The sequence below is a fragment of the Sporosarcina sp. FSL K6-1540 genome, from assembly GCF_038620285.1.
Lineage (GTDB): Bacteria > Bacillota > Bacilli > Bacillales_A > Planococcaceae > Sporosarcina > Sporosarcina psychrophila.
Genome location: NZ_CP152018.1, coordinates 2,447,672 through 2,563,014, shown reverse-complemented (window position 1 = coordinate 2,563,014; position 115,343 = coordinate 2,447,672). Strand labels below are relative to the sequence as shown.

At 37.2% G+C, this 115,343-nt stretch carries 115 protein-coding genes, 1 tRNA gene, 1 other RNA gene, 3 pseudogenes and 1 other annotated feature (1 of these 121 cut by a window edge); of the genes and pseudogenes, 21 read left to right on the top strand and 99 right to left on the bottom strand.

Annotation, left to right across the window (positions count from 1 at the left end):
• Positions 1 to 890 precede the first annotated feature (890 nt).
• On the bottom strand, positions 891 to 2,369 hold the full coding sequence (locus MKY15_RS12060; RefSeq protein WP_342537648.1) for an S-layer homology domain-containing protein: 1,479 nt from the start codon (positions 2,367 to 2,369) through the stop codon (positions 891 to 893).
• A 106-nt stretch (positions 2,370 to 2,475) separates the two neighbouring features.
• The gene (locus tag MKY15_RS12055; RefSeq protein ID WP_338653442.1) at positions 2,476 to 2,652 is read right to left on the bottom strand and encodes a hypothetical protein; all 177 of its coding nucleotides are present in this window, start codon (positions 2,650 to 2,652) and stop codon (positions 2,476 to 2,478) included.
• Between the two features lie 261 nt (positions 2,653 to 2,913).
• Here MKY15_RS12055 and MKY15_RS12050 point away from each other — a divergent pair, with 261 nt between their 5' ends.
• On the top strand, positions 2,914 to 3,483 hold the full coding sequence (locus MKY15_RS12050; protein WP_187046738.1) for a dihydrofolate reductase family protein: 570 nt from the start codon (positions 2,914 to 2,916) through the stop codon (positions 3,481 to 3,483).
• Positions 3,484 to 3,625: 142 nt separating this feature from the next.
• Here the strand turns inward: MKY15_RS12050 and MKY15_RS12045 are convergent, their stop codons facing one another.
• The 5 genes from MKY15_RS12045 to MKY15_RS12025 form a co-directional block, all read right to left on the bottom strand.
• A complete protein-coding gene (locus tag MKY15_RS12045) occupies positions 3,626 to 3,976 on the bottom strand; it encodes a DUF2200 domain-containing protein (protein WP_067206172.1) in 351 nt (116 codons plus the stop codon).
• A gap of 104 nt (positions 3,977 to 4,080) precedes the next feature.
• Positions 4,081 to 4,479, bottom strand: coding sequence for a VOC family protein (locus MKY15_RS12040; protein WP_067206169.1), 399 nt, complete (start codon positions 4,477 to 4,479; stop codon positions 4,081 to 4,083).
• Between the two features lie 70 nt (positions 4,480 to 4,549).
• Complete coding sequence (locus tag MKY15_RS12035) at positions 4,550 to 5,047, bottom strand: SRPBCC domain-containing protein (RefSeq protein WP_067206166.1); 498 nt, start codon at positions 5,045 to 5,047, stop codon at positions 4,550 to 4,552.
• Positions 5,048 to 5,067: 20 nt separating this feature from the next.
• Positions 5,068 to 5,433: a metalloregulator ArsR/SmtB family transcription factor gene (locus tag MKY15_RS12030; protein WP_231885767.1), complete on the bottom strand. Its 366-nt coding sequence runs from the start codon at positions 5,431 to 5,433 to the stop codon at positions 5,068 to 5,070.
• A 291-nt stretch (positions 5,434 to 5,724) separates the two neighbouring features.
• On the bottom strand, positions 5,725 to 6,006 hold the full coding sequence (locus MKY15_RS12025; protein ID WP_342537647.1) for a hypothetical protein: 282 nt from the start codon (positions 6,004 to 6,006) through the stop codon (positions 5,725 to 5,727).
• A 697-nt stretch (positions 6,007 to 6,703) separates the two neighbouring features.
• Here MKY15_RS12025 and MKY15_RS12020 point away from each other — a divergent pair.
• On the top strand, positions 6,704 to 7,675 hold the full coding sequence (locus MKY15_RS12020; RefSeq protein WP_067206162.1) for a tRNA-dihydrouridine synthase: 972 nt from the start codon (positions 6,704 to 6,706) through the stop codon (positions 7,673 to 7,675).
• Between the two features lie 84 nt (positions 7,676 to 7,759).
• Positions 7,760 to 8,125 (top strand): SLAP domain-containing protein, encoded by a 366-nt coding sequence (locus MKY15_RS12015; protein WP_342537646.1) that lies wholly within the window; start codon positions 7,760 to 7,762, stop codon positions 8,123 to 8,125.
• Positions 8,126 to 8,473: 348 nt separating this feature from the next.
• On the opposite strand, the gene MKY15_RS12010 is transcribed toward MKY15_RS12015, so the two are convergent.
• From MKY15_RS12010 to MKY15_RS11970, 9 genes are all read right to left on the bottom strand, one after another.
• A complete protein-coding gene (locus MKY15_RS12010) occupies positions 8,474 to 9,439 on the bottom strand; it encodes an aromatic acid exporter family protein (RefSeq protein ID WP_187046734.1) in 966 nt (321 codons plus the stop codon).
• 430 nt (positions 9,440 to 9,869) lie between these two features.
• Complete coding sequence (locus MKY15_RS12005) at positions 9,870 to 9,998, bottom strand: hypothetical protein (RefSeq protein WP_342537645.1); 129 nt, start codon at positions 9,996 to 9,998, stop codon at positions 9,870 to 9,872.
• 807 nt (positions 9,999 to 10,805) lie between these two features.
• Entirely contained in the window at positions 10,806 to 11,804 is a 999-nt protein-coding gene (locus tag MKY15_RS12000; protein WP_187046733.1) for a LacI family DNA-binding transcriptional regulator, read from the bottom strand.
• 114 nt (positions 11,805 to 11,918) lie between these two features.
• Positions 11,919 to 12,800: a DMT family transporter gene (locus MKY15_RS11995; protein ID WP_187046732.1), complete on the bottom strand. Its 882-nt coding sequence runs from the start codon at positions 12,798 to 12,800 to the stop codon at positions 11,919 to 11,921.
• 12 nt (positions 12,801 to 12,812) lie between these two features.
• The gene (locus MKY15_RS11990) at positions 12,813 to 14,477 is read right to left on the bottom strand and encodes a hypothetical protein (protein WP_342537644.1); all 1,665 of its coding nucleotides are present in this window, start codon (positions 14,475 to 14,477) and stop codon (positions 12,813 to 12,815) included.
• A 244-nt stretch (positions 14,478 to 14,721) separates the two neighbouring features.
• Complete coding sequence (locus tag MKY15_RS11985; protein WP_342537643.1) at positions 14,722 to 17,778, bottom strand: glycoside hydrolase family 2 TIM barrel-domain containing protein; 3,057 nt, start codon at positions 17,776 to 17,778, stop codon at positions 14,722 to 14,724.
• A 44-nt stretch (positions 17,779 to 17,822) separates the two neighbouring features.
• Positions 17,823 to 18,644, bottom strand: coding sequence for a carbohydrate ABC transporter permease (locus MKY15_RS11980; RefSeq protein ID WP_187046729.1), 822 nt, complete (start codon positions 18,642 to 18,644; stop codon positions 17,823 to 17,825).
• Positions 18,641 to 19,585 carry a sugar ABC transporter permease gene (locus MKY15_RS11975; protein WP_342537642.1) on the bottom strand — a complete coding sequence of 315 codons (945 nt, stop codon included), beginning with the start codon at positions 19,583 to 19,585 and terminating at the stop codon, positions 18,641 to 18,643. Before MKY15_RS11975 ends, MKY15_RS11980 begins: the two co-directional genes overlap by 4 nt.
• Positions 19,586 to 19,662: 77 nt before the next feature.
• Complete coding sequence (locus MKY15_RS11970; protein WP_187046727.1) at positions 19,663 to 20,901, bottom strand: sugar ABC transporter substrate-binding protein; 1,239 nt, start codon at positions 20,899 to 20,901, stop codon at positions 19,663 to 19,665.
• 622 nt (positions 20,902 to 21,523) lie between these two features.
• Here MKY15_RS11970 and MKY15_RS11965 point away from each other — a divergent pair.
• Positions 21,524 to 21,778: a hypothetical protein gene (locus MKY15_RS11965; RefSeq protein ID WP_187046726.1), complete on the top strand. Its 255-nt coding sequence runs from the start codon at positions 21,524 to 21,526 to the stop codon at positions 21,776 to 21,778.
• 66 nt (positions 21,779 to 21,844) lie between these two features.
• Here the strand turns inward: MKY15_RS11965 and MKY15_RS11960 are convergent, their stop codons facing one another.
• Positions 21,845 to 22,378 carry an SRPBCC family protein gene (locus MKY15_RS11960; RefSeq protein WP_342537641.1) on the bottom strand — a complete coding sequence of 178 codons (534 nt, stop codon included), beginning with the start codon at positions 22,376 to 22,378 and terminating at the stop codon, positions 21,845 to 21,847.
• Positions 22,379 to 22,578: 200 nt separating this feature from the next.
• Here MKY15_RS11960 and MKY15_RS11955 point away from each other — a divergent pair, with 200 nt between their 5' ends.
• Positions 22,579 to 22,743, top strand: a complete 165-nt coding sequence (locus MKY15_RS11955) for a DUF6440 family protein (protein ID WP_342537640.1) — start codon at positions 22,579 to 22,581, stop codon at positions 22,741 to 22,743.
• A gap of 542 nt (positions 22,744 to 23,285) precedes the next feature.
• Here MKY15_RS11955 and MKY15_RS11950 read toward each other — a convergent pair.
• From MKY15_RS11950 to MKY15_RS11910, 9 genes are all read right to left on the bottom strand, one after another.
• Positions 23,286 to 23,717 carry a hypothetical protein gene (locus tag MKY15_RS11950; RefSeq protein ID WP_187046723.1) on the bottom strand — a complete coding sequence of 144 codons (432 nt, stop codon included), beginning with the start codon at positions 23,715 to 23,717 and terminating at the stop codon, positions 23,286 to 23,288.
• Between the two features lie 294 nt (positions 23,718 to 24,011).
• On the bottom strand, positions 24,012 to 24,194 hold the full coding sequence (locus MKY15_RS11945; RefSeq protein ID WP_067206147.1) for a hypothetical protein: 183 nt from the start codon (positions 24,192 to 24,194) through the stop codon (positions 24,012 to 24,014).
• A gap of 59 nt (positions 24,195 to 24,253) precedes the next feature.
• A complete protein-coding gene (locus tag MKY15_RS11940) occupies positions 24,254 to 24,991 on the bottom strand; it encodes a hypothetical protein (protein WP_342537639.1) in 738 nt (245 codons plus the stop codon).
• 169 nt (positions 24,992 to 25,160) lie between these two features.
• Positions 25,161 to 25,409, bottom strand: a complete 249-nt coding sequence (locus tag MKY15_RS11935; protein WP_067206142.1) for an NUDIX hydrolase N-terminal domain-containing protein — start codon at positions 25,407 to 25,409, stop codon at positions 25,161 to 25,163.
• 322 nt (positions 25,410 to 25,731) lie between these two features.
• Positions 25,732 to 26,475 carry a 3'-5' exonuclease gene (locus tag MKY15_RS11930; protein WP_338653475.1) on the bottom strand — a complete coding sequence of 248 codons (744 nt, stop codon included), beginning with the start codon at positions 26,473 to 26,475 and terminating at the stop codon, positions 25,732 to 25,734.
• Between the two features lie 577 nt (positions 26,476 to 27,052).
• Entirely contained in the window at positions 27,053 to 27,478 is a 426-nt protein-coding gene (locus MKY15_RS11925; RefSeq protein ID WP_187046720.1) for an SMI1/KNR4 family protein, read from the bottom strand.
• Between the two features lies 1 nt (position 27,479).
• Positions 27,480 to 28,346 carry a hypothetical protein gene (locus MKY15_RS11920; protein WP_231885766.1) on the bottom strand — a complete coding sequence of 289 codons (867 nt, stop codon included), beginning with the start codon at positions 28,344 to 28,346 and terminating at the stop codon, positions 27,480 to 27,482.
• 203 nt (positions 28,347 to 28,549) lie between these two features.
• On the bottom strand, positions 28,550 to 29,029 hold the full coding sequence (locus MKY15_RS11915; protein ID WP_067206134.1) for an immunity protein YezG family protein: 480 nt from the start codon (positions 29,027 to 29,029) through the stop codon (positions 28,550 to 28,552).
• Positions 29,030 to 29,034: 5 nt separating this feature from the next.
• On the bottom strand, positions 29,035 to 30,522 hold the full coding sequence (locus MKY15_RS11910; RefSeq protein WP_197485367.1) for a DNA/RNA non-specific endonuclease: 1,488 nt from the start codon (positions 30,520 to 30,522) through the stop codon (positions 29,035 to 29,037).
• A gap of 52 nt (positions 30,523 to 30,574) precedes the next feature.
• Here MKY15_RS11910 and MKY15_RS11905 point away from each other — a divergent pair, with 52 nt between their 5' ends.
• Positions 30,575 to 30,889 (top strand): hypothetical protein, encoded by a 315-nt coding sequence (locus MKY15_RS11905; protein ID WP_342537638.1) that lies wholly within the window; start codon positions 30,575 to 30,577, stop codon positions 30,887 to 30,889.
• A gap of 588 nt (positions 30,890 to 31,477) precedes the next feature.
• Here the strand turns inward: MKY15_RS11905 and MKY15_RS11900 are convergent.
• The 4 genes from MKY15_RS11900 to MKY15_RS11885 form a co-directional block, all read right to left on the bottom strand.
• On the bottom strand, positions 31,478 to 31,921 hold the full coding sequence (locus MKY15_RS11900; protein WP_067206129.1) for an SMI1/KNR4 family protein: 444 nt from the start codon (positions 31,919 to 31,921) through the stop codon (positions 31,478 to 31,480).
• Positions 31,918 to 32,121, bottom strand: a complete 204-nt coding sequence (locus MKY15_RS11895; RefSeq protein WP_067206126.1) for an HNH/ENDO VII family nuclease — start codon at positions 32,119 to 32,121, stop codon at positions 31,918 to 31,920. The genes MKY15_RS11900 and MKY15_RS11895 overlap by 4 nt, the downstream gene beginning before the upstream one ends.
• Positions 32,122 to 32,499: 378 nt before the next feature.
• The gene (locus tag MKY15_RS11890) at positions 32,500 to 33,198 is read right to left on the bottom strand and encodes an SMI1/KNR4 family protein (RefSeq protein ID WP_342537637.1); all 699 of its coding nucleotides are present in this window, start codon (positions 33,196 to 33,198) and stop codon (positions 32,500 to 32,502) included.
• Between the two features lie 6 nt (positions 33,199 to 33,204).
• A complete protein-coding gene (locus MKY15_RS11885) occupies positions 33,205 to 35,055 on the bottom strand; it encodes a T7SS effector LXG polymorphic toxin (protein ID WP_342537636.1) in 1,851 nt (616 codons plus the stop codon).
• 262 nt (positions 35,056 to 35,317) lie between these two features.
• On the opposite strand from MKY15_RS11885, the gene MKY15_RS11880 reads away from it, so the two are divergent.
• Complete coding sequence (locus MKY15_RS11880) at positions 35,318 to 35,548, top strand: hypothetical protein (protein WP_342537635.1); 231 nt, start codon at positions 35,318 to 35,320, stop codon at positions 35,546 to 35,548.
• 436 nt (positions 35,549 to 35,984) lie between these two features.
• On the opposite strand, the gene MKY15_RS11875 is transcribed toward MKY15_RS11880, so the two are convergent.
• Positions 35,985 to 36,302: a hypothetical protein gene (locus tag MKY15_RS11875; RefSeq protein WP_342537634.1), complete on the bottom strand. Its 318-nt coding sequence runs from the start codon at positions 36,300 to 36,302 to the stop codon at positions 35,985 to 35,987.
• 118 nt (positions 36,303 to 36,420) lie between these two features.
• Between MKY15_RS11875 and MKY15_RS11870 the strand changes: the two genes are divergently transcribed.
• Complete coding sequence (locus MKY15_RS11870; protein WP_342537633.1) at positions 36,421 to 37,086, top strand: hypothetical protein; 666 nt, start codon at positions 36,421 to 36,423, stop codon at positions 37,084 to 37,086.
• Positions 37,087 to 37,368: 282 nt separating this feature from the next.
• Here the strand turns inward: MKY15_RS11870 and MKY15_RS11865 are convergent, their stop codons facing one another.
• The 6 genes and pseudogenes from MKY15_RS11865 to MKY15_RS11840 form a co-directional block, all read right to left on the bottom strand.
• A complete protein-coding gene (locus MKY15_RS11865; protein WP_342537632.1) occupies positions 37,369 to 38,220 on the bottom strand; it encodes an IS3 family transposase in 852 nt (283 codons plus the stop codon).
• 5 nt (positions 38,221 to 38,225) lie between these two features.
• Entirely contained in the window at positions 38,226 to 38,567 is a 342-nt protein-coding gene (locus MKY15_RS11860) for a transposase (protein WP_342537631.1), read from the bottom strand.
• Between the two features lie 533 nt (positions 38,568 to 39,100).
• A complete protein-coding gene (locus tag MKY15_RS11855; RefSeq protein WP_342537630.1) occupies positions 39,101 to 39,820 on the bottom strand; it encodes a cytochrome c biogenesis protein CcdA in 720 nt (239 codons plus the stop codon).
• 17 nt (positions 39,821 to 39,837) lie between these two features.
• Positions 39,838 to 40,236: pseudogene (locus MKY15_RS11850) on the bottom strand (aminomethyltransferase beta-barrel domain-containing protein); the annotation flags it as partial.
• A gap of 358 nt (positions 40,237 to 40,594) precedes the next feature.
• Positions 40,595 to 41,800, bottom strand: a complete 1,206-nt coding sequence (locus MKY15_RS11845; RefSeq protein ID WP_342537629.1) for an MFS transporter — start codon at positions 41,798 to 41,800, stop codon at positions 40,595 to 40,597.
• A gap of 28 nt (positions 41,801 to 41,828) precedes the next feature.
• Positions 41,829 to 42,599: an MBL fold metallo-hydrolase gene (locus MKY15_RS11840; protein ID WP_342537628.1), complete on the bottom strand. Its 771-nt coding sequence runs from the start codon at positions 42,597 to 42,599 to the stop codon at positions 41,829 to 41,831.
• A 118-nt stretch (positions 42,600 to 42,717) separates the two neighbouring features.
• Here MKY15_RS11840 and MKY15_RS11835 point away from each other — a divergent pair.
• Positions 42,718 to 42,816: pseudogene (locus MKY15_RS11835) on the top strand (AsnC family transcriptional regulator); the annotation flags it as partial.
• 104 nt (positions 42,817 to 42,920) lie between these two features.
• Here MKY15_RS11835 and MKY15_RS11830 read toward each other — a convergent pair.
• The 4 genes from MKY15_RS11830 to MKY15_RS11815 form a co-directional block, all read right to left on the bottom strand.
• Entirely contained in the window at positions 42,921 to 43,139 is a 219-nt protein-coding gene (locus tag MKY15_RS11830; RefSeq protein WP_342537627.1) for a DUF896 domain-containing protein, read from the bottom strand.
• Positions 43,140 to 43,169: 30 nt separating this feature from the next.
• Entirely contained in the window at positions 43,170 to 43,385 is a 216-nt protein-coding gene (locus MKY15_RS11825; protein WP_342537626.1) for a hypothetical protein, read from the bottom strand.
• Between the two features lie 100 nt (positions 43,386 to 43,485).
• On the bottom strand, positions 43,486 to 44,331 hold the full coding sequence (locus tag MKY15_RS11820; protein WP_342537625.1) for a Sir2 family NAD-dependent protein deacetylase: 846 nt from the start codon (positions 44,329 to 44,331) through the stop codon (positions 43,486 to 43,488).
• Positions 44,332 to 44,416: 85 nt separating this feature from the next.
• On the bottom strand, positions 44,417 to 45,289 hold the full coding sequence (locus MKY15_RS11815) for a hypothetical protein (protein ID WP_342537624.1): 873 nt from the start codon (positions 45,287 to 45,289) through the stop codon (positions 44,417 to 44,419).
• Positions 45,290 to 45,499: 210 nt separating this feature from the next.
• On the opposite strand from MKY15_RS11815, the gene MKY15_RS11810 reads away from it, so the two are divergent.
• The 3 genes from MKY15_RS11810 (at position 45,500) to MKY15_RS11800 (ending at position 47,845) form a co-directional block, all read left to right on the top strand.
• A complete protein-coding gene (locus MKY15_RS11810; protein ID WP_255428583.1) occupies positions 45,500 to 45,835 on the top strand; it encodes a helix-turn-helix domain-containing protein in 336 nt (111 codons plus the stop codon).
• 335 nt (positions 45,836 to 46,170) lie between these two features.
• Positions 46,171 to 46,623, top strand: coding sequence for a MarR family transcriptional regulator (locus MKY15_RS11805; protein WP_342537623.1), 453 nt, complete (start codon positions 46,171 to 46,173; stop codon positions 46,621 to 46,623).
• Positions 46,624 to 46,663: 40 nt separating this feature from the next.
• Positions 46,664 to 47,845 carry an MFS transporter gene (locus tag MKY15_RS11800; protein WP_342537622.1) on the top strand — a complete coding sequence of 394 codons (1,182 nt, stop codon included), beginning with the start codon at positions 46,664 to 46,666 and terminating at the stop codon, positions 47,843 to 47,845.
• A gap of 262 nt (positions 47,846 to 48,107) precedes the next feature.
• Here MKY15_RS11800 and MKY15_RS11795 read toward each other — a convergent pair whose 3' ends face one another.
• Positions 48,108 to 48,548 carry an Lrp/AsnC family transcriptional regulator gene (locus tag MKY15_RS11795; RefSeq protein WP_187046702.1) on the bottom strand — a complete coding sequence of 147 codons (441 nt, stop codon included), beginning with the start codon at positions 48,546 to 48,548 and terminating at the stop codon, positions 48,108 to 48,110.
• A gap of 121 nt (positions 48,549 to 48,669) precedes the next feature.
• On the opposite strand from MKY15_RS11795, the gene MKY15_RS11790 reads away from it, so the two are divergent.
• Positions 48,670 to 49,215, top strand: a complete 546-nt coding sequence (locus tag MKY15_RS11790; RefSeq protein ID WP_342537621.1) for a cysteine hydrolase family protein — start codon at positions 48,670 to 48,672, stop codon at positions 49,213 to 49,215.
• 202 nt (positions 49,216 to 49,417) lie between these two features.
• Here the strand turns inward: MKY15_RS11790 and MKY15_RS11785 are convergent, their stop codons facing one another.
• The 8 genes from MKY15_RS11785 to MKY15_RS11750 form a co-directional block, all read right to left on the bottom strand.
• Positions 49,418 to 49,552 (bottom strand): hypothetical protein, encoded by a 135-nt coding sequence (locus MKY15_RS11785; protein ID WP_342537620.1) that lies wholly within the window; start codon positions 49,550 to 49,552, stop codon positions 49,418 to 49,420.
• An 89-nt stretch (positions 49,553 to 49,641) separates the two neighbouring features.
• Entirely contained in the window at positions 49,642 to 50,085 is a 444-nt protein-coding gene (locus MKY15_RS11780) for a PaaI family thioesterase (RefSeq protein WP_342537619.1), read from the bottom strand.
• Positions 50,086 to 50,205: 120 nt separating this feature from the next.
• A complete protein-coding gene (locus MKY15_RS11775) occupies positions 50,206 to 51,204 on the bottom strand; it encodes an NADP-dependent oxidoreductase (protein ID WP_342537618.1) in 999 nt (332 codons plus the stop codon).
• Positions 51,205 to 51,302: 98 nt separating this feature from the next.
• The gene (locus tag MKY15_RS11770; RefSeq protein ID WP_342537617.1) at positions 51,303 to 52,364 is read right to left on the bottom strand and encodes an alkene reductase; all 1,062 of its coding nucleotides are present in this window, start codon (positions 52,362 to 52,364) and stop codon (positions 51,303 to 51,305) included.
• Positions 52,365 to 52,455: 91 nt separating this feature from the next.
• Positions 52,456 to 53,301, bottom strand: coding sequence for an alpha/beta hydrolase (locus MKY15_RS11765; protein ID WP_342537616.1), 846 nt, complete (start codon positions 53,299 to 53,301; stop codon positions 52,456 to 52,458).
• Between the two features lie 113 nt (positions 53,302 to 53,414).
• Complete coding sequence (locus tag MKY15_RS11760; RefSeq protein WP_342537615.1) at positions 53,415 to 53,990, bottom strand: TetR/AcrR family transcriptional regulator; 576 nt, start codon at positions 53,988 to 53,990, stop codon at positions 53,415 to 53,417.
• Between the two features lie 333 nt (positions 53,991 to 54,323).
• Positions 54,324 to 54,719 carry a DUF4181 domain-containing protein gene (locus MKY15_RS11755; RefSeq protein WP_342537614.1) on the bottom strand — a complete coding sequence of 132 codons (396 nt, stop codon included), beginning with the start codon at positions 54,717 to 54,719 and terminating at the stop codon, positions 54,324 to 54,326.
• A 278-nt stretch (positions 54,720 to 54,997) separates the two neighbouring features.
• Entirely contained in the window at positions 54,998 to 55,237 is a 240-nt protein-coding gene (locus MKY15_RS11750) for a hypothetical protein (RefSeq protein WP_187046694.1), read from the bottom strand.
• A 489-nt stretch (positions 55,238 to 55,726) separates the two neighbouring features.
• On the opposite strand from MKY15_RS11750, the gene MKY15_RS11745 reads away from it, so the two are divergent.
• Positions 55,727 to 55,993 carry a hypothetical protein gene (locus tag MKY15_RS11745; protein ID WP_342537613.1) on the top strand — a complete coding sequence of 89 codons (267 nt, stop codon included), beginning with the start codon at positions 55,727 to 55,729 and terminating at the stop codon, positions 55,991 to 55,993.
• A 114-nt stretch (positions 55,994 to 56,107) separates the two neighbouring features.
• On the top strand, positions 56,108 to 56,584 hold the full coding sequence (locus tag MKY15_RS11740; RefSeq protein ID WP_342537612.1) for a hypothetical protein: 477 nt from the start codon (positions 56,108 to 56,110) through the stop codon (positions 56,582 to 56,584).
• A gap of 216 nt (positions 56,585 to 56,800) precedes the next feature.
• Here MKY15_RS11740 and MKY15_RS11735 read toward each other — a convergent pair whose 3' ends face one another.
• The 7 genes from MKY15_RS11735 to MKY15_RS11705 all read right to left on the bottom strand — a co-directional run bounded on the left by MKY15_RS11735 (position 56,801) and on the right by MKY15_RS11705 (position 66,330).
• A complete protein-coding gene (locus tag MKY15_RS11735) occupies positions 56,801 to 56,950 on the bottom strand; it encodes a hypothetical protein (RefSeq protein WP_156475958.1) in 150 nt (49 codons plus the stop codon).
• A 474-nt stretch (positions 56,951 to 57,424) separates the two neighbouring features.
• On the bottom strand, positions 57,425 to 58,015 hold the full coding sequence (locus MKY15_RS11730) for a hypothetical protein (protein ID WP_067206087.1): 591 nt from the start codon (positions 58,013 to 58,015) through the stop codon (positions 57,425 to 57,427).
• Between the two features lie 373 nt (positions 58,016 to 58,388).
• On the bottom strand, positions 58,389 to 60,035 hold the full coding sequence (locus MKY15_RS11725) for a GIY-YIG nuclease family protein (RefSeq protein ID WP_342537611.1): 1,647 nt from the start codon (positions 60,033 to 60,035) through the stop codon (positions 58,389 to 58,391).
• Positions 60,036 to 60,141: 106 nt separating this feature from the next.
• Positions 60,142 to 62,073 carry a DUF2075 domain-containing protein gene (locus MKY15_RS11720; protein WP_342537610.1) on the bottom strand — a complete coding sequence of 644 codons (1,932 nt, stop codon included), beginning with the start codon at positions 62,071 to 62,073 and terminating at the stop codon, positions 60,142 to 60,144.
• A gap of 1,033 nt (positions 62,074 to 63,106) precedes the next feature.
• A complete protein-coding gene (locus tag MKY15_RS11715) occupies positions 63,107 to 64,099 on the bottom strand; it encodes a DUF3592 domain-containing protein (RefSeq protein ID WP_342537609.1) in 993 nt (330 codons plus the stop codon).
• A gap of 120 nt (positions 64,100 to 64,219) precedes the next feature.
• Positions 64,220 to 64,384 carry a hypothetical protein gene (locus tag MKY15_RS11710; RefSeq protein WP_156475956.1) on the bottom strand — a complete coding sequence of 55 codons (165 nt, stop codon included), beginning with the start codon at positions 64,382 to 64,384 and terminating at the stop codon, positions 64,220 to 64,222.
• Between the two features lie 740 nt (positions 64,385 to 65,124).
• Complete coding sequence (locus tag MKY15_RS11705; protein ID WP_342537608.1) at positions 65,125 to 66,330, bottom strand: YHYH domain-containing protein; 1,206 nt, start codon at positions 66,328 to 66,330, stop codon at positions 65,125 to 65,127.
• A 719-nt stretch (positions 66,331 to 67,049) separates the two neighbouring features.
• On the opposite strand from MKY15_RS11705, the gene MKY15_RS11700 reads away from it, so the two are divergent.
• On the top strand, positions 67,050 to 68,117 hold the full coding sequence (locus MKY15_RS11700; RefSeq protein WP_342537607.1) for a serine/threonine-protein kinase: 1,068 nt from the start codon (positions 67,050 to 67,052) through the stop codon (positions 68,115 to 68,117).
• Between the two features lie 536 nt (positions 68,118 to 68,653).
• Here the strand turns inward: MKY15_RS11700 and MKY15_RS11695 are convergent.
• From MKY15_RS11695 to MKY15_RS11685, 3 genes are read right to left on the bottom strand one after another with little or no spacing between them, the layout of a single operon-like run.
• Positions 68,654 to 69,778, bottom strand: a complete 1,125-nt coding sequence (locus MKY15_RS11695) for a phosphoribosyltransferase (RefSeq protein ID WP_342537606.1) — start codon at positions 69,776 to 69,778, stop codon at positions 68,654 to 68,656.
• The gene (gene dprA / locus MKY15_RS11690) at positions 69,775 to 70,917 is read right to left on the bottom strand and encodes a DNA-processing protein DprA (protein ID WP_342537605.1); all 1,143 of its coding nucleotides are present in this window, start codon (positions 70,915 to 70,917) and stop codon (positions 69,775 to 69,777) included. The genes MKY15_RS11695 and dprA overlap by 4 nt, the downstream gene beginning before the upstream one ends.
• Before the next feature lie 49 nt (positions 70,918 to 70,966).
• On the bottom strand, positions 70,967 to 71,758 hold the full coding sequence (locus tag MKY15_RS11685) for a serine protease (protein ID WP_342537604.1): 792 nt from the start codon (positions 71,756 to 71,758) through the stop codon (positions 70,967 to 70,969).
• A gap of 720 nt (positions 71,759 to 72,478) precedes the next feature.
• Between MKY15_RS11685 and MKY15_RS11680 the strand changes: the two genes are divergently transcribed.
• Entirely contained in the window at positions 72,479 to 73,360 is an 882-nt protein-coding gene (locus MKY15_RS11680) for an HNH endonuclease (RefSeq protein WP_342537603.1), read from the top strand.
• Positions 73,361 to 73,508: 148 nt separating this feature from the next.
• Here MKY15_RS11680 and MKY15_RS11675 read toward each other — a convergent pair whose 3' ends face one another.
• The 3 genes from MKY15_RS11675 to MKY15_RS11665 form a co-directional block, all read right to left on the bottom strand.
• Entirely contained in the window at positions 73,509 to 74,879 is a 1,371-nt protein-coding gene (locus MKY15_RS11675; protein ID WP_342537602.1) for a transposase, read from the bottom strand.
• Between the two features lie 596 nt (positions 74,880 to 75,475).
• Complete coding sequence (locus tag MKY15_RS11670) at positions 75,476 to 78,502, bottom strand: hypothetical protein (RefSeq protein ID WP_342537601.1); 3,027 nt, start codon at positions 78,500 to 78,502, stop codon at positions 75,476 to 75,478.
• A 116-nt stretch (positions 78,503 to 78,618) separates the two neighbouring features.
• A complete protein-coding gene (locus MKY15_RS11665) occupies positions 78,619 to 79,254 on the bottom strand; it encodes a helix-turn-helix transcriptional regulator (RefSeq protein WP_342537600.1) in 636 nt (211 codons plus the stop codon).
• A gap of 748 nt (positions 79,255 to 80,002) precedes the next feature.
• Here MKY15_RS11665 and MKY15_RS11660 point away from each other — a divergent pair.
• Positions 80,003 to 80,569: a tyrosine-type recombinase/integrase gene (locus MKY15_RS11660; protein ID WP_342537599.1), complete on the top strand. Its 567-nt coding sequence runs from the start codon at positions 80,003 to 80,005 to the stop codon at positions 80,567 to 80,569.
• 3 nt (positions 80,570 to 80,572) lie between these two features.
• Positions 80,573 to 80,752 (top strand): annotated as a pseudogene (locus MKY15_RS11655) (recombinase family protein); the annotation flags it as partial.
• Positions 80,753 to 80,963: 211 nt separating this feature from the next.
• Here the strand turns inward: MKY15_RS11655 and MKY15_RS11650 are convergent.
• The 23 genes from MKY15_RS11650 to clpP form a co-directional block, all read right to left on the bottom strand.
• Positions 80,964 to 81,308 carry a DUF6176 family protein gene (locus tag MKY15_RS11650; RefSeq protein WP_342537598.1) on the bottom strand — a complete coding sequence of 115 codons (345 nt, stop codon included), beginning with the start codon at positions 81,306 to 81,308 and terminating at the stop codon, positions 80,964 to 80,966.
• Positions 81,309 to 81,570: 262 nt separating this feature from the next.
• The gene (locus MKY15_RS11645; RefSeq protein WP_067206581.1) at positions 81,571 to 82,080 is read right to left on the bottom strand and encodes a hypothetical protein; all 510 of its coding nucleotides are present in this window, start codon (positions 82,078 to 82,080) and stop codon (positions 81,571 to 81,573) included.
• A gap of 489 nt (positions 82,081 to 82,569) precedes the next feature.
• Entirely contained in the window at positions 82,570 to 82,794 is a 225-nt protein-coding gene (locus MKY15_RS11640; protein WP_187047213.1) for a DUF3953 domain-containing protein, read from the bottom strand.
• A 201-nt stretch (positions 82,795 to 82,995) separates the two neighbouring features.
• Positions 82,996 to 83,208, bottom strand: coding sequence for a hypothetical protein (locus MKY15_RS11635; protein ID WP_342537597.1), 213 nt, complete (start codon positions 83,206 to 83,208; stop codon positions 82,996 to 82,998).
• A gap of 126 nt (positions 83,209 to 83,334) precedes the next feature.
• The gene (locus tag MKY15_RS11630) at positions 83,335 to 83,718 is read right to left on the bottom strand and encodes a hypothetical protein (protein ID WP_342537596.1); all 384 of its coding nucleotides are present in this window, start codon (positions 83,716 to 83,718) and stop codon (positions 83,335 to 83,337) included.
• Positions 83,719 to 83,877: 159 nt separating this feature from the next.
• Positions 83,878 to 84,189: a hypothetical protein gene (locus tag MKY15_RS11625; RefSeq protein WP_340742757.1), complete on the bottom strand. Its 312-nt coding sequence runs from the start codon at positions 84,187 to 84,189 to the stop codon at positions 83,878 to 83,880.
• A 179-nt stretch (positions 84,190 to 84,368) separates the two neighbouring features.
• Positions 84,369 to 84,992: a DJ-1/PfpI family protein gene (locus tag MKY15_RS11620; RefSeq protein ID WP_342537595.1), complete on the bottom strand. Its 624-nt coding sequence runs from the start codon at positions 84,990 to 84,992 to the stop codon at positions 84,369 to 84,371.
• Between the two features lie 331 nt (positions 84,993 to 85,323).
• Positions 85,324 to 86,298, bottom strand: coding sequence for a site-specific integrase (locus tag MKY15_RS11615; protein WP_342537594.1), 975 nt, complete (start codon positions 86,296 to 86,298; stop codon positions 85,324 to 85,326).
• A 162-nt stretch (positions 86,299 to 86,460) separates the two neighbouring features.
• Positions 86,461 to 86,821, bottom strand: a transfer-messenger RNA (tmRNA) gene (gene ssrA / locus MKY15_RS11610).
• A gap of 80 nt (positions 86,822 to 86,901) precedes the next feature.
• Complete coding sequence (gene smpB / locus MKY15_RS11605; RefSeq protein WP_067206031.1) at positions 86,902 to 87,369, bottom strand: SsrA-binding protein SmpB; 468 nt, start codon at positions 87,367 to 87,369, stop codon at positions 86,902 to 86,904.
• 152 nt (positions 87,370 to 87,521) lie between these two features.
• Positions 87,522 to 89,804 (bottom strand): ribonuclease R, encoded by a 2,283-nt coding sequence (gene rnr, locus MKY15_RS11600; RefSeq protein WP_231885816.1) that lies wholly within the window; start codon positions 89,802 to 89,804, stop codon positions 87,522 to 87,524.
• 92 nt (positions 89,805 to 89,896) lie between these two features.
• Positions 89,897 to 90,643: a carboxylesterase gene (locus MKY15_RS11595; RefSeq protein WP_342537593.1), complete on the bottom strand. Its 747-nt coding sequence runs from the start codon at positions 90,641 to 90,643 to the stop codon at positions 89,897 to 89,899.
• A gap of 473 nt (positions 90,644 to 91,116) precedes the next feature.
• Positions 91,117 to 91,344, bottom strand: coding sequence for a preprotein translocase subunit SecG (gene secG / locus MKY15_RS11590; RefSeq protein WP_067206024.1), 228 nt, complete (start codon positions 91,342 to 91,344; stop codon positions 91,117 to 91,119).
• Between the two features lie 175 nt (positions 91,345 to 91,519).
• Positions 91,520 to 92,815, bottom strand: coding sequence for a phosphopyruvate hydratase (gene eno / locus MKY15_RS11585; RefSeq protein WP_187046684.1), 1,296 nt, complete (start codon positions 92,813 to 92,815; stop codon positions 91,520 to 91,522).
• A gap of 15 nt (positions 92,816 to 92,830) precedes the next feature.
• Entirely contained in the window at positions 92,831 to 94,357 is a 1,527-nt protein-coding gene (gene gpmI, locus MKY15_RS11580; protein WP_342537592.1) for a 2,3-bisphosphoglycerate-independent phosphoglycerate mutase, read from the bottom strand.
• A complete protein-coding gene (gene tpiA / locus MKY15_RS11575; RefSeq protein WP_187046683.1) occupies positions 94,350 to 95,111 on the bottom strand; it encodes a triose-phosphate isomerase in 762 nt (253 codons plus the stop codon). The genes gpmI and tpiA overlap by 8 nt, the downstream gene beginning before the upstream one ends.
• A gap of 15 nt (positions 95,112 to 95,126) precedes the next feature.
• Positions 95,127 to 96,308 (bottom strand): phosphoglycerate kinase, encoded by a 1,182-nt coding sequence (locus MKY15_RS11570; RefSeq protein ID WP_342539744.1) that lies wholly within the window; start codon positions 96,306 to 96,308, stop codon positions 95,127 to 95,129.
• Positions 96,309 to 96,425: 117 nt separating this feature from the next.
• Positions 96,426 to 97,433, bottom strand: a complete 1,008-nt coding sequence (gene gap / locus MKY15_RS11565; RefSeq protein ID WP_067206007.1) for a type I glyceraldehyde-3-phosphate dehydrogenase — start codon at positions 97,431 to 97,433, stop codon at positions 96,426 to 96,428.
• A 117-nt stretch (positions 97,434 to 97,550) separates the two neighbouring features.
• A complete protein-coding gene (locus MKY15_RS11560) occupies positions 97,551 to 98,585 on the bottom strand; it encodes a sugar-binding domain-containing protein (RefSeq protein ID WP_082786484.1) in 1,035 nt (344 codons plus the stop codon).
• Positions 98,586 to 98,721: 136 nt separating this feature from the next.
• Positions 98,722 to 98,949 (bottom strand): glutaredoxin family protein, encoded by a 228-nt coding sequence (locus MKY15_RS11555; protein ID WP_255428579.1) that lies wholly within the window; start codon positions 98,947 to 98,949, stop codon positions 98,722 to 98,724.
• A 95-nt stretch (positions 98,950 to 99,044) separates the two neighbouring features.
• A complete protein-coding gene (locus tag MKY15_RS11550; RefSeq protein WP_342537591.1) occupies positions 99,045 to 99,845 on the bottom strand; it encodes a TPM domain-containing protein in 801 nt (266 codons plus the stop codon).
• On the bottom strand, positions 99,842 to 100,420 hold the full coding sequence (locus MKY15_RS11545; protein ID WP_342537590.1) for a LemA family protein: 579 nt from the start codon (positions 100,418 to 100,420) through the stop codon (positions 99,842 to 99,844). The genes MKY15_RS11550 and MKY15_RS11545 overlap by 4 nt, the downstream gene beginning before the upstream one ends.
• A gap of 177 nt (positions 100,421 to 100,597) precedes the next feature.
• Positions 100,598 to 101,218: an ATP-dependent Clp endopeptidase proteolytic subunit ClpP gene (gene clpP / locus MKY15_RS11540; protein WP_067206000.1), complete on the bottom strand. Its 621-nt coding sequence runs from the start codon at positions 101,216 to 101,218 to the stop codon at positions 100,598 to 100,600.
• Between the two features lie 190 nt (positions 101,219 to 101,408).
• Between clpP and MKY15_RS11535 the strand changes: the two genes are divergently transcribed.
• Together MKY15_RS11535 and MKY15_RS11530 are read left to right on the top strand one after the other, a co-directional pair.
• Positions 101,409 to 101,480: transfer RNA gene (locus MKY15_RS11535), tRNA-Arg, on the top strand.
• Between the two features lie 127 nt (positions 101,481 to 101,607).
• Positions 101,608 to 101,877, top strand: coding sequence for a hypothetical protein (locus MKY15_RS11530; RefSeq protein ID WP_342537589.1), 270 nt, complete (start codon positions 101,608 to 101,610; stop codon positions 101,875 to 101,877).
• A gap of 470 nt (positions 101,878 to 102,347) precedes the next feature.
• Here the strand turns inward: MKY15_RS11530 and MKY15_RS11525 are convergent, their stop codons facing one another.
• The 13 genes from MKY15_RS11525 to MKY15_RS11465 form a co-directional block, all read right to left on the bottom strand.
• Positions 102,348 to 103,478 (bottom strand): serine hydrolase domain-containing protein, encoded by a 1,131-nt coding sequence (locus MKY15_RS11525; RefSeq protein WP_342537588.1) that lies wholly within the window; start codon positions 103,476 to 103,478, stop codon positions 102,348 to 102,350.
• A gap of 443 nt (positions 103,479 to 103,921) precedes the next feature.
• Entirely contained in the window at positions 103,922 to 104,290 is a 369-nt protein-coding gene (locus MKY15_RS11520) for a hypothetical protein (protein ID WP_342537587.1), read from the bottom strand.
• 147 nt (positions 104,291 to 104,437) lie between these two features.
• Entirely contained in the window at positions 104,438 to 105,898 is a 1,461-nt protein-coding gene (lysS, locus tag MKY15_RS11515) for a lysine--tRNA ligase (RefSeq protein ID WP_342537586.1), read from the bottom strand.
• A gap of 98 nt (positions 105,899 to 105,996) precedes the next feature.
• Positions 105,997 to 106,265, bottom strand: a binding site (T-box leader).
• A 576-nt stretch (positions 106,266 to 106,841) separates the two neighbouring features.
• On the bottom strand, positions 106,842 to 107,099 hold the full coding sequence (locus MKY15_RS11510) for an HPr family phosphocarrier protein (RefSeq protein WP_067205987.1): 258 nt from the start codon (positions 107,097 to 107,099) through the stop codon (positions 106,842 to 106,844).
• A 36-nt stretch (positions 107,100 to 107,135) separates the two neighbouring features.
• On the bottom strand, positions 107,136 to 108,083 hold the full coding sequence (gene whiA / locus MKY15_RS11505) for a DNA-binding protein WhiA (RefSeq protein WP_149582292.1): 948 nt from the start codon (positions 108,081 to 108,083) through the stop codon (positions 107,136 to 107,138).
• A 25-nt stretch (positions 108,084 to 108,108) separates the two neighbouring features.
• On the bottom strand, positions 108,109 to 109,092 hold the full coding sequence (locus tag MKY15_RS11500) for a gluconeogenesis factor YvcK family protein (RefSeq protein ID WP_067213832.1): 984 nt from the start codon (positions 109,090 to 109,092) through the stop codon (positions 108,109 to 108,111).
• Between the two features lie 4 nt (positions 109,093 to 109,096).
• A complete protein-coding gene (gene rapZ, locus MKY15_RS11495; protein ID WP_067205982.1) occupies positions 109,097 to 109,987 on the bottom strand; it encodes an RNase adapter RapZ in 891 nt (296 codons plus the stop codon).
• On the bottom strand, positions 109,984 to 110,466 hold the full coding sequence (locus MKY15_RS11490; RefSeq protein ID WP_067205979.1) for an NUDIX domain-containing protein: 483 nt from the start codon (positions 110,464 to 110,466) through the stop codon (positions 109,984 to 109,986). Before MKY15_RS11490 ends, rapZ begins: the two co-directional genes overlap by 4 nt.
• A 196-nt stretch (positions 110,467 to 110,662) precedes the next feature.
• Positions 110,663 to 111,613, bottom strand: coding sequence for a thioredoxin-disulfide reductase (trxB, locus tag MKY15_RS11485; RefSeq protein WP_067205976.1), 951 nt, complete (start codon positions 111,611 to 111,613; stop codon positions 110,663 to 110,665).
• 534 nt (positions 111,614 to 112,147) lie between these two features.
• Positions 112,148 to 113,668, bottom strand: coding sequence for a tetratricopeptide repeat protein (locus tag MKY15_RS11480; protein WP_067205973.1), 1,521 nt, complete (start codon positions 113,666 to 113,668; stop codon positions 112,148 to 112,150).
• 85 nt (positions 113,669 to 113,753) lie between these two features.
• Positions 113,754 to 114,278 carry an acyltransferase gene (locus MKY15_RS11475; RefSeq protein ID WP_067205970.1) on the bottom strand — a complete coding sequence of 175 codons (525 nt, stop codon included), beginning with the start codon at positions 114,276 to 114,278 and terminating at the stop codon, positions 113,754 to 113,756.
• Positions 114,275 to 114,928 carry a pyrophosphatase PpaX gene (gene ppaX, locus MKY15_RS11470; protein ID WP_187046675.1) on the bottom strand — a complete coding sequence of 218 codons (654 nt, stop codon included), beginning with the start codon at positions 114,926 to 114,928 and terminating at the stop codon, positions 114,275 to 114,277. The genes MKY15_RS11475 and ppaX overlap by 4 nt, the downstream gene beginning before the upstream one ends.
• On the bottom strand, positions 114,921 to 115,343 hold the 3' portion of the coding sequence (locus MKY15_RS11465) for a nucleoside recognition domain-containing protein (RefSeq protein WP_342537585.1). The gene runs 522 nt beyond the window's last position; the window shows 423 of its 945 coding nt (coding positions 523-945); its start codon lies off the right edge, out of view — the gene reads right to left on this strand; it ends in the stop codon at positions 114,921 to 114,923. Before MKY15_RS11465 ends, ppaX begins: the two co-directional genes overlap by 8 nt.

Below are 115,343 nucleotides of genomic sequence, written 5' to 3'. Positions count from 1 at the left end.
GTAAAATGCTCCTTCTGTAGAATAGATACTGACAACAATATCAGTTCCCTACACTATAAATGAAGGAGTATTTCATATGTAATGTGTAATGTGTAGACCAAGACATAGTCTTTCGTCAATACTAATCTCTATTGCCCCGAGGCGTATTGGCGTGTCCATTAGTCAATTATGTCTATGACAAGTTATCTGAATACACATTAGTCAAATCCTTGATTCTTGCAACTATATTCCGTTGGAGAAGTTGTGAGGAAATTGAACAAAGAATCCGCGCTAAACTGGCTACCTTAATCGAAATGGAGCTGGATTCTGTCACGCGCTTTGACCTTGTCTCCATACTAACTCGCCCGGAAATACTGCGACTGTTTAAGTTTACGGACAAGGAAGGTTCCATATATAGCCTGCTAACCAGTCGATTGGAATTGACTGAGAAATAGATATTGGACATGTATAAAAGTCGTTGGTATATCGAGCTAGATCATCTGTTCAGCCTCTCACCTAAAGGGATCTAGAACCAGCTTTTCATTGCTTTAATTACGGTAGGATTGGTTGAAATCATGCGCGTCGAAAAGCAATCTAAGAATACTGCATGAGAATTTCATCAACTTATCCAACACTATTTATTAGAGCCATAGGAAAAGATTCTAGAGGAATTAAACCGTAAAATAAGCCTAGTAGTGGAATATTTGTCAATAGTAAGTCCGTTTTCTAAAGTCCCTTTATTTCATTCATGTTCATCTGTATGTCCTCCCTTAGTTTGTGGTAGAACTGTTTTGTTAATTTCAGTGCAGTATGTACTGATGGTAGCAGTGAACTTTCAGCCGGACCGGTAACATGCATTACGAAAAGCAGACATGCTGAGCATGTCTGCTTTTTTAGTAGTCCTCATTCAATCACATATACGTGTCGATCGATTCATATATCTCGACATGAATAATGGGACCCAATTCCTGAACACGTACACCGATATTTATAAGATCAGTCTTTTTGTGGTCTGGTAGCTTAATATCGAAGGAGCCTGTTTTCTTTGCTACTGCATGGAACAAGTTGGTTCCCGCGTCTCTTGTGACCGTGGCAATTTGCTCAGCATCTTTCGGTAGTATATGCTTTCCTATGTTGTATGTCGCTCCCAAATCTACTGACGCAGTCGGCTTCTCCTCCAATACTTGGAGGTTATAGTAAAAGTTCGGAGCAGAACTTACCGCTTCGATCCCGTACCTTACTTCTTCTCCGCCAGCGAAATGGACAGTGGCAATATATTGACCTGGCTTATCGATCGGAATGCGGATATTATTATACTTACCCTCAGTATCGGTCTGATCGGTATCGCGGCAAACAGAGCGATTGGTCGAAAGACATTTTCTGAAATCCACATTGTCAGACAGCTTCTTTCCGTCCATTGTGGAGAGCGAAACGTTCTGGACTTGTTTTTTAACACTGATTATTGCTGGTGTAGTTAGAAAATCGTCTGTCTCTTCCAGTGTCAACTTCAGCTCGCCATCCACTTCTTTGATGTGCACATAATACTTTTGGTAGTATTTCTTATCCGGATTTCCCGTATACACTAAAGCGACACTAAATGTTCCCGTCCCTTCTTGGAGCGGGACTAAATGGATTTTATCCGCAGTATAGCTATTTGCTGTATCGCGTCCTACAACCGCATTGAACAAACCGTAATCCTCATGATTGGAATCGTACATTTTAAATTCTTCCCATTGGTAGTCGCTAGCCCGCAACGTAACAATCGGCGACTTTGCTTCCTCTGTAGCCTTCAGCATTTTAGCCGCTTGTCCTCTTGTGATGGACTCGTTCGGGCTGAATCTGTCAGTAGACATTCCTGTCGTGATGCCGAGTCTATAGATGATAAGAATGTTCGGATCATGACCTGCCCCTCGTTTAACATCCTCGAATGGACTTTTATACGACGTGAAGTCATAGCGTGGCAGATCGAACGCTTTGACAAGTATCGAAGCCATCTGTGCCCGCGTAATAGGATCGTTCGGACCGAAACGTCCATCTCCATAGCCGCTGATGATGCTTTTTTCTGCCATAGCTGCGATGGCTTTGTAGTAGCCGTTCGCTTTCGAGACGTCTTTAAACCCCGGATTCTTTGCATTCGAAGTGTCCAATTTAATCATTTTTGCGATGATTGCGGCCGCCTGTCCTCTCGTGATAGAATTGCCGGGTCTATATGTGCCGTCCGGATAGCCTCCGATAATATTGCGTTCTGCCAGATCATAAACAGCTTCTGCAAAATGCTTTGATGACGGTACATCTGAAAATCGCTCTGTGCTTGCAGCGAACGTGCCGGATAAAGGCAGGCTATATACCAACAATAGTGCACAGAATAGAATAAGTAGTTTTTTCTTCATTTGCTCATATCCTTTCAGTCCTGTAAGTAGTTTTCATTGTATAGGAGGCTGCCGTCTAAAACGACTGCCTTTCAGACTAGATTGTGGTACTATGTATTCGTTCACTCTATTCATCTAACATATCACTGGTGTAATTAAGTATCGCCAAAATAGAGTAAGCGCATATTTGACGCTTACTCATCAAGGTTCTTAAGGTATATAACTCCAGGAAATACCAGTCTATTTTTTCATCAATTAGCACATTTCTTTTTATATTATCAATTAAAACTTCTTGAACTTTCATCAACATCACCTCAAGAACTGATAATAATTTATTTTAGAAAACCTTTTCTATAAAAACTATAAATACTGTAGATCATCACTGAATATAAGCTGTTTTTAAACATAAAAAAGAAGTAGTGCTTAACTTTGCAAGCGTTAAGCACTACTTCTTTGTATACTGTATATAAGCATCTGTTGGCTTAGTAGGAATATATATGTTGAAAATAACATAACGAAATTCAGCAACCGGGCAGAAAGTTGAGCAATTAAGGGAGGAAAAATTATGTCCAATAACGTAAGAACAAGAAAAATAATTTTAGATTTAGCAGTTACTTTAGATGGTTTTATTGAAGGGAAAAATGGGGAAGTTGATTGGTGTGTCATGGATCCTGATATGGGGTTTAATGATTTCCTAAATCAAATTGATACTATTTTATATGGAAGAAAAAGTTACGACTTATGGGGACAATATACTCCAAAAAATGAAGATACTAATACTGAAAAAGAAATGTGGGAATTGGTTCACAGTAAAGAGAAATATGTGTTTTCCAGAACACAAACAGGGATTGATAATAAAGCAATATTCATAAATGAAAATATACCAAGGGAAATAAACAAATTAAAGAATAAACCCGGTGAAGATATCTGGTTATACGGTGGAGCAAGTCTTATTACAACTTTTATCGATTTAGGACTTGTTGATGAATTTAGATTATCTGTACATCCTGTTGTTTTGGGAGAAGGAAGACCGTTGTTTATTGATATAAAACAGAGGTTGAATTTAAAATTGATTAATACAAGAACTTTCTCCTCCGGCGTTGTTCAACTAATCTATCATTTGAATAGAAATTAATAATCTATTTCATAAGGAAAAAATCCATTTTGATCATTTTTTTCAAAATGGATTCTTTTTATTTTCCCCAGAATGAGTTTTTTCGGGATACTATTAATTAAATTTTATTCCAATGCTACAAGTGTTTCTTCATATTCAATTATTATGTCCGCAAAATTTTCTCCATCGTTTTGCCATTTGCTAACTCATCAATCAGCTTATCCAAATAGCGAATTTCCCGCATAGTTGGTTCTTCGATGTACTCCACTCGGACACCGCAGACCACACCTTCGATCAAAGCCCGCGAAGGATTCAGTTGGGGAGCTTCTGCAAAGAAGGTCTCAATGTCTGGCTGATTTTTTAGCTGCGCTTCAAACTCTTCCTGGCTATACCCTGTCAACCAACGGATGATTTCGTCGACTTCTGTTTTCGTACGTCCTTTTTTCTCCGCCTTCGTAACATAACAGGGATAGACTCTTGCGACACTCATTGTATAAATCTGATGTTTCGCCATGATACATCCTCCCTAAATGATTTCTATAAATGAAAAAGAGCGCTGATCTTTATTCGAGATAAGCGCCCGTTTGTAAAATATCTCACACTCCATTGGCAAACAGATTACTCTGGCAAGTTCAACTGCCAGGATATGCCAAATTGGTCATTCAGCCATCCGAATTTTTTGCTGAACCCATAGTTATTGATAGGCATGAGTGCTGTGCCATTTTGCATCATTTTATCGTAAAGGCTGTCAATTTCTTCTTCGGTCTCACAAGTAAGATAGATAGAAAAAGACGGGGTAAACGAAAACTCATGGTCAACATGACTGTCGATACACATGAACTCCTGCCCCTTTAACGAGAATACAGCATGTATAACTGTACCTTCTTTACCAGGTCCTTCAGCCCCGTATCGAGCAATGCTTTTAATTTCTGAATCCTCGATGAGTGATATGTAGTATTTCATAGCTTCTTCTGCAATACCGCCTTGAAACATTAAAAATGGTGTTACGTTTTTCATATTTAACTTCCCCTTCTTCACATAAATTGTAATGTTGTCTCCCTATTTCAACTAATTACTCAAACGGTTTTTAACCTGTATAGCTGACTTTCCCTGTCTCAACTAATTCTTTAAGTCCCATAAACATATAATTCCAGCCATGTTCAGAGCCATCATGCGTTTCGCCAAGAGCTTTTTCTACATCTGACTCTGTCCAATTCTCTTCTTGAGAAACATGGATCACTTGTGTGAACGTCATCTCACAGCCTTGCTGGAGTTCTTGTAGTTCAACTGTAATCGTATCTTCTAATTCGCTAAATTGTGGCATCTTAAAAGTAAACGCAATTTTTTTCGGAGGATCAATTTCGAGATATTCCCCAATCGCACGGTAATCTTGTCCTTCCCGATGGTCAACAATTTCCCAAGTACCGCCTACTTGAGGATTATTTCGTGTCACCTTATTCGTGCCTTCCAATGTAAAAAACCATTTTCTCATCATTTCTGGGTTCAGCCATGCGTCGAAAACCCTTTCACGTTTTACATTGAATTCTCTTTTCATTATTAATGTTCTTGTTGAGATGTTGTTCATAAAATTCCCCTTCCCATGATTTAGTGTTCTCTATTCTTGGCTTTCAATAACTCACTTTCCAGAATATCAAAACGATTACTCCAAAATTTTTCATAAAAACGGAGCCATTCAGAAGCTCGAGACAGTGACTCTGCATTTATGCTACATATATGCGTTCGTCCGGTTATGTTCCTTTCTACTAAATTTGCTCGTTCAAGAACCTTTATATGTTTAGAAATAGCTGCTAAAGACATATCAAAAGGCTCTGCTAACTCTGAAACTGTTCTTTCTTTTTGAGCCATCATATGAATGATTTCTCTTCTTGTTGGATCAGCTAAAGCATGAAATATTTCATTTAATTGATTTTCATTATGGTTAACCATGTAGTTTAATATATCAGTTCCCACTTTCACATTCAACCATTTAGTTAAATGATTTCAATATAATACATACTACCTTATCAAAATAATTACCCTTTTAATAAAGTGTTATGCATTTTGGTTCCTTCACAGTGTCGAGTGCCAGGTTCTTAAGCAATTCAGAATTGAACGAGAACCTGGTACCTTTCACTATAGCCAATATAAACAGTATCCCTAACCAAAATTTTGGTCCAATACCATACATACATCTCTTCATAAACTCCAATTATCTTTCTATATAAATGTGAGAAAGCTTTCCCCAACAATCGTGCCGTTTGTTTAATACAGATAAATATAAGCGACCATTCCGAATATCCCCATGGCAATCATAGCAATACTTTTCAACGTACTTTTATTTCTGTTTACCAATTCCTCCACCCACGCTACACACCAACCAAGGAACACTAAACCCATTCCCGAATGTTGTAAGACTTTTATTCCCGGTGCCGAAACAGAACCAGTAAAAAACACAAGCAAACCAATAGTTATAGGTGCAGCTCCAAAAAAAAATAAAGGTTCTTTAATTTCTTTTATAACCACGCGCCGTTTCTCTTCTTCCATTTTGTTGAAAGAACGCCACGCAAACAGAATGGGTAGCCCCCATAGTAACACTATATATACAAACTGAATTAGTCTCATATCAGTACCCTTTCTGATCTCCTGATTTCCATTTATAATCTGGGCCAATTCTAGATGTCCCAGTTATTATCCAGTTATCGCGCCCAATTGCAAGATAGCGAGATAGCGAGATATTCTATTTATTATCTTTCTTTGCTGATTTGTTCATCCATGCGAAGAAAATATAACCAAAGAATGCAAAAATAGAAAGTCCAATATTGTCTACCCAGTTTATCTCTGGTTTGAATAAAAATTGTAAAACTGTTGGGAATATAAAAAACGACACACTATAAACTAAAGCCTGCTTGATCATACTGTCCTCCTATATTTTTAATTGCACCCTTAGTGAATCGACACTTTCTTTTACAAATAATTATATCATAGTTATTTTTTGGTTGTTTCTGTGATAAAATCCCCCTCTGCATCGCAGTTTTTTTCAATTAGCATGCCCGGTACACTATGACACCATTTGAAATATCTCCCATATACAATACCGTGCGAAAAACGACTTCTCTTTTGGGTTCATATTTGGGAAGTGTATCAGTGCATCCAACTACAAGAAATGATAATATGTATAATGGGCAAAGGATTATGCAATCGATAAATATGGTTTTTATTTGTTGCAACAGGAGGATATAGAATGAATAACGAAGATAATTTTTGGCTTGATTTACCGAAGCCGTTTTTTATATTAGCACCAATGGAAGATGTCACAGACGTGGTGTTTCGCCACGTCATTAGTGAAGCAGCAAAACCCGACGTATTTTTCACGGAATTCACAAATACAGAAAGTTATTGTCACCCTGAAGGAAGAGACAGTGTACGTGGTAGGTTAACGTTTACAGCAGATGAGCAACCGATTGTCGCTCATATTTGGGGCAATAAACCAGCATTTTTTGAACAGATGAGTATTGATATGAAAAAACTAGGGTTTAAAGGTATCGATTTAAACATGGGATGCCCCGTACAAAACGTCGCAGCCAATGGTAAGGGTGCTGGATTAATACGACATCCTGAAGTTGCAGCAGAAATTATTCAAGCAGCAAAAGCAGGTGGATTACCAGTTAGTGTTAAAACAAGGTTGGGTTACACAAATGTTGACGAGTGGCTCGATTGGTTAGGACATGTATTGAAACAAGATATTGCGAATCTTTCCATTCACCTTCGTACAAAAAAAGAGATGAGTAAAGTAGATGCACACTGGGAACTAATCCCTGAAATCAAAAAACTACGCGATGAAATTGCTCCAAATACGTTGTTAACCATTAACGGAGATATTCCTGATCGCGCAACAGGATTAAAATTAGTGGAACAATACGGCGTTGATGGTGTCATGATTGGCCGCGGCATTTTCACCAATCCATTTGCTTTCGAAAAAGAACCTAAAGAACATAGTGTGAAAGAATTTCTCACTTTATTACTTTTACATTTGGATCTTCACGATAAATATTCAAACGAAATCGAACCTCGTTCATTTAAGCAACTTCATCGCTTTTTCAAAATCTATATTCGAGGATTTGAAGGCGCAGCTGAATTAAGAAACCAATTAATGAATACAAATTCAACGGATGAAGTCCGTCGTTTAGTACAGCCAGTTTTAGAATTAGACTAAGTCAAGCACGAGACACGGAGATAGGTTCCGCGTCCCAAATAATACTAACTAAATACATTGGAAGAGTAACTGGAGGCGATGACGATGCAAAAGCTCTATTTTGAACCTGCATGGGACAAAACAATTGCCCCTGCTGATCGCGAAAAAATTACTCATCATTTCCAACAACAAACAAAACAACTACAAGGCGGTGTCCATTTGTTATTTTTATGGAACGCTCGCAATCATAAAGGTGAACAGCTGATTGCCGTACTCATTCACAATTTTGAGGACATAAATCTCCGCTTACACAATACAGTCATTTCCTATTATGAAAAAGGCATACAACGGACCAATGCTACGTTTAGCTTACCTTGTGAAATTGCCGGCAATACTTCTATGCCATGGACGTTTATATTTTCAGAAACGAATGAAACAAATGCAGACCCGCAATATATGATTTGGAATTAAAACAAAGTGGTGTCTATTAGTCAGCACTTAAAATAAAAGCTAAACAAATTTACACTAGTAGCACAAACCACGGACATGGTTTGTGCTACTATTTTTAAAATACTCAATGAAATTGTATGATATAAAAAACGTCAAAAGCCTTGCTGAATCAAGGGTTTTGACGTTAATTGAAAATCAATGAAACAAACTATGCAGACGGCGCGGGGCGAACCAATACCTCATGAATGTATGGCAACAACACTTACTTGCAATTAAAAATCCAGAGGATATCGACAGAGCGTTATATAATCGATATCCGCCGTTTATTCTATGAAATCGTGATGAATATCATCTCACAGGCACTTTCCACTATCGAATTCTTTTTGCAAAAAGTTTTTTCTTTATGTTTAAGTAGTTTTTCATTTCAAAAATCAAATAAAATAGATTCGCCCGTATTTCAAATTCTTCTCTTGTCTTCGGCAACTCCATCTCGCGAATTAAGGCATTTAATTCCTCTAACTCATTTAATGAAATGTCCGTTGTATCTCCCGAATGAACGTTTCGACTTAAGTTCTCCAAGAACTCTGCAAACATTTCTTTCTGTTTAACGTCTAGGCTGAATGAAGAGAAAATAGCAACGATTTTCATCATATGTTTTAGAAGTTCCAGTTGATCCTCTCGCATTTCCAGATAATAATAATCTATATTTTGTTTTCGCAGCAGACGATTTTCTACATCTTGAATGGCAATGCTTTTAGATTGATTAATCAAATCTTCTACCTCAAGAATCTCTTTCCCATCCCACTTCCGCATACTATCCCTTAAATGGGCAGAGAATTCAAAGAGAATAATTTCAAACTTTTGTTCAATCTCCTTCTTAAAGTTTTCAATATCTCGCTTGAAATTTGGCATGAAACTATTGACGAGAAGAGCAATTCCCATACCGATGAAAATAATATAGAGCTCATTCAGAAACAGAGCCCAGGTAGCATCCTTTACCGTATAAACATGTAATACGACAACCATACTTGTGACAAAACCAGCCTGGATGTGAGCTCTTACAAGGATTGGAACAAATAATAAAATAAATAAGGAAAAAACAATGGGATTATAACCTAATACTTCAAAAAACAAAGCACCAAGAATCAAAGATAAAAGAGAGGCCAAGAATTTATCCTTCATTGTAATTAATGTCTTTTTCTTCGTTTTCTCGATACACATAATAACAATAATTCCTGCAAATGTTGCAAATTCCAAATCCAATAAACTCGCAATCCAAATGGCCAGCCCTGCTCCTACAGCAGTCTTTATCGTCCGATAGCCCATACCAATCATGGAAGCACCATCCTATTATTTTCTCTGTAAATCCTTGCAGGTTTCCTGTTTTACAAATATACGCGTTAATTCACATATATGTACAAGCATAGACACCATAACAGGATGGCATCAGCTTTGATGAATATCAATCCATTTATAGTGTATTCTAAGAATATTTTTTGGACTATACCTCGAAATTCATCTGCCTATAGTTTAACACGTTGCTAATGAATCGTGATATCTATCTGACGCATTAAGAAGGATATTCGCACCTTCTGTCGTCTCGATGTAGATGTCTTTATCGAGAATGTCCGAGCTTAGGGTATTTTCAAAATTAGTTGAGCGACTTCTTCTGCACTTTGCTCCTTGCTCTCGGTATGAACCCGTTTACTTGTTCTTCATTGGTATTAAGGTCTCCATTCACGGTGGCAATCAGTCTTCCATAAATTTACGTGTAAGAAAATGATAAAACACCTAGTTCATAAAGCAGATTCGGTCCATCCACAAATATATAGCTAAACTCAATCCGATCTTCACCAGCTAACAGCGTGCCAAGCATCGTTGTAGGGATGACCATTCACCACCCGTCATCACAGGAAGGCCTGCCATAGCTACTATATGTTGCGCCAAATCCGTCTTAAGTGTATTTTTTGACGACAAGGCAGCCCATTGATTTGCCTTGTCAGAGGCAGTTTCCTTTCCATTGATCCCTTTGGCTTCCAGCACTGTTTTCTTCATTGTCTTTTTCAGTTTCTTGACCTGTTGACTATTCGTTAGATTATTCTTGAGTTTTCGTGTGTAAATATAAATCAAATGATTATTAAAAAACCTTGAAAGGCATATAGCCAATCAAGGTTCAAATGCTATACTATATTTCTTGCAAAATAAATTCGAAAAAAAAATCACAAAATCATAAGCAATTCTCAAGATTCTATAGTGATTCAATCAACAAGGTTCTCATTCTCTTTAATAATCATTCTTGAAATACGTCTTCCTGACCGCTTAAAGAAGAAATCATCAGCAAACTCCTATGAATTTATTGGACAAAACTGATTTATAACCCTATTTTTATTATCATATTCAATTTGTCCCATCGAATTCTCATTTGTTCCATATAGATATACTACCCTATCTTCGTCCTCAAACTCCTTCAACATCAATATAAAAAATGCCATGAATCTTCACTCCTCATAGTCTTTCTCACATTTCCACGGTCTTCCAGATTCTATTGTTTTGTCATGCGCTGTTCTACTACTAAAAAAAGAGTAAGTGAATGTACAAATCCACCTTTGTCCATTTCATTAATTGTTTGATGACACCATTACTAAATTTTTTAAAAAATACAATAAAAAATCACGAAACTTATGTCTCGTGATTCTCTGGATTATTTCTTCACTTTCGTTGCACTGTCTCTTTCAATCAGCTTCGTGTGAATCGTTATTTTCTTACATATTTCCCGTTTCGTTGCGATCCGCTCTAGCAGCAAGTCGACTGCGGATTCTCCCATAATTTCTGTGTACAGCTTAACTGTGGTAAGCGGTGGAACCATGTATTGCGCAGATGAAACATCATTGAAACCAACGATACTGAGATCCTCTGGGATTTTAACACCCAGTTCATAGGCCGCTTTGTAGCACCCGATTGCAATTGAATCATTTGCAACAAATAAAGCTGTTGGTTTTTCATTTTGACTAAGCATTTCCTTTAAAATCTGGTAGCCATCTTTTGGATTGTAGCCTCCAATTTTAACGAATTCCTCTTTGTAAATTCCTTTTTCCTTTAAATAGGCTTCAAAGACGTCCTGCCGTAAGTCCTTGAATCGATTACCAAACATATCAGTCTCTATGCCACCGATAAAACCAATATTTTTATGACCTAAATCTACTAAATAGTTGAGCGCATTTTTCGTTGCCGAATTAAAATTAATCACTACTGCGTCAAAACAATCTTCATCGGGGTTTGCATCTACAAACACAGACGGTTTATCAAAGCTTTTTATCAATTCAATATCTACTTTTTTAAAAGTCCCCAGACAGATTATTCCGTCTAATTTCGGAAGACTTCTTTTAGTGTCATCTTTGGTGATTTTAAAATAGTCCATTCCCATACTCTTAAGCTTTTTTTCTAGTGCTACCCGAATCGAAAGATAATACGTATCAACCAATTCCTCTTCAAGCGAATACGAATAGTAGAGCCCAATGTTCCCTTTCTTTTTCGCCTTTTTCTGTTTTGAGGTGTTAACATAGTTTAATTCCTCTGCTGCTTCGAAAACTCGTCTTCTTGTCTCTGGGGTCACATTAAGTGTTTCATCATAATTTAACACTCGAGAAACCGTTGCCATAGAAACCTGCGCTAAGTATGCTATATCTTTAATCGTCGCCATTTTTTATACCTACTTTGTTTTTTACTTCTATATATAAATTAATTCCAACTTATGCCGACTTGCTTTCAACACTTTGCTTTGGTTCGCAAAAGCCGTTCTTCGTAAACACTTTTGCTACACTGCTTCTTTACGGTAATTTTTTTTGAGGAATTTCAGCTTTGTTTCCGAAATAATAATAGCTACAAGGATTAGTATCGCTCCGATAGCCATTTTGGCGGTTAAAACCTCGCTTAAAATAATGACGGAGAAAACCATCCCCCAGAATGCCTCTGTCGATAAAATGATTGCCGCCTTTGTTTCGCTTGTGAACTTTTGAGCGACTGTTTGCAGTAAAAAAGCAATCGTGGTGGAGAATACACCCAAATATAAAACAGCCGATACTCCTTCAAAATTTGCTACAAAATTCGTTTCTCCTTTGAAAAGGACTACAATAAATCCTAACACTGTTGCAGCTGCCATTTGAACCACTGTTAATAGTACGGGGTCTTCGTTCTTTACAAACTGCGCTGTGTAAAAAATATGGAACGCAAACGCTACTGCACATAATAATGTAAGTACATCCCCAAAATTAATGCCACCCGAAAGCTGTAGTGATAACACACCGATGCCAATGATCGCAAGTAATGCACCAAACAACTCAAACTTGTCCATTTTTCGTTTAAAAATGAAAAACGCAATAAATGGTACAATGACTACATTGACAGCGGTTAAAAAAGCATTTTTCGAAGGCGTCGTATATACCAATCCAACCGTTTGTAGAGCAAATGCCAAGTATAAAAAGATTCCAATGATGGAACCTTTTATAATTGTACTCTTTTTAATATTCTTTAGTTTCTTAAAAAAGACAAGACTTAACAAAATAATACCAATAAGGAAACGGATTGCAAGTATTTGATATGGTGTAAAGTGCTCGAGTGACACTGCACTTGCAACAAACCCACTTCCCCAAATAACGGCGACAACCGCGAGCCCTAGTTCTCCAATATATTTCCGCATTGTATCCTCCACCTACTTACTTTCGATTAACGATAGGAACACACTTGATGTCCACGTAAAGGAAGTATCGACGAGCCCTTTTCCGCTATGCGGATCAAAGTTTTCTGCCATACCGCCAACAAGCGTGAGATTTAGATATTTTTCTTTAATTCTTTCTCCAACCTCACCGTAGCCAAAACTCTTTAATGAATCAATAAAAAGATAAGTAACAGGGGCCCAAATCGGTCCAAGCCAATAACCATCTTCCTTATATAATGGACTTGATGGCATTTCCGTTGCAAATCCATATTTCGTTTCAAAGTTTTCCACAAGGTCATCTACAAGTTGGTCCATGATTTGTTTTTCTAAGCGATATCCGATTAAAACCGGTAAACGTAAAATTAGACTGGAGCGTGTGTCAATTTTCTTAGCATCCTTACCAACACGACCAAAGAAGCCATCTTCATCATGAAGGCGCTCCATTAATAAGGAGAAAAGTGTGTCTGCTTTTCCAGTAAATTGCTTTGCTTCTTCCTCTTCGCCAAGAAGACCAGCAAATTTCGTTAAAATATCATACGTTCTAATTAAAAAACTAGTGAGATCTGGTGCCTCTACCGGCATTCCACTATGGAACAAGGAGGAATTATCCCAACCCGAGTCATTACCATGCTTATAATGTGGAAGTCTCCCTTCGTACGTTCGGTATAAATCGAAGTAAAGCATTACTTTTTTAGTAGATTCATACACTTCTCTTAGACGACTTTCTTCCTTAAAGTAGTCATTTACTTCCATTAATTTTTCATAAGCGTATGCGAAGACCGGTGGTTTAATACAGTTATAAGACACAAACTTATCATTCACAAAGTCTGGATATACGCCTGATTCGTCCTGCGCGTCCATAAAGATCTTCAGCTGAGAATAGGATAACTCCGGATACTTCGCACCTATATGTAATGCGTTAAAGCAATTGTCCCAAGACCAGATGTTATACATCCAAAGTTTTGACATATACATGGCATAATTTTTTAATAGTCCATCCGGGTGAACGATGCTTGACCAAGTAATATACGCCGCACGATCAATTGAAGCTTGGTATACTTCATTTTTCTCGGTATTATTTTCTACCCACTCCTGATAGAGATGCTCAACCTTTTCTTTTCCTGCTTGAAAGCTTGCATACTCTTTCGGTTTAAACACAGTGCGATAGCTTTCGATGACGAAGTGGCCATTACTTATACGAATGTCAATATAATCATTGCCAATCACATTCCACGGTGCGTCAACAGACATCTCGCCTGAAAGCTTGCTAATCATCAGCTTTAATTCCTTCGGATAGATATGATATTCATACATGCCATCCTTATATTCGTGAAGGGTATCGTACTTCACTTTACTAGCTTGTAAACGAACTTCAACCCCATTTGCCTCAATATGAAGTTCATCTTCTTCCGGAATATTGATTTCTGCATATTTCTCTGTATCTTTTACTAGAAAAAAGCGCAAGGACGTTTCTGTAGCGGCGATGTCAAATTCTTGTTCAACTCCATCCTGTAACAAATCCAATTTAAATAATTTTGATGGCGCATCATCTCCGCCATGAACATCACGTATATAAACTTCGTTTGTATCCAATTCCTTTGATACACAAAAATATGAACCAAATCGAGAAAAAGGGATTTCTTTTATATTTAATTTCATGGAATTTCGCTCCTTTTGTTTAACTTGAATCAGCAGAAGTCCGCCACTTCTATAAGTGGCGGGATGGATGCCGGATGTCACAGATTTTCAGAGGAGCTTAAGAAGGCAGTCTAAGTTCGCGACGTCCTGTCGCAACGACTGCATGACCTACTTCCTGTAGTCCTCTAGCTCGAAAAAATCTGGACGCAGTTTCGCCGAGGCGTAATTGATCGAAATAAGAAGCAGGGTTTCCCCTGCATACTTCTTACTGAACCGCGAAAAATTTACTCTCTTCCACTAGGCTGCTCTTGTCTATTTTTCTAAGTTCAAATTGAAGATTGAAGTCCTGAATCACTGTTCTGTATGGAGGTAACTGCTCCTCACCGCAACTATTACTTCCCACACCACTTTGCTTGTAATCAATAGTCAGCACTGTAAATGGTGACTTCTTAATATTACCGCGGTGTTTGGCCTCTTCAAGCGCACTTGTTTCGTAATCATGTATTGTAAAATCATACGTTTCTTTAAAATTAATCAAGTATGCTTGCTTATCGTTTGCTACAGCTAAGAAAGAGCTATCACACCGTGAACCATTTTCCTGCGGGTATACATAATCGGTATGCATGTCTTGAATGGTTTTATTATATAAACCAATTGGTTGGCTGCGTTTTGTATCCTGGTACGATTCAGAATCACCGCGACCATACCAGCTAACTTTGTTGTAATCCTCGTTCAAATGCATCGTTACGCCGATGCGTGGCAGCATTTCTGGAATTTCATGACCTCGTAATACTTTTTCACCTTGCAAATCAATATTCAAGGCACCATCTTTCGTCAGACGATAGTGATATGTCAGATGGAAGCCCCATGCTTGATTGACAGTAGATAAGTACTTCGTGATTTTGACATCCGTGAAATCTGCTGTCACTTCGTACGTCACTTCTGCTAATTGTTCTTTGGTATTTTTAAGGAAGTACTTATTGACCCAGTCATCCTTTTTGTACATATCATTGTCGATAATCGCTCTCCAAAGGGTTACTTCAGGTCCTTTGTTAATAATTTCTTCCCCTTCAGATTTGAACGATTCTAGTGTGCCATACACAGTTGAGAAAACAGCCTCGAACTGGTCGTTTTCAACCTTCAGCAGAGCACCTTCATCCTTAATGACAAAGTCAGATCCTGATGAAGTGATAGACCGCACTTCTTTTTCAATTTTTGTAGATGCTAATAAGAAGCTTTCTTTTGTAATCTCATGATTTTTACCCGCATAGAGAGTATCTTCAGTCTCCAGATAGCTTAAGTAGATCCGAACATCGTCATGCTGGGCAGCTTTTACTATATCTACTGGAAGCGTAATAGCCAACGATTCATGTGCTCCGATACTTGGTAACTGCATGTCATGTGATTCAATCAGTGTACCAATTGATTTTACTTCAATACGCAGGGTTACTCCGCTTAAGTTTCTAAAATCGTATAGATTGTTAATACGAATTTCACCTTCAGCTAGGTTTACTTCCTCCGTGACAATTGGTTCAATTACTTTTTTATATTCCCAAAGTCCTGGTGACGGCGTTCTATCCGGGAACACAAGCCCATCAATACAGAAGTTGGTGTTTGTCGGGAAGTCGCCGTAATCTCCGCCATATAAATAAACGATTTCACCTTTGTCGTTTGTCGTTTCAATTCCATGGTCACACCATTCCCAGATGAAGCCACCTTGCAATCTAGGATATTTTCTCATCAGTTGTTGATATTCCGTTAAGCCTCCAGGGCCAGTCCCCATTGCATGTCCATATTCACATAAAATATGAGGCTTCTTGCCTTCTGAATCCTTACCGATTTCTTCGAGTTTGTTTAAGCGAGTGTACATCGTTGTGTACACATCACTGTATGCAGCATTTCTGTCTCCCTCATAATGAACTAATCTAGTAGAATCAATCATCTTGATGGCATTGTACATAGCCGTAAAGTTTCTTCCAGCACCTGATTCATTTCCGAGTGACCACATGATGATACTTGGATGGTTACGGTCTCTTTGTACCATACGTACTGCTCGATCTACATATTGCTTTTCCCATAGTTCGTTGTCAGAAATCCAATTGTAATTTCCGGTATTTTCAAAACCATGACATTCAAGATCTGCTTCGTCAATGACGTAAAGACCATATTCATCACACAAGTCATAGAATACATCATTATTTGGATAATGCGCTGTACGAACAGCATTGATATTGAACTGTTTCATCATTTTAATATCCTGAATCATATCCTCGTAGTTGACTGTTCTACCAGTCTTCGCATGTGCGTCGTGGCGATTCACACCATTAAAGAAAACGCGTTTTCCGTTGACACGGATTTCATTGTCATTCACCTCAATGGCACGGAACCCTATGCGCAGTGGCACAACCTCCTTTTCACCTAACAAGTTATACTCGAGGTGAAGTGTATAGAGGTTTGGTTCCTCTGCATTCCATAGAAGCGGTTTTTCCTGAACTTTACTTACTTCGAATTTCCCGTCAACGACTTCCATGTCAAACTGGTCAACTTGTTTGTCATGATGGTAAAGCGTAGCTACTACATCTTTTACCTGGTCTGTTAAAAATGCTCCGCCTATTTTTAATGTGAAATTCTCATAGTTTTCATCGGGAAGTGTTTCAACATGGACATCCCAAAGTGTCTCTTTGTTGATTTTAAACAGTTCAACACTTCTAAAAATACCAGACAGCCACCACATATCCTGGTCTTCTATATAAGTTCCATCAGAAAATTGGTAGACTCTAACAGTGAGACGATTACTGCCAACTTTCACGAATTCTGTGATATCGAATTCAGACGGTAATCTTGAAACTTTACTAAAACCAGCATGCTGTCCATTGACATATAAATCAAATGCAGAATCCACGCCATTGAATTTTAAAATAAGTGCTTCATCATCTGCTAAGTCAGAAACAAAAAGATCTCTAAAATAGATGCCCGTTGGATTTTCCTGTGGTACAAACGGTGGATTGATAGCAAACGGATATAAAACATCTGTGTAATGCATGTTGCCATAGCCCTTGATTTGCCAACTTGAAGGAACTTCCATATCGTCTAAACTATCGATGCTAAAGTCCTCTTTTTCAAAGCCTTTCGGTGAAAGCTCAGGTGCATTTAAAAATAAGAACTTCCATACGCCATCTAGTAATGTATAGCCTATACTATTTTCCTTCGTAAATGTTTGTGCATTTTCTTTCGATTCATATCTATAAAAATCAGCATGAGCGGGAAGTCTATTGATACCCATTATCCTGATATCTTCCCATCTCTTCATTTCGCGACGCATATTATCTTCCCCCATATAATACTATATTGGTATTTCAGTATTTCTTACTTAACAGAACCACTGATTCCTTCAACAATGTACTTCTGCGCAAATAGGAATATCACAACTGGTGGAACGATCATGACTAAAGTAATCGACATAATTGGTAGAATTTGAAGATCATGAACTCCTTTAAATGCTGCTAATCCTAGTGCTAATGTATATTTCGATTGATCTTGAAGATAGATTAATGGACCCAGGTAGTCATTCCATACTGATAACATATTGAGCACCGCGATTAAGATCAGAGGAGCTTTCATAACAGGTATGAATATTTTATAGAAGATTTGGAATTCATTTGCACCATCGATTCTTGCTGCATTTTCAAGATCCTTCGGTATACTCATAAGGAATTGTCTTAACAAAAAGATATAGTATGCCGATCCAAAAAATGATGGGACAATCAATGGCTTTAATGTGTTAATCCAACCAAACATTTTGAATTCCATATATAACGGAATCATTGTGACGTCCCAAGGAATCATCATTGTCGCAAGCATCAAGACGAAAAGAGTGTTTTTAAATTTAAAATCAAATCTAGCAAATCCATAGGCAATTAATGAACAGGATAGTAGCTGACCTATCGTTGTCATCACTGTAACGATGACGGAGTTCTTTAAATAGACGCCGAATGGTTGACTAGTCCAAGCATCAACAAAGTTTTTCCACTGAAGTACTTCTGGAAAAATCTTTGGAGGATAGCTAAACACTTCGGTTTCTGTTTTTAATGCAGAAAGGATTACCCACACAAATGGTAATACGAAGTAAAGTGAAAATAGTCCTAGAAGGCTGTACATGATGATTTTATATCCTTTTGATATTTTCATTTTTTTCTCCTCCCTTTCTTCCCTTCTTTTTTCACTTCATTTTCGTAGAACACCCATGCAGATGATGTCTTAAAGATTAACATTGTTAAGACTAATATCACGATGAACATGAACCATGCGTTTGCACTTGCATATCCCAGTTGATGGTGTTTGAAAGCGTTGTTATACACGTACAAACCATAGAAATAGGTGGACTTTAAGGGGCCACCACCAGTTAACAGTAAGACCAAGGTCAGCTGCTGCAGTGCTCCGATGACTGATGTAATGACGTTAAACAGAATGGTCGGCGTAATACTAGGAATCGTAATACTGAAAAACTGACGGAACGGACCAGCACCGTCAATCGCTGCCGCCTCATATAATTCAGCTGGGATCCCTTTTATATTGGTATAAAAGATTAGCATCATAATTCCGACGCCCCAAGCACTCGCAATGACAATTGTGAGAAGTGCCCACTTCGGATCTACAAGCCATCTTGGACCTTCAATGCCAAGAAACGATAGTAAGTAATTTAAAATTCCGTACTCTGAGTTGAAAATCCAACCCCAAATAATCGAAATGGCAACACCTGAAACAACCGCAGGTAAGTAGAAAATCGTACGGAAAAATTTCATTCCTTTTAATGGTTGAGTAATGAGAAGTGCTAAAATTAATGCAATAGCTAAGTTTAAGGGTACAAATATTGCAGCAAATTTAAGGGTAATAATTATAGATTTATAAAACTGCGGATCTGCAGTGAACATTGTTTTGTAGTTATCGATCCCTACAAATGTTGGTTCACTTGTAATTGGCCAATTATAAAAGCTCATAATTAATGAGAGAATCAGTGGTCCCAGGGTGAATACCAAAAAACCAATGATCCACGGTGAAATAAATAAATAGGGCACTTTTCTATTTACTAACTGATAGCTTTTCGTTTTCTTCGTTGTTATATTTCGCATAAAATGCCCCCATCATCAGATTAGAAAATAGGGTAAAGCACTTAAAAAGTGCTTTACCGCATTAAAGATTAATATTTTTACTCTACAGCACTATTTAATGCCTCTTTCGGGTTCATTAATGTACTTGGATTTAACATCGATTCAAACGTATATTGCAAATTCTCGGATACTTTACTCCAGTCTTCAACGATGAAAGATGCTGGCGTATAGCCATCACTCTGTTCAAGCATAGAATAGAACACACTTTTCACTTCATCTTGTTCAAGTTGTTCACTTTCTACGACTGATTTCAAAACAGGTAGTTCAAAACCAATTCTTTCCTTATTCGCATCTTCATTTGTCCAGAATTTGATAAATTCGAATGCTTCATCTTTATGTTTTGAGTTTTTAGAGATTGAGATACCAGAAGAACTTAAGATACTGACGCTTTTCCCACTTTTAAATGCTGGTAATTCTACGACACCGTAGTCAATGCCCGCTTCTTTTAACGGCGTTAATCCCCATGCCCCGTAGACGAACATTGCAACTTTACCAGATTTCATTTCTGTTGTTCCAGAGCCTTCTGTCGTAATAGCATAGCCATCTTTCGCCATGTTCTGGAACATCTCAAATACTTCTACTGATTTCTCTGAGTTTAAGTTACCTTTCAAATTCCCTTCTTTATCCACATAAGATGTCCCATTGCTCCATAGGAACATTTCGAAATCGTATGGATCCGGTTTTCCTGAGAACGCGAAACCGCTTACTTTTGAATCCTTGTTTGCTACTTTCTTAGCTGTGTCTTGAAGATCCTCCCAAGACCAACCCGATTTTGGATATTCGACACCCGCTTCATCAAATAATGCTTTGTTGTAGTAAACAACATGTGTCGTATAACCAACTGGTAATCCCAGAATTTCTCCATTTGCTGAATTATAGTTCCACAGTGTTTCATAGAAATTGTCTTTGTACTCAGCACCTTCTTTTTCAAGATAGGAGTCGAGTGGTTCTAACGCATCCTTATATTGCGGGTAGTTCCACATATACATAATGTCTGGAGCATCATTTGCCCCCATACCAGCTGTGATTTTTGTATCATATTCACTTCCATAAGACTCTAAAACAACTTTGATATCGTCTTGTGACTCATTGAATTTGTCAATCATATCTTGCTGCAGGGTAACGTCATCGCCAACGTCCCAAGTGGCGAAACGGAGTTTAACTTTACCATCTTTCGTGGTACCGCTTTTTTCGCCAGCTGATGAACTACACCCCACTAAAAGCAACATAACTGCAATAAGTAAAAAGAAAACAGATTTAAACTTTATAAACTTCATAATATACCCCCCTTTTTTTTGAACACTTTCATTATATTCTGTGTTTTACTAAAAGTAAACTATTTTTTCATCATTTTTAGTAAAATAAACGATTCTAAGGACAGGTTAAAGTGTCCGTTATTTCATAAAGAAACAGTATCCGTATAATAGATACTGTTTTTTTATGTATGATCACTAGCGTTAAAATCCCTCCCGAAAATCAACCATCTCATTTAAAGTATGGGTTTTTCTACTTAATCAACAGAAAAAGAGTGACACTCAGCGTTTCAAAATGTCTATCGATATTCAGTTTTACTAAAATAGCTAGTCCACCCGTTCTTTACACACAATAAACCTTTGAAAGGCAACAAAAAAAGCACGGCAGAGTAGCCCGTGCTTAGAAGAAATACTAAAGCAAAACTTTTATTTCTTGTTCATCAATGATTTTCAGCAAAAATCTTCTGCATTTCGGTAAGGTGTAATGAATCATTTGCCACAAAAACAGTGCTATCAATATCGTGCCAATACCAATAGGACCGCCAAATAAAATCTCAGTTACCCCAAAGTTGTAAAAAAAATGCCGGAATTGTGAAGGATCTGGTGGAGCTTCAGCCATAATACTGCCGACGCAATTGTTTGGCTTATGGAGAAAGATCGTAGCACTATTAGTGGAATTGCCGTACTTGATTTAACAGGTCGCAAAAGAATAGGCACATTACTTCAGCTATTTCACTGGATTAAAGTGAAAATGAGTGGCTGGAATAATGTGCTTGATTACGGTAGTTTGATGCCTGGTTTCCACACAATTCACGCCCTTCGAATTGTGGTAGTTCCTGCGCACCACACACTTCAACTTCTCCTACAATACCTCTTTTATATAAAAGTACGGGCACTCTAACAAACATGTTTGTTCAAACTTTCACGATTGCATGATTGCCTGTCACCTCAATAAGTAAAACCTTCTTTACCGAACCGACAACTTTTCCTGTTTAACTTGGAGTGCAATTTTCTCCGTTAAGCGTGTTGTCACTTTCGGCAACACCATTTTAATAACAGGTGTCAACACAGCGCCTGTTAAGCCGCCTGCATTTACTTCAACTGTCCCTGTCATCGTTGTTTGCCCAGCCGTTTCATCAGCAGTAAACTGGCCACTGCCTGTAAAGTTGTCCGTTAACCCTTTTAACTCGAACCGAATCATCGTTGGCTCATGAAATTCAGTTATGTTTAACTCCATTTTTACAGCTTTTTTAAATCCTTTAATATTCCCTTCGAATGTCCAAACCGACTTTTGTTCATCAATTTGTTCATGCTCCTTATAGGCAGGAACCATTACTGCCCAGTTTTCGATTTGACTAACGTATTCCCATACGTTCTCTACAGGTGCTGGAATGATTACAGAATGCGATGCAATTGCCATACGTTTCACAACTTCCTTCTTTATGTATTTATAATGTGAATCTACTACTAACATAATAGCATTTTTACTGTATCGATCCACATTTAATCCACTTACAAAAAGAAGTTTAATAAGTTAAATAATGAGTAAGGAAACCTTAAAATTGAAGGTTTCCTTTTTAGGTGAGCCCAAGATGGACATTATATATAATTTTTTAAATGATACCTACATCTGCTGGGTACAAAATGGTACCTATTAATAACTTCATGTAAAATGATAAATATTGGAAGGGGTATGTAAAAATGAAAAAAAGATTTAAAGTAAAATTAAAAGAACATCTAAGCGGAGGCCTTATTAAAATTGTAGTGGATACTGAAACAGGTGTAAATTATCTCATGACAAGTGGTTTGGGATTGAGTGGAATGACTCCTTTACTAGATAAAGATGGGAATATAGTGATTGATTAATATCTAAATAAAAGTTCCTTTGGATTCTTCTAACAGCTTATAGGGGGAACACTTAAACTAGCCTGCCCTTTTACTTTAATACGTTTAAACGAATAAATGTTCCAATTTTTCTTATTGAACTAAAGCTCCGCTAGCACAATAAGAAAAGCATTACTGTTGTTACACCAAAATACCAGTTAGTTGAACTTTACTTCTATTAAATTAATCATAATGCCTTAACTCCAACGAATAAAATGAATAACGAAGTGCATAAATAGAAGATCCCCCACATTAAACTCTGTGTTTTTTTGTATTCTCGTATTCCTATTATAAGGAACATTACACTCATAAGTATTAACGTCAACGGTAATAAGTTATATTTTCCCGTAACCTTACCATAAATAATAAGTAACATAAAAAGAATTGCAAAAAACATTTGAAATAACTTTAAAGTATCAAAATTTCTTTCTTCCATTTTTTATACCTCCACTGATAATCTATCAACTTCAATAGATACCTTTTTAAGCTAAACTGCCGCGTTTGTTGAATGTTAAAATGGATATTCAATAAATTTCTAATTCATCTATCTTTTCGCATATATCTTTAGCTCTTTTAGACCTAAGGAACTCATCTATACACCAAAATAGACTTGATGATAAAAGAGCGGTAATTAAAACTAAGCGATTAAATCTCCTTTCCATTTCTAAGATTGGCATTAAAACAAACGAAGCAGCAAAGAATAAATGAATGAATAGCGCCAAACTTCCTCTGAGCAATCCTCTTAGTCTTTTTGTAACGAAATCAGAAAGAATAGATGATAGCACTCCATAAATCAAAAGAATGGGTAAGAGATAAACACCTATTAAGAGGACAAATCCAGACTGTTCTAATAGAAAATAAATTAACATGAGCAAAATACCAGCAATTAATCCCGAAAAAAGTTTTCTAATAATCAAGTAGATCCCCACAATCAATTTATTAGTGAAATTCTCCAATAGTCTACTTCTTATTGAACTAATCTGTCCGATAGTTTAATAGGATAAAAACTGCCTGAGTGTATGGTACCTGCGCAATAAAAAACAAGTAACAACTCACACAATTTCTTAAAAAATCAATAGAGATTAGGTTATCATGTACCTATCTAATCTTCAGTTCATAAATATGTAATTTAAATTAATTACTACAATAGTTTCGCACACAGGTACCTGAAATTTTTAAAAATATAAATAGAATATATTTTGTTTGGGTCTTACAATAATCACCAGTTTAATAACTATCTTATCACTAAATCACATCAACCCAAATACAATAAACATCATGACGATTACAAGGGCAAAAAATATAGATAGAATGCCTAATAACCTTGGATTTTTTATATCCTTTCCTTCGTGTAAATTTTTCATATACGTCAACTGACACACGTAACCACTGGTTCCCAATAATGCCCCTAGTACAATCCAAAAAAATTCCATACAAAAACCCCCTCGTACTTTTATTAGAACGAATAAGTATTTACCAAAGAAATAACTACTTATAACCCATCGGTAAAATGATAGACACCATCCATTATATACCTATACGTAGGAACACCATCATAGGGTTGCGATTCCAGTGTTTCATCTGTGGAAAGATCTTTACCGTTCCTACTGATCGCAATTCCGCTAATTAATTGGAAAACAGCACCGAAACTGAAATAGATGACATCTTTATCTACAAAATCATAACCATATACGCCAGCGGACTGTTTTAATTTTTCCATTTTCTTCACAATTTCATTGCTAGAAAAAACAGAATCCGTGTTTTCTAAATCGCTTGTGTTAGATGACCATGAAGAAAAATGATCTCCAACTGATACTTTACCATCGTCGTACGCTTGAAAAACCGCATCTGAAACGGCATAAAAATCGTTTTGATATAATTTGAATTTACCCTCTGATTTTAATGACGGTACAAAAACAATGATAATTGTCATCGTTATGGAAAATACAATCGCACGAACTATTTTCTCACTATCTTTTCCTCCATTACTTTTCACAACAATAATAATCAACCCAATTACGGGAATTCCCACCAAAATCATCGCAGGTAAATAAATAATTGACGTTAAAAAGGGGTCACCCACTACAAATTTTGCATACAGAAACAAGAAATCGCCTGCCCATAACATAAGTAACAGAGCAATCATCCCCTTGAAATTCCCTTTCCCACAAATCAATACTACCGCTGCTCCAAGTACTAACGATAGTGTAATAATAATAGCTAGAGCCATATCTTTCACCTCGCAAAAATGTATTTTAAAGGATAGCATTCCATCACTATATCCATAATTGTCTAAAACCCTTATTTAAACTCTGTTTTCAGAAGGTAAACAACATCATACTCTTCCAACTCACTCATATGACCATCAACATCTTTATAAAAATCGTTAGGAAGGCTACTCATAACACTTTCATCACTTGAAAACTATCCCCACGAACATCCACTTTAGGCGTTTGATAGCCTGTGTCATTCATGAATAAATCCTTGATTTCCTGCATGTCTAATCCCGTACGCTCTTCCTTGATTTCTGCACAAATCATGCGTAATTCTTCGTAGCGTTCGATATCGTAAATATTACTTAAAAAGGCTAAGCTGGATTGCGATAAGGCTTGAATGAGTTGTGCCCATCCCAACCATTGATAACCCATGAAGTGCACCTGCTTTCGTTGTTTGATCCGTTATCTAGACGATTCACTCATTTCTAAAGTTGCAAACTTTTCTTGTAATTAAGCGCCTCATAAAAAATGAGCTGAATTTTATAGATCTCAGCCCTTTAAACTATTCGTATAATCCGACAATATACGGAGATCTTGAATTTCTCAGGTAACTGTGCGCAGAACTAATTAGTTAATTCACTATAATTGTATTATAATATAGTAAAAATCAGGAAAATTGTAGAACGTCTGCTTTTTTTTATATTAATTCAGAGGTGTGAATTGCTTGTATCTGTGTGGCGCACAGGCACCCGATTTATTGTACTTTGATATTGGCTTTTCCCTCTAACTCTTTCGCTAGATTTTCTTCGTTTATTCTTTCCCAACAAGTATTACATCTATTAGTCTTCTTGCCTTTTTCATTCAAGTGAAGGTCATTATGCCTTGTAGTTTTACCACATATGAAACAATTCTTATACAGAGCGCAAATTATTTGAGCAAACGGATCTTCAGATGTAGTGGCTACGATATCTTTTATATTTTTCACAAGAAGTTTTGCTGTGTTAACCGCATCATCACCAGCAGAGTGAAGTTCTCCATCTTGTTCAATTCCACTCATCGTTAATGCTTCTTTCAGTGAAATTTGTCTGTTTTCTTGAAAAACATCCACACATATAGGTCTTTGTATATCATTAAAGTTTTTTACCCACGATAAATCATATCTTTCCTTCGCATAGTGATTGACAAGGAGTCGAAGGTCGCTATTGCTCCAACTACATAGATAGTAATCTTCCTCGCCTATCCACTTACGAAATCTTTGCATTACCTCTACCATGTTCGGTGAATCAATGAACTGATCAGTAGTTAGCCCTACAAATTTCAATGTTCTCTTATCAAGTAAATCCATTTGTGGGGGTTTTACGTAAGACTGAAACCTATCAATGATTTTTAATTCACCTTCGACATCCGAGACTTTGGCAGCGCCAATTTCAATTATATACTGTGGCATATCTGTTGTATGTGACATCGTTGCCTCTAAATCGAAAACTATATATTGCATGATAATACCTCTTTCATTTTAGCTTGTAACAAGCATATCTCTTTTCCAGATATAATGTTAGGTACACTGTGCAACTAATAAATAACAAACAATTCACATACTTGCATAAAAAAACAATGGAGATTAGATTATCATGCACTTATCTAATCTCCAGTTACTAAATATATAATTGTAGTGAATTATCGGAATAGCTTCGTGCGCAGGTATCTGAAATTTACCGCCGCTCCAAGTACTAACGATAGTGTAATAATAATAGCTAAAGCTATATTTTCCCACCTCACAATATGTATTTTTAAGTATAGTAACCTACGGTAAAGGAGATGGCATTTAAAATGCAAAAAACGTTTGTCGCACTTCTAATTTTTATGTTCGTCAACTCTTCACCAACACTTTTCCCTTTCTAAAACACTTGCTATCGTTGTTAAAACAACCTACTGCCGAAAACAATAAACCTGATACTGAGGTTCCTAGACCCATCTTTGTTCCAATTGAATAACTAAATCCAGTTGCACTATAGGCAATTATCACCTCTCCGTTTTAAAAACCTACAATTTCAGTATCTTTTATTGATCCACAATTAACAATTAAAATATGCCTTCAAGAAATCAAAAAACGATGACCAAGTTTCCTTTAGCTCTCCTTTTAAAAGCAGTTCATCTCCGCCCTCAAAATTAACTATATAAATTTTATCTGTTACAGTATCCAGCACTAATACAGCATTTGCTGACATTTCACTTAAAACCAGATACTGCTTCGGAAAACCATGTTCTTTTCTAGAAATGAGTGTGTATGATTCAATATTATTTTCTTCATCTGCTATATCTAATAATTCAAAGGGTACATGCTCTTCCCAAAAAGATCCTGCATACTGGATATAAAATTCTTGGAAAGTATCTGATACGTTTACACCTAGCCTTATTAAAGCATCTTGTACTAGATTGCTATCTTCACGTTTATATATTTCTTCTCCTAGAACTTCATCTAGTCTCTCAGGCAAACTCATATTATTTTCCTCCTAGTGTCTCTTCTCCTCGTATTTTCAAATAATTAATAGAATCTACTTTTTGAAATGCTCCTCTAGTTGTCTCATCCATTGGATAAAATGGGTTTAACTTTCCTTTATAAGGATGTAGTGGAGCTCTTTTAGCATTACTGATATTATGGTACCTAGTTGAAGCTTCATATAATGGCCCAATACCTTTTTGTTGTGAATGATGTAACGTTGCAACACTACTTGCATCATCAAGAATAGGAGCAAGTCCGTATTTCGCAGATGCTTCAGCATTTGTTAATCCGCGACCTTTTTTAGCACCTTGTGTTCGGACCATATCCCAATTAATATCTCCTCTTTGATATACCTTATAAGTAAACCCTGTGCCATCTTTACCTGCATTATACTCTACACTTCGAGTAAAATATTTATTATTCTTATAGTCCTTTAGATATTGATAAGTTTCTTTACCCGTACCCTTAGTCACGATATCCACATTCTTTACTTCAACCTTAACATCGGTAGCTCCATTTTTGATACTCGTAGGAATATCCGTTTTTGCGAATGGCGTATTGAATGTAAAGGCATTTGGCGTACCCAATTGGTAATGAGTATTAGTTAAGAGATCTAGTTGATTTTGAGTTTTGCCCAGCGGACTGTTGACGACATCTTTGTAAATTGGAGAATAGATGGACTCCATCTTCTCTGTACTTACCACTTTACTTACTTGATTTAGATCTTGTGCTTTTCCGGTTAATTTCACACCCGCACTTGCCCAGTCAGCGAAGGGAATCATCGCTCCCAAAGAATGGGTTGCATTTAATGTATCCCCTCTCGCAGCATAGATAACTCCATTTACGCCATCTGCTACTTCACACAAGCCCGGCAATATCTAAGACAAACTGAAAAGTATCTAGTACTTTGTTTTCCTTGGAGTAAGAAGTCACTTTCAGTAGAAGACGAATTTATTATAGAGCTGTGAAAAGTACTAGGTCTCGGATTAACGCCCACTTAATTACAATAAGTATAAAAATATAAAGAAGCACTTGTCGCCTATTAAAAGGCAATCAAGTGCTTTATTGTTTACTTTTTTTCAAATTCCTTCATTCTCTCTATTAAATCTAAATCTGGCTGTTCTTTGTTTTGGCTTACATATTTATATTCAAAATACTTAATTCTAGCTGTTGGGCCAAATTCACTTTCATGCCAATTTGTATAATCAAAATGTACATTTAATTTTCCTGTATCATTTATTAATAATGTCACTGAAAACCAAGGTTCTTGGTCGTTATCAATAAAAACTTTTTGAAGTTCAACAGTTAGTTGCAATAATTTATGTAGTTCTTTATTATAAGCCCTCTTATCTATACTATATAATTTTGGAATATAATGTGAATAAACGTGTTGCTCCTCACCTTGGGGTGTAAAAAAGAAGAAAACTCCTCCTTCTCTCTCCTTAACTTCACCATTAAAATAGAAATTATCCCATTCAGTTGGAATCATATCATTAACCTGTTGTGCAATTTTATTATATAACTTGTTTAATTCTATTTCAAAACTCATCAATATCAGCCTCCTGATTTATTTGCAATCTCACGAATCACTGGGAATTGTCCTTCAATTTCATATTCGACCATAAAGGAATCAGGTCGCATTGAATTATTAGAATAGATTGGATCAATGCTAATAGAAACTTTCTTCGGTGGTATCTCTTTCAATGCATTGGCCCACTCAGTCTCCATTTCGTACCAAACTCCACCCCTCCTATTAATTTGACTATTTTGTGGTACAAGATTATCAATATCAGGAGGACCATTAAATTGTGCTCCTATTAAATGTCCGCCATCATCATCTGGTAATCTGTCTTTTCCCCCTACATTTGCCTGGGCATATTTATTTCTATCAGCCTTTTTCAATACAAGTTCAGGAGCATTTACATTTACTATACTTCCAAGTTCATCAGTAGTATATTTGTAGTTATTATTGGTTACATACTTAGTATTTGGGAGTAGTTGTTTCTTACCATTTTCACCTTTTATTATGTGCTTTCCGAAGTCAATTTCTTTAACTTCGTTGACTATACCTTTTCCCGTACCCTTAGCCCCAACATCCACATTCTTCACTTCAACCTTAACATCTCCAACTTTGATACTCGTAGGAATATCTGTTTTTGGGAATTGCATATTGAATGCAAGGGCATTTGGCGTACCCAATTGGTAATGAGTATTAGTTAAGAGATCTAGTTGATTTTGAGTTTTTCCTAATGGACTGTTGACGACATCTTGGTAAATTGGCGAATAGATGGACGCCATCTTCTCTGTACTTACCACTTTTCTTACTTGATTTAAATCGTTTCCTTTTAAGGCTAATTTCCCACCCGTACTTGCCCAGCCAGCAACTAGAATCATCGCTCCAAAAGAAAGGGCCGCATTTAATGCATCCCCTCTTGCCGTATAGATAACACCATTTACGCCATCTGCGACTTCACCAACAACAGGTATAAGCCCTGCTAAATCTAATCCAAACTGGAAAGAATCAAGTAATTTGTTTTCTTTGGGTTTGTCGACTTTAACGGTCTCTTCTTCCTTATAGTCAACTTTGGAAACAACTTCATAGAAAACTGTTTGGCCTACAACATACTCTTTAATGAGTAAACCATTTTCATACATATGGTATTTTATATTTTCATCCAGATTCTCTTCGACAGTGTTCACTTTTTTCCCTTCAAGGGTTTGAAAAGTCGCTGTAGTAATCATCGTACCAATCAGCTGTTGATGTTCCTTTACCCATAAGTCATTTGGATTTAAGTACACTTTTGGGAACAGTTCCGTTCTAATTTCACTTCTAAACGTCAGAAGATTCCATTGGCTCGGGACGAAGTTTATGTCCTTTACTCCTGCTTGGAACAGTCCTTCCATATCCGTAAGCCACGTGTTCATCGTCTGCAAATCTTGTTCAATGGGATGTAGTGCGGTAGTCTGAGTTTCATCAAATTCATAAAGTTGAGAGATGGTATCATCACGTTTCCTCTTAAAACGAATGACTCCCTCTTGCACTTGTTCCCTTCCAGTCAAAGATGAATACAAAAATAAGACTGGAGGGAACTAAATGAACGAACAATATCGAGTAGTAAAAATCAGTTACTCAGAAGAACTATCATCTGAATCTGAACTATGGTTTAAAAGATTTATTGAAAAAATCTTATTGGATCATGTTGCAAAAGATGATTATAGACTACGAGCTTTAAATCGAGGTGCCTGTGCGTCAAACAAACATGAAAGTTCGAACAATCAAGTTTTCCCTTACATAGTTACCTTGGCATTTCTAACACCCAACTGCTACAAAGTAGTTCACATCACTTCTAAGCCAATCATTTCAAAAAGCGTATATGTCTCATCCTATTGCGGATCTTGCGGTATATAAATTATCATACCGTCCCTCCCCTCGTCAAAAGTACGCGGTAACTATTGATTTGAAGGAGATGCACATCCTTCGCTTTTGGATTTCACTAATTTTCAGACGACCATTCTTCGTCCTTCCTTGCTAAATCTTCACCCAAAGAAACGATTGGGAAATCTAATTCGAGTCCTGGCATGAAAATTCAGTTGTCGCACTATAAATCTACATCGATATTGGATATGTAAAATGTCATCTCGTCTAATTATCGTACTTTTCGAAATGCCTAAGTATTACAACACTACTTCATAATGGTACAACCTTCATGTGCTATGAATTTCAGTAAAGCATCATCCATGCCGTCCAAAGTTTAAACTTCTCACAAAAAAACAAAAACACATGTTGCCTAAAAGGCAATCAAGTGTTTTAAAGTTGGCTATATAAAGTAATTCATTATTAAACCAACAAGCCTATTTAATTTCGTAAATTTTTGTCTTGTTACCAGTAATAATAATTCGTATGTTAAAAATGTCATCTCACTTAATTTATTGCTTTCATCCGCACAATTTATTTTTTCATAATACTTTCCAATAGAACATTTTTATAAACTCTTGATTAAAAATGTATATTCAAATCTTCTCGAATCGCTTTTTCTAAATATTCTTCAAAACTTCTTGCTATTATTTCTTTTCCACCAAAATCAAAGTCAAATGTAATAATTTCTGTATTAGAAGAATTAAAACCTACCGAATTTCCTACACCGTCTATTCCAATAACAATAAAACTCTCATGCCCTTCGGGAAGAATATTTCTAAACTGTAGAGATTTCTCTACAAATGATGGTGTAGCAAAAAATTCCGCCTCTCTCAATCCTAAAACAATTGCTTCACCAACTGCTTCCGAACCATATCTCAAAAGAAACATTTTAAAATCCTCTGGTGATTTTACTTTGAGTTCATCTTCAGCTTGTATTACTTCCTCTATATTAACGGGCCCACCAAAGGCTTCAGGGCACATTTCAAACTCTTCATCAATCGCATTTAACAATTCTATTTTCATTCAATTATCCCCCTTTTAATCATTTCATTGGCATATCTTACTTTCCAATATTCTTTACGCCATTTATTGAATTCCTGCCTAGCTTCTCCGCCGCCAACTCCTCCCTTATTTCCAAATGGATGCTGTCTTTTGTTTCCTAGATCATGGTATCTACTAGGCATCTCAATTATTGGTCCCTCAACTTTTTGTTCAGTTACCATTAACAGTACCCTTCATGGGTTCTGAATTTCAAGCTGGTCTCATTCATTGTTTTATCCTTAAATTGCTCACAAAAAACAACACCCGTTGCCTAAAAGGCAATCAGGTGCTTTATGGTTAGCTATATAAAGTAATTCATTACTAATTCTATCTGTAAACCCACGAGCTTGTTTAATTACGTAAGTTTTTGGCTAGTTCCCTGCAACAATATTTCGTATGTTTCAAATGTCATATCGCCAGTTATCATATTTATTTTTCATAACCCAAGTATTCTTTGGTACAATCTACATGAGTTATAGATTTTGACTAACCTCAGTAAGATTACTTTGTGAGTGGTAGACTAATAGAATATTGCTATTTCTAATTATTTGCATGTTTTTTTAATTATCTTGAAGCCCTATTACAATCCATTCATCTACAATATCCCAGAAATCCACATTATATTCAGGCTTATCATTGGTAAACCATAATGTCGCTACATCATCGATACAGTTGTTTAAATCTATAGCAACATATCCTCCCATGCCGTTTTCAAAAAAACCATATGTTGTAGCCATATTAATTCCTAATGGTTCATCTAATTCTTCAAGTATTCCCCATTCATAATCCTCAAAATGAGTACTGCTTTCCACTGGTACTAGTCCCATAGCTCTACTTGGCAGATAATAAAACCCATTGTGTAACTTTTCATAGAACCTCTTAATAGATTCTGGAACATTTGACCAATCTTGTTGCATTTCTGAAATATAAATAGAACTGGTCGGTATACCACCTTCGTAATAAAGAATTTCGTCATTTTCACTCTTTACGCTGTATAGTACTGCATATTGTCCATTATCTACAATTAGTTCAAATTCTAATAAATTCTCTTTCAAGTATGATATAGTATTGCTCAATTCTTTTTCACACACATCATTCCATAAAGCTATTAATTTATCTTTCTTTCTAGCTTTATCTGTTTCTTTAAATATCTCTATCCATTTTTCAGGCATATTTTCCTTTTCTATATTGAGTAAGTTTTTGTTAGATACAAACTCTATACATTTTCTGTATTGTTTTAATGAAGATAACTTATCCACCCGAATTCACTCCTTTTTATTTATCCTATTAAATTCATCTGTCATCTTTTGTATCTCAATTTCTAGTTCTTTTTCTTTTAATATCATTTTTTCCCTAAATACAGGATTCACCAAAATGTTTTCTTTTTTGTAGATGTTCCAATCTGCAAATGATTTTGAACCTTTAGATGTATTAGCTGCTTCACTAAGACCTTTAAAATTCTCTACAAAATTGGCAATTTCCTTCTGTTGTTGGTAAGTCAATGTCTCAAAACCTTCCAAACGAGCTATTTTCTCTAGAGAAACAATATGATCTGCATGCAGTTTTTTTTCAATTATTTTTCCGGGTAAAGCAAAATCCTCAGTTCCAATAATATCATCAATATTTTTATTAACTTCTTTTTGTATTTTAGAAGATGGCGATGCTCTTCTTACTTTAGCATATGTCTCATCGGAAATTTTCCTTTCCCCATATCTTGCACCTTGCGTAATGTTTTTATCCGTACCCTTAGCCCCAACATCCACATTCTTCACTTCAACCTTAACATTGACATCTCCACCTTTGATACTCGTAGGAATATCTGTTTTTGGAAATGGCATATTGAATGCAAGGGCATTTGGCTTACCCAATTGGTAATGAGTATTAGTTAAGATATCTAGTTGATTTTGAGTTTTTCCTAATGGACTGTTGACGACATCTTGGTAGATTGGGGAATAGATGGACGCCACCTTCTCTGTACTTACCACTTTTCTTACTTGATTTAAATCGTTTCCTTTTAAGGCTAATTTCCCACCCGTACTTGCCCAGCCAGCAACTGGAATCATCGCTCCAAAAGAAAGGACCGCATTTAATGCATCCCCTCTTGCCGTATAGATAACACCATTTACGCCATCTGCTACTTCACCAACAACAGGTATAAGCCCTGCTAAATCTAACCCAAACTGAAAAGAATCAAGTAATTTGTTTTCTTTCGGTTTATCGACTTTAACGGTCTCTTCTTCCTTATAGTCAACTTGGGAAACAACTTCATAGTAAACTGTTTGGCCAACAACATACTCTTTAATGAGTAAACCATTTTCATCCAGATTCTCTTCGACAGTGTTCACTTTTTTCCCTTCAAGGGTTTGAAAAGTCGCTGGAGTAATCATCGTACCAATCAGCTGTTGATGTTCCTTTACCCATAAGTCATTTGGATTTAAGTACACTTTTGGGAACAGTTCTGTTCTAATTTCACTTCTAAATGTCAGAACATTCCATTGGCTCGGCACGAAGCTGATGTCCTTTACTCCTGCTTGGAACAGTCCCTCCATATCCGTAAGCCACGTGTTCATCGTCTGCAAATCTTGTTCAATGGGATGTAGTGCAGTAGTCTGAGTTGCATCAAATTCATACAGTTGTGAGTTGGTATCATCACGTTTTCTCTTAGAACGAATGACTCCCTCCTGCACTCCGCTATCATCTAAGTGGGGCAGTCCGACAATATCACTCACCTGATCCATGATACTGTTTGCCTCATCCGTCAAACTATCCGTGAGATGACCAATAAGCGTAAGGCCCTGTTCTAGCTCTCCCTCAAGGAATTGTTCTACTATGTACCCAGATGAATCAGGTTCGAGTGAATGAAGTGCTGCCTCCATCTGCTGAAGTACTTGTTTGAACTGTTCGGAAAACAACTGAAAAAAATGAAGAAATGGTAAATGACATTCCTGGTAAAAGGAACGGATGGCATTACCACCCGCTCCTTTAAATTGTTCCTCCATATGCACTAGACCCTCCACTGCAAGGTGGATCGCTTCCATTTCACTGCTTAGCCTGTCCAACATAGTAATGTTGCGCTGTAGCCCATCCTGAAATAAATCTACATCCAATATTTTCATAGGCATTGCCTCATTTAGCGTTTAAAAAAGATGGAGTTATTGTTCATATCTTTTCAAAGTGTATTCACCCGATCATTAATGGAACAAACAAGTTTGTATGAACTTTCATGATTGAATGAGTGACTTGTCCCGTAAGCGTCAAATAGGCCCTTACATACATATTGTACTCGTTTGATTGAATTTCAAGAAGAACTGTCTTCAATAATCGGGCTAAATCGTGGTATAATTTGGATAAATTTGAACGAAGGGGATGAGTTTTTCTATGTTATGGATTTCTACACAAGATAAGCACAGTTTGATAAATGTAAAAGAAGTTACTGTAAACGGGAAAAAAATAAAAGGTTTTGTTAGCGGTTCGTCTTTAGACGAATGGAGTAAAGATTTAGGGAAGTATGAATCAAATGAAAGAGCATTAGAAGTTCTTAATGAAATATTTAAGAAAATCGAAGAAATCAATGGTATTTCTGCGACATTCGCTATGCCTAAAAAGTAAGTTTCAACTTGTTCGATAAATAGGCTCTTTTCTAGAATGAGGTTCTGTACCGATTTAGGAATAGAGTCATTTTGTTGAATAACGCAGTCTCAAAAACGTGCACGATAACGAAATAAATTTGTGCAGTGATAGAGCCATTAAATGGAGAATGTATGTTAAAGTTCACGCAAAATATTTCCAATACCAAAAAGGGGTGTGTATGTTGAATAAATATCAAGAACGTACGGTTTACATTTCAATTGTAGCACTTGCTTTTTTCTTAGTATTATCTTTAATTACACATAATTGGGGATTCTTTTTATGGAGTATATTGCCTGTTTTTATAGTTTTGATGTCTACGTTTTTCACCAATAGGGACAAGAAAGAAAATAGGTGATGAACATACTTATTCAATCATCGGGTGCTATTGTTGAAAATGATAAGCCTAATTCCTCGCCTAAGATACGGAGGGATTAGGCTTTTTTATCTTTGAATGAATGAGTAACGTGTACCCCACATTTGCATCCCCTCCCTTTGTCTGAGTCAGAGCTGCTTTGTTGATTTCAGTAGTATATACCGGCCGCCATGGACGTTCACACGGACGGATCTCATACATCGTAAAAAGCAGACATGTGCTGGCATGCCTGCTTTTTGATTTATCGATACCTGTTACGTAAGATGCCGCATCACTTGTTAAGAAACCTACAACTTTAACGATTTCTTCAGCTTCGCCTTCTCGACGTAAGGGTGTATGTGCAAGTAATACAGCCATCATATCGCTTTCTTCTTTTTCGGACGGTCCATAGCTTACGAAACGCTTGTGGGTACCCTTATTAAATTTGCTGGTTATAACTAATGGGCTTTGGGAATGGATTAGAAAGGAGGTGGATTAAATGGATACGTTTTTATATTTTCTTTATGCTGCTTTATATGCGACATTATTGATTTGGGGATTATACGGCATTAGAAAACAAGATTTAGCAAGATGGACTAGTGTTATTTATATAGTAATATTGCCGCTTATTTATGATAACTTGCTACTGCCAACAGGTAAGTGGATTGGTGAAGGAGAGTTACTAGAAAGCTTAAACTTCTCTCGTTTTTGCTTACATGCTTTACTAACACCCTTACTCGTTATGTATTCGATTGGTACGTTACGGGAAAGTGGAATTGAATGGGCAAAGAAAAAGTGGCTAGTCATCTTAGGTATTCTTTATACAGTTGGCTTAATCGTATTAGAATTTTCGATAGAAGTGATGGGGTTGGAACTTGAAGTAGTGAAAGAATACGGAGCCATCAGCTATTCAAATGTAGAAGAAGCGACAGGCCCTCCTATTATGGTGTTATTAGTTACACTAATTCTCATTGTGGCAAGTGCGATCTTATGGAAAAAAACGAAATGGCCAGTTTTCTTTATAGGTGCCGTTGTTATGACTATTGGAAGTGCTATACCTATAAATATAGATAGTGGAGCAGTGACGAACGCATTTGAGCTAATTTTGATATTTACATTGATTTGGACTAAACGAAGATTGATAACAAAACAGCTACATGTTTGAATTTCGCGTACCTATTATGTTACTAGCTAGTTGGCGAATGAAAAAACCATTGTTTTCAGGGTATTGGAGAAGTGCCAATCACAGAACTCCCGATATACGATCCCCACCAAACAGGAGGAGCTGAAAACAATGGTTACACTATCATGTAATCATATTCAGGGGAAGAACGGAAGTCATTGGAACCGTCTAACGCGAGAAGAAAAGGCAAAAGAATACTGTATTGTAGCGATTTAATTTTAGGTACCTGTGGTTTGCCCCCTATATATCGGACGCAGTTAAATACTAGCTTTGAGGTAACAAGTGCGCTTCCAAGAAAGCTTTAGGTGTCTTATACCCTAAACGTTTTTGGCTTCTCTCATCGTTAAAGTAGTTGCGGAAGGCCAGTAAGTCGATTTTAGCCTGTGCATAATTATTCAAAGGATAATGAAAATCAAATTCGGTTTTGAAGTGAGAAAAGATACTTTCAATGACCGCGTTGTCCCAACAGTTTGCTTTTCTCGACATACTTGGCGTAAAGCCAAGTTCCTTTGATTTCTTATGGTGCTGAAGTGATGTAAAGACACTTCCTTGATCGGTATGGAAGAGAATGCCTTTCATTGACTGAAGATCACGTTCGTTCATTGCCATATTAATAGTAGCTTCCACTAGCTCATAAATCGGCCTGGAACCAACAGCCAGCGCAATTAGTTCTCGATTGAACAAATCAACAATAGCTGAAATGAACAGTTTTGCGCCCTCTGCTTTGATTTCGGTGAGGTCCATAACCCATTTTAGATTCGGAGAATCTACATCAAAATTTCGATTTAATATATTTGGATAAACATGGCCAACAAGGTTTGTTCTTGTTTCTCTAGTGATTCTTGCCTTTCTTATCTTAGATGCTAAATTCAATTCATGCATTAATCTGGCCACGCGTTTATGGTTTATAATATGGCCTCTTTCTTTAAGTTCTCCTGCAATATGTTTACAACCATAAGTACCTTTGCTCTTATTATACGTTCGTTTTATAGCTTTAATATCTCGAAGATCGCGTTCTGATGGTCCTTGTTGTGGGCGCTTCATGTAATCATAATACCCACTTTTTGATACACCAAGTGTCTTGCAAAGTCTTTCAACCGAATATTCCTTTCTCAAAGAAGTTATGGCATCATATGACTTTTGTTTTCGTTCTCCTTGAGAAAGACCTGGAACTTTTTTAGAATTTCAATCTCCTCTTGTTGTTGATAATATTTCGTCTTAAAGCAACGTAGGCGTTCTAATTCAATCCTATCATCTGATAGTAAGTCTGGGTTTTTCGATTGAAGACCAGTCTCACCGTGCTGTTCAAAGGTTTTGACCCAATTAATTACTGAATTTACACTGAAGCCAATTTCTTCGGCAACAAGCCTTTTGTTTCGGTTGAACTCTATCACTTGTGTAACCGCATATAATTTTGTTTCAAATGTTGAACGACGCTTTTTTAACTTTTTCCGAATATACATAATAACCTCTCCTTTAAATAGAATAATAAGGCTTTGTATATTCTATACCCTATTTTGTCCGTTTTAAGGGGGGCGACCACTGTACACGATACTATTACGGCAATTCACTACAATTACATATTTATAAGGAGTGGATTAGGATTTTACATCAATATCTAATCTTCCTATATTTTTATACAATTTGGTGAGTTGTTCATTATTGTTTATTGCACAGCGTCAATTAAAAGGGATCATCATATCTATGGTAGCATATCGACGTAGCAACGATCTCTACACGTATTCTAACCTCTATCCGTCCACAGGAAAAGAAGCCGTACTCACGATGGAGCACGACTTCAAGATTGCAAAAAATATTCGTTTTATATCATATAGTATGCTAATTTTATGCCAGTGATTTTACAAACCCTGTTGTGAATTTAATCATTTCATGTTTCAATAGCTCATTCCCGCACGATTTAGCCCATGCCCCGGGTTAACAGTTGGACTTTATTTGACGCTTCCATTCAATTAACACACTTTTATTTCTCGATAGGTTAAAATCCTTGGAAATCTCCGAACATCGGTTGTACTAATGAATTGATAATTGTAAGTTTATCAAAAAACAGAATAATTCCCATACCTATCATAATTCCTCCGCCAATTTTCATTACAGGGCCACTATATTTTTTTATCCAAGTAAATTTAGTAATGAAGAATGCCATTAAAAGAAAAGGAATACTAAAACCTAACACATAAGCTGCCATATACCATAGACCCTGTGATGGATTTGCACCTACAAGTGCTAATGTAGCTGCTAAAATTGGACCCATACAAGGTGTCCACCCCACTGCAAAAGCAAATCCAATTACTACTGAACCTAAATAACCAGCTGGTTTATTTTGAATATGCAGTTTATGTTCCTTCATCAAAAATTTTGGTTGGAGTAACCCAATCGTAATCAATCCAAAGAGCACCATTAAAATAGCACCAATTTGTCGAATTACATCTCCATATTGAAAATACCACGTCTCTAAGAGAGTTGCACTTCCTACTGTTCCAAAACCAAATACTAAATAAATGATTGAAAATCCACATAAGAAGAAAATTGTATGCAAAATTGCTTTGTGCTGTCCTTTTAATTCACCCAGTTGTATTTCAGCTACACTCATTCCTGTAATGTACGATAAAAATGTAGGATAAAGTGGAAATACACAAGGCGATATGAAAGTTAGTGCACCTGCACCGAATGCAAGTAAAATAGAAATGTCTGCCATTAATGATCCCTCCCATTTTAGCCAACATATGTTAGTTGTTTATCGTCACGATACACTTGGTTAATGGTTCCTCCACCGAGGCATTCTTCTCCTTGATAGAAGACAACTGCTTGTCCAGGCGTTATGGCACGAATTGGTTCGTGGAAAGTGACTTTAACTTTGGATTCATCCAACCGTTCTACCGTTACTTTATTATCCGGCTGGCGATAGCGGAATTTGGCAGTACATTCAAATGTATCAGGTATAGATCCCTTTGAAATCCAGCTAACATTATCAGTAATGATGCTGTCTGAATATAACATTTCATGGTGGAAGCCTTGTCCAACATATAGTACATTCTTTTCAAGATCCTTACCAATTACAAACCAAGGTTCACCATTTCCACCAATCCCCAATCCATGCCTCTGCCCAATTGTAATGAAACAAATTGTCTCGTCTTTTGTGTTCGGCATCGGCCGAATAATAAAACCACCAACAACTTGAATCGTCAAGTCCGGATTTACTAGTACACCTACAGTAACAGAGGGGCGATTTGTTCTGAATGCAGTAGATAAGAGGCAAAACCCTCACTGTTTTCCCCCGTTACAATGGAAACCTGGCCAACAGCCCTGCATATGCATGGGGATTTGAAACATACCCACTCACTTCACCCTTGGTATTTCATCAACCAGGATGGTCCCAATTAATCCGCCGCCATTCATTTTATGGACAGTTTTTCTTCTCCCTTTAGCATGGAGCCAAGTATGACTCCTTTTCCTATAAAAACTGAATTCATTAATGATCTTTGTCTTTTAATGAGAGTATTCGATTTTCTCTTTCCATCTTCCCGTGTAAAAAATAATAAAGAAAGGATACAGCAAAGACCATAATTCCTAGAATCGCATACATAGTTGAATACCCTGTGAAAGGAATTATAACCCCTAAAATAAACGGACCTATTCCATTCCCTATATCAAAAAAGATGAAGAAAGTAGCGGTAGCATATCCTATGCGTTCAGGTGTTACTTTCAAGGTGGCTACAGTCTGACTGATAGAAGAAATATTTCCAAAACCCAGACCAATTAACCCTCCCGCTAATAATAGGGTTAACGAATTATCCACTGTACTAAGAAGAAGCAATCCGGCTCCAAAAAGTAAAAAAGCCGGATACATAATATAATTTGCTCCTCTACGATCCACCAATTTTCCAGTAAATGGTCTAGATACCAATACACTGACGGTGTAAATGCTGAAGAAAAAGCTAGCAGCACTAACCAAATCCAATTCAATAGCATAAAGGTTTATATAAGAAAGTACACTTGAAAAGCTGAAAGTCATTAAAAGAACAATAATACCTATTGGTACAACTTTTGGTTCAATGTAATTCGAAATCTTAAATCCTCCGCGTTTTTCCTCTGTTGTTTTCGGAGCCATGGGTACGTTAACTAAGAAGCCGATTATCATACTAGCGACTCCAAGTAAAAGGGAGAAAAGAAAAATGATATTAAATTCAGTATGTTGAGTCATATATAGACCTAAAAAAGGTCCCAGTCCTGTAGCTAATGCTGTACTAACAGCAAAGTAACTAATACCTTCCCCTCTTCTTGACTGCGGTATGGCAAGAACAATTATTGTACCAATTACTGTAGTTGCTATTCCCATAGCTAGTCCATTTAAAAACCGGCTAACAATTAATAAGGGGAGACCATAATCTATAAAGTAAAGCAGTATTGTTATTGTAAAAAAGATAAGCCCAATAATTAATATTCGTTTGTATTCAACTCTGTTAATAATTTTTGCAGTAACCAGTCGACCTATTAATGCTCCAATGATAAAGATGCCGACTACTACGCCGGCTTGTCCAGTAGATGCATTAAATTCGTTTACAGCATAAAGCGCAATTATTACATTTAACAACATGTATATTAGGACCAAAAAGAAATTGACTAAAGAAAGAATAATAAAATCTTTAGTCCATAACTTTGAATTTGCTTGGCTCAATATAAAAACCCCTTCCCGTGTTTAATAATCACTTCTTTATTAAGAAGTCGTTGCATTCGCCATCTTCTGGTATAAGTAATTGGGAAGAAAAACCTTTTTCAACCGCATATTTCCTCAGCTCTTTCCTGGATAATCCCCAGTGGTTGACAGCTTCCATATGGCTAGCTATGATTTTAGCGCTTGGTATAGCTTTGTGTACTTCGTAGACATCCTCTTTCCCCATAATAAGTGAGCCTAATTCGAAGAACTTGTTATCTCCAGCATTTAAAATAACCACTTCAGGATTGTGCGTTTCAATTGCTTCTTGAACAGGTGTACACCACACTGTATCCCCTGCTAGATATAAGGTTTTTTCTTTTTCATTTTTGAAAACTAGACCAATTACGTTGCCCATAAGTTCCCGTGTTTTACCTCGACCGTGTTCTCCTTTTGTTTTTATCAGCTGTATCCCTTCAAAAAAGGTGGTGCTATCTTTTAAAACTTCCACATTTACAAATCCAGCGCTCTTAATTTCTTCCGCATCTTCCTTATTTTGCGTAAATAGTTTAATATCTTTTGGTAAAACCACTTTTGCTACGTCATCCCAGTGGTCTAAATGTAGATGAGTAACAATGACAGCATCTACATCAATGAGGTAGTCAATTGAAACAGGTAAATCAAACAAAGGATTGTATTCCTCTCTTGCTGAACCTGGAAAAGCTGGGTATGTGCCCTTATCTGCAAGAAATGGATCAATTAAAAATTTTTTCCCTCCGTATTCTATGACTAATGTTGCATTGCGAATCTGATGAATATTCATAGTAGAATCTCTCCTTTTAATTGGTTACGTCAATTTTGCATCTGTGTAAAAAATAAATACACAACATAAATAAAGTATATTTAGTGTTTAACTTTATTAATGAAAGGATTGAAAGTTAATGGATACAACAGACTTTCAAATTTAAAATGAGCTATCCAAAAATAGCCGTATTACCATGAAAGAACTAGGGAAAAAATTGCACTTAACAGGTACAGCTTAATGACAATCGACAATTTATAATTCGCGTGCTCAATTAAGTCCTGCAAAAATTCATCTAACACTTCATTATCCAGAAAGTTACCCATTCCTTTCCATACACTTTTAATCTTTTGTTTTTAATTTACGAATTTTTTCAGGCGTTACATCATTTAAAAGCGAATCCACTATCTTCATTCCTGAGAAAGTATGGAGAACTTGCCCGCGTATAGCACCTAAATAATCTTCACGAAGCACTTGCTGCTCGGCTTTTTCTGCATTTGTTAATCCTTCTTCACGCTGCTTTTTCGCTAATTCATTAATTCGTGGTAACAAGTCCAACATGTTTTTTCACCGTCCTAATTGAATTTGTAGTTATTCAATAATTTGAGTATGGAAGCAACATTTTATATGGTTTACCATTATTTCTCCCAGATCAGTAAATGTTGCTACCCCTCTTTTATGAATGACTGTTTTGAATCCTTCTGCGTCTGCTCCTGCAACTGTTAAAAAGTCACAAATATCCGTCGTTACCCCAACAGTATGGACCTTCTCTACGCCTAAACTTCTTGCTCCATGAATGTATACCATCGTTCATAAGGCTCTTTGATGAGCTGGCAGACAGGTTTATCCAGAATAGTTGACAGAAAAATTAGTCATTCCCCCTAGTTTTCTACTAAGGCAAATCAGCTTATTTAAGCTGTACTAATTGCTCTAACACATCCGCGATATCGCCGTCGATACCAATGGATTTATCAGCAATGACATCTGGAATATAAAGCTCACTCCCCTTATTAAAGGTAATATAGGTAGCGTCTATCTCTGAGTTAGCTAAATTCATAAATGGAGCTTTAATCAATTGATTTCTTGCACCTACACCTAATTCCAGTAAGACTATTTTTTCACCATGAGCATTATCGATAAAATCCTGATAAGCCTGAAAGCTGGCTTGCCATGCCTCACCTCTTAGAAAATTACGATCGACCTCGACATGGACTTGCATTGGGCCACCACATTCTAGACATTTAGGAATAAGGTTTGAAGGTACTTTTCCGTTTTCTTGGTTCCGGGCCATTTCACTCAATATTTCGTCAGCTTGGTAAATTTGATGATGACACCCATGAGAACATTGCAAATACCGACTATTGCCCTCTATTTCAAAAAGGCGTTCCTTCTGAAATCCTGCATCCGTAAAATGAGAATCTGTATTAGAGGTAACCACAAAATAATTTTTATCCTTCACCAGTTCATAAAGGTGCTTCATAACAGGACTTGCTTCCTGGTTGTTTAAAAAGTAGGCGTACATACGGCTGAAGAATGCCCACTTCTCTTCCTCGGAAGGATATGCATAAAAAGCTCCTTGTAGGATGCTACGAAAACCATAATTCTTGCGGAAATCTCCAAAATGCTCCAGAAAGGACGAATCCTCTGAAAAAATATTAGTACCTCCCGAAATAGCGAGGCCGTTACTTGCGCCAATTAGAACACTGTCCGCATTCTTGATTTTGCTTAAAACGTTTTGATAGTTCTCTTCCATATGATCCTCCATTTATATAAAATTTTGATGAATCTATTTTACTTAATGAATTCGTGTAATGCGTAGTCGAATTGCTCCCTACTTATCAAATAGCCGAATCTCTTTTTCCCTTTCCGTTCAAAGCATCTTGTAAGACACGTGCAATATCTTCTTTAATGGCAAGTCCTTTTTCACTTAACTCTTGAGCAACGACCGCATCTTTAGGATTTATTGTAATATAGTAGGCATCCGGAAAACTGTAAGTCATGTTCCAAAACGGCTCTTTAATAAACATGGGTGTCATTGTTCCAACACCTAATTCAAGAAAGAGAACTTTTTTATCTTTGTTTTCAATAAGATACTCATTGTATTTTCTTAATTCCCCTTGGTAAGAGCTTCCTTCCAGAAATACATAAGAGCGCACCCATGGTTCCATTTCCTGCCCACATTCTGGACATACTGGAATTAACTCTGTCGGGATGCTAGTTCCCTTTATGTTTGCATACATGTTCTCGACTTGCTCTTTATTAAAATAAACATGATCATGGCAACGGGAGCCACATTGAAAATAACGCATATCCCCTTGAATTGGGGAAACTTTCTCATCGGGGAAAGTCTTGGAAAACTGTGCGTCTTGATTCGTTGTAACAACGAAATAGTTTTTTCCTTGAAGGAGTTGCAATAAATCAAGGTAGGGGCGACCGGCTTCGGCATCATGTAAAAATTTAATTTCAGTAGCAAGAAAAGCCCATCGTTCTTCACTTGTAGAAAAACGGTAATAAAAGCCATCAAAAAGGTTTTTAATACCATATTTATCTGCAAACTTCCCGAAATGCTTCAGAAAATTTTCATCAGTATGATAAAAACTGTGTCCGATAGCCTCAGACATTCCAGCAGCGCCACCTACCACAATTGCCTCAGCTTCTTGGATTTTGTTTAGTAATGTGTCTATGTTGTTTTGGTATTGTTGTGCTAACATATTTTTTGTCCTCCTATTGATTTTTCTTTGTAGAAATTCACGCATATATAGTTTTCCCTCAATAACAAATTTAAAGTGCGGGAGGTTCAATATATGTTTTGCCTGTAAAGCATTCCTTTACTTGAATCTAAATATATTATATAGTGGATATGAACCAACAAACAAGTATGCACTTTTATGACGCATACTATCCAGGAGGATAGTGTAGATATGAATAATTCTAAAATGATTGTTGCTGACAACGAAGAAACCTCTTTCGGTTACACACTTTCTATTATTAACGGGAAATGGAAGCTACTAATTATTTACAATTTATCGAAAAATGGCCCGGTTCGTTATAATGAACTTCAGCGTATGATGGGGAAAATAACTTATAAAACGCTTAGTTCTACACTTAAGGATATGGTAGCTGATGGTATAGTCCATCGTGAGGAATATCCACAAATCCCTCCAAAGGTTGAGTATAGCCTGACTGAAAAGGGGCAAACGCTTTGGCCTATTATCCAGACGATGTGCCAATGGGGAGATCATAATAAGGAAATATAAAAGAGTGAAATTCCAGGTATATTGCAAGGTTGACTTAATCCTGAAGAGTCAAAGAAAAAATGGTTCCATTCATCAGTATTTGATGATTGGAACCATTTTTTATTTGAATTATTTCCACTGACTTTTGGTGAATTTCGTTCCCGTAAGTAGTGCTTGGCATTTATCTTTCGCTTTTGGTGCATAACAAGCTCTTCTCAAATTTTTCATATATCCAAATGTACCGTCTAGACGTTCTTTGTGAATTGAAAAAATTGTTGACAAAAAGTTCTTTAACATATAAGATACATTTCATCAGTTAAGTTTAGTTTACTTAACCGAAGTATAAGGAGGATATTATGCTTGCAAATCATCAAATAATGTTTAAAGAACTGATTGTCGTTTTTAGTGAATATTACTTAAATTATACTTTATACAATAAAAACGCGCAAAAGTTCAATGCTTATAATTTAACTGCACAGCAAGATACGATTTTATTTTTTGTGAAGGACAATCCATGTATCACGGCAAATGAAATCGCCCAGAAATTCGCGATTTCTAAAAGTGCTGTGAGCCAAGTATTATCGAAGCTCGAGGCACGAAATTTTATCAAACGTGAGGCCAATCCAACTAATCATCGCGAGTTTTTCATCGTATTAGCAAAAGAAGGTCTCGCTTATCAGGCATTAAGCGATGAAGCAGATAAAGAATTTATGACAGAGCACTTCGCTGACATCGATTTAGAACAATTGCAAAATGTATTACAAACAATGAAGAAAGTGAATGCATCCATTTCATCCTCCAACAAATAGGACCGTGAATTGTTTGACCATTAAATAGAGGTAATCAATTATGAATCGAAAAGAGAAAGTGTCTATTGCACTTGCATTATCTAGTTTATTTATTGCTTTTGTGGGGATGGGACTTGCCGCACCAGTTATGCCATCGATTGCGAAGGACCTAAGATTAAGTGGTTCCGTTGTCGGTTACTTGTTCGCCGCGATGGCCCTTGCGCAGTTTCTGGCTTCCCCTTTTACAGGTGCATGGGTCGATTCAATCGGCCGTAAAAAAATGATGGTCATCGGTCTTTTGTTATTTTCATTTTCAGAGGCACTGTTTGGCTTTTCAAATGAAACGTGGCTATTATTTGTGAGCCGTCTACTTGGCGGTGTAGGTGCCGCCTTTATTATGCCCGCTGTTGTTACGTATATTGCCGATAAAACGACGCTAGCAAATCGTGCAAAAGCGTTAGGTTATCAATCGGCTGCGATTAGTTTAGGATTTATAATTGGACCAGGAATTGGCGGATTTATTGCAGAGTTTGGGATACGCGCACCGTTCTTCTTTGCTGCTGCCATTTCATTGATTACTGCCATTGTTATTTCCCTTGTATTAGACGATTCGATTTCAACAGAGCAGCTACAAAAAAATCGGGCATACAGTGTACGACCAGCGTTTATTCAGGAGTTTAAAAAATCTTTTCAGCCACAGTACTTCACACCACTACTGGTCGTGTTCGTACTAGCGTTTGGACTTGCCGTTTATGAAATGATGTTTAGCTTATTCGTCGACGAAAAGCTTGGCTTTACGGTCCGTGATATTTCGATCATTATTACAGTCGGCTCAATCGCTGGAGTTGTCGCTCAAATTTTATTCTTTGATAAGATGGTCAATGTAATTGGTGAACGAATGCTGATTAATTTAACCTTACTATCTTCCGCTATTTTTATCTTTATTACGATTTTAATAGACGGTTACTGGACGATGATTGTCATTACGAGCATTGTGTTTTTCTCTGGTGACATTTTACGCCCTGCTGTGACATCCTTTTTATCAAAAATCGCTGGGGAAAACCAGGGGTATATTGCGGGAATGAACTCTGCTTACACTAGCTTAGGCATCATAATAGGACCGATTATTGGCGGTATTTTATTTGATATCAACATCGATATGCCGTATGCATTTGCCGCAGTTGTGCTTGTCATCGCGTTTGTTATTTCAAGTACAAAATTAAAGAAGCCTCAACTCGATTAAACTAATGCCTATTTCCCAAAAAATCTTTAGCTGGGAATGGGTAGTTACACTCTTAGCGATTGGACCTATTTTGGGCATTGTCGCTATACTCCCTTATAAACGCTTCGAATCTAATAACAAGTAAATTGTAAGCAACCTTGAGTAATCCGTTACTCTCAGTTGCTTTTTTCAACTTGCATGAGTCCTTAGATAAAATAAAACGAAGCTCACCACTAGAAATTGTGAAAGTTTACTACGACCCTATCCGAGATAAATAACCAACTTATTTAGCATTGATTGGATGCGTATGCTTGATTTCATTAATTGAAAGATATAGTTTATAGTTCCCAAATTCTAAAATTTTATCTAAAAATGCATTTAACGTTTCATGTAAATCTACCTTTACTTTTAAATGGTAACAGCCTTCTCCCGATACTCGGTGAGCTTCAACTACCACATTTTGATTATTAATAAAACGTATAAATGAATCATGGTTTGCTGATTTCATATAAATAATTACAAACCCTGTATAAGAAAATCCTAATTTCATTTCATCAACTAGTAGAGTGTAAGCTTTAATTACACCACTTTCCTCAAGTTTTTTAATACGATTCCCTACTGCTTGTCCCGTCATATGAATTTGTTCACCTAAGTCTTTCCATTGAATACGTGAATTATTGGATAATAATTGAAGGATCTGAAAATCAATGTTATCAAGTTCCATAATACATTCCTTTCACCGTGAAATTTTTTGAGACAAAAGTGTTTCATCAACTTATCGATACAAATCAATATACGAGTTATGATTATAGTGTATCAAAATACTGTAAATGAGGTGGAGAATAATGAGCACAGCTCTAATTATTGTAGATATTCAAAATGACTATTTCCCAAATGGAAAGATGGAATTAGTTAATCCAGATAAAGCGGCCGCTAATGCTGCGAAAGTTCTTGAATCGTTTAGACAGAACAACAATGAAAACATTTTCCATGTTCGGCATATCGCAGCTGATCCAGCATTAGGATTCTTCCTTCCAGATACGGAAGGTGCCGAAATACATGAAACTGTTCATCCTTTGGAAAACGAAAGCATTATCATCAAACATTTCCCTAATAGTTTTTTAAAGACTGATTTGGAAAGCAAATTAAAAGAAAAAGGAATAACAAAGGTAGTGGTTGTCGGTATGATGACTCATATGTGTATTGATGCAACAGTTAGAGCTGCAGTGGATTTAGGCTATGAAACAACTCTTATTGAAGATGCATGTGCGACAAGGGACTTATCTTATGAAGGTAAGGCCGTTCCAGCAGAACAGGTTCATTATGCATTTGTCGGCGCACTTAACGGTATGTATTGCGCTATAACTTCGACTGAGGATTTCCTGCAATAAGAAACACAATCTTAAAGAACAAATAAATGTAAAAGGCATTTGGGAATACGCTTATTCCCAAACGCCTTTTAACTTTTTCGTTTTTCAGAAACGGTCATCGGATATTAGTCGGAAAACTATACGAAGTTTTACGTATTTATTTTGACTTATACAGTAATGGCATCCTTTACTACCACATCTAATTTAACTTTTTATGGGTAAATTACTGACCAAATCCTGAAATCCGGGTTACTTTCCCTTCCGGAAGATCATCCATACTTAATTGTTTGAATTCTAACTTTGTTTGATCATTTACTTTATCTAATACCATTGCTAGAAAATTATTCATTTTCTTCACCAGATCCCTTCGTGAATTTAATCTTCGTTTTATTTGTATACATAAACGATTCGTGAAAAAAGAGTTAAATTCTCTATTCGTTCAAAACTTCATTTCTTTACTCTTTTTTGTTTAGAATTTCCTTTTAAAATCATACACGTACTAGTTGAATGAGCAACAAGACTTCCTTTTTCATCATATACATGACATTCCAGTAGTCCAACTGTGGCGCCTTTTTTAATTAATTTTCCCTCAGCTCGAAGTTTCGATTCATAAATAGGTTTAAGGAAGTTTAATTTAATTTCCATTGTCGTAAAAAGTTCATCTTCAGCAAGCGTACTAGCAAAAGCATATCCCATCGCAGCATCAGCTATATCACAAAGTATCCCACCATGCAGCGTGCCCATCGGATTATGCAATCTTTCAGAAGCTTCTATTTCTATAACAACTCTACCTTCTTCAACATCTACCACCTTAAAACCAAGTACTTGTGCAACTGGGGGTTCAGGTATTTCACCCGTCATCATTTTCTTTAAGTTTTCTAAGTGATTCATTATCCACGTCTCCTAAATAATAAATTTTAAATTTTTAAGCGTATTTTTCAACTACGCAGGTGAAGATGTCCATCGTCTGGGTAAATGATAAGCTGATAGATATCAAATTCGCCCCTTCCCTTAGAAAGTTACAATAACTTTACCTTGCGAGTGGCCAGTAGAAACTTTATGTAATGCCTGATTAATGTCGTCAAATTTATAAGTTGAATCAATTGAAGCCGTAATATCCTCATTTTCAATAAGACTAGTAATCTCTTGTAACTGTCTTCCATTGGCTTGCACAAATAAAAAGTGATATTCTTTTTTATCTTTTGCTGCTAAACGGTCTAAACGAGCACCCACTAAACCAAATAACATTCTTTTCCACATTGGAAGGTTATTTTCAACGGCAAAGCGATAATTGGGTGCAGCCTTCAATGATACTAATTTCCCTTTAGGTTTTAAAATACTAAGTTCCGTTTTTATTTCATTTGCACCTAAGGTGTCTATCACATAATCTATATTGGATAGAACCTCAGCATAGTTTTCTTCCTTATAATTTATAAATTGACCTGCCCCAATCGACAGTGTACGTGATCGACCTCTTTCACTGCCACTTGTAATCACATATAACCCCATTGATTTAGCAATGGGAATTGCCATAGCACCAAAGCCACCGGTTCCTCCAGGAATAAATAGCTTTGTATTAGGCTGAACATGGAGTACATCCTTCAATGCTTGATAAGCTGTTAAAGCAGTAAGGGGGACCGCAGCCGCTTCTATAAAGGATAGATTTTCAGGCATTTTAGCTATAGCATCATCTTTGACCGTCACATATTCAGCAAAAGCTCCTATTTTATTCACCGGCAATCTCGAATAAATTTTGTCGCCAACCTGAAAATCAACAACATCTTTACCAACCGCCTCTATAACACCAGATAGTTCATTGCCTAATGTTAGTGGAAACTCATAATCAGCAATCATTCGGACACTGCCATTTAAAATCAGAATATCTAATGGATTTACACCTGCTGCTTTTACTTTAACAAGCACCTCGTTATTATCGATTTCCGGTATTTCCACATTATTTATTTCCACTTGAATTCCTTTTGAGTATTTCTGCATTTGAGCAGCTTTCATACTTTTCTAGCTTCCTTTCCACTTAAAAATCTAATGGCGTACAATTTTTAGTTGTACGCCATTCATCATTTCACTTATTCTTACTGCTATTGAGATTTTTATTCTTCCATTTTAGGATAATCTGTATAACCCTGTGCACCACCAGCATAGAGCTTAGTTACATCCGGTTCATTTAGGGGAGCGTTTTTCTTTATACGCTCAATGAAGTCTGGATTTGCTAGTGCCCAAATCCCTACTGTTGCGACATCTGCTAGACCATTATCCAAGTCCACAGTAAGTTGTTCAAGTGGACGTCCCGCTCTATTTACCACTAGTGGTTGTGTCCACAATTGACGTACTTCTTGTAATAAGGGTTCATTGCCAAAGTACATAATATGAAGATAAGCCAAATCAAGCTTATTTAATTCCCCTATTAAATATCGATACATCTCAATATTTGTATCACCTTCCTCAATTCCGTTCAATGTCCCTTGAGGAGAGAACCGAATTCCCGTTTTTTCTGCACCAATTTCATCAATGACTGCTTTAGTTACTTCAATTGCAAATCGAGCCCGGTTTTCAATTGAACCACCATAGGCATCTTGACGATGATTTGAGTTCTCACTAAGGAACTGTTGAATTAGATACCCATTTGCCCCGTGAATTTCGACTCCATCAGCTCCAGCTTCAATTGCTGCGGCTGCGGCTGTACGAAATTCTTGAATGACTTCTTTTAGCTCATTTTGACCTAATTCCCTAGGCGTCGGGATATCTTTCATCCCCTCAGCTGTAAACATTTCTGTGCCAGGTGCAATAGCAGAAGGTGCAACTGCTTGTCGATGATGTGGTGTATTGTCAGGATGTGAAACACGCCCTACATGCATGAGCTGAATGAATATGCGGCCACCTTCATTGTGTACACGACTCGTTATTTTCTTCCAACCTTCTATGTGAGATGGTGTATAAATCCCAGGTGTATTTAAGTACCCTTGACCATCATTTGAAGGTTGTGTACCTTCACTTATGATTAAACCAAAAGAAGCACGTTGGCCATAATATTCAGCCGCTAACTCTCCTGGGGTACCATCAGTTAAAGCTCTATTTCTCGTCATTGGTGACATACCTAGACGATTTTTCAATATAACTTCTCCAATACGAACCTCTTCAAATAATTTTTTCATTTTCATTCTCCTTTTTTGTTGTCATACACTCTAAGCATAAAGTGGTTAGTAATAATTGATTATCTATGACTAATTGTCTTCTACCCCTTAATTACTTAGAATCAAGAAATAGCTTTACATGTCCAGCAAACTGTTCTGGGTACTGGAATAGATGTCCATGTCCGGAGTCTGGATAAATAATGAGTTGTGCATTAGGTAAGTTTTCCGTAAGAATATAACTGTTTTCGGTCGGAACCATGACGTCTTTAACCCCATTAGTCACGAGTACCGCTTGCGTAATCTTCTGCAACCAGTCGTATTTCTGTTCAGGATCCCGCTCAGTCCATTGGGAGATTGCCTGTAATTGCGCATCGAGCACTTGAGGTGAACTTTCCACTTTTTTCTGGCTCAAGATTCGTTTTAATGAAGATATTCCAGCCGTCCGACTCGTTTCGGTCGGACCGTAAAATAGGAGCAAGAAATTCTCCAGAGCATCATTTTCATCTCCACCAACTTGAGTCATCGCTTCATACACGTCTTTTCTAGGATCATTGACACCAGATTGTGGACCAGTTCCCGCCAAGACGATGCGTCGTACCATATTTGGCTGCTGCAATACTAACTCCTGTGCAACAAATCCGCCAATTGAAAAACCAAGGATATCGACTCTCTCTAAGCCAAGTGCTTTAATGAAAGTCGCTGCATCCTTTGCCATCTCAGCTACAGTAGTCGGAGTTTCACCACTGGATTCACCGACACCAGCATTATCAAAAAGAATAATAGGTCGACTTTCAGCTAAAACACCAATCATATTAGGATCCCAATTTTCCATTGTTCCGCGGAAGTGAATGAAGAAAACTAGCGGAATTCCTGTTTCTTGGCCAAACTTTCTATAGGCAAATCGGATCCCTCCAGCTTCGATATAACTTGATTCAGTTGGAATTGTAAATTTCGACATCATTTTTCCCCTTTCGAACGGTGAGTTCGGATTGATTTGATAAATTATAAATTAATTGCAATTTCATCTGCATTTCTAGAATGTTCGTTCTAGAAATGTAAAAAAAAAGAAAGTTAGTCTAACACTGAAAGTGTCATGTCAATAATGCTTTCTAATTTCTTTTTATCAGCCTCAATCTTCACTAATACGCGTAACCCTACAAGTGAATTATGAAGAAAAAGAGACAATACTTCAGGATCATGATTCTTAGATATTTCTCCGTTTTTCTGCCCATGTTTCAGCAGCTCATAAAAGAGAGCTTCTGTCTTTGTAAACATTTCTGCAATCTTTGTTGCAATTTCCTCGTCAAGCAAAGATAATTCAACAGCTGCATTTACAGACAAACATCCTTTTGGCAAATTAAGATTTGGGTAAATTATCATGTTAAACACTTCTCGTATCCCTTGTTTTACCAGTAATTTTGAACCTACTCTCTTCTTCGTTTCACTAGTAATTAACTCTTCATAGTGAGATAAGGCACTCAAAAACAATGTACGTTTGTCGCCAAACGTATCGTAGATGCTTCTGCGATGAATGCCCATATAGTCTACTAGCTCTTGCATAGATGTTTTTTCATACCCTTGTTGCCAAAAAAGCTCCATGGCTTTTCTTAATACTAGATTTACATCAAACTCTTTACTTCTAGCCATAATTCCTCCCTAAATACGAGCACCTTAACAAGAATGAACATTCTAATTATAGGACATTTAACTGCAACTAATTTAACTTCTCTTAGAATATCATTTCTAGAACGATTAGTAAAGAATAAGAAAAAACATAGAATGAATTAAACTCCAAGTTTTGTCTGCCTGTGCATCACACAATTCGAATTAATTCTGAATCGTGTGATGCACAGGCAGCACTAACTAAGGGAAAACCGCAAACAACACAAAAAAAGAGTAGCCAAAGCTCCCCTTTCAAAAAAGTATTTAGCCAACAATCGCGCTCATTTGCTTTATTAAATCTACTTAAACTAATTGTTCCTATGAAAAATATTCTAACCAGAAGATGAATCCAAATAAGGTAATAAAAGTTAAGGTAAGCTGGATTAGTGATACCTGAAAGTCTTTTCTGTTATCCGAAAATCTCCATTCTATATATGCTTGAACACCGATTTGAGTTAGTATAAAAAAACCACATATTATATATGTTATAAAGGGCTGACTAGTAAAAAGGATTGCACTAGTTATTAAAAAAATCACAAAAACTATACGGAGTGTCCAATCGACTTTTTTATGAAATTCATTTATATGATTATATGAAAACCATTTCTTTTTACTTGCACCCATTCTATAACGAAAAACAGCTGGAATAACGCCAACCAGTAAAATAGCAACTGATAGTATTTTAATAAGTTCTACCCAAAACCCGGGTGGCATTCCAGGGTACCCCATTTAAAATCAACTCCATTCTAAATTCCTTCTACTTCTACCACTAACTATATTATTGCAACGTACACAGGCAGCACTTACTCAATATGGCAATGGTTCAGGAATAATTGCAAGGGGAATAGCCCCGTACCGCCTACCCCAATATATGAACTTGCTAAAGCCCCATTATAGGGGTTAAACGGGTGTCACAAAGTTCTATTAGCGCTTTAAAATGTTGCTTTTATTTTCTATTAGATAACTCTTTCCCCTCCCATAAATTCAGCTTTTTAATATACACCATCCTCAAATTCTTTATACTCAGTAATAAGAAATCCAACCTTAGATGTTTGATGGTTTCGACCTTTAAAGTCTCTTCCATCAATACCATAGGCTGACCATCCTTCTTTCCCAATGTAAAAAGTCAGTATGTTCTTGTATCCGAACTTTTTAGCTACTTGATCTTCACTGATGAATTTTAACTTGTTTTGAGTTAGAAACTTACAGATTCTCTCTTGTGAATTATCCATTTTTACTCATCCTCTCATTTTTAAATGAAATGTTCTTTTATTGTTTGGTGGGAAAAGAGTTGCGGATTGACTCCCCTTCTACAAGAGTACCAGTTGCCCACTAGCGTTGCATAGCAGTAAAATAACGTAAAAAAGGATTGGAATCAGAAATAAAGTTAAATTAATACGAAAAAAGGGCTCCTTCTGTAAAATGAAACTGACGACTAATCAGTTATCTACTCTACAGAAAGGAGCTTCCTTATGAAAAGTGTAGACGAAAACATAATATTTCGTCAATATTTATCTCTATTATCAGTTAACATTTTGGCTTGTCCATTGATGTAAAGTTTTGTCTGCCTGTGCATCACACAATACGAATTGATTCTGAATCGTGTCTTAATTTAACAGTGCACAGGCAGCACTCATTACTGTAGACGCAGTGTTTGCTATTCCATTGCTAATCCCAGTTCCACATGGGCTTTTGAACACTTAATTGCGATGGCGCTCGCAGTGGCTTTAGTTTCCGTTGTTGCCGTATCAAAGGACAAAATTGTAGCTGAAGTAGAATCACGTTTAAAACGTAAAAATCCAACAATTATCTATAGAGGGGGATCCTCTACGGCTTATAAGCTTACGCCTAGAGCACAAGATACGGGAGGATTATCTTATTATTTAAATATGCCAAAGGGGAAATTTACTGCGACCACCAAAGAAGCTGTCGCCGGAACGAAAGTTTTGAAGGCAGTAGTAGATGCAATAAAACCATGTATCTATTAAACCTGTAAAATCTTCTGCTATGAAGGGCTGGATTGATTCAAAACAAAAACCGCATGAGGTCACAAAACTTTTGCAGGCGATTTCAGTATCGTTAAGCAATTAAGGAGTATGATTATGCCAGATTATTTAAATCTTGAAGATGAAGAAATTATCTACTATGTTTATAATTTGAATTGGCACCTACCTCAAGAAATTCAAGATGAGGCAATGGAGATACTCTCCGAGATACAGCCGGAAAAGGTTGGTTTTATAATTCCTAAATACGGAAAACCATGTTGGCAAAATGGTGTAGGAATTATCAAGGATATGGGATACCCGAGGAATAAAGAAGCATTGCCCAAACTGGCAAGCTTACTACAAGATAGAAATTGGCCAGGAGCTCTAGAGGCTATTGAAACTTTTGAGCAATTGGGGAAGAAAATAAGTGTTCCACACATTGAAAAAGAATGTGTGGAAGCCATAAAGTGTAATAACAACGACTGGCTAGAGCATCTTTATTTTGCCACTGAAAGCCTTGATATAACTGAATTAGACTTTAGTAACCCTGTTACTTATCAGTTAATGAAGAAGGCTGCTGAAGAATTGAATTAGAAGAATAAGCAAAGATAGGCCACTTTATTTTTGTCTTCTTGTGCATCACACAATTCAAATCAATTCTGAGTAGTGTCTGTTTTTAACGGTGCACAGGCAGCACTCACTCATCCATATAGATCAAGGGAATGCATATGGCTATCATCATAGCAAAGGAACTTTACTGCTGCTTATCAATACGCAACTGTATAGTTCCTAGCATTTTATTATGTATAATTAATTCTTACAACCATTTTTATCACAAGTTATTTTAGAACTTGTATTTTCCCAGTGGCTAGAATTTTCACTTGTGTTGAATCCGCAACCAGTATTTCCGCCTTTTGTACCATTATGCACAATTCCAGTTGGTGTATGTTTAACAGCCATCTTTATCACCACCATTCACATTATACTTTAAAGTAACAGACGAGGAACGAATGCTCTCTTTTATAGACTACTCTATCTTTCGGTAAACATCAATCATTGTAAATAATCAAAATACTATATCAGCTATACATACCACAAAATATAATTCAAAAATTCACAACATTCATCTACCTGAGGAGGCAAGAGTCATCTTATCCCACTTAGAGTGAGCCTTGCAATAGCCACATGGGCGATGGAACTACTAAGCAGATTCAGCAGCTTACGTTGCGAATGATAGGTTGTTATTTGTTTTGCCTGTTATTATAAGTTGCCGTTTCTGACGGAGCCGAGCCCTCCGACCCGTAACTCAAGCTCAGACGTCCCGTATGGGGAGATCATTGTCGGATTTTAAAGCAATTCAAATTTAACTGAGAACTTTCATCAGTACTATTAGGTAGTCAGGGCCGATAATTATGAATTTAAAATCATAAAATGCTATTTGGAGATTCTCAATAAAACCGAATTGCTCCAACCATAACCCAATGTTTTTACATGCAAATCCAATTCTAGAGATTCCAATTTTAAAATACATCTAAACTCATCTTTAGGTAAATCTCCTTTATTATAGCCATCAATTAAATCTAATATTCTTCTACTAAAATTACGATATTTGTTATTCAAGGTTACTTTCTTAGATTTGATTAAATACAGCAAACTTTCTTTGTGGTTATCAGGTATCTCTTTATTAAATTCAGCAAATACTTGAGATTGATCAATATGCTTTTTTATTGTATTTAATGCATCCACCTCTGTAGAATCTAACAGTTTAAAAGTTACTATCAAAACGAGTTGATAAATACTGAAAAAGAACATATAGTTTCTTAAAGCTTCAAAATAATTTGAAGGTGGGTTAAATAAATCCAACTCTAGAAAAGTTATATTCATCAAATAGGTTACTAAAATAATTTCAAACAGATACAACGTTATATGTAGAACCATTTTTATAAAGTGTGTTCCAAAGAACTTATTTGCCAAAATGATTAGTATAATAAAGGTAAATAGAACTAATAAAATCCTTTCTTCCATACAAATCTTCCCCTTACATTTCAAAGAACAGGTTGTCTGAAGATTAATAATTCAGCTCTAAGAGCGAATAAAAATAATGGGGTGGAATTGGCCCCTTTCTTTCACTCCAAATTAAATCGTGATTTCATTTTCTATTACCTAAGAACTGAGTAATGGCTAGATTAACTTTCGGAAGATAAATCCTATTAGAATAATCGTTTTGAATTAGTTTTGTCTGCCTGTGCACCAGACAATTCTGAATCATGTCCGTATTGCGCCGTACACAGGCAGCACTCACTCCAAACGCTGCACAAGGAACTATTGTGTTTGTTCAAATATCCATGTTAAATCAAACAGTCGTGAATATTTGTTGCACAGGCAACTCTACAAAGAATCATGACACCAACTCAGCATCTTCCATCGCAAGTGTCTGGTTATACTCCTCCGCCAACATCGTTGTAACAAATTCAACAGTTGGATCTATTTCTTCAATCATCTCCCTAAGACTTGAGATATCCGTTTTAAAGAATTCTTTTCTATAGTTAACCTTATTGACCCTCTGTCGGCTCAACAATTTATGCAATTTCCCTTCCAAACCAACGGCATCGTCACTAAATACCATTGCATGTACATCAAACTTGAACGGGACTGAAGCACTACCGAGTTCATCTACTCTTTCTTGAGGATCCATTCTTCTTGTCATACCTATCTTGAACAGTTGCTCGCCAAACGAACCAAGGTTTGAAATGATATAGACATATCCCGCTTTACCAAGGGCAAGGCTAGTAATCTCATCTTTCTTGTCTTCAATTTCTTTTACTTGGATTTCGAGTTCCTGGAGTCTTTCCTCCAAATGTCGTACCTTCTCTTGATCTGTTTCTTCTTCCAACAATTTTTTATTTCTAGAAATTTCGATTGAGAACTTCTCCTCTTCCTTCTCCAATTTCTTCTTCTCTTCCGCAAGTAGCTTTCTCTCTGCAGCCTCTTGCTTCATTTGTTCCCTAATCATTCTCTGTTCTTCTTTTTCTTGCTCTCTGTATACGTAATATTTATATTCAATATTAATTAGTTCAATATACAATGGCTCCATCTCATTTAAAAACCTTGTCACGGTTGGTAGAATCGCCATGTTACCCGATGCACTTATTGATAAATACTTTGTTATAATATCTTTAACTGCGTTAATTGAGTCATCAAGCTTGTTAAATTTTAGTTGTAATAGTAGGATTTGAATCTCAGCTTGAAGAGCGATAACCATTAAATTATAAATGGTTTTATTTCCTTTAGTTGTATATCTGTCTTCATATTTACTTAATATGTTTTGGATTTCCTTGTTAGTTGCATTTGATAACTTTCTTAGCTCTCTTGAGTTATCTGAATGTAAGTGTAATCTGATGACTGTGCCTAGTAATCTTTTTTCATCCAATTCTTTGTTCATTTGCTCCAGTTGGTGATATACCGAATCAAAATTAATCGTATGTGGAAATCGCTCATTGAAATTCTTCAATCCAAGAAGATCCGATTTGAATTTCCTAGCTTGATTCTTGTAGCGTTGCACTTCCTTTTCCAAGTCTGTTCGTTCCTTAGTAAGTATTTCTACACTGGATTGGTATTCAGTCACTTTCTCAACAATATCAGCAATGCTTTTTGTTGAATCATGAACAATTTCCTCAGCTTCTTCTTTGGCTTTAATTAAGATGGTCTCACGCTCTTTATTTATTTCTTCATCAAAAACATTGCGTAAAGATTGAATAAATGATTCCTGATTATTTATGACAGTATTGTTTTCGTCTATGAGTTTTTGGCTACTTACCAAGGATTCATTAAGCCCTACTAGCTTGGCCTCTTTTTCTTTAATAGGCATATTCAGCAATTCATTTTCTTGAATTTTTTTATTAAATTCATTTCGTTTTTGTATTTGAATAACTAAAAGAACGATGGCTAAAATGAACGGAACTATTAAAATGCCAAAGACAGTTAGAATGAAAATAGTTGTTGTTGAGTACCACCACTCATCTTTATACTTATTAATTTTACTCAATCCCTTCTCTAAATAATATAATCCCAATACGACCGTTGATGTGTAGTACAATCAGCTGTCTTGGAATAATTCAACTCCAAACCTGATACTTTGGTTTTAAGACTTTCTAATGCCCATACCCCTCCCGCTCATCTACCAAGTACAATGTCTCCTGCCTCTTCTTCCGATAAAACGTCACCTTCTCCAACCGCTCAATCAAGTATTCCTGCAGCGCAGAATCCGTACAAAATACAAAACATCCCTTCTGACCACGCGTCATTAATGTTCTATACGTATTTCGAATAATAGGATCTGCCAATGCATGCGCTTCCTCTGGATTTTCTTTAGCAATCTTTTTTATACCCTTTAAAGATTGGTCTGTCTTTGCACGTTTTGTGTAATCTGTGATGATTTGTCCGTTCTCATAACGCATGTCATCGCCGATAATGACGCCTACATAGTCAAACTCTAATCCTTGAGCAGTATGAATACAACCAGCTTCCCTAACTGATGAGTTCTCGATGGCCCAGGTATTTTCGATGTTCCAGCTAATGCCGAAGTCGTGTTCTGGAATGGCAATGTCGTTATAATTGACGTCCTGTCGATTCTGCTTTGGCCATTCCCAGCAGTAACCTGCCATAACACGAGATTTGTTGTTTCTTCTATTAAGTTTTTCAATTTCCGCAAGCATTTCATTTGGGTCTTCAAAAAGTCGGACGTCATAATCCATCCCTAGTTCATGCATATTGGCTGTATTTCTTATCTGCAATACATCATCTAGCCAGGCGATGTAGCCATCTGAACCATCACAACGGAACTGGGATGTTAGATCACACGAAATTATGTTAGCTTTGTATTGTTCAGCATAGTGCTTTATCAAATCGACACTACCAATATCGCTTAGTGTGACCTTTTGATTTTCATCAATAAAAAATATCGTGAATTTGGAACCTTTGATTAGTTCCTTCACCTGGTTTTCACCTTTATTTCGAAACATCCCTGATTTCTCGTTCAACCTATGCGCTTCATCTACAATCAGTACGTCAAATTCATTTTCTTCTACTTCTGTAAAACTGCCGGATCCTTTAAATAGATTATCAATATGCGTCTTTTTAAAATCTCCTTTTAGTTTTATCGAGTAAATATTGCGCGGCGCAGCGTTTTTTGTTACATACATTGCTACAAGTCCTCGATCAATTAGTTTTACCAACAAGTTAATGGCAAGGACTGATTTCCCTGTCCCAGGCCCACCTTGCACGATCATAACTTGCTTTGCGACAGTTTTAACACTATCCATTGCCTGATGAAGCGCCTCTTCAAAGAACACTTTTTGTTCGTCGATCATAATGAATTCTTCATTGCCTTTTAACATACTGTTTAATGCATCTTGCAATGATTTTGAAGGATGGATTCTGCCGTTTTCAATTTGGTATAGTAATTGGTTCTGGTCACCTTTTTTAATGAATTTCTTTATAAACGTACGAAGTTTCTCAATTTCCCCTTTTGTAAAAACAGGTGCTTTTTCGAGATGATCCTCATAATGGGCATCCGTTAGTGGATCATTTTCGACTTTTCGATAGTTATGTAGGTATGCACAGGGCTTTAATTGGATTTCTTGCTTTTGGACATTTTCATTAAAATCCTCAATCAGCGCTGCATAAGACCACGCTTGATAGGATGGATGCGTCATTTCTCGATTCGCTTTGCCGACAAACGTTTTGACAATGCCATCTCTAGTGGCAATCTTTTCAACGTTCTCCCACTGTTTTAATTCCACAATGACCACATGATCCTGATTTCCATCGTTCCCAGCAATTAAAAAGTCCACACGCTTAGATGTATTAGGAATATTAAACTCTATTGCTACTGAAGCATCATTCGGAATGTCCCCGTCTTGCATTACATTTGACATCTTTTGTAATGAGTTCTCCCATGAACGAATCTCAGCCTTTGATGTCCGACCAATTTTCTCCTGAAAAGAATTGTATAATCGATCAATAAGCAATTCATTTACAATATCCCCTACAAATTGCTCTTTTGTTGATTCATATATGATCATTAGTACACCAGCCTCAGTCTGTTAGGACACAATCTATGATTGCGTCAGCATATTTTATATCAATATGGTAAATTAGTTCTACATTTTAGTTTTTTCATTAGTATAATATTACCACATTTTAAAAATCGTTGTAAGAAATCCTTGTAAATAGACATATAAGGTACCTGCACGGATATACTTTTGCTTGATTGACTTTACTATTTTGTAAATATCCTGAGAAGTTGATTTAATGAGTTCCCGTGCAATATACTTTTATATTACTTGAATTGGGTATTTTAATAAAAAAAAAGTCTAGCAACTAATCATTTTGCAACTTCCTTTTTATATGCATTTATAGTATGTTTTTTTTCAAAGTTTTTAGTGGCTGCTCGATGCATTATTACAAAGTTGATATGTTTTAAATTTAAGGCACGTAAAAATAATCAGTTAATTCACTATAATCGTAGTATAAAAATCAGATAAATAGAATAATGCGTCAATGGTTTGTCTTTGTGCGACAAAGGTACTCCGAAACTTGGATACCTTTCATTTTCCTAAGCCTTGATTAACGTTCTTTTCCACTGCTATCTTGTTGCAGCGACTAAATTATCACTAATTCTTTTTCTTCTGGATATGTCCGGTCTTGCATCACAACGAAACTTGGCATGTAATAAACACTCCCTAAACTTCAAATAGCTTTATACTCATAAAAGCTATTTCCCCCCTTTACACAGCCTAATTTACTCTAATGAGTAAAAAAACGTTTTCTTCCCAAACAAAAAACGACCTCATCAAAAGATGAAATCGCTTTTGTTATATATGTTGTTGCCATAATGATGCCACACATCGCTTAAACGTTGCTGTGACATCAAATATGTAGACAGCGGGAGTCGAACCTGCCTCTAAAGACTTGCAAATGTTGACTATCCACTACGCTAAAATCAAATCGCATTTTTTAAAAACTGTCATAAAAGTTTCTTGCACAGATATGCAATATTCAAAAAAGAAATGCATGGCTAAACCAGCATATCCGCATCCTATCCATTTGCCTATCTTACTTTTTATCGACCTTCCTATTAAACTTTTGCCAAAACCTTTTTTTTCCTTTATGATCATCTAGAAAAGCCCAAATAGAGAATGCACTCACAGCAATCAAACCAATATAAACAGACAATTCCCAGTATGTAAATAACAGAAGGTAATCCCATATAGAATTCCCTCGAACAAACACATCATACGGATCGGCATTTCGATAGCTAATTGGTAGTTTGTCTCCTATGCCATATTGCCGATAGGTGTGTCGCGTTACGTCTTTGGCCATTTCAAAAGTTCTGCCCGTATGATCTTTATAAGAGATGGTTAAATCCCGAATTGAGTCTTCGTATTTCCGATAAGTCGTATACTCGAATTGGTCAACGACTGTAGCTTCCGTTTTTGTCTTTCCGAATGGCTGCACTGTTCGAATCAGGTTCACTACAAAACTTTTGGCAATGAAAAGAAAAATTACAATGACAATACCTGCATTTCTCCAAGCCCTTTGTCTCGAATCTACTTTTTTCTTTCGTTTCTTTTTCCTCATTCTTTTCCTTTTTTTAAATCGCTCAGAAGATATCTTCTCTTCTAAGCGCTCCAATGCAGGAATGGATAAGAAAAAGGCCACGAGTAAACAGAAAGCTATAAACGCAAAAACAAAAATAGCAATCAAGTAATAGAGGCCATCAATGAGTATATCGCGCAGTGTCGAAAAGGTTGTAGCACCTGTCAAATAACCATTAATCGTATCGCCAATTTCAATGTTCTCTATCTGACTTTTGGAAACACGGTTGCGATATTTAATCTCTTCTCCGCCAGCAAGTTCGACCCAAACAAAATAGGTAGGAGGGGTGAATAACCCTTTGCTTGCTGTTTTTTCAATGACTGTCGCTTCTGCTGATCGAATTGAAGCTAAATCGTACTCATCCAGATAAGAATCGATCATTACCCAAGTGAAAAGGCTGAAAAATAAGCCTAAAACTAGAAGCCCAGCTAATTCTTTGATGTTTGTCATAATTTCCTCCATAACCATCCTTCCACCACCATATCAAACAGGCGTTAAAATACAAGAATAAAAAAACTACCAGCAAATGCTCTGATGGCAGGTCTACTTTAAATTCACCGTAGGGTTATTTCAAAACTTCTGCACTATAGAATCATCCTTTACAAGAAGTTCTACTTCTTTAGTGTCATGACCATAACCGTCTAGAATGATATTCAGAGAATAGTTACGATTCACTATTGAAGTAGCACCCTCACTTGCATGTTGAATGATTTCTTCATCTTTTAGTTCGTTCATTTCTTCAATGTTTTGTCTGCCTGTGTATCACACAATTCGAATTAATTCTGAATCGTGTCTGATTTGCACCGTGCATAGGCTGCACTCACTAAATATTTGTTAACGTGTTAGAATATATCCGTCGAGCGATTATTCAGTCATTAAATTAGCAAGCCATTTGAATTACATATTCAGTAAAAAATGAATACATAACTCCGATGAAAGGGCGGGTAATTTGAGTAATTTAGGTAATACATATTCGAAAAAATAGTGTTAGTTTTTTTATTGTAGTTTATATAAAAATACAAGCTTTTTTAACATCAGGAATGTATCTTGATAATATTTTTATTGAACTTTTTTTAATAATCATAACAATAATATTAGCAATTATTACAACTGAAGTTATTTTTAAAAATACCAGAAAACAATAATTAAAAAGATGGTAAGGGACTTGCCTTTATGATTGATTCTTATAAATGCGAGTCCTATTGTTAAGCCTTCACACGCTCACAGACAACTTTGTAGCAACGATTAGATAGCCTGTATAAAATATTCATCAATTAATTCTCAACGCAAATAAGCTCCCCAAATGATTATAGGAGCTTTTATGGTTGCACATTAACGCTAACACAAAGTTGAAATGGTTTAGTCCTTATCGTGTCGCCTCGCGTAACGGTTAATACTACTTATAGCACATATTTCCTATTCTCCAATGATTTCATAAATATATTTTTAAAAATCTTATGAAACCATCTTTACAATTAAGCTATTTTCTTTTTACGTTTTCGAGTCCATAAATATATTCCACCACCTACCGCTGGAATACCAATAGCACCAGTTGTCAGTAAAGTGTTACGATTATTCCTATCTATTTCTTCTTGGATATTCTGTCCTTTCAAGAAAAGTTTATCGTGTAAGGCAATCGCATCATCGTTAACCATATATTTCTTCGGGATAGTGTATGCTTTATTTTCTTTGCCTAGTTCAATTGATTTAGTTTTTATTTCTACAGCAAGTTCATTGTTGTCGTAACCTTCTTTGATCCATTCCGAAAAGTGTTCTTTTCCTTCATAAGGAGAGTTTGCAAACTTCATTCGTTTAAAAGCGTAATTATAGCCTTCCTCTACAACTTCCTCTTTCCGTTTTTGCAGACCACTCTCATATCCTTGTTTAAATGCTTCGATATAAATATCTTTTTTAATATCCGCAGTTATAGCTAACTCTTTTACCTCGTACCCTAAAGCCTGTCCTTCCTTTCCATACTTCGCTATTTCATTTTTATCTCGTTCATCTTCTCCTGCTTTGTGACCCTTCTCAAATTCAGGTGTCAGTATGTCAGTTTGAAAAACAGCTGGGATAACTATTTCATCTTGCGATAATCCTTGCTCATAACCCTTATCATAACTATCTTTACTATTCTTTGTTAATTGCCACGAAGAAGCAAATGCTTCTATATAAGAACTCTTATAAAGCTCCGAACTCCCGGAAGCATATAAAAAATCATTGTTTTTTTTCCCATCTAAAAATGAAGTTGCACCGTCTTTTTCCCCTTGATCATTTCCAGTTTTTTTATCTTTTGCATCTTGCTCTTCTTTATTAATTTTAGCTAGTCCATCTTCTAGACCCTTTTGGTATCCAGCTGACCAGCCTTCAACATAGTCCGTGTTAGAATCATCAGAACTCTGTTCAGGTGAATCTTTTTTGTACCCCATTTCATGTCCTTTGCCATAACCAGCTTTGTAACCACTATCATAGTAAATCTTTGGGTTGTAAACTGGTTTAGCAGGTGCTGTGTTTGTACTTCCTCCACCATTATGATAATGATAGCTAGTGCATAACCCTTTTGAGACAGATTTCGGACTACAATTATGTCCTCCGCTACTATCCGTTCGTCCTGAATGCGCCTCTGCATTATTGTGCAAAGAAAATACAAGTAAAATAACTAGTAAATAAGACCACTTCTTCATATAATATCCCCCTCGCATTACAATAGTATCATCTTTTTGGAACAATATAGGGATTATGCAAAATAAATTCTTGTATTCGTTTACCTTCACTAAAACCTTTGCTCTATCTTGCTTAAAAGTAGAGTCCTCATTCTAATACTGGGAATGTAAATATTAATGGGTTCAGCTTCTGGCTTCCTAATTCCACTTCTCCACATCCTTCAAAATAAATACTCACAGACACGACTCAGATACACGAATTGGTTGTCTTTACGCAACGCATAGGTACCCCTGAATTTTACCCAAACAAAAAACGACCTCATCAAAAGATGAAGTCGTTTTTGTTATATATGTTGTTGCCACACATCGCTTAAACGTTGCTGTGACAACAAATATGGAGACGGCGGGAGTCGAACCCGCGTCCAGAGGCTCTAACACTTAAGCATCTACGCGTGTAGATTGTCTATTTGGATTCGCGTGGCATTATGCCGGAGCTAAGAGTCATAAGGGTTTAGTGCCGCTTCCATACTTATTTATTTGACGGTTTTACTCGCTAGGGAGTATTACATATTTACGAACTTGGTTCAAAGACCTTCTGTAATTTAGTATATAGCATTTACCTATAAAATCCAAAAATCAGCATGGATTCTAAATAATATTTATTAATCAAAAAATGTACTATAGATAATCTCACTTTTATGACTTACAATTAACTTAAATTAGTAAAGGAGGTTAAATAAATGTTCTATCCAGAATTATTATTATCTGGTCGCTATAAGCTCGTTCAACCTATTAGCCCTGGAGGTATGTCTGAGGTTTGGCTGGCACAAGACATAAAGTTAGAAAGAGCTGTTGCGATTAAAACCATTAATCTTAAAATGTTAGAAGGAGAATTAGATGCAATCGCAGTATTTGAAGATGAAGCTAAAATTGGGGCTAGTTTATTAGGTCACCCAAATATTTTAAGTATACTAGACTTTGGCAAACATAATGAAGGACCCCTAGAATATTCTTACATAGTGATGGAGTATGTTCAAGGGTATGATGTTGATAAGTTCATCAGGAAATTTAAACCTATTCTTGATAGCCAAACATACTATTTTATAGCACTATTCATAGCATGGCAGTCTGTTAATGCAATAGATTATGCCCATAAAAAAGACATCCAACATCGCGATATCAAACCTTTAAATATATTTATTTCTAATTATGGTATTACCAAAGTAGGTGATTTTGGTTTAGCAAGATTTGTAGATGCCGCAACACGTAATCACACCGTAAATAATTTTACATCACCTCCTTACTGCGCTCCTGAGCAGTGGAAAGGCGAACGCACTAACCTACAGACAGACGTTTACCAGTTAGGATGCACACTTTATCATCTATTCACTGGTCAGACCATATTCAATAAAACAAGAGTAGCCTTAATGTTCGCTCATTTACAAGAAACGCCAATTCCGCCAATTGAAATAAACTCTTCAATTTCACAAGTGTTATCGGATATTATAATGAACTTAATTAATAAAAAGCCGAGTGAAAGAACGGACTTATGGGTCATAAATGATGCTTTAGCTAATGAATTGCAGCATACTTATAAATTGACTATTTTAAGTGATAAAAATGACGTAGATAGAATAGGGCGAATCTGTAAAATAACTGACTTCCCTGATGAAGATTTAATAGAAGATGGGGAAGCAACAGTTATATTCCCAGACTTTAATGAAGTGCTATCAGAATGTATCGAATTGATTATAAATGACATTCACACATTTAAAATTGTAGTTGCAGAAAAAATCAGCGTACAATAAAAGTTGAAGGAAGACCTTAAATAAAATGTCTTTCTTCAGATTTATTTTTTCTTGTATAAAATAGAATCGTTTACCTATGCAACTAGAATAGGATTTACTTCCTCTTCGAATCCCCTTTACGACCCGTTAAGTAGAAAACAAATAAATCAATTAACAGGAGCAGCTATACCATTTGATTGCTCCATTTTTTATCTAACGGTTTTATTACAATAAGAATAGTCAAACAATAGTCGTGAGTATGTCAGATTTTTAGGTATTACATTACAAATAAAAATTTGATCTTAGTTTTGTTAATACTTGTATATTCTAAAATGAACATAATTTTCACACTATTTTTTTGAAATTTAAAGTGAAAGTAAAATAACAAAGTTCCAACCATTCTATCTCTTTATTAGGTAATTGGTTCACCCTATCTTGAAAAGCATCAGTTATCTCTCCACCTTATATATGAATTGGTGGTAAACAGGACTTTTCAGTTCCTATTATTAAAGAAGTAATTGATGACACTTCAAATTCGGACTAATAATCAGAGAAGTTCATTCAGTAATAATATTGTATAGTTCTCGAATATCTTCTCTTGCTTGTCTATTAAAACTGCCATGTATCCCGCTCGTACTATTAAGAGTATAAGAATATCCTTCATCGTATACATCCCCAGTTATCACATAATCTTGTTTATGATATTCAATTCCACTCCATCTTTGAAATTTTCCTAAGGAAACGAAAATTATTTTCTCGACTCCTTCATGTCTCAATAAATTTCTTAGCGTTTCAAATGAAGTACCATTATTAAGAAAATCGTCTAAAACACAAATGTTTTTACCTTTTAACTTTCCTTCATACTCAGGATTTATTTTTATAGTTTCAAAGTGTCTATCACATGGTATCCGTTTTGAGTCGCCCTGTCCTCTGCTTTTATATGTCGGTGTATGTCTTACGAATAGTGGTTCTTTACGTTTTTTCCCCATCATTTCTCTTGCTCTCTCTTTGAAGAATAGCATATCTTGATTTAATTCAGTTGAAGAAGAAGGCATAATTGCCCAGATGTCAACAGCTTTGAATTCAGGATTATTGATTATTGAACCTAAGAAATGCAAAAGAAGTAATTGAAAATACCTTTTGTTTCCATTTTTCAATATCTTTTCAAATGCTTTAATTAACTCTACTTCATCTTCTGATTCAATAAAGCCTTTATAGTTAGCTCTCGAAAGTGAATACACGATTGTACCCTCTTCGACATTCAAAGTGTAGTACCAGGCAGTTTGATTTTTAAGTATCCTTAACACTTTATGTAAATTTTCCGGATTTTTTACACTGAATCCATATCTTACTGCTTTTTCTTCTTGAACATGTGACCATAACGGATTAATCAATAGAACCTTCTTATTTGCAGCAAGCTGCAAATCCACATCTGAGCTTCCAACCAATATATACAAATCATCGTCATTACTACTAATATATGACCTGATTTCTCTTCTACTAATAAACTCAGTGAATTTGTAATCATCTAGTATATCTTTCAAGTTAGTTGAGCGGTGAGATAGAAGAATAATTTTATTCCCTTCACTATTCAATTTGATTAGCAAGTCTTCTACACCAGGGTAAATCTCACCCTCTCTATCTTTTAATGTAGCTGTAGGAAATATTATTATTCTACTCATCGCTCTTCCTCCTCTTTTCTCTCTTTATACTTTTTAACTAAAAACGATATTAACTCCTTAACGGTAATATCTTTATGAATTGCTAACAATCTTAGTTCTTCAGAGAGTTCAATGTCTATTTCAAGAAATGTGTTTTGGGTTTGACTCTTCTCATTCTTATTTGATGTAATAACTTCCTTTGACCTCATAGAAATCAAAATTTCTTTATTATCTATTATAGATTCCTTGTCTTGATTGCTATTCTTAGCATTTAAAATACTGATAATTTCCAATGAATCCTTAACCAGATATGCACTTTTTGAATCAAGTAAATTTAAAACACCAGTTGATAAGTTTTTTTTATCTACATCGGTAAACAACGGACAAAACAGTTTTTTACCTTGTCTAAATGCAAATCTTGCCGTATGCATAGTTCCACTATTTTCATCAGCTTCAAATACAATAACACCCTGTGACATCCCAGCAACGATTCTGTTTCGAGCAACAAAATTTTTTTTTGTTATTTTTGTATTTAAAGGGTATTCTGATAATAAAACACCATTATTATTCAAAATTTCATTAGCTAACATTTTGTTTTCAGGTGGATAGATGATGTCTAAACCATGTGCTAAAACTGCTATAGTTTTACCTTGGTGAAGTAAACAAGCTTTATGAGCTTCAGTATCAATCCCTTTTGCTAAGCCGCTTACTATTACTTCCCCATCCTCTACTAGCCCTTTTACTAGATTTTTCACAGAATTAACAGCTGAATAACTAGGGGTTCGTGTACCAACACACGCCACTAAATTCGATGCTTTTAGTAAATCAATATTTCCTTTCGCATAGATTATCAGAGGTCTTTTCTCAATCTTTTTTAATATGGCAGGATACTCATCATCGTAATAAGATATAATTTTGATGTTTTGTTTTTTACTATCCTCAATTAGATTGTCAGCAAAATTTCTAGCATTATCCATAATTTTAGAATTCGAAAAAACATCCAATTCTTCATCCTTGAATATATTGTATTTAAATTGTAATTCTAGTGTCTCACCTTTAAATAATATCTTAAATTCATCTTCTGAAAAATTTTTAGCGAGGATATCTATTAAACTCCCATGAATTCCTAATTGTTTTAATACCAGTAGATTTCTTATCATAAATTCACCTCCATTTAAAATCATTCGATTAGGTCTTACGACTTATTTATTACCACTCTCCGCTACTAGGTGCTAATTCATTAAAAGGTTCCGAGTTAACTTTATTTTCAATTTCAAGCTTATCCAATGGTTCTCCATACAGTTCTTTGATAAATAAAGTTCCTTCACCAATATCAATGTTATTTTCGTGAATTAAAGAAAGTAAAGGTTCGATTGATATAGCTGAGGCGAAACCAATTTCAGTTGGTTTATCCTGCTCACCCAAAGACTCTGTTAAAATGCCTAAAAGAAATCCATACTCACTTATTACTGGTCCTCCACTAAAGCCTCCTCTAGGAACAGAAGATATAATAAAATGTGGATGTGGACCGATGTATTTATCTATTATTGCGTTCACTTCGGCTTTAACTGCCACTAGAATAGGTGTTTTAGATAAGGGAATAGGAGGAAACCCCATTAATATGACATTAGTTAATACAAACTCTTCGCCTATCCAATCATCTAAATGACCCCCAATTTCAATATGGTCAATTTTCTCAACATCTTTACCTACAATTTCAACTTTATTAATGTAGTAATCTAAGTTAAAATCAGTTTCTAGAAGGGCAAGGTCAATCTGTATATCTTTCGGGTAAACCACTTTTTTCACTTCCAAATTATTTGAATATTCACCCACAACTTCTTCGATTTCATTGTCCTCTATAACATGCCTAGCAGTAACTATATAACCTTTCCCAATATGAAACCCGGTTCCTGAAGATAAATCACCATTTGGGAGTTTTACTGTTATTCTCACAATACAAACAGAATATTTATTGTACATATCATTAAAATTTTTCATATAAATATACCTCCATATTTTGTATCCAATTTAGATTCTGTACCTATATTACTAATGATTTTAAAGTTCTTCCTTCAACTGAAGTAACAAATGAATGAGGGGATGAATGTTACTGCGTCTAAAACTATAGATAGATGATTTTTAGTTTTTATTAAATATAATTTATTAAGATAATCATACCATACAGTAATAATAGGGAGTACATGAAGAGTTTTAATTTTCACACAACTAATTGTGAAACAATGCATTTTTTCGTTTCAAATTCCGTTTAATTCCTTGATACCTTTGAGATTGATTATATGCCTTTGAAAAAGCTTTGAACCCCCGCGTCACCCCTAAACCCTGTTGATATTAGTCAACAGGGTTTAGAAAACATGGTCAAAAAAGAACATGTCTACTTAAGTCAATAAAATCGTGATTTCATTCAGATTTTAATAATGATTAAACTTCACTCCAATAAATACCGTTTTTTATTTTCGAGATATTCGAGACTGAAGACTTATACTTTTCTGCAATATCCTTCACTCTCATTCCTATTGCTATAAGTTTTTTAATTTCTTGAACGTCATGACAATTCAATTTCTGATGATGCAGTTTACTTGTCCATTTAAGTCCCATGTCAGCCCAAGTCTTATTGTTCAAGATTTGGTACACTGGAGTTGTTTCAATATTTCACAATGATATATTATATAATAATTAATGAAACAAAGGGGGACTTTCATGAATATTGAAATGGATTTATCAGAAGTACTACTGTATTTAGATTTACTAAAAAAGCAGAATAGAAAACCTTCAACAGAAGAACTTAAGATGATGCTATATTATCTAAAAAATTACGAGGAAGTTAAAGAATTCTGTAATAAGTTAGAGAAACTTAAATTTAACCCTTCTTTCAAGTTTTATACTGGCTCATTAATATTTTTTATCGAGGATTATGACGACTGTATAAATTTAAAGAATAAGATTCTACAAACAACTAGACGAAAATACAGCATTTTATTTAGGCACCAAATATTACTAGCAAACACAGAGGCACAAGCAGCTAGTATCGTTAATGAAGCAAAGGTAAATGGAATAACACTTGATAAAATTTGGTCTACTAGGTTTAATTCAATCGGGCAAATTAAAAGCGACCAACAGGCATGGAGAGAGATAAGAAATTATGAGTATAAGATGTTTTTTCCCAATATTTACAATGACTATTATATTCTCAGATTAAAATATTTTGAAAGTATCTCATTAAAGTATTTAAAAGAAAAAATTATTAACCTAGAAGCAAAAGAAAATAACAGTTTAACTACAACCCAGACATCTGCCTATACTAGAAGTGTTTATATCAGGGAATTTGCTAGAAGAGTTTCTAACGGAATTTGCCAATTATGCGATATGAATGCTCCTTTTCTGGATAAACAAGGTGAACCGTTTTTAGAAGTACATCATATTCATTATTTGTCCAAGGGTGGTAGTGATACCACCAACAACGTAGTTGCTTTATGTCCGAACTGCCATAGAAAAATTCATCACTTGGAAATAGAAGCAGACGTCATAAAAATTAGTGAGAGAGCTATAAATAATATTAGTATAAATAATGTTCCCATATGAAAAACCTTTAAATTGATTCACAAAAAATAGTACATAGTTCTCTATAAAGTTAATAGGGTAGACTATGTACTATTATTTATTCAACTAATATATATCCTCTTTCTTCCAAACCTTTATTCCACAAATCGATTCGCATTTAGAGATTATTTTATATCTCCTTTTGCATCTCACTTACATCAATTGAATGCTTTTTCTGCACTTCCAACTGTTCTTTAATTATATCTTCAATCCCAAACACAGAAATATTCAAAGCCGCATTCCAGTCTGCATTGACATAAAATTTATGTCCCCAATCACATGACATACACTTAAACCTATCTTGCGTATCTCTCCAACTGTTCTTGTCTTCCTTAAAATGAATGTTGCCACATTTATTACATCGACTAGATGTATAAGTAGGCTTCACTTTTACAACATCAATTCCAATTTCTTTAGCTTTATAAGTTATCATTTCTTGCAATTGGTAGTAACTCCATGTTTTAAGGAAAGGCGAATCAACTGCGATACCTGTCAAGTCTTCCATTTGAATAGTTCCACAATCATTTTTAACAGCTTCTTCTATGATGTAGCGACTCCATACATGATTTTTATGCTCTTTATATCGCGCAATCTTACCCGAAAGTTTCTCTAGCGGTTTAATTCTAGTCTTAGTGCCATGTCCAACTGACCCATCCCCTGCCCACTTTCTAGACCTTTGCAATGCTCTCTTTCTTGATTCCATCTGATTTTGGAAATTTCTTATTTCTTTTGCATCTCCTACTGGCTGTCTGTAATATCCGTCATTTGAAACTGCTAGATATGCAGGAACAGCTACACCAATATCAATCCCTATAATATTATCTTTATTTAATCCATCTTTTACTTCTGGTGTAAATTGATAAACTACCGCTAAAAAGAATCTATTCTTTCTATCCATCGTGATTCTACTGTCACGTAGTTTATACTCTCCTGTTATAATTCTATCTAAAATAGAACTTGCACTGCCTCCAGACATAAGGGTAATAGGAAATTGCGTTTTTATGGTTTTATCATTTCGCTCAATCCTCAACTCTTTTACATACTTGGTGGATAGTAGTGACATATTGCACATGTACGTCTTAGAGTTCAATTTTTCAATACCTTTAATTTGACTTTCTCTAATAGGGATTGAACCTGTTTTCTTATAGTTTGCTATGGATTCTTCTCCTCTTGTTATCCTTAATCGTTGCTCTTTAAATTTATCTACAGACTCTTTGATAGCTGCGTTATAAGTAGAAGAACTTATATTTTCACCCATCCCCCTTAACTCTTGGTAAATGTCTGTAAATAATACCTTGCCAAGAAAATCTTTCTCTTTCGGGAATTCCCCAAATCTCTCGTTATATCCAAAGGAAAATTGTTGCCAGTCCCAAGCCATCGATGTTGCTTTATTTTTTATTCTGAATACATCGTACTGTATGACAGATAGTATTCTATATATGTCTTTGTTGAATTTAATTCTGTATTTGATTGCCTTAATCAGAACTTTTTCCTTATTCACTTTTACTAACCTCTATTCTCTTTATCGTTTTTCATGCACATGTACAAGTTGTTACATTTAGATACGCAAACACTATCTATAATGACAGGCTTACCATTCATACACATATACAGGTTGTTACTAAAGTACATACTAAACACTATAAGTGGTGAGGGACTTACCATTCATACACATGTACAGGTTGTTACAGCCGAAATGATGTATAAATGAGAAGCAACTTGTATAGTTATGAATTTATCGAGTGTATTAGGCTGTATCTAATCCTCACTGTCTCGATATTACGGGCGTAAGTAACCGTAAAGAGTTTAACTTGGTGCGAATCGCCTAACGTTTTCATGTTCGCTTGTGGTTCGCACCTGCTAAATCTTTGTAAAATCCTTGTTTATTAAGTTGTGAAGAAGAAAAACCATACCCTCCTTTTAAGATTTCTTACTAACTAACATAGTCAATAGTTAAAAGGATTAAACATGAAATACAAATAAATTATTTAGTATACCCAAGTGGTCAATATAATACTCATGTTTTTATAATTTCAAAAAAAAATAGTACATAGTTCCCTATAAAGTTTATAGGGTAGACTATGTACTATTATTTATTCAACTAACTTTCATAAAAAACTTCTTACTTCCATCTTTTCGTTCTTCAAAACCATTCGCTTCAAGAAACGCTATTACATATGGGTTCTTTAACGTATTACTAAATGCTTGCGGTGATAAACCGACAGCTTCTCGAATATCAGTAAAATAAATTGCTTCTTCAGCTGAACTTTTTAGGAAGTAACAAACAGCCTGTACACTCTTGTTATTATTCTTCCCAAAAATATAATCTTCGACAATATGTTTAGGTGACCATTTCTCAATTTTACTTCCAGGAAACTTAAATCCAATAATATCTAAGAGAATTTCATCATTATGAAAAATATATACTTTCCCTTTAACATTACTCGAATTATCACGTTGACTGCTGCGTTTGATTTCTTGTGAGTAATCCACTAGCATATCCAGAAGTTTAATCAATTCAATATTATGGTCATTGAATCGTCTCATCTTCCCAAAGTTTGAGCTAGAAATATCTTCTAGAATTTCGCCCATGGTCACATACATTGCATTCGCCTTACCAATATAATAGTTTTCTGTCTTATGAAGAATGCCACCCAAAACTATAATACTGCAATCTTTGTACTTGTTACTTCCCCTAGTGGAACCATAATGAGCAACTATAACTCGATTAGAGTCTATGTATTCTTGTAAATATTCTTCTATGTAAGACTTATTATCCTTAAATACAGGAACAAAAATTATCTCTTCAGGATTTTCATCCGCAATTGCCTTTACATCTTTAATGAATGCCTGTAACTTATCTTCACTCTGCATGCTTGTTTTTGAGCCATTAATTTGATTACATTTAAAAAATGTAAGTCCTTCATAAGTTCTAATTGGTTCTAAATTAATAACATGGAATTTTTCATGTTGATATTCAATGTCAATGTCTGCTGTTCCATCAAAAATGACTGTTTTATATTTACCGAATTTCGTATAAGGTATTGTGGTTGATGTTGTAATTGAAACTTTTTCATTGTCAATCTCTTCTAGATGACCACCTGTTCTTACAATGCTCTCTAGAATTTCTGGTATTTTGAAAGCATCATCGTGGTAATCATATATACTGTTAAAGTCTTTCCAAAAAACTTCAGTAAGTCCAAAGTTTGAATCCAAGGGTTCAAATATCTCCCTTCCCACTGCATCAAACCTATAAATCGGCTTTACCTTATCTACAAGATTTTTAAATTCAGAATATGCTTTTAATTTCCCGTTAAAGTCAAAACCCTCTAACTTTTCAAGGATACTGCCAGTAAAAAGATTGAATCCTTTTAAATTCAAGGTTTCCACTTTGGTTAATTTAGGTTTCTCATCAATAATAAGCATTTCTCTCTTTCCTATTTTCTCACTCTCATTCCCCTTTTTATTGTAGCTATTATATGTATCTAGACTATCATGTTTCAGATTTAACCTCGCAGAGGTCATAACTACAATAGGATAGTTCTCTTGTTCCGAATTTTGTGTCCAATAGCGGCATTCTTTTGTAAAAGGACATGTCTTCCCCATACTTGCTGGGCAACGGTTAAAGTCTTTTCCTTTTCGGCTATTCAATAGACATTCTTGCTTATCAAAACCATACAACGGATAAGCCACCTGATAGCCAATAGCCTTGTTCAACTTCTCTACAATCTCTTTAACATCTTCTATTCGACCAAGAACAACTACAGCACCAAAGTCGTTATTTCTCTTCATCATTACCTGAAGGTATATCTCTATTAATAATGATTTCCCACCACCCATGTCTAGGGGTATTAGATATGGCTTGTCCTTATAAGCTTTAAGTAAAACTTGTGCTATGTCACGCAAATATTTCTTATGTCTTTCATTAGGAGTCTGTTCGTAGGTATTCAGCTGTTCAATTACCTTCCCAGTGATATGGATTACTTGTAATTCCTCTTCGACAGTCATAGTTAAGTGTTGCAGGTCTTCAACATCAACCATCAGTTTATGTATTTTTTCTATTTCCTCTAAAATGTCAATGTCGTATTTGTCCCACACATCAATTATGTCTTTCCATCCTAATTCTTCAACTAGCTCACGTAATTTCATGCTGGTTCCACAACCCGAACAATGATACCACATGCAGTCTGTATTAATGAATGCACTAGGATTTCTATCCTCATGTTCAGGCATACAGCAATGCATGGTAATCTTATTTTGATATTGATTTACTATCTTTTCAGGAATCCTAGTTGTTATAAGTCCAATAATATCGCCTTTTCTAACAGAACTTATTCCACTTAAATCAAATTCTCCAGTTTCCCGCAAAATCTTTTTCAGGATGTCTTCTTCTAATTCTGGCAGAGCGTTTTTCATTTCCTCTTGGGTATATCTATTTTTGAGCTCGCTAAATTGTGGTTTCACCATAAATGGTTCATTTATATTTTTTAAATGCTTGAAATATGGTAGTCTTAAAACTCTTGATTCATTTATACAATTTTTATCTCCATTAAAATACTGCACCAATTGCATTTGAATGTATTTGAATGAATTATATTGACCATTATCTAATAACCAATAGACATGATAACCATTTTTAGTTTCAACAACTATTGCAGGTCTTAGCCCAAAGTTAAGTATTCTATGTTTTGTTTCTCGTTTCCATAACCTTAACAATTCCGCATTGAGCCTAAGTTCCTTTGGCGCATCAATATCAACAAACTGAGCATTAATCTTTCCAGTCTTGATATGTTCATTAGTTGCTGTGCAAGATTTCATTTGGTCAAAATCCGGAGAATTAACTGTAAATGTTACTCCTGTCCACCCTGCATGCATTAGGCTTCCATTAAGACAATCCCCAACACTCTTGGGGCTAGCATCACAAACTCTCACTTTTACCCCCTTACTGTTATTGCTGTAAATGTCATTTCCATATTTCATAATACTAATTGATTTGCCTAATGCTCTATCCACAGGTATAAATCTAATTTCGTATGCACCTTCACCATGGATGATTTCTAAAAAATCCATAACAGTCTTTCCAATTTCCTCTGTCTTCTCTTCTACCAAGCTCATTAAAACCATTTACTTGCCCCCTTTTTATGCTTACTTTTGATTTTGATAGTACATAGTTTTCTATATAGTTATAGTAAGAACTGTGTACTATTATGAAACAGGTTACTATTACCTTTACTGTATATTTACGATTTCATTAATTCATGGAATCTTGGTAAATCATCTTCATACTGACTTAGCCAGGTTCTTTCTACATCTAGGTGATTTTCTTCATCGAGTAGTGTTAAATATTCAAGTACTTTAAATAAATATTCGAGCCTTGACGGATTCTTTTCTTCCATTAACAACAACAGCCTATTGAGAAATGCGCTTAAAGCAAATGGATGAATATTTCGGTCAAATACTTTTTCTAGTGCTGTGTCATTTATGGTTTGTAAGAAACGTTTAGCATTCTCTAACTTATCTGGTTCATCAAAAATCAGATTTAATTCATTTGATATTATTTTATGTTGCTGCCCAATTTTTTTTATGTGTTCTAAACTCTGGGATTCGGATGTTGCTGCATATTTCTCCGCCAATACTTCAATTCTTTCTTGTATAGCATCCTTTTCAATATCCTCCATATTTAACTCATTAGCATATAACTCTTGCTCATTCACTTTAAGATAATGGGATATCTGCTTGACTCTCAAAAGCGGAATTTTTTCATCAGGATTATTTTCCCACATACTAACCATTGCTTTACTCACTTGAAGATGTTCAGCTAAATCCTTTTGAGTTATTCCTTTAATTTTTCTTATTTGCTTAAGATTATTCTTCATCTCAACTTCCTCCTTACTTACTATGATTTCATCATATACTTAACTTAACGTTAAGTAAAGCTTTATTTGAATTTTTTTAAAAGTACACAGTTATCATTTAACTAAGTTTCGTATCGTGAACTCTCAAAAAGGGGTTTCTCCGTAGAATAGTTCCGCACCATTGTTCAAATATCAACCCTTCTTTAACTGTAAAGCACCCCCCTAACAAATAAAAAAACACTCATCGTTAATCGTCTCAACTGTTTTACATTTATGAATCTGTCGTAATTCCTTTTTCCCTGCCGTATCTATCCCATCGGCTCTAATCATTGCGCTAACCCATTTTCAAGATTATATAGACGGTAAATGTTCCATTGATTCGTGTCCAACAGTGAAGCATCTTCTAACTACTCCTAATCATTAATCTTTCTGCTGCTTTAATTAATTACTCTTCTAACATTACTTCTGTTTTCTTTTCCATTTTTCTCTACTCCTTCATAAGTAACAATAATTCCATTGGTAACTCAATATTTACACGTCTTCCGCTTTGCTTGCTGCCGCCTCTCCCTGTTATTTCAACTCAATACTAATACTGTCGACAATCCATACAATTCCATTATTCCGACTCAATGTAACTTAATAGACAATAAGTTACATTCATTTTATTGATTTTATTAGTTTTATTTGTTTTATGTGCTATTCTAGGATTAACAATAAATATGTTACATTCAAATCGTTGAATCCATTGAGTTTATTAGGAGGAGAAAAAATGACAGTCAATAAGAAAACTGAAATCAAAGACGTGCAACCCATTCGGTCATTGGAAAAAATCGAAGATATGAAATGGTCACTTAAAAAATGGTGTGGTGAACGTGACTATATAATGTTTTTAATTGGAATTAATACAGGATTGAGAATTGGGGATTTGCTAAAATTCAAAGTAGTGGATATAAAAGGAAAGAAGCGTGTCGTAATATATGAAGGTAAGACCAAAAAGAAACGTGAAATTAATCTATCTAATATCTACGATGAACTGAACGCATACATAAATACGTTAGGAAACACTAAATGGCTTTTCCCTAGTCGTAAAGGTGACAATGCTATCAGTACTACACAAGCTTATAGGCAGTTTGTAAAGGCTGCTGAGATGGTTGATATTGAGTCAGTGGGATTACACACATGTAGGAAAACTTTTGGTTTCTGGTTTTATAAGAAGGAAAAAGATATTGCAAAACTACAATATATATTAAATCATGACAAACCCAGCACAACTTTATTGTATATCGGGATAACTCAAGAGGAAGTAGACGACTCATTGAGTACGTTTCTACTGTAATGTGCTATCGCTGAATTTGAACGTGTCTTAATCAATGATAGGACAGCAGAAGGAAGAGAAAGTGCTAAGGCACAGGGGAAACACATAGGAAGGAAAGGGCAGGATGAAAAACAAGTTAAGAAGGCTTTAAGCCTTTTTGCTGAGAGAGAAGAAAAGGGATTAAGTGTGAATGGTATCGTATAATTGACTGGCGCACCTCGTTGAACTATCTATGCCAAAATAAAAGAAGCTAAATAAATGTAACGGATTCTCTTTTGAGGGACAAAAGAGAATAGGGCTATTAGCAATAACACTTATTTCAACGACAAAAGAGCATCGGTGCTACAACCGATGCTTACTATTTTTGAATAAGTTTATTTCTTCAACTAAAGCACCTCGTTAGTTTAATAAGTGCTTACTTCATAGAATTTCTTACTTTTTCAGGAATCATCACTACCTCAGTTTGTAAATCTACAGGTTTATAGGTTCCATCAATACATTCAGCCCAATATTCAATGTGTTTTTTATCAATCCAATGTTCTGATTCATCGACATCAATTCCACCTGTCCCTTGAACAGAATACCAATACAAATATTCTTCTCCACTTAAAACTTCTCGAAATATCGTTTCTATGTACATTTTCTCGCCTTCAAGGGTAACTAGTACATCTTCCTTATGTTCATTCAAGAAAGCTAACCACTCATTTACTTTTTCTGTTTTACCTTGTTTTACTCGATATCGCGTGCACTCAATATTCACTGTGAATCGTTCCTTCCTATTTTTTAGTCCATATATAATTTACCACATTCTAACAGAACCAACCTTATCTCCTATTTCAACTAACCTGCTTCGTTAGTTGAAGAAGGATTATGAAAATCAGATGTTATTAAAGGATAATCATGCCGACTACGATAATTCTTTTCTCTATGGCTATGTTAAAGTTAATGGTTGGTTTTTATAGAAAAATGAGCTTGGAGAAGCATATCCAAATTCATTTTTAACAAAGGACAAGTTGTTAATGTTAATCTAAGTTCTCTTTTTCTATTTCTACACTTTGTTTTACCACAAAGGCATAGTTATAGTCTTCCTCATAGTGTTCCAGTTCTCCCCACGCCCATTCACCATTGTAAGCTCCCAGGTAGATTAATTCTCCATTGCGGATAATGACTTCAATCCCATGCTCTGGTTCCCACTCGCAGCCTCCTATTAAATGGACAACTGGTACCGAATTATCCTCTGGCTCATCTACAAGCATAGAGCCAAATTCTACATACTGAAGGATGTCCCTCATCTTTTCAATTTTAGGAGGCACTTGTCCAACCATTTCACAGAAGTCTTCGGAGTAAGTGATGGCTGCTTTGCATATATCTTCTATAAGGTTATCATCTATACTACTGAGAGACTTTGCACATAAATTGACATACTCAACGCTCACATCTTCTTCAATCCACACTTCTAAGTTCTTATCAAATAATTTAGAACGGACGGTTCCACTCATACCATGTTCTTCTTTGGATAGGTCTTCTATCACTTTCATCAACTCCTTTTCATTTCTTTCATGCATCATTATTTAAATATTGATAAAGTGAAGTCATACTATTTACTCCGATAAACTTCGGGTACGTCTAGTACTACGTAGCTTATTACCTTGCCCCTACTACTATCTCGTAACACCACTTCATAATATGGCTAAGTATGACTTTTCTTATTGAACTAACCTGCTACTTTAGTTCAATAAGAAAAAAGGCTTTACTCCTTCTTGTTGTAAAGCACCCGTTAGCTTAATAACTGACTGCTGCTAGCACTGCAATGCTCCACATAATAAGAGTAAACGATATTGTAAGCCAAAAAGTATTGACCGTAGTTTTTTCATCGTGTTTTACCTTTTTCAATATAGAAACCAAATTCAAACAAAATATAACGCACATGATAGGCATTAAAAAGACTCCTATTAATTGAAAAACAATCATATTCTCACTCCTTTGTAGTTGTTTCATTGTTCAACTAACCTGCTTCTAGCTTAAAAAGTATAAATGGCGACAAAAAATAAAAATGCTGCTGCAAGGATAGAAGATATCGCATTAGTTTTCCGTTTTGCTTGTAGTTCCGCAACTCCGGTAACCAACATAAGTACGCCTAGGAAAAACATCATATATGACATAAACTCAAAGTTTTTAGTAATTAGACTATAACCTGCTAGTGCCATAACAATAACCGATAAGATAATTCTTAGTATTTTCAACATATACCTTTGCCCCCATTAAATTCCTACACAAGTTCTTATTTAACCGTATCATATTGAACTCTATTTTTGTTTAAAAAATGGAACTCCTTGTTAACTAACCTGCCCCGTTAGTTCAATAAGAAAAAAGAGCTCCCTAAGAAGCCCTTGTTGTTGAACTAAAGCACCCGTTAGTTTGAAATCTACTAATGCTAAAACGTGACGTTATCCTTTTTTATTTACATATTTAACAAGCAAAAACAAAATTATTATAATAAGAACTAATGAAAAGATAATAGCCAGTATACTATCTTTACCAAATAAAGAATTTAACACAACATCAAAGGATGGAACACCTAACGCATAAAGTAAAGGTAATATAAAAAGAGTCACTGCTACCCCTGCAATAAATGCAATAACATAGTTTTTCTTTTTCATTAAAACTCCTCCTTGAATAGAATTCCTTCTTCAACTAAACTGCCCCTTTAGTTGAAGAAGAAAAGGGTGCTTAACCCCTAATTGAAGTAAAGCACCCGTTACTTGAAGAAGAATAGTCTTCATTTGCTATCTATCTTGTCCAACAATAACTTTCCAACTTCTTTTTTGCTTCTTAACAGGGAAAGTTAATTTGGTTAAATCTCCCTGTTCAATCAGTTCGATAGTTGCTTCAAACTCCGTTTCGTTTACCTTTTTAAGCTCTACTATTTTAGTATCAGTAACATCTGAGTGAATATCTTCGTCAAAAATACTTGAATATTGCTCTTTTTGCTCAGCTTTATCTGGAAATCTTATATCATCAGCATATTTTACCATTGATGATATATCCTTTGTTTCTACAGCTTGTAAGTAATTACTTACAACGGTTACAACTTTTTCATCAGTTGTTTTAGTTGAACAACCAACTAAAAATAGTAACAATAAAATCCCCAAAACTATAAACTTTCTCATTTTATTCCCCCCATTTCATTTAACTAGGAAAAACTATACCTCATAAGTAAAACTATACCATTCTTATTCAATTAATCTGCTTCGTTAGTTCAATAAGGAAAAATGCTTTACTCCTTCTTGAAGTAAAGCACCCCGTTAGTTTAAGAAGAAAAATGAAGATTATTCCACTTTTTCTATAGTGATTGTAGAAATTCTCACTGGAGCTATTTCCAAACCCGTACCATCATATCCGACTCTCACCTTATCACCTACTTGGAACGGTTCTTCTGCATTCGCAGGGAGATCAATTTCAACAGTTCCTGAAAGTTTATTATCGTTCGCTTCAATTTCAGAAACGTAAGCAGTTCCGCTACTATGGATTTCCTCGATTGTTCCTACAAAAGTTGCTTTGACTTTCGGATTCTCAGAACCGCAGGCAAATAGTAGACTAGCAACTACGGTAAAACAGAATAAAATAATCTTATTTCTCATTGCCACATTCCTCCTTTAAAACTCAGACAAGTATTTTCAAGAAATGTTACATTTTTCGTCTTAGAAAATTGCCCGATTGTTGAACATAAGTTAAACAACCTTGTTCAACTAAACTGCCCCGTTAGTTCAACAAGAAAAGCATTACTGTTGTTCAACTAAGCACCCGTTAGCGAAATTATTTATTGTACAAATTCAATAGTTTTAGCTGTTCTTTCAGAAGTAGTTCTTCCCATAATTTGCTCAACGAGATATAGTGCCATGTTAATTCCTGAAGAAACTCCACCAGAAGTTATGAGGTTACTATCGTGTACAACTTTGCTATCTGATACTACTCGAATATCAGGGTATTTTTCTTGTAATACTTTCAATGCTAAATGATGAGTCGTTGCTTTCTTTCCATCTAACAAACCAGTTTCGCCTAATATATATGCTCCAGTACAGACTGAGCATATATATTCAATACTATTATGTTTAATAATCCAATCTCTTATCTTTTGGTTTTTAACCACAGATTGTACCGCCCTTAAAGGTCCACCTGGAATTATTAGAATATCTAATTCAGGACTATTATCAATGCTAAAATCAGGTTCTACTTTTATCCCTGAATGAGTTTTTATTTGCATTCCTGTGTCTGTAATAGTCATTACTTCAAACGGTCTCGTTGGTAACAACTGCTTTTTGTAAAGGGTAAATGCTTGCTCAGCTTTATTATTGGCGGTTAATGATAAAACTTCAGCTGGACCAGCAAAGTCTAAAACATCTACAAAATCATAGAGCAAAATTCCAGCTTTTCTCTTTTTCATTATTATATCTCCTCTATCAAAACACTTTACTTGAGCATAACCTTAAACGCCTATTCAAGATACCCATTGTTTAACCACTTCTTCCGCTAAAATGCCCCGTTAGTTCAATATTCGATAACCAAAATCCGTATCAACAATTGGTTACATTTACTATTATTGTAACTTAAATAGTAATAACCGACACTATAATTATTTATTACTGCTCCATTAAGCCATCATAAACAATAGAAAATAAAAAGAATACAATCTAACGAAAGACTGTATTCTTTAAATTTAAGCGTTTAATCTAGCCATTCTACTTCTTCCACTATTATAATAAATAGTTAAATTATCATAGGTAGTCTCTCAAACTGCTTGCTACCTCTTCTACATCTAAATCTAAGTATTGAGTAGTTACTGCTAGGTCGGAATGACCTAAAGCTTTACTGATTAGTGCAATGCTTGCCCCCTTGTCTAATAAACACTTGGCGTACCCTCTCCGAATGGCATGTGCATTGATATTCTCAAGTCCATAACGCTTAGCATATTTGTTAAGCTGCTTAGAGATTGCACAGTTCGATGATTTACTTGTGTTCATTTGCAAACCGTTCTGCGTGATAAAAACATTTCGGTTATCTGTTCCAAAGTGGGAGCGGATACCATTATTTAATTTGATAAGCATTTTAAGTATATCTGCAAGCTCCTCATCAATGGGCAGCTTTAGGAACTTATGATTTTTCAAAGTTGAGCCATCTAGGTTCAGACATAGATTTTCAAAGTCGATATGACGCTCCCTAAGCTCGCCTAACGTCCGAATACGAATACCAGTCTTGTACATCAACTTAATCGCCCCAGCGTCTCTAAAACCAACAAATGATGTCTGGTCAATGAGTTCTAGAAGCTTGTCAATGTCAGATTCCTTTGCTCCCTTTTTGACCTCTTTATCAATCTTGATATGAATGCTATTCCAAAATTTCTCCTTAATCCAACCATTATTAAAAAACTTGCTGAGAACTGCCTTCGTGGACTTTAAGCGAATCAATTTTGTTGCAGAACTAACCTCTAGTACATCAAGGTAATAATAGAGAGCTTCCATTGTAATATCCTCTACATACCTAATCTTGCAAGTCGTAGCAAACTGTACAAAGATGTACTGATAGCTTTCAATTGTACGTTGTCTGTTCCCTGCAATCCTCATTTGCTGAAATACGGTATCAAGTGCCGCCTCAATTAGCATTCCTTCTCGTTCTAATACCTTCACCTTCGTCGGCATGACCACAACATCACCACCTACTGCAAATACTCCATTTTTTCTACCTCTAGACATACAAAAAACCTCCCAATCATTTTGATTAGAAGGTCTACGAACCATGAAATATGATAATTTACCGTAGGGAGCAGAAAAGGGATATTCAACAAGAGTTCAACTCCCGTTCAATATCCCTAGTCTTCAAAACCGTTGATACGACTGCGTTTATAGCAGTTTTAAATATGGAGACGGCGGGAGTCGAACCCGCGTCCAGAGGCTCTAACACTTAAGCATCTACGCGTGTAGATTGTCTATTTGGATTCGCGTGGCATTATGCCGGCAATCAGGGCGTCATGTACGCTATCTTGGAAGTCTCTTCCGACTGCCTCAAGAGGCAACAGCCGTCGTATCCCACTAAAGGTTGAGCCCTACAAATGCCACATGGGCGATGGAAATGTAAGGCAGATTCAACAGCTTACGCTGCGAATGCTAGGTTGTTGTTAGTTTTGCCTGTTATTATAAGGTGCCGTTTCTGACGGAGCCGAGCCCTCCGACGCGCAACTCAAGCTAAGACGACCCCTGTCGAATCCGTAACGTCCCCAAAGGGATGTCAGGAGAACCTATTTAAAGGCTTCTGAACTACTTGAACATTAATTAGTATACCACATTTCCATCAAAACTTCAATATTTCTGTCTATCTCTAAGTGCACGATCGATTTCACGCTTCGCATCTTTTTTCTTCAGATCTTGGCGTTTGTCGTAATCTTTCTTCCCTTTACCAACACCAATTAACACTTTTGCAAAGCCGTCTTTTAAATACATCTTAATCGGTACAATCGCAGATCCCTGTTCTTTCGTTTGTCCAATCAATTTGCTAATCTGTTTTTTATGAAGAAGTAACTTTCTAGAACGCACCGGATCATGATTGAACTGATTCCCGTGGTCATATGGGCTAATGTGCATATTGGTAATCCACGCTTCGTTATTGCGGATTCTTATAAACGCATCACGCAGTTGAACTTTACTGGTACGAATTGCTTTGATTTCAGTACCTTGTAGAACAATACCTGCCTCAATTGTTTCTTCGATTGCAAAATCATGATTCGCCTTTTTATTAACGGCGACTACCTTCCCCTGGCCTTTCGCCATTTCTTTCACCCCTTAATCAATTACGCCCCGGCGTAATTGCATCCAAATTTTGAATAGCGCTTATGCCTGCTGGACGCAGGTAAGCAACCTTTCAAAGTTTGTGACAATACAGCCGGAAGCAAAACTGCGGAGCGGCCTAGACCGCTCCTTCTTTACTTTTTCTTTTTAGGCTTAGGTTTAGTACCCGCTTTTTTCGCTGCGCCTTCATAGAACTTTTTCTTTTTACTATATGTGCCTGTTTTCTTTTTATCTTTTGATTTATCTCCAGATTTATTGTCGCCATCCTTTTTCTTTGCATGGATGACTTTTGGAGTTTCTTTACGTGTACGACGGAAGTCTTGTTTCATGCCAACGATTTCAAAATCGATTGTCGATTCTTCAGGCTTCACAGCAATAACTTTCACGGTTACTTCGTCGCCGAGTCTGTATTGTTTGCCAGAACGTTCACCAATCATCATCATTTGTCTGTCGTCAAATCGATAATAATCATCTGTCATATGACTAACGTGAACAAGTCCTTCGATTGTGTTTTCCAGTTCGACAAACAAACCAAAGTTTGTAACCGATGAAATAACGCCTTCGAATTCTTCGCCAATTTTGTCGAGCATAAATTGAGCTTTTTTCAGTGACTCTGTATCACGTTCTGCTTCAACTGCACGACGTTCCCGTTCAGATGTATGCTCTGCAATATCAGCTAATATCGCACTCCAATGCGCAAGTGTCTGTGTCGACATGTCTTTTTCAATTAGATATGTCCGGATCAAACGGTGGACAATCAAATCTGGGAAGCGGCGGATTGGTGCCGTGAAATGAGTATAGAATTCTGTGGATAAACCAAAGTGACCCAGACTTTGATCTAAATACTTCGCCTGTTGCATTGAACGCAGGAGCATTGTCGAAATAACTGTTTCTTCAGGTAGACCCTCAATTGATTCAACGATTTCCTGCAACGCTTTTGGATGGACCTTATTGCCCGTTCCTTTTACAACAACACCAAAGTTCGTTAGAAATTCGAAGAAACGTTGTAATTTCTCAGCTTTCGGATCTTCGTGAATTCGGTAAATGAACGGTACTTTAAGCCAGTGGAAATGTTCCGCGATTGTTTCGTTCGCAGCAAGCATGAATTCTTCTATCAGGCGTTCTGATACAGTACGCTCCATAATGACAACATCCGTTGGCCATCCTTTTTCATCAACAAGGATTTTCGATTCCTTGAAATTGAAATCAATGGCTCCACGATCTTCTCTCTTCTGTTTCAAAATAGCCGCGAGGTCTGCCATATGGTTAATCATAGGAACAACATGTGCATATTTCTCTGAAAGTTCTTCATCTTTTTCTTCGATGATTTTATAAACTTCATTATAAGTCATACGTTCTTTCGAGCGAATAACACTCTCAAATATTTCGTGCTCAACGACTTTCCCGTTGCGATCTATCGTCATTGTACAAGATAACGTAAGCCTATCGACACCTGGATTCAATGAACAGATTCCGTTCGATAATCTATGCGGCAACATCGGAATAACTCTATCCGTCAAGTACACGCTTGTTCCACGGTCATAAGCGTCATCACCCATTGCAGAATTCTCCGTCACATAATAACTGACATCCGAAATATGAACAGATAATATATAGCTACCATTGTCGTTTTTCACAACTGAAATGGCATCGTCAAGGTCTTTGGCATCCGCGCCATCAATTGTAATCGAAAGTTCTTCACGGAGATCACGACGTTTGAACAAATCTTCTTCCTGAACTTCTTCAGGTATTTTATTTGCCTGGTCTAGTACTGCTTGCGGAAAGTCAACTTCAATTCCATGCTTATGAATAATAGACAAGATGTCCACGCCAGGATCATTTCTGTGACCAAGGATTTGTGTCACCATACCTGTTGCTGATTTCCCGTCTACAGGCCAGTCTGTTATTTCAACAACGACTTTGTGACCGTCAACCGCATCAAGTGAATCTCCTTTACCGATGAAAACGTCCATTGGTAATTTTTTATCATCAGGAACAACGAAACCGAAGCCTTTATTGTTCTGGTACATGCCCACTACCTTTGTCGTTTTTCGTTCCACGACACGTGTAATTGCACCTTCACGTCTACCGCCTGATGTGGCATTAACGACACGTATAAGAACAGTATCTCCGTTCATCGCGCCATTTACTTCATGTGGTGGTATGAATACATCATCCATTCCTTCTACATCCGGTGCCACAAAACCAAATCCTTTTGCATGCCCGATGAATTTTCCACGAAGGAGATTCATGCCTTCTGGCACGCCATAACGGTTCGATTTCGAGCGAATAATTTGCCCTTTTTGTTCAAGGTCAACAAGCATTTTCACTAGTTCCTTAAACTCCGCCGCCTGTTCAAATCCCAGTACTTCCTGGATTTCCTGTACGGTTAGCGGCTTATACGATTCTTCTTTCATTAGAGACAGCAATTTTTGCTGTATGTCTTGTTCTAAGCTATCCAATTGCATCACTCCTTATAAGTCTATAGTATGGTCATTGGTCTTATCTTTCACTCATTCCAGTCCAATGATTCCAAGAATTTCAAAATATCTTCATGAAGTTTCACTTTTTCGGGTCCGAGTGTAATGACATGTCCCGATTGTTCATACCATTTAATATTTTTTATGTCTGATTCGGTATTGTCATAAATAATGTTTGCGGAATCGGTATCGATAACATCATCGTTTGTAGCCTGCACAACAAATAGCGGTGCATAGATGTGATCGATATGATCTCGTACATCATAGACAAGTGCACGAAGTTCTTCGAGAGAAGGCATATTTTGCGCACGTAATGCCTCTATATCTCTTTCGATGTCTTCTTCGGCTTTCCCTTCAAACTTCTTATACTCCCGTGCATATTTAAGGACACCTTCATACATAATGTCAGTTGTTCTCATCGACATTGGCGCGCACATTGTAACAATACCCTTCACTGGCTTGTTATACCCTAATTTGAGCGAAAATACGCCTCCTAATGACAATCCAGCAACTGCAATCTCATCGTATCCAGCTTCCTTTAATTGATTATAACCCGTAAGAACATCTTCCCACCACTCTTCGGGACCTGTGTGGATCAATTCTTCTGGGGGAACACCGTGGCCTTTGTAATGGGGTGCAAGCGAGGTGTAGCCTTCCTTTTCAAGAAACCGTCCCAACATCCGTACGTCCGCTGAGGTACCTGTAAATCCATGTAGCAGTAAAACTGCACGCTTCCCTCTTTCGAAAAAGAATGGTTTCGGTTGTGCAATTCTCATTTAGATCATCCTTTCTAAGAAAAGTGCAAGGCGCCGTTCAGCTCCGACAGGCATAAGACGGGCGGGCTAAGCGGCGTTCTTTGCCGAATAGTCTGACTGACTTATGTCCCGAGGAGTTGGCGCCTGGAGCTAGACACTAAGAAAAGTGCAAGGCGCCTTGGTAGACCCGAAAAGCGCTAGAGGGCCTTAAGATAAAGGCGCTCTTTGCCTTTAACTTAAGGACTGAAGCGACTCGAGGGGCTAGGCGCCTGGAGTCTAGACACTAAGAAAAGCGCAAGGCGCCCGCTAGACGCGACAGGCATAAGTCGATCCAGCGACGTGGCGCTCTTTGCCACATAGCTGGATTGCTTATGACCCGAGCGGCTGGCGCCTGGAGTCTAGACAACGACCCCAGTAGAAAACTTATACTTCCCTACTTTTAATAAAAAACGCCCGACCAGTCGGAAGGTCAGGCGATAATGGTCTATTTAAGATTATACTTTCATAATGACGATTGCCAATACGATAAACAAAACGGCAAGTACAACAGTGACCCGTTGAAGTACGAGGTCAAGTCCACGTGCTTTTTGTTTTCCGAAAAGTTGTTCGGCTCCGCCAGAGATGGCTCCTGATAGACCTGCGCTTTTCCCAGATTGCAATAATACGACTACGATCAATGATAGTGCTACGATTACGAGCAGTGTCATCAGCAAAGTATGCATTTTGTTCCACCTCCCGATTCGAACTTCACAACAGTTCTATTTTACCAAAAACAGACTGGTGTTACAACCTATTGTTCTAATTTTAAGACAGAAGTTCTCATAGTCACTCAGTGAGTTTCCACTCAATCTATTAAAAACCAAAGAAAAACCCGCCGAAGCGGGTTTTTAGCAATCATTATTTCTTCAAGTTATAAAACGTTTTAACACCAAGATACTCAGCAGTATCATCTAGCTGATCTTCAATACGAAGCAATTGGTTGTATTTCGCAACGCGGTCCGTACGAGATGGTGCACCTGTTTTGATTTGTCCAGCGTTTGTTGCAACTGCGATATCAGCAATTGTCGTATCTTCTGATTCACCTGAACGGTGGGAAATAACTGCCGTATAGCCAGCTCGCTTCGCCATTTCAATCGCATCAAACGTTTCCGTCAATGTACCGATTTGGTTCACTTTGATAAGGATTGAGTTACCAATACCCTCTTCAATTCCTCGTGCCAGTTTTTCTGTGTTCGTTACGAACAAGTCATCTCCGACAAGTTGAATTTTTTTGCCTAAGCGGTCCGTCAATAGTTTATGACCCGCCCAGTCATTTTCATCCAAACCATCTTCGATAGAGATGATTGGATACTTACTGCAAAGCTCTTCATACCAATCAACCATTTCTGCCGATGTTTTTACGATACCTTCGCCAGCAAGATTGTACGTACCATCTTCTTTATTGAAAAACTCAGATGCTGCAACGTCCATTGCAAGGAGAACTTCCTCGCCTGGTTTGTAGCCTGCTTTTTCGATTGCTTCAAGGATAATAGACAAAGCTTCTTCATTGGAAGATAAGTTCGGAGCGAATCCGCCTTCATCACCCACTGATGTATTCAAGCCTTTTGCCTGTAGAACAGTTTTAAGGGTATGGAAAATTTCCGCGCCCATACGAAGACCTTCGTGGAATGAAGTAGCGCCGACTGGCATTACCATAAACTCTTGAATATCCACGTTGTTATCCGCATGCTCGCCACCGTTTAGAATGTTCATCATTGGCACTGGCAATTGTTTTGCGTTAATGCCGCCTAGATATTGATAAAGGGGAATATCAAGATAATCAGAAGCAGCATGTGCGACAGCTATCGATACGCCAAGAATTGCATTTGCGCCCAATTTACCTTTGTTGGCAGTACCATCAATTTCAATCAACGCTTTGTCAATCGTCACTTGATCAAGAACTGAAAACGCATCTTCCAATTCCGCCGAAATAACTTCATTAACATGGTCAACCGCTTGAAGAACACCCTTGCCCAAGTAGCGATCCGGATCACCGTCACGTAGTTCTACTGCTTCATATTCGCCTGTTGAAGCGCCAGATGGAACGATTGCCCGACCAAATGCACCGCTTTCCGTAAATACTTCAACCTCTACTGTTGGATTTCCACGTGAATCAAGTACTTCTCTCGCTTGGATAAGTGTAATGATTGGCATGTCATTCTCCCCTTTTTAAAATAATGGTGTGCCGGTCATTTCTACCGGTTGTTCTACTTGTAACAATTTTAGCATTGTTGGTGCCAAGTCTGCGAGTTTACCGCCTTCGCGCAAACTAATTCCCGCCTTCGTAACGATAACCGGAACCGGATTCGTTGTGTGCGCCGTCATCGGAGCCCCGTCTTGCGTAGTTACTTCATCAGCATTTCCATGATCAGCCGTTACGATTGCCGTACCGCCTTTAGCATGGATTGCGTCGATAATTTTGCCAAGGCATATATCAACCGTTTCAATCGCTTTGATGGTTGGTTCCAGCATTCCACTATGCCCGACCATGTCGGGATTTGCGAAATTGAGAATAATTGCATCAAAACGATTCTCCTCAATTCCTTCAATAAGCGATTCCGTCACTTGGTAAGCACTCATCTCCGGTTGCAAGTCATACGTTGCAACTTTCGGTGAAGCTATCAAGATTCGTTCTTCACCTATGAACTTGTCTTCTCGTCCGCCACTCATGAAAAAAGTGACATGTGGAAACTTCTCGGTTTCTGCAATGCGCAGTTGTGTCAAACCGTTGCGGGCGATAACTTCTCCAAGAGTGTTTTCCAAGTTGTCACTACTATAAGCGACATCTGCAACAATGTCGTCACTATAATGTGTGAACGTCACAAACTTCAAATCTTTATATCTTTTCGTTCCTGTTTCAAATTCATCAAAAGTAGAATCTGTTAAGGCGCGTGAAAGCTGAATGGCACGGTCTGGACGGAAATTAAAGAATACAACCGCATCCCCATCTTCAACCGTCGCAACCGGTTTACCAAGTTCTTCAATAAGGAAAGGTACAACGAATTCATCATGAACGCCTTGCTTATACGACGCTAGTACGCCTGCAGTCGGCGTAGCTGCCGTTAAAGCAGCGCCTTCAACAATTGCACGGTAGACCTTTTCCAAACGCTCCCAGCGCTTATCACGATCCATCGCATAATACCGTCCTGAAATACTTGCAAACTTGCCAACACCCAACTCTTGCATGAATGTTTCAGTCTTTTCAATGTAATCAAGAGAAGATTGTGGGCTCACATCACGACCATCCAGGAAGGCATGGACAAATACTTTATCAAGTCCATTCAACTTCGCTAGGCGAAGAAGCGCGAATAGATGCTCATAATGGCTATGTACACCACCGTCGGATAGTAACCCCATCAGATGGAGTGCTGAGCCGTTTTCCTTCGCGTGTGTAACTGCTCTCAAAAGCGTTTCGTTATCGAAAAAGTCAGCTTCCCTGATTGACTTATTAATACGAGTCAAACTTTGATAGACGACGCGACCAGCTCCAATATTCAGATGCCCTACTTCAGAGTTACCCATCTGTCCTTCAGGAAGACCTACCGCCTCCCCACAAGCTGTCAGCGTTGAATGCGGGAAGTTGTTCCATAATAGATCGTAATTCGGCTTGTTCGCCTGTGCAACTGCATTTCCTAGCTTGTCATCACGAAGGCCAAAGCCATCCAAAATGATAAGCGCTACCGGACTTTTACTCATGTGCTCCAGCCTCTAGCAATTTCAAGAATGATGCAGGATCCAAACTTGCGCCGCCGACAAGTGCGCCATCGATATGTTCCATTGTGAGAAGTTCTTCAATATTGTCCGGTTTAACGCTACCGCCATATTGAATACGAATTTGGTCTGCAACTGTTTCATTATATAATTCGCCGATTGTCGTACGGATTGCTCCACATACTTCATTGGCATCTTGTGCAGTTGCTGTTTTACCTGTACCGATAGCCCAGATTGGCTCATAAGCTATGACTGCTTGTGCCGCTAAATCAGCGCTGACGCCTTCGAATGCTTTTTTCACTTGTCCCGCTACTAATTCAACTGTTTGTCCACTTTCCCGATCTTCAAGTGATTCTCCCACACAGACGATTGGCGTAAGCTTGTAGTCAAATGCAGCATGGACTTTCTTGTTGACGGATTCATCTGTTTCGTTGAAGTATTGACGACGCTCAGAATGACCCAGGACAACATAGCCAACGCCGATTTCTGACAGCATCGCTGGACTGATTTCGCCCGTGAAAGCACCTTCTTTTACGTCATGCATCGTTTGTGCACCAATACCTACTGCTGAACCTTTTGTAATTTGTACAAGTTCTGAAAGGTATAAAGCGGGTGGACAGATAACCGCTTCCATTTTTTCTGAAGCTGCTGCTTTTTCTTGCACTTCTATCGCGAAACTTTTCGCTTCTTCAAGAGACTTGTACATTTTCCAGTTACCCGCAATTATTCGTTTTCGCAAAATGTTTCCCCCCGATCATTTATCGTTCAGTGCAGTGAGGCCCGGTAGGTCTTTTCCCTCCATGAATTCAAGAGAAGCGCCTCCACCAGTTGAAATGTGATCCATTTTATCTCCTACGCCGAACTTTTCGACAGCAGCGGCTGAATCGCCCCCACCAATAACTGTATATGCTTTTGTTTCAGCCATCGCTTTTGCAACTCGTTGTGTGCCACCCGCGAACGGCTCCATTTCAAACACACCCATAGGCCCGTTCCAAATGATTAAGTTCGACTCTTTAATAACGTCTGCGTAAAGTTCAGCTGTTTTTGGTCCAATATCCAGACCCATCCATCCTTCTGGTATGGAATCGATATTCACGTTTTTTGTCTCTGCATCTTTTGAAAACGCATCCGCTATAACAACGTCGATTGGTAAGTATAAATTAACGCCTTTTTCTTTGGCTTTCTGAATAAATGAGTTCGCCAGGTCGATTTTATCTTCCTCAAGGAGCGAATCTCCTATTTCATGACCTTGTGCTTTTGCAAATGTATATGATAATCCGCCGCCGATAATCAAGTTATCCACTTTGTCTAATAGATGATCGATGACGCCAATTTTGTCTTTCACTTTGGCTCCGCCAATAATTGCTGTGAACGGACGGTCAGGCTCTGATAATGCCTTACTGAGAATGTCCAATTCTTTTTCAAGAAGGAGGCCAGATACAGCCGGAATATGTTGCGCTATGCCCGCAGTAGAAGCATGTGCACGGTGTGCAGCACCGAATGCATCATTGACGAAAACATCAGCGAGTTCCGCAAATTGCTTCGCTAGTCCTGCATCATTCTTTTCTTCTTCAGCATGGAACCTAACATTTTCAAGCAGAATGATATCGCCGTTTTTCATTGTCGAAATGGTTTCTTCCACTTCTTTCCCAATGGATGAATCGAGCTTTGTTACCGGCTTGCCAATCAATTCCGCAAGTTTTTCGCCTGCAGCAGTAAGCCGCATGTCTTCATTCACTTCGCCTTTTGGACGTCCTAAATGACTCGCGAGAATAACTTTCGCACCCTGAGCTACCATATAATTGATGGTCGGAATTGCTGCACGGATCCTTGTATCATCCGTTACATTCCCATCTTCCATAGGTACATTGAAATCTACCCGGCAAAAAACGCGTTTCCCTTCAAGCTGCATATCTTTCATCGTCTTTTTCGACACCATGAAAACGCCCACCTCCATATATACTAAAAAAAAATGAGGAACGGGGTAACCCCCGCTCCTCTTACCCAACTACATTATAAGGGGTTTTATTGTTTATGGCTATATTTAACTGAATTATAGACCTTTACCAAACATATAAAGTGCCAAGTCCACACAACGTGCAGAATAAGCTGATTCGTTGTCATACCAAGTAATTACTTTCACCATGTTGTCTTCAAGGACCATCGTTGAAAGACCATCTACAGTAGATGATGAAGTATTTCCGTTATAATCTTTAGAAACTAGTGGGAGTTCATTATAAGCCAAGAAACCTTTCAGCTCATTTTCAGACGCGTTTTTCAATGCATTGTTCACATCAGCAATTGTCACATCTTTCTCAAGTTCAGCGACAAAGTCAACGAGTGAAACGTTTGGTGTTGGAACGCGGACAGCCATACCGTCAAGTTTCCCTTTCAATTCAGGAATAACTTTTGTTACAGCTGAAGCTGCGCCTGTCGTAGTTGGAATCATGTTTTCTGCAGCTGCACGAGCACGTCTGTAATCCGAATGCGGTAAATCCAAAATGCGTTGGTCATTTGTGTACGAGTGAATTGTTGTCATTAGACCGCGTTTTATACCGAATTCGTTGTGAAGTACTTTTACAACTGGAGCAAGACAGTTTGTCGTACATGATGCATTTGATACGATGTTATCATTTGCCGGATCGTATGACTCGTGGTTAACACCCATTACAAGTGTCGTGATATCGCCTTTTGCCGGTGATGACAAGATAACTTTTTTCGCACCCGCTTCAAGGTGTTTGTTCAGTCCAGCTCTGTCCGTAAATACGCCTGTCGAATCAACGACAACGTCAACCCCAAGTGTGCCCCATGGTAGCGCTGCTGGATCTTTTTCTGCATATACTTTCACTCTTTTGCCATCGACAATAAGCGTGTCATTATCAAAACTGACTTCCGCGTCAAATACGCCATGTACAGAGTCATACTTCAAAAGATGTGCAAGCATTGCTGCATCCGTCAAATCGTTCACTGCTACAATTTCAATTTCCTCTTGTTTCAAAGCTTCGCGGAATACTTTACGTCCAATCCGTCCAAATCCGTTAATCGCAAGTTTCAAAGTCATAATATATTCCTCCATGTTGTTTTTTAGTTTATAGTTAAAAAATTTCTTATAGCTACATTTACACAAAGCCCATCTAAACCTATTCCCTGAAAATACCCGTCTTAGTCATTTATGCGTTTATTTATTGACGAGTATTTTCAGCATTTCAGTTGCTGCACCTTCATCAGTTACTAAAATCGTTTGTTTAGGCGCACTTGCCATATAAGCCAAGATAGCTTCAGCTTTACTGCTGCCGCCTGCGACTGAAATGATAAGCGGAATCTTCTCGAGATGGCCAGTTTGGATACCGATTGTCCGTAATCTGTGGACAACGTTACCATCCTGGTCAAAATAATAACCGAATGCTTCGCCTTTAGCTCCATTGTCTTGAATCATATCTCGCTCTTCTGTAGGCGAATTACGCATAATTGCCATAGTTTGCGCGTCGCCTACTCCATGCAGAACACAATCTGTTGTGTCATAAAGTTCAAGCATTTTCAAGACGGAAGGTTCTTTTCGGAACGCTTCATGGGCTTCTTCGCTTAACGACTCTGGATAATAAAATGTACTATACGTACCTCCACATGCCGAGGCGAAAGAGGCCGCAATGACATTCGCTTGCAAACCAATATCATCTCCTACACCGCCTCTTGCAGCGATGAATAGCAGATTATTGGTACCGCTAAACTTTTCGATATGAAGTGGAATCGATGCAATTGTACTTCCTCCAGTGACGGCGACTACTTTGCCTTCGTCAATTTTAGAAGAAAATTGTTTCGCTGCCTCCATACCAAGTAAGCTTTTCGAAGCGGTATCGGTATCGCAGTTACCTGCAACAACTTTGACTGATTGAATGCCAAGGAATTCCATTAGTCTCTTTGCAATAGACGTACGTCCCGACCAGTCTTCCATTGAAGACTCAAGAGCAAGTAAGACAGTCAATCCTTCAGTGGTGATTGAAGCTCCGTCTTTTGCAATAGTAATCAGATTTTGACCCCTTAGCGTATCCATCATGGTTCGCGTTTCCCGCTCCGATAAACCAGCCATCTGACCGAGTGGACGCCTTCCAATTGGACCAGCCATTTTTACAAGCTTTAATATCCGATATCTTTGCTGCATTAACTCCATCATTTCTGGTACGAGTTTACTCTGTGCATCCATCAAAACGTCCAATGGCTGCCCTCCTCTTTACCATAGGGACATTTAACGACCCTACATACTGAATAGCGTCCCACATAAAGCAAAAAAATATTTCTAACTTCATTATAGCTCTTTTCATTCGACTTTACAAACAATACAGCATTAATTATCAGAATAAATCAATGATATCAGCGTAGCCAATTGACCCGTAAAGCATCACATCGCCATCTTTTTCAATGACAGGAATCAAAAACATATATTTCTCATGACTTTCATCATCAGTTTCTATATCTACTATCGTCCACGTCAGCGGGAAATCCTCTTGGACAAGTTTCATCATTAATTCAGCTTCATCACAAAGGTGACAACCTGGTTTTGTGTAAAATGTCACATGCACTTTAATGCACCTCATTACTTTTATAATACCTTTAGTATAAATGAATAACAGGTGGTATGCACAGGATGTTGCCTGTGCATGCCGCCCATTATTCTTTACCAGCTTCGGCCTGCTCCGCCACCACCGCCGGAACCACCGCCACCGAAACCACCAAAACCGCCGCCGGAACTACCGCCACCACTTCTGCCCCCAAAAGAACCAGGGAAGAAAATTGGCCCTCCGCTACGCCGTCCGCCCGAACCACCTCCGCCTCCTCGGCCTCCTCTATTACTGATGACACGGAAGACAATGTAAATAATGATGAAAAGGATGACGGGGAATGGAATACCGAATCCCCCATCACTTGAGTCGGAATCTATAGTTGTGACGGGCACATCCGCGCCATCCCATCCATATTCAGCTGCGATTTCATTGTAGAATGATTTATATGCTTCCATGATCGCCATGTCAGGCTGTTGCTTATTCAAATAAGGAACAGCTACTTCATCCATTATACTTCCGACTTTTCCGTCCGGAAGGGCACCCTCTAATCCATACCCGACCGATAGTTCGAAATGTCGTTTACCATCGGAATTTTTCTCTGTTGTAACAACTAGCAAAGCTCCGTTATTTTTTTCCTTATTGCCTAATTTAAATTCCCTAAGCTTCTCTACTGCATATTCCTCAACTGGCTTATCGCCTATGCTCGGGAGGATCAATACCGCAAGTTCCGCTGTCGTAGCATTATTTAATTGAATCCCATATTGCTCAAGTTCCGCTTTCTGTTCAGCGGACAACACATTCGCAGTATCTTGAACGACCGGAACAGCAGCATCAGCCGAAAACACTGCTGAGTTTAACGATGTAAAAATAATCAGACATGCCGTCACCAGTATGCGGACAGCTTTTCTAATCATTCCTTGTCATCTCCAAAATCGACATTCGGCGCTTCATTTGCAGCTGCATCGGCTTTAAAGTATTCCTTTTCATCATATCCGAAAATAGATGCAACGATTTTTCCGGGGAATCTTTTCACTTGCCTATTGTAATTGGCGACTACGTCGTTATAATCCTTACGCGCAACGCCCAGACGGTTTTCAGTTCCGGCCAGTTCATCCATCAGCTTAGTGAAATTTTCATTTGCTTTTAAATCAGGATAATTCTCAACGACGACAAGAAGACGACTAAGCGCACCCGCTAAGTCAGCGTTTGCATCCGCTTGTTCTGCGGGCCCATTTGCTCCGGCAAGTCTTGCACGGGAATCTGCAATGTCACTGATAATCTCTTTTTCATGGCTCGCGAAACCTTTAACCGTGCTTACCAAGTTCGGTATCAGATCGAGCCTCCGTTGTAGTTGATTTTCAACTTGTGCATACGCCTGGTCCACATCTTCTTCTAAATTAACGAATTTGTTATAACTTGGAACCAGTATCATAGCCAAAACTGCAAGTATGATTACGATTACCGCAATTGGTCCTAAAACTTTTTTCATGTTAACACTCCTCACGAGTTAGTTACTTTCATTTACCCTCTCGAACACCGTGCCGAAACTTTTTCTACAGTAGTATATACAGTATGACGATTGAAAAGGTTTCATTTATTCTGCGGCAACGTTTTTTAGCCACCAAAAAACCGGCTTCCCATAGTGGAAAGCCGGCTTTCGTAGAACTTATTTAGATTCAGGTTTAGTTTTAGCTCCGTCTTTCATGTCACTGCGTGTAATAATATGGTCAATTAAACCATATTCTTTCGCACGTTCAGCTGTCATGAAATTGTCGCGGTCCGTATCTCTCGCAATTACTTCAACCGATTGGCCAGTACGCTCAGCAAGAATCAAGTTTAGTTTTTCACGAGTGAAAAGGATATGTTTTGCAGCAATTTCAATTTCTGTTGCTTGCCCTTGTGCTCCACCTAATGGTTGGTGAATCATTACTTCTGCGTTAGGAAGCGCATAACGTTTCCCTTTAGTACCCGCCGCTAGTAGGAACGATCCCATAGATGCAGCCATTCCCATACAAATTGTTTGGATGTCAGGTTTGATGAATTGCATTGTGTCAAAAATCGCCATACCAGCAGTGACGCTTCCCCCGGGGCTATTAATGTAGATGGAAATATCTTTATCCGGATCTTCTGCTTCTAAAAATAGGAGTTGAGCAACGATAGAGTTCGCAACGTTGTCATCGATTCCACTTCCAAGCATGATAATACGGTCTTTCAATAGACGTGAATAGATGTCGTAAGCACGCTCACCGCGGCTAGTCTGTTCAATTACTGTAGGTATTAGATTCATTCTATTTCCTCCTTCAAGCTGGATAGTGTTGTCTACCTATTGAAACATAACTTCGTTTCAACTGTAACTTTATCATACATAGTATGGTCAACGAAGGTCAAATATAACGCTTTCAAAATAAGCATTGCATTCATTGACCTACACCAGTATAATAAGTCTAGTCTGCTGCAAAAGATAGCCGATTTGTAACGCCCTCGTGGTGCAACGGATAGCACGTGAGCCTCCGAAGCTTAAGATGTGAGTTCGATTCTCGCCGAGGGCATATGATTACAACAATTTTACCCGTCATTGTTCATTCAATGGCGGGTATTTTCTATTCCCAATCACCACGAATTCAAAACGCACCGGTTACAGTCATCCACAGAAATAATTGACCGGGTGATGAGAATATGAAAAAACGAAAACAAATTGATTCAGCGCTAATAAACGACATTCTAAGGGTTACCAATCTAGCCAAGCCGCAAACAATTCTATCGACTCAATCAGTCATTGACGAATTCCACCGATTCAACATGGCGAAAGGTTTGTCGGAATGGACAATTTCATCTTATGCAATGCGAGCGTGGGGTAAACGAATGTACGGAAGCAAACAGTATGAAGAACGACTAGCCAAAAGAAAAAAAGTATTCATCCGCATAATTTTTCACATGGAAGCATAATTGTGATATAGAAGTTAAATAATATTGTTGATGATTCATTAATAAGAAAGACCATTTACGGTCCTTTTTTGAAGTATTCTTCTTCGCCTAACGAATCCATTAGTTTAATAACTTTCAGCAATATGAACAATTTTTCGAATAACTAAATTAACTTTCTCGTTGTCTTTAATTACAAACAAATGGTCCGCTTCATTTTCTATGTAACGTTGCACATTCTATAGAGATATTGTCATTTATAAGTTTTCACTTTAACTCTTGACCTTTAATAAAACTCAAATGCTCTTTTTTTGGTTTTTCTCCGGTTTTGAGTGAAGCGAAAAATCGTTCTTTCCTATCTTGAATAAAATAAATAAGCAAGGGTGTATGCTACATGCACCTCAGTAGACATAACACCTGTTCACGGAAAAGGCAGCTGATTTGTATAATAATCATATTCAAATCCACCTTTGATACTTGTAAAATCATCCTTACTATATATCTAACAGAATATCGATAATTCTACGACTAACTAGACGATGGATAGTACTATCAAAGTTTAACAATACAGCTACACCCATTCTTTCTTCCGGTACTAACGAAAGTAACGCTCGTACTGCTAATTGACCTCCCCCATGTTCTATAATTGTTTGCCCCTTATATTTTTCTATAAACCAGCCTATTCCATAATAAATCGTATTATCTTCATTATTCCAAGGTTTTGATACGAGACTTACTGGTTTTTGCATTTGTTTTTTACTGTACAGCTCTAGATTAGCAGGTGATGAAAAGTTCAAGTGAAACAACATATATGAAGCTAATTCATTTGCTGTTGAATATAGAAAACCTATGGGTGCCGCAACCGGGTTCATTGGATAGGGAGTTTCATTTTTTTCAAACCCTAAATAATATTTAGCATAGTTGCTATCCTCAATAACGGCTTGGGAATCCCATGTAGTCCGCTTCATATGCAACGGTGTTAGTACATTATTCCTCAGATGAAACTCCCAATTTTCCCCGGTCACTTTTTCGATTAGATCACCAAGAATAACAAAGGCGTCGGTACAATAATTCCAACCCTCTCCTGGAAGATATTCTAGGTCTACTTTACGAAACCACCGAGTGATATCCTCTCTAGATTGTATGCTTGCTATCTCCTGTTCTGACAAATTGTAATGAGCTAAAGCTTCACTCCACTCAGTTGGGGTGTCTGAATAAACTTCCATCACATTGGGAGCAATTAAATTTGCAATGCCTAAATCGGACGGAAATCCAGCCGTATGACTTAGTATATGTTTTACTGTGATTTGGTCACTCAATTGTTTGTCTTGTGTTCTAAAATATGGTAAGTAAACAACAAGTGGTACATCAAGATTAATTAATCCTTTTTCAGCCAGTTGCAAGATACAGGTTGCAACAAAGTTCTTTGTTACACTCTGTATACTCATGATGGTGTCCTCATCAATCGGCTTTTTAACTGGTTCAAGTTGAGAATAACCAAATCCTTTGGAAAAGATCACTCTATCTTCTTTTACGATTGACACACTCATGCCTACTGTATGTTCTCCCATAATATCATTTATCATATTATCTATCTTTTTAATTCTATTAGTTAATGTCTCCATTATTTCTCCATTTCTTAAATAAATACTAAGTATCCCTTCCGATTCTATCCGTTAAACAAATGATATTTAATATTTCAAGTAAAACATAATTATCAGCTTATTGTTCAATTATCCTGGATCGTTAGTTGAACAAAAATCATTGTTTGTTTTTATTACCTTTTTCAAACAAATAAAGGGTTAATAATACCCCTCCAAAAAGTAGAGGAACTCCAAAAATAAAATAAATATTTTTAGGTAATTCAAAAACACTTCTAAGATAACTGAAAAGAAATACCAAAAAAGCTAAAGTTATATATTTCCCCCATCGTCTCATATAAAAAATCCTTTCATTAGTCGGCTTGTATATGCTGTACACACCAGGTTAAAATAACGTCACTTCACGGAAGTGCTTGACTCCATTACTCAATAAAATAGAACTATGTTTTATGAACTTGAACTTAATGTTATAGTTTCAACTCTTCGCCTTCTAAAGTTAATATTATCTTAGACGAAGAAGGAGTTTTAGTTTCCAGTTCGATAACATCCCCACTATAATAAATCCCTTTTTCATCTAATTTTATATCGCCTATACCCCAACCCAAGAAATCAGTACTTTCTACATTAAAATTAGGTATGTTTAGCTGTTCAGGATTTTCACCTTTATAGGTAATCCTTATACTCTGAATCTCTTTTCCCCAAAAACTATATTCAGTAATTAGTTCGCCACTCCAATTTACACCTTCACCTTTGAATATAAGACCACTACTGTTTTCACAAGAAACTAACATCAACATTAAACAGATGATAAAAATGCACTTAGAAATATTCTTCATCCAAGCTACCTCCCCTTACGGTAACTATTTCTGCATCCTTCCAAATATACCTTTTTATCAGCTCAATGATCTTCAAGTAAAGTGCCAGTTAGTGAAACAAGGAACTGTATCTTAATAACTTTATTGTTCAATATTATTAAGGATCGACTATAGTTTTTTATTTAATGGAAATAAAACACAGTCTTTAATCGTATCACTATCCGTTAGTACCATTAATAATCGTTCAATTCCAAATCCCCAACCAGAAATGGGTGGCATTCCATATTCCATAGCTGTTAGATAATCTTCATCCATCTCCATAGCCTCCAAATCTCCATTACTTTTAAGAAGAGCTTGAGCCTCCAGTCTTCTTCTTTGTTCAAGTGGGTCAACCAACTCTGAATAGGCATTAATAATTTCCGCACCATTCACCACTAATTGGAACCGGTCTGTAAGAGCAGGGTTTTGATCATTGGCCCTAGCTAGTGGGGACAAGTCAATAGGATGTCGGATTAGAAATGTCGGTTTAACTAGTTGTGGCCGACACATTTTTTTGTAAAGAAGATCAATAAAATTACCTCTCCCTAAAGATTCAATATCAGGATGTTCCAAATCCATATTACCCCTCAATGTTTCTTGATATAAATCCTTAACATCAGGAAAAAGATCTATATCAATCCCTGTGTCTTTTAAGATTAAATCCCTGAAAGAGACAATGTCCCATTCTAGTGAAAAGTTTATTGTTTGACCCTGGATGGTAATGGTAGTCGTATTAAAGATTTGATCCAGGACAAACAGAACCATATTACGCATTAATTTCATTGTATCCTCATAATTCCAATATGCCGCATACCCTTCAACCATTGTAAATTCTTGAAGATGTTGAGGACTAATCCCCTCGTTCCTAAAACACTTTGCAAATTCAAAAACTTTGGTAAATCCACCTACAATTAACCTTTTCAAATAGGTTTCCGGTGCAATACGTAAATTTAGCTCTGTATCTAAAGAGTTATGATAGGTCCTAAAAGGCTTAGCTAACGCCCCAGAGAAAGTATGCTGTAAAACTGGTGTTTCTACTTCTAAAAATTCCTGGTCTTCAAAGAACCTGCGAATGGCACGTACCATTTTGGTTCTAGCTAGTAAGCGACTTTGTGTGTCTTTTGTCACCATTAAATCTAGATAACGCTGTCTATATCGAAGTTCAACATTGCTTAAACCGTGCCATTTTTCTGGAAGAGTCCGTAACGCCTTCCCAAGAAACACATAACTTTCGATACGAAGTGTTTTCTCATTCGTTTTAGTCGAATACATACATCCTTCCACACCGATAAAATCTCCCATATCCAATAAATTGTGAAACTGATTATAAGGTTCCTCACCAATCTCATCCTTTTTCAACAGAAGTTGTAAGCTTCCTTGTATGTTTGAAATAGTAATGAAACTTAATTTACTGAAGTTTCTAATGCTCATTATTCTTCCAGCAACTCGGACCCCAGAAGTTCCGTCTTCGAGTTGAGCAGCTGCATAAATTTCATTATTTGTAGAAAACCTTTCAGGATATACTGAAATCCCTTGCGATTTTAAAGTCTCTAATTTCTCTATTCTTAAAGCTATTTGTTCATTGCTCATTCTTTTCACTCCATTCTTTTAGTTTGTTTATAATGCTTTTTTAATTATGGATTTATATTTCCAAACAACAAAAAAACTCCCACCCCCAAGACATTTGTCTTGAGGACGGGAGTTTATAGCTCCGCGGTACCACCTCAGTTTATTGATATGTCGCCATATCAACCTCTTCGAGTACGTCAATTTTCTAATAATTGATTATACCCTATCTCTTTAACGGGAGATCCCGTCGCAGTATCACTAAGAATGCTCTTAGATCCGTGCGAAGCTCCAAGACTTTTTTTCATTAAGATCATTATTACTCCTTCCCACCTACCGGAGCTCTCTGAAAATAATTAATCAAAATTACTCTTCTCTTCATAGCCGTACATTATATATTGATTGAAAATAATTTAGCATAATTAAATGGAGTAGTCAATTTCTATTTGATGGGTTGCCATGACAGTTCGACCTTGCCCTCACAGTTTACCGGGATGCCATGACAGTTTTCGACTTTACCCTCTCAGTTTGATGGGTTGCCATGACAGTTCCCGACTTTCCCCTTACAGTTTACCGGAATGCCATGACAGTTTGATCTTGCCCTCACAGTTTGTCGGGATGCCATGACAGTTCGACCTTGCCCTCGCAGTTTACCGTGTTGCCATGACAGTTGTCGACTTTGCCCTTACAGTTTGAAGTAATGCCATGACAGTTCGGCCTTCCCCTTACAGTTTACTGGAATGCCATGACAGTTCGATCTTGTCCTCACAGTTTGCTGGGATGCCATGACAGTTCCCGACTTTCCCCTCACAGTTTGACGGGATGCCGTGACAGTTCCCGGCTTTCCCCTTACAGTTCACCAAGCTACCATGACTTCAAGCCCTATCCTCATGACTAATACAATCCAGTCTCCATAAAAAAACCGTTACCACTTGTCGTTTGACAGCGCTAACGGTGATTATTTTATTTAATTTCCATTTTCAACAAGTACTGCTAGTGATTCCAACGCCTGTTCCTCGTCAATTCCTTCTGCAATCAACGTAACAGTCGTGCCGCGCGCGATGGCTAGGCTCATGATCCCCATTATACTTTTAGCATTTACTTGGCGTTCTTCTTTTTTCAAAAATACATCGGACAAAAACCTATTTGCCTCTTGGACAAAAAGTGCTGCTTGCCTTGCTTGTAATCCTGATTTCAACTTCACTTCAACTATTCGTTCTGCCATGACAGCGCCAGCTCCTCTCTTGGTTCGACAGCGGATTTACCGACTACCGATTCCCCCATTGCGAAGATTTTCCGCAATTTCTTCAATTTTTCTTAAGCGATGGTTCACACCTGATTTACTTACCATTCCACCCGAAACCAGTTCTCCAAGTTCCTTCAACGTAATATCCTGATTGTCGACCCGAAGCCTCGCGATTTCTTGTAATCTATCTGGTAATTCAGCAAGTCCAATCGTACTTTCAATAAACTTTATATTTTCAACTTGGCGCTGTGCTGCACCAATTGTTTTATTCATATTCGCGGTTTCACAATTCACAAGCCTGTTCACACTATTTCTCATATCGCGTATAATTCGTACATCTTCAAACTTCATTAAGCTCACATGCGCGCCGACAATACTAAGGAAATCCGATATTTTTTCAGCTTCTTTCAAATAAGCAATATACCCTTTTTTCCGTTCAATCGACTTCGCATTCAAATGGTATTTGTTCATCAAATCGACTAAGTCTTCACTATGTTCTTTATATATCGAAAAGATTTCAAGGTGATAAGAAGATGTTTCCGGGTTATTCACGGAACCCCCTGCCAGAAAAGCCCCCCGCAGATAAGCGCGTTGACAGCATCTCTTTTTAACCAATTCCTTTGAGATTTCATTTTTAAATTGAAATGTTCCCGTCAGGATTAGAAGTTCTTCCAAAAGAGCTTTTGCTCCACCTCGAATTCGGCAAATGTAAACGTTATTCTTTTTCAAGCGCATCTTTTTTCGAACAAGCAACTCTACTTTATAAGGATACAACCGTTTTAAATTCGTATACAGGCGTCTGGCAATCGCTGCATTTTCAGTTTGTACGTCCAAACTTAACTGTTTATTAGAAAAGGAAAGTGCACCATTCATCCTAATGAACGCCGCTACTTCCGCCTTTATACAACAGTCATCCGCTTCTATCTGTGTCATTTCCTTTTTTGTTTCTGAAGCAAAAGACATGATTCTTCCCCTTTCTCGGCGACGATCACGTCTGTTCCGTTTCGATCCCATTTTCCATATATTCTATAAGCCATTTAGCTACTTTCTCGGAATCATGTATGATAGTTCCATTTAATAATAAGCAAATGTCTTTTACTACGATATTTGGTACAAGTTGTTGAAGCGTTTCCAAATCGTTTTCGACAGGCCAGGGAGGTCCCGTCCATTCTTTCCCACCCTGCAACGCAGAAAATTCTGTGCCGTTCAATAAAACCGTGTCGATAAAAGGTTCACCCGCATGATCATACAATGCCTGCACATGCTCCGAAGCAGTATAGCGGTGTGTTTCTCCTGCTTGCGTCGTCAAGTTGTTAATATACACCTTTTTTGCCTTACATGACAAGACCGCTTTACGAATTGATTGGACAAGCAGTGCGGGCAAGATGCTTGTATATAGGCTACCTGGGCCAATAATGATCAGGTCAGCAGAATTGATTGCCTCTATTGTTTCAGGTAACGGTTCAACTTCTTGTGGTGATAAATACACTTTGCGAATTTTACGTTCGTAAACCGGTATTTTCGATTCACCCGTCACGATTGTACCGTCTTCGAGTTCTGCGTGCAATGTGATCCGCTGATTAGCGGCTGGTAATACTTTCCCTTTTATGTTTAGCACCCTGCTCATTTGTTCGACTGCACGTGCGAAATCACCTGTGATATCCGTCATAGCAGCCAGCATAAGATTGCCGAGTGAATGACCTTTCAAATCCTCTGAAGTAGCAAAGCGGTATTCAAACATTTCTTCGATTAATGGCTCAACATCTGAAAGCGCTGCCATCACTTTGCGAATATCACCCGGAGGTGGTATGTCATATTCGTCAAGAAGTCTGCCCGAACTGCCGCCATCATCAGCTACTGTAACGACCGCAGTCAAATCGACAGGGTAATTTTTCAATCCGCGTAGCAAAGTGGATAAACCAGTTCCGCCGCCTAACACAACGACTTTCTTCAAGTTCCCGGATTTCGGCATAGCGTCAATCCTTTCTTTTTTCAATATCCCTATGGGTGATGAGTGTCCGGTACTCGTCTTTGAACCGGCTTCCGAAAAATTCAGCGAGTGTTACAGAACGGTGTTGACCTCCTGTACAGCCGAATGCAATCACAACTTGTGATTTTCCTTCATTTTTATATTGTGGAATTAAGAACTTAAATAAGTCCGTGAGTTTTTCAATAAGGATTTGAGTATCTTTCCATTTCAGTACATAGTCATAGACTTCTTTCTCGAGTCCCGTCTTCGGTTTCAAATCCTCAATATAGAAAGGATTTGGTAGGAAACGCACGTCAAACACGACATCTGCATCAATTGGCATGCCATGCTTAAAACCGAAAGAGAGGAAGTTTAGTGTAAAACCAAGATCATCCTTAGAGGAGAACTCAGCCATTATTTTCTCTCTCAATGCCCTTGGTTTTAAACTTGTAGTGTTGAAAATCGAGCGTGCACGGCCTTTCATCTCAGACAACAGCAGGCGCTCTTTCTTTATACCTGCTAGAGGCAATCCGCCTGCCGATAATGGATGTGACCTTCTCGATTCCTTATAGCGTCGAACAAGCGTCTCATCGTCTGCATCAAGGAATAATATTCGCGATGATACACCCTGCATTTCCAAAAGGTCATCCAGAGCTCCAATGAGCGAATCAAATAGGTCACCTCCACGCGTATCCATTACAGCGGCTATCCGTTTCATTTGATTTTCCGATTTCATCATCAAATTCAGAAACATAACTAATAGCTCTGGAGGCAAATTATCGATGCAATAAAATCCAAGATCTTCAAAGCTCTGCACTGCAACCGTCTTACCTGCACCCGACATCCCCGTAATAATAACTATTTCAATATCGCTGCTTGGCTTCCCTATTTCAGTCATTGTCCATCACCTTCCACAGAATTTTGGATTTCCTCTTTCAAGAGTTTAAATTCTTCGGTATAAAAGAACGTTCCATACTGTATCCCACTCTGAGATACTGCAAACAGTAAATTGGTTCGATCCCCTTCTGCCATCGGAAGTGTCTCTAAGCTTTCAACAGGATGCCATTCCAATACTCCTTCAATTGTCGTTTCAAACGGTTTACCCACTAAGTCAAAAGCAATGAATGTGTGGAGCATCCATTCGTTTTTCACAGTCTCCCCAGTTTCATCTGTAATCATCATTGTGTAGACGCCTTTTAACAATGGACTAATCGGTACAGCACCGGTTTCTTCCGTGAATTCTCTGACGGCTGTTTCGTAAACCGATTCACCCGGATCCATCTTTCCACCAGGAGCTACATACCACCCGCGACGAGGTTTTTTTAACAGTAATACATGATTATCTTTTACTACAAGTAAATTTACGATTCTCTGCATTTGTCTAACCCCACTTTTTATAAACGCATAGTATCATTATACATCGAACCGTTGTAAAACGACAAAAAAAAGGCAACCCATCGGATAAACCGATAAATTGCCTTTCAAAATTTACTTTATCAAAAGGGGGGTCAATTGATACTTTTACTATACCCTTTAGACATTGCATTTCTGTTACAGCTACATTAAGGTTACATTAAGCTTTTGCGCCTAATTTCTCCATCAATTCCTCAACGTATTTCTGGACAGCCTGCGCAGCAATACTACCGTCTCCAGTAGCCGTTACAACTTGACGCAATAATTTTTCACGAACATCCCCTGCAGCATAAATACCAGGTACAGATGTTTCCATGATTTCGTTTGTTGCAACGTAACCATTTTCGTCAAGAATACCAAGTTTAGCAAATGGAGCAGTTAACGGGTCCATTCCGATGTAGACGAACATGCCATCCGCTTCAAATACCCTTTCAGAACCATCAACAGTTGAAACAAGTGTAACGGAACCAACTTTTCCTTCTCTAGCATTTACTTCTTTCACAGATGAATTCCAGATGAATTCAATCTTGTCGTTTGCAAATGCACGGTCTTGAAGAATTTTTTGTGCACGTAATTCACCGCGGCGATGAACAATCGTCACCTTATCTGCAAAACGTGTCAAATAAGTTCCCTCTTCTACGGCAGAGTCGCCACCGCCTACAACAACGAGCTCTTTCTTACGGAAGAATGCCCCATCACAAACCGCACAATAGCTTACGCCACGGCCTGTAAGTTCAGCTTCTCCGGGAATACCCATTTTTTTGTATTCAGCACCTGTCGTAATAATAATCGCACGGGCTTTATACTCTTTATCCCCGACGACTATCGTCTTGTAACTTTCTCCATCAATAACATCTGTAACATCGCCATAAGCATATTCAGCACCAAACTTACGCGCGTGATCAAACATTTTTGTAGAAAGGTCCGGACCTAATATATGTTCGAATCCTGGGTAGTTTTCAATTTCTTCCGTATTAGCCATTTGACCGCCTGGAATTCCCCGTTCAAGCATTAACGTTGAAAGGTTCCCACGAGATGTATAGACAGCAGCCGTCATCCCCGCAGGGCCGGCACCAATAATAATGACATCATAAATTTTTTCAGTTGTCATGTGAATTTCCTCCTCTACAACATTTACACACCAAATCGTATAGGATACGTAAGTTCCATTCAACTTTTCTGCTTACAAGAAAAGCGTAAGGCGCCGTCCAGCCCCGACAGGCATAAGACGTTTTGCGAGGAGGCGTACTTCAGACCCCACAGCAAAATGGCTTATGACCCGAGGGGGTGGCGCCTGGAGCTAGACACCAAGAAAAGCGCAAGCGCCTTGGTAGACCCGAAAAGCGCTGGAGGGCCTTAAGATAAAGGCGCTCTTTGCCTTTAACTTAAGGACTGAAGCGACTCGAGGGTCTAGGCGCTGGAGCTAGACACTATTCTAAGTCAAAAAAACGTATACTCTCTTACCAATATATGTCGAACTAATGATTCTATATAATCTCCAGCGAAGGCGCCTCATAGGGGTAGCCGAAGCAATAAGACTGACAGCGGTTTTCTGTCTGGCTTATTGCGGGAGGCATCCCCAAGCGCCGAGCGTTGTTGAGAGGATTCTTTATGTCAACATATATAATAAGACAAGCGTAGGACATTAGGCATCAAACTGTGGTAAATACTCAATCAATTCTCCGACATACTTTGTCAGTGTCGGAACTGAGATACCGAATTCCTTTGCAATCGCTGTTTTGGTTACATCCGGATAACGGGATGACTGGAACATATAATCTGCTGCAGCTGCAAGTGCCGCCGGGTTTCTAAACAAATAAGATCGACTTAATGCAGTTTCGCAAAGTGTGAACCACATTTGAAACAGATGAGATGCTTGTTTATCGAGCGGACAATATTTGTTGTAAAGTAAGTCGGTCGTTTCAAGCGCTCGCATAAATGACTTATCAAAGTTGGTTTCCGGCATGAATTCATAATCGAGACCACTTGCCAGAAAAAGCCGCTCGTAGTCACTCAGTTTTTCCATTTCAATATAAGATGGATGTGAGATAATTTCCTGCTTGTGACCTGACTTTCCAAGAAGATAAAAACCAAACATCCTTTCACTTCTGTAGGTGTTGGCAATTTTACTTAGTAGAAACTCCCTATCCTGCTCAAGTGAATCAGACGTGATAATCTCTTGGACACCATTCCACGGTTCGTAACCAGCCTTCGATGGATCCAGTTCAATCAGCTTTGCATATGCTTCTCGTGCCACTTTTTCATGTCCAGAGAAATAAGCGGAATGGGACAGCCAGAAGTAGTAGCCTGTGTCCCCTTCAAACCCTCTCTTTTGTAGACTTCTAAGCCAATTATAAGCTTCTTTATGTCTGCCAATAAGCGCAAATGTCGCGCCGAGTTTATAGCGATTTTCAAATTGATACGGTTTAATTTTCACAAGTAAAGCAAGTAGGGACTCCAATTCCTCTTCCTTCTTTTCGTAATAATAAAAGACCGCCAGATTACAAAGTGCATGGATATTTCCTTTATTACGATTTAAAACATCATGAAGTAACTTACTAGCTCGCTCGTTTTCCCCGATATAAAAATAAGCCAGAGCTAAATTGTTATAAGCCGCCCAAAACTCCGGATAATCGACAATAATCGACTCAAGTAATTCCACGGCCGCCTTGAATTCACCTGACTCCATAAGTCGGCGTGCCTTTTCCTGTAAAAAGAATACTTCACCGTCCGGCATTTCATCATCATTAAATGACTCTTCCTGTTCTGCGAAATCAATAATTTCCATTGAATCATCAGCAAATGGACCATCAGGATCAATTAATATATATTTTTCCGCATACATTTTTGCATCCCGCAGCATACCAAGATGGGCATGCACTTCTGCCAAATAGAATATAATTTCCTCTTCCGAAGGTGCGAATGAGTTTGCAGTCATTAGCAGTTCATGAGCTTCCTCAAAACGTCCCTCTTCCATGACGAGCACGCCATATTCCATGAGGATTTTCCAATCTTCAGGACTAAGCTCTGATGCTCTTTTCAAATACCGCTGTGCATCTTCAAAACGATCGCGTTGCATCGCCTGAATCGCTTTATTATAATAAAATTCACCGTCTGGAATGAACGAAATAATTTTTTTATCATGCTTGTTACGTAGTTTATCCAATCATATTCCCCCGAAAAAATAAGAAGGAACGCAAAGCACGTTCCTTCTCGTATTGTCCCCCATTATACCATAAGATACATCGGCACTATCCGTTTTCATTTTTTTGTTGTCGCTCAATCATCTGCTCCAGTGTAAAGATGATCTTAACCGGATTGCCACCAGCAAACACACCTGGTGGGATATCACGGTTTACGAGAGAAGCAGCAGAAATAATTGCCCCATCTCCAATTTCCACTCCGGGAAGAATTGTCGTATTTGCTCCAATTAATACGTTCTTTCCAATAATGACATCTCCTATACGATACTCATCTATTAAGTATTCATGTGCAAGGATTGTCGTATTGAAGCCAATGATTGAATTGTCACCGACTTTTATCCTCTCGGGGAACATGACATCAGGCATCACCATAAGGGCGAAAGATGTCTTATTCCCAACTTCCATTTTCAAAAATGTGCGGAACAAAAAGTTCTTCATCGGGATGAAAGGTGTGTACCTCGATAATTGGATAACAGCAAAGTTTTTTGCAACTTTGAAAAAAGGAACCGTCTTGTAAATATGCCAAAGTGAATTTGCTCCCTCTCGTGCGGGATACCTTTCAGTACGTCTCAATCTTTTTCGCCTTTAACCAATTGGAGTAGTTCCGAAATATGCTGCAACATGTAATCTGGGTTGAATGTTTGTAAAAAGGCTTCCCCTTTTGCCGACCATGCGACACCCGCTGTACGGACCCCTGCATTTTGCCCACCAACTATGTCATGGTAGTTATCCCCGATCATAAGGGCTTCATCCGCGTTGGCTCCCAATCGTTCGAGTGCTAGTAAAATCGGTTCTGGATCAGGCTTCGTTTTCGTTACATCATCCATTGCAATGACTTCGTCAAAAACCCCTTCCACATCAAGGAGTTCTAACCCTCTCATAATCATATCTTTTCTCTTGGTCGAGACAATCGCCATTTTCATGCCCGCTGCCTTCAACAACCTCATCGTTTCAGAAACACCGTCAAACTCAATTGAAAGTTCGTCATGCATTGATTTATTCCATGCTCTATATTCTTCAATCAGTTGCTCCGTCTTTTCAGGTTCAACCGAATCGAATGATTCATACAATGTTGGCCCTAAAAACGGTAGTATATCGATTCGTTCATATTTCCCCGGGTAATGATTACCAAGGACATATTGGAATGTCTGGATGATCAATTCATTCGTATCCAGTAATGTTCCGTCAAAATCAAATAGTAGTGTAGTAATTGGTTTAGCCATCTGCAACCGGAACCTCCTTTTTTTTCTGTTGTTCAGCCCGTTTCCAGACATATGCGACAATGATCGTCAACACGAAAGCTGTTACGACCCGGATAATCAGTAATGGCAGAATCGGAATGCCTAGTGGGATAAAAATCAGTGTATCTTCTATAACTGCATGACAGGCGACTAGAAAGATGAATGCCAGTGTTGCGTCCTTCTTGCTCACACCATCCTCTTGTACGGCCTGTATCATAACGCCAGCACCATAAGCGAGACCGATAACCAAACCGGCAACAAGTGTCATCGACGCATTGGATTGTACGCCAATTACTTTCGTGAAGGGTGCCAGTTTCTCCGAAAATTTCTGCAAATAATTACGATCTTTCAAGAACTGAACAATAATCATAAGTGGAATAACAATTATGGCAAGCTG

Coding starts and splice junctions, on each gene's coding strand:
- MKY15_RS12060 (WP_342537648.1), bottom strand. CDS start 2,369: ATGAAGAAAAAACTACTTATTCTATTCTGTGCACTATTGTTGGTATAT.
- MKY15_RS12055 (WP_338653442.1), bottom strand. CDS start 2,652: ATGAAAGTTCAAGAAGTTTTAATTGATAATATAAAAAGAAATGTGCTA.
- MKY15_RS12050 (WP_187046738.1), top strand. CDS start 2,914: ATGTCCAATAACGTAAGAACAAGAAAAATAATTTTAGATTTAGCAGTT.
- MKY15_RS12045 (WP_067206172.1), bottom strand. CDS start 3,976: ATGGCGAAACATCAGATTTATACAATGAGTGTCGCAAGAGTCTATCCC.
- MKY15_RS12040 (WP_067206169.1), bottom strand. CDS start 4,479: ATGAAAAACGTAACACCATTTTTAATGTTTCAAGGCGGTATTGCAGAA.
- MKY15_RS12035 (WP_067206166.1), bottom strand. CDS start 5,047: ATGAACAACATCTCAACAAGAACATTAATAATGAAAAGAGAATTCAAT.
- MKY15_RS12025 (WP_342537647.1), bottom strand. CDS start 6,006: ATGGAAGAAGAGAAACGGCGCGTGGTTATAAAAGAAATTAAAGAACCT.
- MKY15_RS12020 (WP_067206162.1), top strand. CDS start 6,704: ATGAATAACGAAGATAATTTTTGGCTTGATTTACCGAAGCCGTTTTTT.
- MKY15_RS12015 (WP_342537646.1), top strand. CDS start 7,760: ATGCAAAAGCTCTATTTTGAACCTGCATGGGACAAAACAATTGCCCCT.
- MKY15_RS12010 (WP_187046734.1), bottom strand. CDS start 9,439: ATGATTGGTATGGGCTATCGGACGATAAAGACTGCTGTAGGAGCAGGG.
- MKY15_RS12005 (WP_342537645.1), bottom strand. CDS start 9,998: ATGGTCATCCCTACAACGATGCTTGGCACGCTGTTAGCTGGTGAAGAT.
- MKY15_RS12000 (WP_187046733.1), bottom strand. CDS start 11,804: ATGGCGACGATTAAAGATATAGCATACTTAGCGCAGGTTTCTATGGCA.
- MKY15_RS11995 (WP_187046732.1), bottom strand. CDS start 12,800: ATGCGGAAATATATTGGAGAACTAGGGCTCGCGGTTGTCGCCGTTATT.
- MKY15_RS11990 (WP_342537644.1), bottom strand. CDS start 14,477: ATGAAATTAAATATAAAAGAAATCCCTTTTTCTCGATTTGGTTCATAT.
- MKY15_RS11985 (WP_342537643.1), bottom strand. CDS start 17,778: ATGCGTCGCGAAATGAAGAGATGGGAAGATATCAGGATAATGGGTATC.
- MKY15_RS11980 (WP_187046729.1), bottom strand. CDS start 18,644: ATGAAAATATCAAAAGGATATAAAATCATCATGTACAGCCTTCTAGGA.
- MKY15_RS11975 (WP_342537642.1), bottom strand. CDS start 19,585: ATGCGAAATATAACAACGAAGAAAACGAAAAGCTATCAGTTAGTAAAT.
- MKY15_RS11970 (WP_187046727.1), bottom strand. CDS start 20,901: ATGAAGTTTATAAAGTTTAAATCTGTTTTCTTTTTACTTATTGCAGTT.
- MKY15_RS11965 (WP_187046726.1), top strand. CDS start 21,524: ATGGAGAAAGATCGTAGCACTATTAGTGGAATTGCCGTACTTGATTTA.
- MKY15_RS11955 (WP_342537640.1), top strand. CDS start 22,579: ATGAAAAAAAGATTTAAAGTAAAATTAAAAGAACATCTAAGCGGAGGC.
- MKY15_RS11945 (WP_067206147.1), bottom strand. CDS start 24,194: ATGGAATTTTTTTGGATTGTACTAGGGGCATTATTGGGAACCAGTGGT.
- MKY15_RS11940 (WP_342537639.1), bottom strand. CDS start 24,991: ATGGCTCTAGCTATTATTATTACACTATCGTTAGTACTTGGAGCAGCG.
- MKY15_RS11935 (WP_067206142.1), bottom strand. CDS start 25,409: ATGGGTTATCAATGGTTGGGATGGGCACAACTCATTCAAGCCTTATCG.
- MKY15_RS11930 (WP_338653475.1), bottom strand. CDS start 26,475: ATGCAATATATAGTTTTCGATTTAGAGGCAACGATGTCACATACAACA.
- MKY15_RS11925 (WP_187046720.1), bottom strand. CDS start 27,478: ATGAGTTTGCCTGAGAGACTAGATGAAGTTCTAGGAGAAGAAATATAT.
- MKY15_RS11915 (WP_067206134.1), bottom strand. CDS start 29,029: ATGAGTTTTGAAATAGAATTAAACAAGTTATATAATAAAATTGCACAA.
- MKY15_RS11905 (WP_342537638.1), top strand. CDS start 30,575: ATGAACGAACAATATCGAGTAGTAAAAATCAGTTACTCAGAAGAACTA.
- MKY15_RS11900 (WP_067206129.1), bottom strand. CDS start 31,921: ATGAAAATAGAATTGTTAAATGCGATTGATGAAGAGTTTGAAATGTGC.
- MKY15_RS11895 (WP_067206126.1), bottom strand. CDS start 32,121: ATGGTAACTGAACAAAAAGTTGAGGGACCAATAATTGAGATGCCTAGT.
- MKY15_RS11885 (WP_342537636.1), bottom strand. CDS start 35,055: ATGAAAATATTGGATGTAGATTTATTTCAGGATGGGCTACAGCGCAAC.
- MKY15_RS11880 (WP_342537635.1), top strand. CDS start 35,318: ATGTTATGGATTTCTACACAAGATAAGCACAGTTTGATAAATGTAAAA.
- MKY15_RS11875 (WP_342537634.1), bottom strand. CDS start 36,302: ATGATGGCTGTATTACTTGCACATACACCCTTACGTCGAGAAGGCGAA.
- MKY15_RS11870 (WP_342537633.1), top strand. CDS start 36,421: ATGGATACGTTTTTATATTTTCTTTATGCTGCTTTATATGCGACATTA.
- MKY15_RS11860 (WP_342537631.1), bottom strand. CDS start 38,567: ATGTATATTCGGAAAAAGTTAAAAAAGCGTCGTTCAACATTTGAAACA.
- MKY15_RS11855 (WP_342537630.1), bottom strand. CDS start 39,820: ATGGCAGACATTTCTATTTTACTTGCATTCGGTGCAGGTGCACTAACT.
- MKY15_RS11840 (WP_342537628.1), bottom strand. CDS start 42,599: ATGAATATTCATCAGATTCGCAATGCAACATTAGTCATAGAATACGGA.
- MKY15_RS11830 (WP_342537627.1), bottom strand. CDS start 43,139: ATGTTGGACTTGTTACCACGAATTAATGAATTAGCGAAAAAGCAGCGT.
- MKY15_RS11825 (WP_342537626.1), bottom strand. CDS start 43,385: ATGGTATACATTCATGGAGCAAGAAGTTTAGGCGTAGAGAAGGTCCAT.
- MKY15_RS11820 (WP_342537625.1), bottom strand. CDS start 44,331: ATGGAAGAGAACTATCAAAACGTTTTAAGCAAAATCAAGAATGCGGAC.
- MKY15_RS11815 (WP_342537624.1), bottom strand. CDS start 45,289: ATGTTAGCACAACAATACCAAAACAACATAGACACATTACTAAACAAA.
- MKY15_RS11810 (WP_255428583.1), top strand. CDS start 45,500: ATGAATAATTCTAAAATGATTGTTGCTGACAACGAAGAAACCTCTTTC.
- MKY15_RS11805 (WP_342537623.1), top strand. CDS start 46,171: ATGCTTGCAAATCATCAAATAATGTTTAAAGAACTGATTGTCGTTTTT.
- MKY15_RS11800 (WP_342537622.1), top strand. CDS start 46,664: ATGAATCGAAAAGAGAAAGTGTCTATTGCACTTGCATTATCTAGTTTA.
- MKY15_RS11795 (WP_187046702.1), bottom strand. CDS start 48,548: ATGGAACTTGATAACATTGATTTTCAGATCCTTCAATTATTATCCAAT.
- MKY15_RS11790 (WP_342537621.1), top strand. CDS start 48,670: ATGAGCACAGCTCTAATTATTGTAGATATTCAAAATGACTATTTCCCA.
- MKY15_RS11780 (WP_342537619.1), bottom strand. CDS start 50,085: ATGAATCACTTAGAAAACTTAAAGAAAATGATGACGGGTGAAATACCT.
- MKY15_RS11775 (WP_342537618.1), bottom strand. CDS start 51,204: ATGAAAGCTGCTCAAATGCAGAAATACTCAAAAGGAATTCAAGTGGAA.
- MKY15_RS11770 (WP_342537617.1), bottom strand. CDS start 52,364: ATGAAAAAATTATTTGAAGAGGTTCGTATTGGAGAAGTTATATTGAAA.
- MKY15_RS11765 (WP_342537616.1), bottom strand. CDS start 53,301: ATGTCGAAATTTACAATTCCAACTGAATCAAGTTATATCGAAGCTGGA.
- MKY15_RS11760 (WP_342537615.1), bottom strand. CDS start 53,990: ATGGCTAGAAGTAAAGAGTTTGATGTAAATCTAGTATTAAGAAAAGCC.
- MKY15_RS11755 (WP_342537614.1), bottom strand. CDS start 54,719: ATGCCACCCGGGTTTTGGGTAGAACTTATTAAAATACTATCAGTTGCT.
- MKY15_RS11750 (WP_187046694.1), bottom strand. CDS start 55,237: ATGGATAATTCACAAGAGAGAATCTGTAAGTTTCTAACTCAAAACAAG.
- MKY15_RS11740 (WP_342537612.1), top strand. CDS start 56,108: ATGCCAGATTATTTAAATCTTGAAGATGAAGAAATTATCTACTATGTT.
- MKY15_RS11735 (WP_156475958.1), bottom strand. CDS start 56,950: ATGGCTGTTAAACATACACCAACTGGAATTGTGCATAATGGTACAAAA.
- MKY15_RS11730 (WP_067206087.1), bottom strand. CDS start 58,015: ATGGAAGAAAGGATTTTATTAGTTCTATTTACCTTTATTATACTAATC.
- MKY15_RS11720 (WP_342537610.1), bottom strand. CDS start 62,073: ATGATCATATATGAATCAACAAAAGAGCAATTTGTAGGGGATATTGTA.
- MKY15_RS11715 (WP_342537609.1), bottom strand. CDS start 64,099: ATGACAAACATCAAAGAATTAGCTGGGCTTCTAGTTTTAGGCTTATTT.
- MKY15_RS11710 (WP_156475956.1), bottom strand. CDS start 64,384: ATGAACGAACTAAAAGATGAAGAAATCATTCAACATGCAAGTGAGGGT.
- MKY15_RS11705 (WP_342537608.1), bottom strand. CDS start 66,330: ATGAAGAAGTGGTCTTATTTACTAGTTATTTTACTTGTATTTTCTTTG.
- MKY15_RS11700 (WP_342537607.1), top strand. CDS start 67,050: ATGTTCTATCCAGAATTATTATTATCTGGTCGCTATAAGCTCGTTCAA.
- MKY15_RS11695 (WP_342537606.1), bottom strand. CDS start 69,778: ATGAGTAGAATAATAATATTTCCTACAGCTACATTAAAAGATAGAGAG.
- dprA (WP_342537605.1), bottom strand. CDS start 70,917: ATGATAAGAAATCTACTGGTATTAAAACAATTAGGAATTCATGGGAGT.
- MKY15_RS11685 (WP_342537604.1), bottom strand. CDS start 71,758: ATGAAAAATTTTAATGATATGTACAATAAATATTCTGTTTGTATTGTG.
- MKY15_RS11680 (WP_342537603.1), top strand. CDS start 72,479: ATGAATATTGAAATGGATTTATCAGAAGTACTACTGTATTTAGATTTA.
- MKY15_RS11670 (WP_342537601.1), bottom strand. CDS start 78,502: ATGGTTTTAATGAGCTTGGTAGAAGAGAAGACAGAGGAAATTGGAAAG.
- MKY15_RS11665 (WP_342537600.1), bottom strand. CDS start 79,254: ATGAAGAATAATCTTAAGCAAATAAGAAAAATTAAAGGAATAACTCAA.
- MKY15_RS11660 (WP_342537599.1), top strand. CDS start 80,003: ATGACAGTCAATAAGAAAACTGAAATCAAAGACGTGCAACCCATTCGG.
- MKY15_RS11640 (WP_187047213.1), bottom strand. CDS start 82,794: ATGTTGAAAATACTAAGAATTATCTTATCGGTTATTGTTATGGCACTA.
- MKY15_RS11635 (WP_342537597.1), bottom strand. CDS start 83,208: ATGAAAAAGAAAAACTATGTTATTGCATTTATTGCAGGGGTAGCAGTG.
- MKY15_RS11630 (WP_342537596.1), bottom strand. CDS start 83,718: ATGAGAAAGTTTATAGTTTTGGGGATTTTATTGTTACTATTTTTAGTT.
- MKY15_RS11625 (WP_340742757.1), bottom strand. CDS start 84,189: ATGAGAAATAAGATTATTTTATTCTGTTTTACCGTAGTTGCTAGTCTA.
- MKY15_RS11620 (WP_342537595.1), bottom strand. CDS start 84,992: ATGAAAAAGAGAAAAGCTGGAATTTTGCTCTATGATTTTGTAGATGTT.
- MKY15_RS11615 (WP_342537594.1), bottom strand. CDS start 86,298: ATGTCTAGAGGTAGAAAAAATGGAGTATTTGCAGTAGGTGGTGATGTT.
- smpB (WP_067206031.1), bottom strand. CDS start 87,369: ATGGCGAAAGGCCAGGGGAAGGTAGTCGCCGTTAATAAAAAGGCGAAT.
- rnr (WP_231885816.1), bottom strand. CDS start 89,804: ATGAAAGAAGAATCGTATAAGCCGCTAACCGTACAGGAAATCCAGGAA.
- MKY15_RS11595 (WP_342537593.1), bottom strand. CDS start 90,643: ATGAGAATTGCACAACCGAAACCATTCTTTTTCGAAAGAGGGAAGCGT.
- secG (WP_067206024.1), bottom strand. CDS start 91,344: ATGCATACTTTGCTGATGACACTGCTCGTAATCGTAGCACTATCATTG.
- eno (WP_187046684.1), bottom strand. CDS start 92,815: ATGCCAATCATTACACTTATCCAAGCGAGAGAAGTACTTGATTCACGT.
- gpmI (WP_342537592.1), bottom strand. CDS start 94,357: ATGAGTAAAAGTCCGGTAGCGCTTATCATTTTGGATGGCTTTGGCCTT.
- gap (WP_067206007.1), bottom strand. CDS start 97,433: ATGACTTTGAAACTTGCGATTAACGGATTTGGACGGATTGGACGTAAA.
- MKY15_RS11550 (WP_342537591.1), bottom strand. CDS start 99,845: ATGATTAGAAAAGCTGTCCGCATACTGGTGACGGCATGTCTGATTATT.
- MKY15_RS11545 (WP_342537590.1), bottom strand. CDS start 100,420: ATGAAAAAAGTTTTAGGACCAATTGCGGTAATCGTAATCATACTTGCA.
- clpP (WP_067206000.1), bottom strand. CDS start 101,218: ATGAATCTAATACCTACAGTAATTGAACAGACTAGCCGCGGTGAGCGT.
- MKY15_RS11530 (WP_342537589.1), top strand. CDS start 101,608: ATGAAAAAACGAAAACAAATTGATTCAGCGCTAATAAACGACATTCTA.
- MKY15_RS11525 (WP_342537588.1), bottom strand. CDS start 103,478: ATGGAGACATTAACTAATAGAATTAAAAAGATAGATAATATGATAAAT.
- MKY15_RS11520 (WP_342537587.1), bottom strand. CDS start 104,290: ATGAAGAATATTTCTAAGTGCATTTTTATCATCTGTTTAATGTTGATG.
- lysS (WP_342537586.1), bottom strand. CDS start 105,898: ATGAGCAATGAACAAATAGCTTTAAGAATAGAGAAATTAGAGACTTTA.
- MKY15_RS11510 (WP_067205987.1), bottom strand. CDS start 107,099: ATGGCAGAACGAATAGTTGAAGTGAAGTTGAAATCAGGATTACAAGCA.
- whiA (WP_149582292.1), bottom strand. CDS start 108,083: ATGTCTTTTGCTTCAGAAACAAAAAAGGAAATGACACAGATAGAAGCG.
- MKY15_RS11500 (WP_067213832.1), bottom strand. CDS start 109,092: ATGCCGAAATCCGGGAACTTGAAGAAAGTCGTTGTGTTAGGCGGCGGA.
- rapZ (WP_067205982.1), bottom strand. CDS start 109,987: ATGACTGAAATAGGGAAGCCAAGCAGCGATATTGAAATAGTTATTATT.
- MKY15_RS11490 (WP_067205979.1), bottom strand. CDS start 110,466: ATGCAGAGAATCGTAAATTTACTTGTAGTAAAAGATAATCATGTATTA.
- trxB (WP_067205976.1), bottom strand. CDS start 111,613: ATGACAACTGAAAAAATTTATGATGTCATTATTATTGGTGCCGGCCCT.
- ppaX (WP_187046675.1), bottom strand. CDS start 114,928: ATGGCTAAACCAATTACTACACTACTATTTGATTTTGACGGAACATTA.